Raw genomic sequence first — 107896 nt, forward strand, 5'->3', positions numbered from 1 at the left:
GGGCGCCCGGGTTTGGGGACGGGGGGGGGTGGGGTGAAGGCCCCGCGCAGCGGCCCGCACCCCACCCGCGGCCCCCACCCGCCCCCCGGCCCCCCCCGCACGTCACCACCAGCGCGGGACGACGTCTTCCCGGACCGCCGTCCCGTACCGGCCCCGGCCGGAGGCCCCCGCGGCGGTCTCCGGGCCGGGGCGCACCCGCGTCAGGGAAAGCACCCCGCGAGAAGGGACCGTCATGCTCGACCACCTCATCACCGGCGCCACCGTCGTGGACGGCACCGGCGCCCCCGCCTTCGTCGCCGACGTCGGGATCAGGGACGGGCGGATCGCCGTCGTCGCCGAGCCAGGGACCGTGCGGGAGGAGGCCCGGTCCACCGAGGACGCGACCGGGCTCGTCCTCACGCCCGGGTTCGTCGACCCGCACACCCACTACGACGCCCAGTTGTTCTGGGACCCGTACGCCACCCCCTCCATGAACCACGGCGTGACCACCGTCGCCGGCGGCAACTGCGGGTTCACGCTCGCCCCGCTGCACCCGGACCGTCCCGAGGACGCCGACTACACGCGCCGGATGATGTCGAAGGTCGAGGGCATGGCCCTCAAGGCCCTGGAGGAGGGCGTCGACTGGAGCTGGTCGTCGTTCGCCGAGTACCTCGACGCCCTGGAGGGGCGGATCGCCGTCAACGCCGGGTTCATGGTCGGCCACTGCGCCCTGCGGCGGTACGTCATGGGGGAGGCCGCCACGAGCGGCGAGGCGACCGACGAGCAGCTCGCGCGGATGGTCGCGCTGCTCAAGGAGGCGATGGAGGCCGGCGCCTGGGGCCTCTCCACCACCCAGTCCTCGACCCACTCCGACGGCGACGGCGTCCCCGTCGCCTCCCGCCACGCCGGCCCCGCCGAACTCGTCGCCCTCTCCCGGGCCGTCGGCGAGCACGAGGGCACCCAGATCGAGGCCATCCTCGCCGGCTGTCTCGACCAGTTCTCGGACGACGAGATCGAGCTGTTCGTCGAGATGACCGTCGCCGCCGGCCGCCCCCTCAACTGGAACGTCCTCACCGTCGACGCCGCCGTCCCCGAGCGCGTCCCCCGCCAGCTCACCGCATCCGAGCGCGCCCGGAAGGCCGGCGGCCGGATCGTCGCCCTCACGATGCCGATCCTGACGCCCATGAACATGTCCCTCGGGACCTTCTGCGCGCTCAACCTGATCCCCGGCTGGGGAGAGGTGCTCGGGCTCCCGGTCCCCGAGCGGATCGCGAAGCTCCGCGACCCCGGCGTCCGCGCCGAGATGCTCCGCCGCGCCGACTCCAAGGAGGCCGGCGTCTTCCGGCGCCTCGCGCACTTCGGGCGGTACGTCATCGGGGACACGTACAGCGAGGAGAACGAGGGGCTCACGGGGCGGGTCGTCGGCGACATCGCCGCCGAGCGCGGCCAGGACCCCTTCCAGACCCTCGTCGAGATCTGCGCCAACGACGGCCTCCGCACCGTCCTGTGGCCGATGCCCAGCGACAACGACCCCGCCTCGTGGGCCCTCCGCAAGGAGACCTGGGAGCACGAGGACGTCCTGCTCGGCGGCTCCGACGCGGGCGCGCACCTGGACCGGATGTGCGGGGCCCCGTACACGACCCGCTTCCTCGGCGACTGCCTGCGCGGCCGGAAGCTGGTGCCGGTCGAGCGCGCGGTGAAGATGCTGACCGACGACCCCGCCCGGCTCTTCGGGCTCCGTGAGCGCGGCCGGATCGAGGAGGGCTTCCACGCCGACCTCGTCCTCTTCGACCCCGAGCGGATCGAGGCGGGCCCGGCGACGCTCGTGCACGACCTGCCGGGCGACAGCCCGCGCCTCGACTCGCGCGCGATCGGGATCGTCTCGGTCCGGGTCAACGGGGTGGAGACGGTGAGGGACGACCAGGTGACCGGCGCGATACCCGGCAAGGTGCTGCGCTCGGGCCGCGACACGAGGACGGTGGCGACACGATGAGCGACGAGAGCGTCAGGACCGAGAAGCTGTTCATCGGCGGGCGGTGGGTCGAGCCCGACGGCGGGCACTACGAGGTGATCGACCCGGCGAGCGAGGAGCTCGTCGGGCTCGCGCCGGAGGCCTCCCGCGCCCAGGTGTACGAGGCGGCGGCCGCCGCCCGCGAGGCCTTCGCCACCTGGTCCCGTACCCGGCCGGAGGAGCGCGCCGCGATCCTCGACCGCGCCGCCGACCTCATGGCCCGCGACGCCGAGGAGAACGTCCGGCTCGCCCAGGCGGAGACGGGCGCCACCACGGGCATCGCCCGCGGCATGCAGGTCGCGATCGGCTCCTCCCGTTTCCGGCGGTACGCGCGCGGCGCGATGGAGCCGGTGGAGGAGGCCCTGCCCCCGCAGATCAACGAGGCCGGGCCCATGGGCAGGGCCGGGGTGATGGGCGCGGTGGCGGTACGGCGCCCGGTAGGCGTCGTCACCTGCATCACCTCGTACAACAACCCGTGGGCCAACCCGGCCGGCAAGATCGCCCCGGCGCTCGCGATGGGCAACACGGTCGTCGTGAAGCCCGCCCCGCAGGACCCGCTGTCCGTCTTCGCCATGACGAGGGCGCTGGAGGAGGCGGGTGTCCCGGCCGGGGTCGTCAACGTCGTCACCGGTTCCGCGCAGGCCGTGGGCGAGGCGGCCGTCGACTCCCCGGACGTCGACATGGTCTCCTTCACCGGTTCCACCGCCGTCGGCCAGGCGATCGGCGAGGTCTGCGGCCGTTCGCTCAAGCGGCAGCTGATGGAGCTGGGCGGGAAGGGCGCGGCGCTCGTCTTCGACGACGCCGACCTCGACTCGGCGACGATGGGGATCGGGACGACGTTCTCCTTCTACAGCGGCCAGATCTGTACGGCTCCGACGCGGGTCCTCGCCCAGCGCGGGATCTACGAGCAGCTGATCGAGAAGCTCACCGGCTACCTCGCGTTCATGAAGGTCGGCGACCCGGCCGAGCGGGGCACGGTGGTCGGCCCGGTGATCTCGGCGGCGCACCGCGACCGCGTGGAGGCGTACGTCGAGCTGGGGAGGAAGGAGGGGGCGCGGGTCGTCGCGGGCGGCGAGCGCCCCGACCTCGCGAAGGGGTTCTACGTGGCCCCGACGCTCCTCGCCGACTGCACCAACGAGATGCGGGTGGTGCGGGAGGAGATCTTCGGTCCCGTCGTGGTGGTCGTGCCCTTCGACGACGAGGAGGAGGGGATCGCGCTCGCCAACGACAGCGACTACGGCCTCATCGACTACGTGTGGTCGGGCGACGTGGCCCGCGCCTTCCGTGTCGCCGCCCGGCTGCGGGCGGGCGGGGTGGGCGTGAACACGATCGGACGGAACATGGAGGCGCCGTTCGGCGGGTTCAAGAAGAGCGGTGTCGGGCGGGACGTCGGCTCGTACGCGCTCCACGCGTACAGCGAGCTCCAGGCGGTCGTCTGGCCGGGGTGACGACCCTCCGGTGGCCGTCTCCTGAATCACACGGGAAATTTTCAAACCGGACATTTGGGGTGTTGCTGCGGTTCCCGCATATCGGACGCGGGCCGACCGACCTACCAGTTGGTCGGTCCCGCCCGGTCGTCGATCTTTCAATCATTGGCCATAGGGTCTTTGGACCCTTCCAATGCAAGGCGATGATCGATCATCTGAGCGGAGCGGGGTCCTCCGGATGTGGAAACCGCAGCATTTAACGTCCTGTTCATGACTCAGGTGGATGCCCGGCACCAGGCCGGAGACACGGTAAGGGGCGTCAGCGCCCCCGGCGCCGGCGCGGACGACGCGCACGGCGTGCGTACGAAGGGCCTCGGCGGGAACTCCGTCGGTCTCCTCGGCAGCGCCGTCATCGGTATCTCGACCGTCGCCCCGGTCTACTGCCTGACCTCCACGCTCGGCTCCACGGCCGGCGAGGTCGGCCTCCAGATGCCCGCCGTCTTCCTCGCGGGCTTCCTCCCGATGCTCCTCGTCGCCTTCGCGTACCGGGAGCTCAACAAGGTCATGCCCGACTGCGGCACCTCCTTCACGTGGACCGTGAAGGCCTTCGGCCCGAAGATCGGCTGGATGTGCGGCTGGGGTCTGGTGATCGCCACGATCATCGTGCTCTCCAACCTCGCCGGCGTCGCGACCTCGTACTTCTGGCTCCTCGCGGGCGAGATCACCGGCAGCGACTCCGTCGCCGCCCTGGACGACAACAAGGCCGTCCACATCATCACCTGCCTCACGCTCATCGCCGCCGCGACCGCGATCAGCTACCGCGGCATGACCGCGACCAAGAGCGTCCAGTACACCCTGGTCGGCCTCCAGCTCCTCGTCCTCGGCATCTTCGTGGCGATGGCCCTGTCGAAGGCCGGCGACTTCGAGACCTCCGTCTCCTTCTCCTGGTCCTGGATGAACCCCTTCGCGGTCCAGTCCTTCGCGGCCTTCACCGCCGGCCTCTCCCTCTCGATCTTCATGTACTGGGGCTGGGACACCTGCATGACCGCCAACGAGGAGACGGTCGGCAGCGCCAAGACGCCCGGCCGCGCCGCCCTCATCGCGATGGTCGTGCTCGTCGGCTCGTACCTCGCCACCGGCGTCGCCGCGCAGATGGTCGTCGGCTCGGGCGAGGAGGGCCTCGGCCTCGCGAACCCGGAGACCTCCGACAACGTCTTCGCCGCCCTCGCCGGCCCGGTCATGGGCCCCACGCTCGGCATCCTGCTCTTCGTCGCCGTCCTCGCCTCCGCCGCCGCGAGCCTCCAGACGACCTTCATCCCGGTCGCCCGCACGGTCCTCGCGATGTCCACCTACGAGGCGCTGCCGAAGTCCTTCACCAAGGTCCACCCGGTCTTCAAGACCCCCGGCAAGGCCACGGTCGTCGCGGGCGTCGCCACCGGCGTCTTCTACACGGTCATGACCCTGGTCAGCGAGAACGTCCTGGTCGACACGATCTACGCGCTCGGCCTGATGATCTGCTTCTACTACGCGATCACGGCCTTCGCCTGCGTCTGGTACTTCCGCGGCGAGCTCTTCCGCACCGGCCGCGACTTCGCCTACAAGGGCCTCATGCCCTTCCTCGGCGGCCTGATGCTGACCGGCGTCTTCGGCAAGACCCTCTACGACATGTGGGACCCGGCCTACGGCTCCGGCTCCTCCGTCTTCGGCGTCGGCTCGGTCTTCGTGATCGGCGTCGGCCTGCTGCTCCTGGGCTTCGTGATCATGCTGGTCATGCAGCGCAAGAGCCCGGCGTTCTTCCGCGGCGAGGTCCTCACGAAGGAGACCCCGTCCCTGGTGGTCGCCGACTGACGCCCGCGTGAGGCGTCCCTGAGTCGCGAGGGCGGCGGGCCCGTGGGGGGTCCCGTCGCCCTCGCTTTTCCGTCGTCCCGTCCGGAATCAGTGGTGGCCGGGGAGCAGCTTCTCGACGGCCGCGTTGGCGGGCGGGAGGTCGGGGGTGCCGGCGGGCTTGGCCTTGGGGGTCAGGACGCCGCTGAGCGGGACGACGGAGGGAAGGTTCATGCCGCCCGTGTCGGCGGCGGCGGTCCCGGCGGTGGCGCCGGCGGCGCCCGCGGCGGCGAAGACGGTCAGGGCGGCGGCGGTGAGGATCCTCTTCATGCCCGTCGTAACGCGGACCGCGCGGATCCGGTTACGAGCGGCGGTCCGGGGGGTCCCTAGGATGCGGGCATGATCACGTGGTCGATGCGCCCGGCACGGGCCGAGGACGTCGAGGACATCGCCGAGCTGCGCGCGGTGGTGATGAAGGACGACCTGGTCAGGCTGGGCGTCTACGACGAGCAGCAGGTCCGGCAGCGGATGCGGAACCGTTTCCGCCCCGCCCACATGCGGATCATCGAGGTCGAGGGCGACTTCGTGGGCTGCGTCGCCCTCATACCCAACGCCGACGTGCCGCTCGTCGGGCACGGCCACGAGGTCGGCGAGGGCGACGGCTACTGGCTGGAGAGCTTCTACCTGGCCCCCGGGACCCAGGGCCGCGGCCTCGGCACGGCGGTGCTCCGCACCCTCCTCGACCGGGCGGACGCGGACGGCGTCCCCGTCCGCCTCCAGTCCCTGCGGGGCAGTGCGGCGGTGCGCCTCTACGAGCGCGAGGGGTTCACGACGACATCGGTGACCGAGTACGACGTGTGGATGATCCGGCAGCCCCGGCCGCAGCCGCAGTCCCGGCCGCAGCCGCGGCCGTAGGCCCGGCGGTCGTGGCTCCGTTCCCCGCGTACCCCCGTATCGCGGGGAACGGACGCCCGCCTCAGACGAAGTAGAGGTCGTTCGGGTTGGCGTACTGCCAGCCCGTGCCGCAGTTCCTCGCCCCGGCCCAGCCCTTGCCCTGGCCCGTGTTGGGGTAGTACTGGAGCGCGTCGCCGTTCTTCTGGACGAGGTCGGCCTGGCCGTCACCGGTGATGTCCGCGAACCACACGTCGTTCGGGTCCACGTTCTCCCAGCCCGAACCGGTGTAGTGGTCGTACCCGCCCGGCCAGGGGAAGCCGCCGCCGGTGCCGTGGGTGTTGGGCGAGACGAAGAAGCTCGTGCCGGTGTGCTCGATCAGCTCGGCGTCCCCGTCCGCGTCGAGGTCGGCGAAGTGGATGCGGTTCGGGTCGTCGACGTTCAGGACACCGAGGGAGATCGCCGCGCCCCAGGAGTCGCCGCTCCCCCGGTTCGGGTAGTACTGCAGGTACGAGCCGACCTTCTGGATCAGGTCGGCCCTGTCGTCGCCGTTGATGTCCGCGAACCACACGTCGGCCGCGTTCACGCCGCTCCACCCCGACGTCCCGGTCGAGAAGGTGCCCACGTACGGCGTGCTGGTCCAGCCCGCCTCGGTGTTGTACCAGCCGCGGAAGCCGTCGCCGTACTTCTGGAGGCGGTCCTTGTAGCCGTCGCCGTCCATGTCGGCGAAGTAGACCCGGCGGCCGTCGACGCCGCCCCACCCCTGGCCGGCGTCGAAGGTCGTGCTCGCGCCCCAGGGCCAGCCCCAGGTGTGTCCGGCCGTGTTCCTGTAGGCGTAGAACCGGTCGCCGCCCTTGGCGACCATCTCGACCCGGCCGTCGCCGGTGAGGTCCGGACGGCCCGCGATGGCGGTGGCGCCCGCGACGGCCGCCCGGGCCGTCGTCGCGGTGCCGGAGACACCCAGCAGGGGTGCGGCCACGGCGACCGCGAGGATCAGGGCTCGTACGCGCTTGCCCGGTGCGTTCGTGGACGGTGCTCTCATGGGGTCCCCCCGGAGTTCTGCGTCGGAGGCGCTGACCGCGCCGGGAAGACCATCCGCCCGCGGGCGGATGGCGCGCCACGATTTCGTCACCGCTTAATCGGGACGGGACGGGGCGGGGCGCGGGCGCTACGCTGCCCGACGTGATCGAGATCCTGTTCGGACCGGACGACCTGACGCGGATCCGATTCGCCCGGTCCCCCCTGGAGGAACTGGTCCACAGCGTGCCCGTGCTCGCGGGCACGCGCCGCCTCCCGATGCACGGCCCCTGGCTCGCCATGGCCCGGCCCCGGACCACCGGCCTCGACCTCGGTGTCCTCCTCGCCCTCGCCCGGGGGCCGCGGATCGTCCCGGACTTCCTCGCGCCCTCGCCCGCGGCGATGACCGGCGACGTGGCCGACGAGCTCGACGACATCGCCGCCACGCCCGCCGACGTCGTCCGCGCCTCCCTGGAGGAGCTCCGGACCCCGCAGGGGCTGCCCGCCGAGCTCCGCCCCCTCCACGACGACCCCGGGCGGGAGCTGCCCCGGCTCGTGGACACCATGGCCGCGTACTGGCGAGCCGCCGTCGAACCGGTCTGGCCACGGCTGCGGGCCCTGTGCGACGCCGATGTGGCCCATCGGGCCCGGCAGCTGACGGTGGGCGGCCTCGACAAGGTCTTCGCGGACCTGCACCCCGAGGTCCGGTTCTCCGCGCCGAACCGACTGCTCGTGGACAAGCCGCACGACGCGGTGCGCACGCCGGCCGGCAAGGGGCTGCTGCTGGTGCCGTGCGTGTTCGCCTGGCCCCGGCTCCTGGTCCTGCACAACGAGCCCTACCAGCCCGCCCTGACGTACGCGCCGCGCGGCATCGGCCAGTTGTGGGCCGACCGGGACGACCTGGCGAGCCCGGCGGACGGAGCGCTCGTCCAGCCGCTCGGCGAGCTGATGGGGCGCAGCCGCGCGGCCCTGCTCGCGCAGCTCGACCTCCCGCTCACGACGACGCAGCTCGCTTCCTACCTCGGCGTCAGCGCCCCGGCCGTCAGCCAGCACCTCGCCGTGCTGCGACGCTGCCGCCTGGTCACCTCCGAGCGCGCCGGACGGTGGGTGCTCCACCAGCGCACCCCGCTCGCCGCCGAGCTCCTCGGGCAGCCCACGGTTCCGTGAGAAGGGCGAGGGCCAGGGCACAGGGCCCGCCGGACACTCCCTAGCCCTCCGCGATCAGGGCCGTCGCGACCGTGCGGAAGCCGAGGCGGCCGTACAGCCTCGCCACCGTCTCGTCCGTCGCCGTCAGGAACACCGTCTCCGTGCCGCGCGCGCGGGCGTCCGCCGCGAGGGCGGCCGTGACGGCGAGGCCCAGGCCGCGCCGCCGCGCCTCCGGGACCGTGCCGACGCCGACGACCTCCGTCACCGCGCCGACCGGCTGGTGCTGCCCGGCGGCCAGGGCCCGGCCCGTGGGGTCGTACGCCGCCGCGAGCCGGGTGAGACCGGCCGTCAGCCGCTCGGCGATCCGCTCGGTCGTGCCGGGCCCCGGGTCCGCGCCGAAGGCGGCGTACGGGGCGGCGACGGCGCTCTCCAGGGCCGGGTCGTCCGCCTCGACCATCCGTACGGCGAAGCCCCCGGGGGCCGGTACGGGCACGCCCTCGCCCTCCAGGACCATCAGCGGGTGCTCGTGGACGGTCAGTCCGGTCGCCTCCACCGCGGCCCGCAGCCCCGGCGTGGTCTCCGCGACCCACTCGAACGCCTCCGGCACCCCGAGCTCGCGCTGCCGGGCCCGTACGCGCTCCACGGCCTCGACCGGCACCTCGCCGGTGTGCCCGAGGGCGGGGCGGGCGTAGTACGGCCAGCCGTCGCCCGACTGGACGAAGAGGGTGAGGGGGCCGTGGGACTCGGCGCGGGCGGAGGAGCGGGGGACGGCGTCGTAGTACGCCTCGATACGGTTCAGCACGGGCACACGGTAGGTGGGCGGGCCCGGCGCCGCAGCCGGATACCGGGGTGGGTGACGTGCTCGCCGCACTCCCGTCGTACCTCTCGGAATTCCCGCCCCGACCCCCTACCGTGCCCCCATGCGGATCTCGACCACGATCTTCCTGACCGACGAGACCATCACCCCCGTGCGGCTCGCGCGCGAGCTCGAACAGCGCGGCTTCGCCGGGCTCTACCTCCCCGAGCACACCCACATCCCCGTCTCCGGCGCGACGCCCCACCCGGCGGGCGGCCCGACGCCCCGGGAGTACGGGCGGATGCTCGACCCGTACGTGGCCCTCGGCCAGGCCGCCGCCGTCACCGAGCGGCTCGGCATCGGCACCGGCGTCTCGCTGCCCGCCGAGCACGACCCGATCACCCTCGCCAAGCAGATCGCGACCCTCGACCACCTCTCCCGCGGCCGCTTCACCCTCGGCGTCGGCTACGGCTGGAACGTCGAGGAGGCCGCCGACCACGGCGTCGACTGGCCCACCCGGCGGGCCGTCACCCACGACCGCCTCGCCCTCATGCGGGCCCTGTGGGCGTCGGAGCCCACGGCGTACGACGGAGGCGCGCACGGCCGCTCCGTCAGCGCCTCGCACGCCTGGCCCAAGCCCTGGACCGGCGGCGCGCCCCGGATCCTCCTCGGCGGCGCGGCCGGGCCGAAGCTCTTCGCCCGCATCGCCGAGGGTGCCGACGGCTGGATGCCGATCGGCGGCCGGGGCCTGTCGGAGTCCCTCCCGGTGCTGCGGGAGGCCTGGGAGGCGGCCGGGCGCGATCCGAAGAGCCTCCAGGTCGTCCCGTACGCCGTCCTCCCGAACCCGGGAAAGCTCGCCCACTACGCGGAACTCGGCTGCGAGGAGGTCGTCCTCCAGCTGCCGCCGGGGGACGAACGGGAGGTCCTGGAGACCCTCGACGCGTTCGGCGCGTACCTGTGAGGGAACGACTTCGGCCGTCCCCCGGGGACCCCTCCGCACCCGGACCTACCCGCTCGTATCCTCGGTCCATGACGGATCACCAGGCAGAACGCCCCGCAGGCCCCTCCGCGGAACGTCCCACCGAGAACGCCATGCGCCGCGCCCTGAAGCGGGCGAGGGACGGCGTCGCGCTCGACGTGGGCGAGGCGGCCGTGCTGTTGCGGGCGCGCGGGGACGACCTGGCGGATCTCGTCGCGTCGGCGGGGCGGGTGCGGGACGCCGGCCTGGAGGCGGCCGGGCGGCCCGGCGTCATCACGTACTCGAAGAGCGTGTTCATACCGCTCACGCGGCTCTGCCGGGACAAGTGCCACTACTGCACCTTCGTGACCGTCCCCGGCAAGCTGCGCCGGGACGGGCACGGGATGTTCATGTCGCCCGACGAGGTGCTCGACATCGCCCGGAAGGGGGCCGCGCTCGGGTGCAAGGAGGCCCTCATCACCCTCGGCGACAAGCCCGAGGACCGGTGGCCCGAGGCCCGGGAGTGGCTCGACGCGCACGGGTACGACGACACCCTCGCGTACGTACGGGCCATGGCGATCCGCATCCTGGAGGAGACCGGCCTCCTGCCGCACCTCAACCCCGGCGTCCTGTCCTGGACCGACTTCCAGCGGCTCAAGCCCGTCGCGCCCTCCATGGGCATGATGCTGGAGACCACCGCCACCCGCCTCTGGTCCGAGCCCGGCGGCCCCCACCACGGCTCCCCGGACAAGGAACCGGCCGTCCGGCTCCGGGTCCTGGAGGACGCGGGCCGCTCCTCCGTGCCCTTCACCTCCGGGCTGCTGCTCGGCATCGGCGAGACCCTGGAGGAGCGGGCCGAGTCGCTGTTCGCGCTGCGGCGCGTGGCGCGCGCGTACCACTCGATCCAGGAACTGATCATCCAGAACTTCCGCGCCAAGCCGGACACGGCGATGCGCGGCATGCCCGACGCCGAGCTCGACGACCTCGTCGCGACCGTCGCCGTCGCCCGGCTCATCATGGGGCCCTCCGCCTGCCTCCAGGCCCCGCCGAACCTCGTCGACGCGGAGTACGAGCGGCTGATCGCCGCCGGCATCGACGACTGGGGCGGGGTCTCGCCGCTCACCATCGACCACGTCAACCCCGAGCGCCCCTGGCCGGCGATCGAGGAGCTGGCGGCGCGGTCCGCCGCCGCCGGGTTCGAGCTGCGCGAACGCCTCTGCGTCTACCCCGAGTTCGTCACCCGGGGCGAACCCTGGCTCGACCCCCGGCTCCTCCCGCACGTCCGCGCCCTCGCCGACCCGGAGACGGGCCTCGCCCGCCCCGACGCCGAGGTGAGGGGCCTGCCCTGGCAGGAGCCCGACGAGGCCTTCACCGCCGCCGGGCGGACGGACCTGCACGCGACCATCGACACCACCGGCCGGACGTCCGACCGCAGGGACGACTTCGACGAGGTGTACGGGGACTGGGAGTCGCTCCGGGAGGCCGCCGCACCCGGCATGGTGCCCGAGCGCATCGACACCGACGTCCGCGAGGCCCTCGCCGTCGCCGCCGACGACCCGACGCGGCTGACCGACGCCCAGGCGCTCGCCCTCCTGCACGCCGACGGTCCGGCCCTCGACGCCCTGACCCGTGTCGCCGACGACGTCCGCCGGGCGGCGGTCGGCGACGACGTGACGTACATCGTCACGCGGAACATCAACTTCACCAACGTCTGCTACACCGGCTGCCGTTTCTGCGCCTTCGCCCAGCGCCGCACCGACGCCGACGCCTACACCCTCTCCCTGGACCAGGTCGCCGACCGCGCCGCCCAGGCCTGGGACGTCGGCGCCGTCGAGGTCTGCATGCAGGGCGGCATCCACCCCGACCTGCCCGGCACCGCCTACTTCGACATCGCTCGGGCGGTGAAGGCCCGCGTCCCCGGCATGCACGTGCACGCCTTCTCCCCGATGGAGGTCGTCAACGGCGCCTCCCGCACCGGCCTGTCGATCCGGGAGTGGCTGACCGCCGCGAAGGAGGCCGGTCTCGACTCCATCCCGGGCACGGCCGCCGAGATCCTCGACGACGAGGTCCGCTGGGTCCTCACCAAGGGCAAGCTGCCCACCGCCACCTGGATCGAGGTCGTCACGACCGCCCACGAGCTGGGCATCCGCTCGTCCTCGACGATGATGTACGGGCACGTGGACCAGCCCCGGCACTGGCTCGGCCACTTCCGCACGCTCTCCCGCATCCAGCAGGAGACCGGTGGTTTCACGGAGTTCGTGACGCTCCCCTTCATCCACACCAACGCGCCGGTCTACCTCGCGGGCATCGCCCGCCCCGGCCCGTCGCTCCGCGACAACCGCGCCGTCATCGCCATGGCCCGGCTCCTCCTCCACCCCCACATCCCGAACATCCAGACCAGCTGGGTGAAGCTCGGAACGGAGGGCGCGGCGGAGATGCTGCGGTCCGGCGCCAACGACCTCGGCGGGACGCTGATGGAGGAGACCATCTCCCGCATGGCCGGGTCGAGTTACGGCTCGTACCGCTCCATCCGCGACCTGGAGGCGATCGCCGAGGCGGCGGGGCGGCCGGCGAAGCCGCGGACGACGCTGTACGGGGAGGTGCCGGAGGAGCGGCAGCGGGTGGCGCGCGCCTCCGACGGCCATCTGCCGGAGCTTCTCCCGGTACTCGGGGACTGAGTGCATGATGCGTCCATGACGCAGATGATCAAAGGTGGGAACCTGCCGCTGAGCGGCGAGCCGATGCGCGTGGCCGTGGTCCGCCGGTTCGGCGGACCGGGGGATCCGCAGGTCGACGCGGCGGCGCTGCTCGTCGCCGCCGACGGCACGGTCAGGAGCGGGGACGACCTGGTCTTCTACAACCAGCCGGAGCACGCGGGAAGCGGCGTCCGGCTGGCGGGCTCCGCCCACGGGGAGGGCGGGGTCCTCGCGGACTGGCTGGAGATCGACCCCGGCCGCGTGGAGCCGTCCGTGGAGCGGGTCGTGGTCGCGGCCTCGTGCGACGACGCCACGTTCGGGGAGGTCACCGACCTCTACCTGCGGGCGGTGAGCGCGACGACCGGCGAGCAGCTCGCGCTGTACGAGGTCGAGGACGCGACGACGGAGACCGCGATCCTGCTGGGGGAGTTCTACCGCCGGGGCGGGGGGTGGAAGTTCCGTGCGGTGGGGCAGGGGTACGACTCCGGACTGCCGGGACTGGCGAAGGACTTCGGGTTCTCGGTGCCGGGGGAGACGGATGCGGCCGACGAGGTTCCGGAGGTGACGGACTCGGCCGACGAGGTTCCGGAGACGGAGACGGAGACGGAGACGGGGACGGCGCCGGAGGCGGTGACGGAGGCGGAGGCGGTGACGGAGGCGGAGGTCGCTCCCCCTTCGGCGCCCGTGTCCGTACCGGCGCAGGCCCCCGCCTTCGCCTTCGCGCGGTGCAACGACCTTCCCGAGCAGATGGGTCCCGAGTTCACTCCCGTCGAGTTCTCGGGCCGGGGGAGGGAGGTCGTCGACACCGGCCTCGACCTCACCAAGGGCTTCGTGGTCGTCGACCTGGTGAAGGAGGGGGGCCGGTACGTCGAGGTCGTCACGCTGACGATCCGCGGGCGCCGATGGCGGGACGTTCTGACGAGCCGCCCCGCTCATACGCACGGGGTGGGCGTCTTCGCGCACGACGGCCAGGCACCGCCGCGCCTGCGGGTCGACACCGACGACCGGACCGCGTGGACGATCAGGCTCCGGCCGGTGTCGACCCTGCGTCCCTTCGAGGGGCCGGGGCCCGTGGAGGGGTACGGGCCGGACGTCCTGGCGTACACCGGTGACGAGACCGACGTCCGGTACCGGTTCGAGGGCGACGAGGACAAGGAGGGGTACTTCGGCGTGCAGATCCACCGGCGCGGCGGCCACTGGCAGCACCAGTTCAGCCGGCGGGACCGGGGGCGCGGCAGCGGGGACCTTCCCCGGGGCCCCCGGCTGCTCGTGGTCCAGGCCGACGGCGGCTGGTCCATGGAGCCCAGGCGGCCGGGTATCGCGGGCTTCTGGACCCGTCGCTAGCGGGCGTCAGCCGACGAGCAGGTCCCTCTCCAACTCCTTCAGCGCGTGGTTGTCGATGCCGAGGCCGTCGCGCAGGTACGCGCGGAAGGAGCCGTACTCCTCCTCGACCTCGTCGAAGCCCGCGTCGAGGTACGCGGTACGGGCGGTCGCGCCGCTCACCATGGAGCGGTTGCCCTCGACCATCATCGCCTCGGCCTCGGCGGGGCTCTTCGGCATCGTCGTGAAGGTGCCGGCGCCGGCGAGGACGTCGGCGACGACGTGCGCGGCACCGGCGGGCACCCGGTCGGGGGCCGAGGCGCTCTCGGACGCCGTCACGGGGTCCATGCCGCAGATGCTGGGAGCCGTGGTCGAACCTCGGGTGAACTGCGGTCAAAAGCGGCCTGAAGGGCGTCGGATCACATAACGTTCCGGGCCCCGAACGCCCCTACCCGGTCGATTACAGTGCGGCGGAGGGACCCGGGGGCCGGGGGATCCGGGAACCGGGTCCGGAGACCGGAGACCCGGAACCGAGGGAACCGCCAGCGAACCGCCGACCGGGGGAGGGCACGTCGTGGCGACGACAGCCGCAGCCGTGTGGGGCCGCGCAGAACAGCAGGACTTCCGCGCACGCGTACGGGGATGCCTCCTCGGCACGGCGGTCGGCGACGCACTCGGGACGGGCGACGAGGCCTTCGGCCGACGCGGCGCCGTCACCTCCGCCACGCAGATGAGCCTCTTCACCGTCGACGGCCTCATCCGCGCCCAGGTCCGCCGCGACACCGGCGCCTGGCACCCGCCCACCGACATCCACCGCGCCCACCTCCGCTGGGCCGCCACCCAGCGCGACTGGGGACCCGACGAGCGCCGCAAGGACAACGGCTGGCTCGCCCGCGAGGAGTGGCTGTACGCCCGCAGGAACCCGCCCCGCGCCTGCCTCACCGGCCTCGGCGACGAGCGCATCGGCACCCTCGCCGCCCCCAAGAACCCCGAGGCCGCCGACTCCGGCGCCCTCGCCCGCTCGGCGCCCTTCGGGCTCCTCGTCGGCTGGGAGCCGCAGCTCGTCTGCCAGCTCGCCGTGGAGTGCGCGGCGCAGACCCACGGCGCCCCCGCCGCGACCCTCGCCGCCGGCGCCCTCGCCGTCACCGTGCACGGTGTCGCGCGCGGCGGCTCCGTGGAGGCGGCGGTGGCCCGCGCCCTGGAGCTGCTCGCCGGGCGCCCCGGCCACGAGCCGGTCACCGAGGCGCTCACGGCGGCCGTCGGAGCCGTACGGGAAGGGGTGCCGGACGCCGGGCGCGTCACGGGCCTCGGGGCGGGGGAGGACCGCGCCGAGGCGCAGCTCGCGACGGCCGTCTACTGCGCGCTGGTCGCCGAGGACGTGCGGCACGGCCTGCGGCTCGCCACGGTCCACGACGGGCCCGCGTCGGTGACGGGCGCGGTCGCGGGCGCGCTGCTCGGCGCCCTGCACGGAGAGACGGCCCTCCCGCCGGCTTGGCTGGCCGAACTGGAGGGCCGGGCGACGGTCCTGGAGCTCGCGGACGACTTCTCGATGGAGATGACCCAGGGCGCGGCCCTGCACACGGCCACCGAGTCCTCACCGGGCTGGCTGTCCCGCTACCCGAGGGCTTGAGCGGCCACGGCCCGAACGCTCGGGCCCCGGTCGCCCGGGGGCCCGAGCCCCGCCGCCCCAGGGCGAGCCCCACTGGCCGGGGGCCTCTGGGCGGACCGGCTCCCGCGCGCGTCAGCGCATCAGTTCGCCCGCGTTGACCAGCAGCGACTGGCCCGTGATGGCCCGGGCCCGGTCGGAGGCGAGGAAGGCCGCCGCCTCCGCCACGTCCCCGTCCGTCGCGAGCTCCGGCAGTGCCATCCGGTCCGTGAGCCGGGCCAGGACCTCGGCCTCCGGCACGCCCTCGGTGTGCGCGGCGAACTGGACGAACGCCTGGACCGGCGGCCCCCACATCCACCCCGGGAGGACGGTGTTGACCCGGATCCGGTGCGGGCCGAGCTCGCGCGCGAGCGAGTACATGGCCGAGGTCAGCGCCCCCTTCGAGGCCGCGTACGCCGCCTGTCGCACCTCCGAGGGCGCGGCGACGGCCGACTGCGTGCCCACGATGACGACGGACCCGCCCCGCTCCTTGAGCGCCGGGAGGCAGGCGCGGGTCATCCGCAGGGTGCCGAGGAGGTTGACGTCGAGGACGCCCTGCCAGGCCGTGAAGTCGGCGTCCTCCAGGCCGCCGAAGTAGGAATCCCAGGCGGCGACGTGGACGACGGCGTCGATCCCGCCGAACCGCTCGACCGCGAGCGCGGCGAGCGCCTCGCACTGCCCCTCGTCCGTGATGTCCGTGGCCCGGTACGCGGTGTGCGTCCCGTCCGGGTCGATCTCGGCGGCCGACTTGACGAGGTTCGCCCCGGTCCGCGCGCCGAGCACCGCGTTGCCCCCGTCCCGTACGACCGTCTCCGCGATCCGGTGCCCGAGCCCGGCCCCGACCCCCGACACGACGACCGTCTTGCCCCGCAGCAGCATCCGGAACCTCCTCGACCCTGGTCCTGCATCTGGCGCATGCATCTGACGGTCCGTCAGAGTAGGTCCCTGTCCCCGACTTGGGAAGGGAAGAGGAGACACATGAGCGGTACGAGCGAGGGTCCGGAGGCCTACGCGCGGCTGGCGTCCACCGGGCCGTACGGCGTGCGCCCCGGTCACGCGCTGATCACCATGGTCGAGCCGCACCCGGGCCACGAGTACGCGTACAACCGCTGGTACGAGGACGACCACTACTACGCGGGCGCCATGGCCATGCCCTGGATGTACGCGGGACGGCGCTGGGTCGCCACCCGCGAGCTCCAGGAGCTGCGCCGCCCCGAGAAGTCCGCCGTCGCACAGCCGGTCACCGCCGGCTGCTACCTCTCCACGTACTGGATCACCGAGGGCCGCTACGACGAGCACATGAAGTGGACCGTCGGCATCAACAAGCGGCTCAACCTCGACGCCCGCGTCCACCAGGAGCGCACGCACGTCTTCACGGCCTTCCAGGACCACACGGCGACCGTCTACCGCGACGGGGCCGCCGGGCCGCGCGACTTCCACGCCCTCGACCACCCCTACGCCGGGCTGATCCTCCAGGTCGTCGACGCCGAGGGACCCGAGGCGCGCGACGCGCTGCTCGACCGGCTGCGCTCGCGCGAGCTGCCCGGACTGCTCGCCGGTTCACCGGCGGCGATGGTGACGGTCTTCCGGCCGACGCCGCTGCCGGGGGACCGCATGACGTACGTGAAACAGGTCGAGGGCGTCGACACCCGCCTGACGCTGCTCTGGTTCCTGGAGCGCGACCCCCGGGAGTGCTGGACGGAGCACTTCGCCGGCCTGGAGACCCTGGGGGCCGGGACCGGGGGCCGGGTGGAGCTGGTGGCGCCGTTCATCCCGACCGTGCCGGGCACGGACCGGTACGTCGACCAGCTGCGCTGACGGGACGCCGGGCGTACGTACGGAAAAGGCTGAGCCCTCTCGGCCAGGACGGCGATCCGGACGAGAGGGCTCTTCGGGTACTTCGGTGCTGCGGGTGCTGCGGGTGCTGCGGGTGCTGCGGGTGCTGCGGGTACTTCGGCACTGCGGGGGCGCGGGGCTCAGAGCGCCCCGTTGCTCACCTCGCCGACGAAGGCGTTCCAGGAGCCGGGTCCGAAAGACAGGGACGGGCCCTCGGGGGCCTTGGAGTCACGCACGGCGATGGCCGCCACGACCGGGGACTTCACCTCGACGCAGGCGCCGTTCCCGCCGGAGTAGGAAGACTTCGTCCACGTGTCCGTAACACCCTGAAAGATCGCCATGATGCTCAACTCCGGTTCTGACCAGTGAGTGTGTGTCGCGACGGCGTTTTCTCGCCGACGTGATCGACGCTACTCGCCGGTCCCCTCCGGCGGGACCGGCGTTCACACGACCGGGTGGCATATTCCAGCTGGGCTTCCGTGGGAGCGATCGCGGGGTGTACGGTGCCCGCCCCGCGACGGACGGTCAGCCCTTCGCGTACAGCTCCGCGCGCTCCGCGATCAGCTCGCGCGTCGCCTCCGGGCTCAGCGCCTGGGCCCTGAGGTGCTCGTACATGACGGAGTACTTGTGCACGTCCTGGGTCTTCTCCAGGTACAGGTCGCTCGTGACCCCCTCGATGTAGACCACGCTGGAGTCCGAGGTGTCGGGGAACTCCAGGATCGAGTACTGGCCACTGATCCCCGGGTGCGCGCCCATCTCGAAGGGGATCACCTGCACCGTGACGTGCGGCAGGTGCGACTGCTCCGTCAGGTACTCCAGCTGCTCGATCATCAACTGCCTGCTGCCGACGATCCGGTGCAGCGCGCCCTCGTCGATGACCGCCCACAGCCGCAGCGGCCGCTCGTCGTCCCGGATGCGCTCCTGGCGGCGGGTGCGCACCGTGACGCGCTTCTCGATGTCCGCCTGCGTCGTCTCCGGCATCGCGCCGGAGATCACGGCCTCCGCGTACGCCGGGGTCTGGAGCAGGCCGGGGATGATCTGCGACTCGTACATCCGCAGGCTCTCGGCCTCGGTCTCCAGGCCGATGTAGACGCTGTACGGGATGTCGCCGAAGGCGTGCCACCAGCCCTGCTGGCGCGAGTCCTTGGCCATCTGCATGAGCGAGTCGACCATGCGCTCGTCCTCGACCTCGTACACGCCACACAGGTCGCGGACGTCGCGCTGGCTGATGGACCGGCGGCCGTTCTCGAGGCGGCTGATCTTGGACTGGGAGACGAGGAGGCGCTCGGCGACCTGCTCGGCCGTCATGTTCTTCGCCTCCCGGAGCTTGCGCAGCTCCTGGCCCAATCGGCGTCGCCTGACGGTGGGGTTGACGTTGGACGCCACGGAAACTGCACCTCCGGCTGTGTGCCTGCGTAGCTGTGTGTATCTACTGCTTGGCAGACTGCCACCAAAGGCGAGGTGCGCGCTGGGAAACCGGAACAACGCACGTGTGCGGGACGGCCGTCACGGCCGCCCCGCACCGCCGTGCGGCTCCCGGGTGGGTCGGTACTGGTGGGCCCGGGGCGCGACGCCCTGGGCCCGTTGCCCGGCGGCTCAGTGAACCGCCGCGCGGGCCATGCTGCCGCGAGGCTGCGCCGGAACGCCCGCCGCGGTCGCGCGGCGCGGCTGTGCCGCCGCGCCGTTCTGGACGTCCATCACGGCGTGCGCCACGAGGCCGCCCATCGGGTCGTGCCGGATCAGGTCGCGCAGCCGGGACCGCGACGACCTGCCTTCGTTGCCGGGGTACAGGTGCTTGCCGAGACCGACCGCGTGGGCCAGTGCGGCGAGCGCCGCGGTCCGCGGGTCCGGCGGTACGCCGGTGCGGATCGCACTGTCCAGCCGGGCCCTGATCTCCCGGCTGATCGCCGTGTCCGTCGCCTGGTAGCGAGTCGTCGGCAACACCCCGCACATCTGGCCCTCCACGGCATGCACCATGCCGCATCGCTCCAGATGCGAGAGATACGTCTGACGGAGCCCCAGTCGGGGTCCGCCGATCCAGTGGACGGCCCGGACCGGGCTGCCGCGCCTGCGCAACAGCTCCAGTGCGGAGTCCAAGGTCGGATCTCCGGTCGGCCGTGGCATCACCACGGCGATACGATCCCCGTCTGGGGCTATCCGTCCTGCCAGAGCCAGTTCCACTAGCTGTGCTCCGGCCAGGCCGAGGTCGAGCGACTGCGGCTGCGCTGTGGTACCCGTGGTCGGGTCCAGAGCGAGCAGCAGAAGCTCCTCCGGAATAGTTCTGCGGCTCCTGCCCATCCATGCCTCCCCGCGTGGATGAGTGACAGGGTGACCCCTCTCACATTCATCTGTCGAGAGTGCCTGGGTGGTTCATCCGGGAACCAGTAGGTATGTCGTTCTCGTCTAGCACGGGAGCCAAGTGGTCCACACGGGACACTGGTAGACGGTTCGGACGTACGCATGACGCATGGAGGAGGCACGGTGGCGGGCGAGTCCCCCGACAGGGCGGAGCAGCAGGGGTCGTCGGACGAGACGACGGCCTCGGGCGGCGGTACGTCATCCTCGTCGGTTCAGGTGGATCAGCCGACGGCCGTGTTCAAGACCCTGGCGCCGCGCGCGTCGGACGACGCGCCGAAGCGGGAGTCCGAGGGCGGGAAGCCCGAGGGTGGGGACCCCGAGCCCGAGGGTGAGCGTCTGAAGGCCGCCGTGGCGGCCTGGGTCGCGTCGGCGGCGGACGAGGAGCCCGCGCCGGCCGACGGGGAGCCGGAGGAGGGCGAGGAGCCCGAGGAGGCCCCCGACGCCGACGAGGCCGCCGAGGACCCGGACGAGGAGTCCGCGCACGACGCGGAGGAGGCGGACCGCGAGGCCGAGGGCGACGCGGACGAGGAGCCGGTCGAGGACGCGGCCGGGACCGCCGTGGCCGCCGCGGACGCGACCGGGGAGAAGGCGTCCGCAGCCGAGTCCTGGTTCGCGGCGCGGAAGCCGTCCGCGGGTGCGGCCGAGTCGTCCGCTCCCGCCGCCGTTCCCGCCGCTGCCGCCGACGCCGAGGCGAAGTCCGAGCCCGAGCCCGAGTCCGCGCACCGGCCCGAGCCCGAGTCCGCGCCCCGGCCTGAGGCCGACTCCGCGTCCGACTCCGTCGTCGACGACACGCGGGACGACGAGCCCGTCGACCAGCCGACGGCCATGTTCAAGATCGTGCGTCCGCCGGCCGAGCCCGTCGTGGACCAGCCGACGACCGCCCTGAAGCTCCCGGCCGACCTGCGCGCACCGGAGTCCGACAGCGAGCGCACCAGCACCTTCGTGCCGCTCCGCCCGGACATCCCGGCGGAGCGGAAGGCCGAGCAGGCGGCTCAGGCGGCTCAGGCGGCTCAGGCGGGCCAGGGCCAGGCGGCCCAGGCGGCTCAGGCGGGCCAGGGCCAGGCGGCCCAGGCGGCTCAGGCGGGCCGCCCGCAGGCGTACCGGGCCCCGAAGAGCCCCGAGGCCCCGAAGACCGCCCGGGCCCCGCAGGGCCCCCCGGCGCCCGAGGCCCGCAAGGCGCCGGCCCCCGCCCCCGTACCCCCGGCGCAGCAGGCGGCCTCTTCGGCCTCCCCGGCCTCTCCCGCCGGCCCGGGCGTTCCCGGTTCCCCGGCCGAGGCCGAGCGGACCCGGCAGCAGCCGCTGCCGCCGCTCCCGCCCCTCGACCTCCTGGCGGAGCTCACGAACACCCCGCCGCCGAAGCCGAACGCGCTGCGGACGACGCTGCGCCGGATCCGGATCTGGACCCCGCTGCTCGTCCTGCTCCTGATCATCTTTGCGATCGTGCAGATGGTCAGGCCGCTGCCGGAGCCCGTCCTGAGCCTCACCGCGTCGCCGACCTACACCTTCGAGGGCGGCGAGCTCGCCATGCCGTGGCCCACCGAGGGCCAGGGCGCGGTCGAGGTCGAGGGCGTCGGTTCCATGGGCCTGTACGGCCCGCAGAAGCCGGCCCCGATCGCGAGCGTCACGAAGACGATGACGGCGTACGTGATCCTCCGCGACCACCCGATCAAGGGGAAGGAGCAGGGCCCCGAGATCACGATCGACAAGAAGGCCGCCGACCAGGCGAAGGCGACCCACGAGTCGACCGCGCAGGTCAAGGAGGGTCAGACCTACACGGAGAAGGAGCTCCTGGAGCTCCTGATGATCCCGTCGGCGAACAACGTGGCCCGGCTGCTCGCCCGCTGGGACGCCGGTTCCGAGGCCGCGTTCGTCGAGAAGATGAACGCCGCCGCGAAGGACCTGGGGATGACCCAGTCCACGTACACCGACCCGTCCGGTCTGCTCGACACCACCATGTCGACTCCGCAGGACCAGCTGAAGCTGGCGAAGGCGGTCATGCAGTACGACGTGTTCCGCGAGATCGTGAACATGCCGAACATGACGGTGGACGGCATCGAGGGCCGGATCGAGAACAACAACAACATCCTGCTCGAACCGGGTGTGAGCGGCATCAAGACCGGCTCCTCCACCCCCGCCGGCGGCAACCTGCTCTGGTCGGCGAACACGGTCGTCGACGGCCAGAACCGCCGCATCCTCGGCATCGTCATGGGGGCGAAGGACGCCAAGCTCCTCAACGACAAGCTCCAGCTGGCCATCGACAACAGCCTCAAGCTGATCCAGCAGGCCCAGAAGGACGTCACCTCGGCGGCCGTCGTGAAGAAGGACCAGGTCCTCGGGTACGTGGACGACGGCCTCGGCGGCCGGACGCCGGTCGTGGCGACGAAGGAGCTCAAGGCGATCGGCTGGCCCGGCCTCCAGGTGAAGCTGGACCTGACGGACGGCGGCAGGGCCGTCCCGCACACCGGCAAGGCGGGCGACGTCGTCGGCACGGTGTCGATCGGCGAGGGCGCGGGCAGGGTCAGCGCCCCGGTGGCCCTCCAGAAGGACCTGGTGGAGCCCGGATTCGACAAGAAGCTCACGCGCGTGGGCTGAGCGCGACCGCTTCGGCCGGGCGCCCGGGACCGACGTCCGGGGCGCCCGGCTGTTAGCGTTTCCGGGCAGTACGGGGAGTCCTGGGGGCGGGGAGCCCCGGCAGTACGGACGACACGACCGGAGCAGTACGGGAAAGGGCCACAGTGACCACCGCTGAGCCGAAGCGAGCGGATCGCACCGACGGCGAGGACCACCATCATGACGTCGACACCGCTCCCCGCCGCGTAGTGCTCCCGGCACAGCGCCAGGAGGCGGCGGCCCCCGCGAAGGCGCCCCTCACCCCGGCCCCGCGCCGCAAGCGCCGCTACACGGTCCTGGCGGCCACGGGCGTCGCCGCGGTCACCCACGTCCTGTGGTTCTTCTTCTTCGCGAACAGTGGCGGGGACCTGGCGGCGCAGGACGCGTGGGCGGAGTTCGTCGGACGGCACCCGGACTCGGCGTACAACCTCGCCTGGTACGGCGGGATGCACCCGGTCTCGTACAGCGTCGTCTCGCCCTACCTGATGTCGCTGCTCGGCGTCCGCTCCACGATGATGGTCGCGGGGACGCTGTCGGCGGCGCTGACCTCGCTGATCCTGGTGCGGGTGCCGGCGGTCCGCAACCCGATGGCCTGCTCGCTCGCGGCCGTCTTCGCCTTCCTCTGCAACGCGCTGTCCGGCCGGGTCACCTTCGGCCTCGGCATGATGTTCGCGCTGGGCGCGGTCGCCGCCGTCTTCTGCTGGCCGCACCGCTGGCGGCGCAAGCGCTGGGCGAAGGCGGTGGTCGCGGCCCCGCTGGCGGGCCTGGCGACGGCGTGCAGCCCGGTGGCGGGGCTCTTCCTGGGCATCATGGCGGGGGCGCTCTTCCTGAACAAGCGGCGCCCCGGCGCGTACGCCCTGGGCCTGGCGCCGGTAGCGGTGGTCGCCCTCTCCTCCTGGCTCTTCCCCTTCTCGGGCACCCAGCCGATGGCCTTCGCCTCGACGGCCCTCCCCCTCCTCTTCGGAATCCTGGTCTTCGTCCTCGTCCCGAAGGACTGGCGCACGGTCCGCACGGCGGCGGCCGTCTACACCTTCGGCACGCTCCTGACCTGGCTGATCGACTCGCAGATCGGCTCGAACATCTCGCGCCTGCCGATGCTCTTCGCGGGCGTCGTGCTGCTCGCGGCGCTCCCGTACACGGCCCCGCGCTCGCGCCGCTGGTACGCGCTGCTGCTGGCCTTCGCGGGCCTGAACTTCTGGATCGGCTTCAAGGGCGTCGACGACGTCATCCGCACGGCCCCGGACGCCTCCTGGGCGCGCGAGCTGGCGCCGCTGGTCAACCAGCTCCAGGTACGGGACGCGGGCAAGGCGCGGGTCGAGGTCGTGCCGGCCTCCAGCCACCGCGAGTCCTCCGCCCTCAGCCCGTACATCAACCTGGCGCGCGGCTGGAACCGCCAGGCGGACATGGAGCGGAACCCGCTCTTCTACGACGACACCCTCAACGCGGTGAACTACAACCAGTGGCTCCACCGCTGGGCCGTCCACTACGTGGTCCTGCCGACCGGCGCCCCCGACTCGGGCGCGGCCCGCGAGGCGGAGCTCGTCGAGGGCGGACTGCCGTACCTGAAGCAGGTCTGGTCGGACGAGAACTGGCGCCTGTACGAGGTCCAGGCCCCGACCCCCCTCGCGGACCCGCCCGCCGAGGTCCTCAGCGCGGAGGAGAACGAGGTCGTCATCCGCGTCGACCGCCCCGGCCGCGTCCAGATCCGCGTCCCGTACTCGCCCTGGCTGGCCCTGATGGACGAGAACGGCGGCAAGATCGAGGCCCCCCAGGAGACGGAGGCCTCGAAGCTGGCCCGCGAGAACTGGGAACCGGCCACGGACACGGACACCGAGCCCCCCAAGCTCTTCGCCAACGAGGAAGGCTGCCTCTTCAAGGCGGAAGCGGACACGGAAGGCGACGAGTGGACCGAACTCATCGCCCCGAAGGCAGGCGTCTACCGCCTGGCGGCCCCCTACAAACTCTCCCGCGGCACCCCGTGCCCGGACGAACTGCGCTGACACAGACACGAAAGGGCACCTACGGATCTCCGTAGGTGCCCTTCCTCCACGTGCCCCCGGCAGGATTCGAACCTGCGACACCCGCTTTAGGAGAGCGGGAGGGTAATCACTGGCGTGACCTGCGGATTCCCTACGTTGGGCGATGTCGGGAGGGACGCACCACAGCGAACCCCGATTCCCCGTGAGTCCCCGACCGTTCTGGCACGAGAGTGGCACGGCTGGGGCCTACCAACCCCCTCGATGCGAACTACGGGCACGAAGGTCGCTGACGCCTTGGGAGCTGGCCACGAAGGCTGCGGGGATGGCAGGGTGGCGTGCCGGTCGGCCTTCGCTGCTGTACGTTCCTGAGGTCTGCCACCGCGTGAAAGTAATGGCGATGCGCTCAGCCCGCCACTGCATGACCCGCCAGGTGCTCTGCCAGCACCCACGAGGGTGCGCCAGCGCAGATGTCGCCTACAAAGTTGAGAAGGCTAGTCATCCAGCCTCGAAAACGAGACTGCCGGTTAGCGACCATGGCCGTCACCTCTTCCTGCGTAGAAACAGACGTGTTGTCTGAGGTCGACCAGGGACGGTGACGTACAACGAACGCAAGCGTGCCAAGCAGCGCGGAACCCAGCAGTGCCGGGCTCAGCGCATCGCCAGTGCTAAGCATGCCACTGGACTGGCCGGAGGACACGCTCTTTAGCCACGGTGATAGCGGCACCGACGCGGAGCGACCACACCGGCCTCTGTCACATCGCGGCAGCAGCTGCTCCCCGCCCGCCCATTCCCGGTGGTGCGCTCGCCTCACGCTCCCGTCATCCGTGACGGCGGGGGTACGGCGCCTCGCTCAACTCAGTCCCGGTAGTCGGCCGGCCATGCCTAAGAGGCCACCCCTCCCTCGCCGCTGGCCGTCTTTTGGTCGCCCGTCTTGGCCGCAGTCGGCAGTGCTCGTGGCTACGCGTGCCATGTGACGGTTGCCGTGCTTGAAGGTCTGCTTTGGCTGCCCATCAACCCAAGCTGTCAGGCGTGCGGACGGCGCCCGGGCTGGAGCGGGGCGTCAGACAGGAGCGCAGGCCCGGGCGACGGGCCGCGCGCGCCGCGCCGTGCGCGGCGGGTGCCTTGATGAGGTAGAGAAACCTGTAACAGATCCCCGCTGGGCTACGCGGCCGGAGCGACAAAGCAGATGGCATCCATGAGTTGACCCTCGCCATACGGGTGGGCGGCTTCACCGATCTTGGTCCAGCCGAGCCGCTGGTACAGGCGGATTGCGGCGGCGTCCTTCGCCATCACGTCGAGCACCAGCCGGATACCTTGCTCCTGAGCCCAAGACGTTGCTGCCTGCATAAGTTGCGCGCCCAGGGCGTGCTGCCGGGCCTCCTGAAGGACGAAGAGCCGAGCCAACACCGCTACGTGCCGCTCGTCGTCCCCGCTCTGCTCAACCCACAGGGTCACCGCGTCCTCGCCTCTCGGGCGCATCACCGAGACGTGGCCGACGATCTTTCCGTCCAGGTCGCCCACCCAAGCGGCGCGCACATCCGCCGAGCGGATCCAGGCCTCTGGGTCAGTCACCCCTTCAACCGGATACCCGTCCGTTGCGTGCACGGCGACGAGCGCTGCGGCTGCGCCTTCCAGGTCGGCATCTTGGTACGGGCGAACAACTGCGTTTCCCACAGGGGCTCCTCGGCTATTCGACGGGCAGTTCGTACAGCAACCCGGTCTGGTCCCCTCGGTGCACGTACCGAGACACCTCGAACGGGACGCCTTCCTGGTCAAGGCTCGTGTGTAGAACCTCAAGAACCGGTACCCCCGGCAGGAGATCCAGCACAGCCGCTTCCTCGGGCGTCGGCATGCGCGTGCTGATCTCATCGCGTACACGGGTCATGACGTGGCCTAGCTCTTCGAGCCGCCCGTAGATTCCGTCCTTGCCCGTCTTTGGCTGCATGAGGAGCGTCCCCTCGGCCTCGTCCCAACGCAGGAACGTCGAGACGATCTGAACGGGCTCGGCGTCGGCGAAGTAGTGGTTCTCTCGGTGTACGACGCTCGCCTCCCCCGCCGGCACCCCGAGCCTGTCGGCGATGTCCCGGGGCGGGGTCTCGCGCTCGATGCTCACGACATCAATTCGGGGCACCTTCCCCTGCTTCTGAGCTTCCAGACGGAACGGGGTCAGGCCGGTCTCACGGTTCTTCCGCGAGTAGCGGTCACTGCCGAACCGGAAGAGCCGTTGGGGCTCTCGAACGAAGACACCGCTGCCGTGGCGCGCTGTCACGAGGCCTTGCTCCGCCAGGATCCGAATGGCCTCGCGAGCGGTGTTTCGTGCGGCCCCGTACTGCTCGGCCAGAGCCCGTTCGGATGGGAGCTTGTCCCCCGGCGAGAGTCGGCCAGCCTCGATCTCTGTGCGTAGTTCTTCCGCGATCCGCCTGCTCGCAGGCTGCTGCGGAGAGGTCCCGGGCGTTGTCATGCAGCCAGCATAGCAACTGGCTTAAGCCAGTGTCTTGACGCAGGATCAGGCGTCATGCTCAACTGGCTTAAGCCAGTAAGTGGCTCAAGCCAGTTGAATGCGCCGGGGCGGTGCCTACCGCCAAGCAACCACCACCCCGGCTCCCAACAAGGGAGCTTTCATCATGCCTGGTTCTGCTGTGCTCTACCGCCGGTCGGTGTCGGGTCGGGCCTGCCCGGCTTGCCTGGAGGGGCAGTGCTCCAATCCCGCTGAGTGCCTGTACTTCCTGACCTCGCGTCCGTGGGCCGACTGCTCCGCCTGTGAGGGGTCCGGCCGGTCGGACGAGGGCGCTGACCCGGCGATGGTCTTCTGCGAGTACTGCGGGGGTTCCGGCCTCAACGAGCACACCGTCCGTTCCGTCGCCCTGATCCAGGTCAGCGAGGGCGCCAAGCGGCGGCACGAGAGCCACGTCGCCCGCCTCACCGCCTGCGTGTCCCGGTCCACGGTTTCCGCGGTCGTGGCCGCGTGACGGTCTTCCCTGTTGCCCCGGAGGCCGTGGCCGGTGTCGCGGCCTCCCTGGGCACCGACCCCCTCGCCCTGGCCGACCTCCTGCGGGCCGTGAACGCCCCGGGCTTCGAGCGGTGGCAGGAGCAGGTTCGGCGGACGGGTGGCTGCTCGGACCCGATTCACCTGTCCGGCACGACCGTGACCCGCGACCGCCGCACCGGGGACGTCCTGTACTCGTACTCGACGGCCGATGAGCCGGGTGGCCGGTTACGGGTCGCGTGCGGCAACCGCCGGGCCTCCCGCTGCCCCTCCTGCGCCTGGACGTACGCCGGGGACACCTACCACCTGATCCGCGCCGGGATCACCGGCGACAGGGCCAAGAACATCCCCGCGACCGTCCGGAATCACCCCCGGGTCTTCGCCACCCTCACCGCCCCCTCCTTCGGCCCGGTCCACAACCGTCCCACCTCCGGCCAGTGCCGCTGCGGTACCGCCCATCCCGAGCACGCTCCCGCCCTCGGCACGGCCCTCGACCCGGCGCGGTACGACTACGCGGGCGCGGTGCTGTGGAACAACCACGCCGGGCACCTCTGGCAGCGCTTCACCATCTACCTCCGCCGCGAGATCGCCGCCCGGACCGGGCTCACGCAGACCGCTCTCAAGGAGGTCTGCCGGATCTCCTTCGGGAAGGTCGCCGAGTTCCAGAAACGCGGCGCCATCCACTTCCACGCCGTCATCCGCCTCGACGGCCCCGACGGACCCGACACCACCCCGCCCTCCTGGGCCTCGGTCGGCCTCCTCGACGACGCGATCCGCGCGGCTGCCGCCCGCGTCGCCGTCACGGTCCCCGCCGCCGGCGCCCACCCCGCCCGCACCCTGGCCTGGGGCACGCAGGTCGACGTCCAGCCGATCGGCGCCCTCGGCAAGGAAGAGCTCACCGAACAGGCCGTCGCCTCGTACGTGGCGAAGTACGCGACCAAGGCCGCCGAGACCACCGGCACGATCGACCGCCGCATCGGCGAGAAGGCGGAGCTGACCCGCCTCGACATCCCCGACCACACCCGGCGCCTGATCGAAGCCTGCTGGACCCTCGACCCCGTCTACCCCGACCGGATGCTCGCCCGCTGGTCCCACATGCTCGGCTTCCGCGGCCACTTCTCCACCAAATCCCGCGCCTACTCCACCACCCTCGGCGCACTCCGGCAGACCCGCGCCGACTACCGCGCGGCTCAAGAGCGACGTGAACGCGGCCTGCCGGACCCCGACAACGACGCGGAGGGTTCCACCCTCGTGATCGCCCACTGGACCTACGCCGGACACGGCCACACCCCGGGAGAGTCCTGGCTCGCCGCCAACATCGCCCGCGATATCAAGCACGTCCGCGAACTCAACCGCGAGATCCGTACCGAACTCGAAGCCACCGACATGGGGGAGTGGTGACCATGGACCGACTGCTGAGCGTTGACCAAGTAGCCGAGCTCCTCGGCACCACCGTGCGGTTCCCCCGGCGGCTCATCGAGGAGCGTCGGATCACCTTCGTGAAGGTCGGCCGCCACGTCCGCATCCCCGAGAGTGCCGTCACCGCCTTTATCGCCGCGAACACGGTTGAGCCGGTCACCTATGTCTTGAGGAGCGTGGCCTGATGGCGAACAGTAAGGGCAGGCGGAGTCGGTTCGGCAGTGTGCGACAACTCGCGTCCGGCCGCTGGCAGGCGCGCTACCGCGACCCGCTGTCGGGTGAGACCAGGCCGGCGCCGCACACCTTCGACACCAAGACTGACGCCCTCGTGTGGCTGACTACCATCGAGGCGGAGATCATCCGGGGTACCTATCAGGCTCCTGACGCGGGCATGGTCGCCTTCGGGGCGTACGCCGATGACTGGTTGAAGCACCGCAAGCTGGAGGACCGCACCCGGGAGCGGAGCGAGAGCGTGATTCGGGTGCACATCAAGCCGACCTTCGGCGGCGGAACGGTGGCTGCGATCACCACGCTCCGCGTCCGAGCCTGGCGGACCGCGCTGCTGGAAAGCGGCGTGGGTGAGCCGACCGTGGTCAAGGCGTACCAACTCCTCCGCGCGATCCTGAACACGGCCGTCGACGACGAGCTGATCCGCCGCAACCCGTGCCGGATCAAGGGCGCCGACCGCTACGACGTCCCGGAGCGGCCCATCCTCACCGTGGGCGAGGTGTACGCGGTGGCTGGTGCCATTCAGTCGCGCTACCGGGCGCTGGTTCTCCTTGCGGCCTTCACCACGCTCCGGTTCGGCGAGCTGGCGTCGTTGCGCCGCCGGGACCTCGACCTGACTCGTTGCGTGGTCATGGTCCGCCGGACCCAGGCCGAGCTGCAGAACGGCACGCTGGCCGACAAGGCTCCGAAGTCCGCTGCCGGTGTCCGGCCGGTCGCCTTCCCTGCCGAGCTCGTCCCCGAGCTGGTTCGCCACCTGGAGCACTTCGCCGGTACCGGGCAGGACGGGCATCTGTTCCAGGGGCCCCGTGGCGGTCTCCTGCGGCGGAGCAACTTCCGGGACGACTGGACCGCCGCCCGGGCCGCCGCCGGCGTCTCCGAGGACGTGCACTTCCACGATCTCCGCCACACCGGGAACACCCTCGCCTCCAGCGCCGGGGCCAGCACGCGCGAGCTCATGACGCGGATGGGTCACAGCACGACCCGGGCCGCGCTGATCTATCAGCACATGACGAGCGACCGTGATCAGCACATCGCGGGGAAGCTCGGCGAGATGATTCGGCAGGCCCGGAAGGGCAGCGATCCGGGGCCTTCTGGCACGTAGGTGGCACGGCCGTGATCATGCAGAAGGGCCAGCATCAGGGGAATGTACCCCTGAGCTGGCCCTCTGCGCTGTGCCCCCGGCAGGATTCGAACCTGCGACACCCGCTTTAGGAGAGCGGTGCTCTATCCCCTGAGCTACGAAGGCGCGCTGACAGCCTAGCGGATGGGGATCAGGGAGTTCGCGCCTGTTCTGCGCGAGGTGCGGGAGCGGGTCGGGTCCGGGGTGGGTTGACCCGTGGAAGCGTGGCGCATACCGTCGCCGTGCAACGTGGGTAAGCAAGCGCTTAGGAGGTCCCGGTGGAGCGTGCGGTGGAGCGGTTGACCGCCGACGGAGGGCCCTTCGCCGTCGCCGGCGGCGTGTACGTCTCCGGTCCCCAGACCCTACGGGAGTTCGTCGAGGTCGTGTGGGGGTACGGGGACCGGGTGTTCCTCGTCGCCGAGGACGCCACCTACACGTACCGGGAGTTCTTCGACGCGGCCTGCGGGCTCGCCCGGCAGCTTGTTCAGGAGTACGGGCTCCGGCCCGGTGACCGCGCCGTCGTCGCCATGCGGAACCTGCCCGAGTGGCACGTCGCCTTCTGGGCCGTCCAGCTCGCCGGCCTCGTCGCCGTGCCCCTCAACGCCTGGTGGACCGAGGACGAGTTCGCGTACGCCCTCGACGACTGCTCGCCCGCCGTGCTCCTCGTCGACGGGGAGCGGGTCGGGCGCGTGCGCGCGTGGGCCGTCGCCCACCGTGTGCCGGGGATCGTCTTCCAGGGGCACGAGGAGGAGAAGGAGGGGGAAGGGTTCCGGGCCTACGTTCCCGATCTCGACCCCTACCTCGGGCCTCCGCCGGTCGACGTCCTTCCCGACCACGACTCCACCATCATCTACACCTCCGGCACCACCGGCCGTCCCAAGGGTGCCGTCGCCACCCACCGGGCGCAGGTCGGGGCCGCCATGAACCCGGTGTACTTCGCCGCCTCCGCCGCCCTCGCCCGCGGTGACGTCCCCGGGACCGGGCCCACGCCCGTCTCCCTCACCACCTTTCCCTTCTTCCACGTCGCCGCCTTCACCTCCTTCTACGCCGTCATGGCCGCCGGCGGGACGCTCGTCATGATGCGGAAGTGGGACGCCGGGCGCGCCCTGGAGCTCATCCGGGAGCACTCCGTCACGCACTACGCGGGCGTCCCCACCACCGCCCTCCAGCTGCTCGCCGCCGCCCGGGAGAGCGGGGACGCCCTGGAGAGCCTCGTGCTGCTCTCCACCGGCGGTGCCGCCGCGCCTCCCGGCATCGTCGACGCCATCACCTCCGCCTACGGCGAGCGCGTCGAGCCCCGCAACGGCTACGGGCTCACCGAGACCTGCGGGGGCGTGCTGTCGAACGTCGGCGCCGAGTACCGCGCCCACCCGCGCAGCGCCGGGCGGCCCTCGCCCGTCACCGAGGTGCGCGTCGACCGGCCCGACGCGGACGGCGTGGGGGAGCTGTGGCTGCGCGGGCAGAGCCTGATCCGCGGGTACTGGGGGAACGAGGAGGCCACGCGTGCCGCCTTCTCCGACGACGGGTGGTTCCGGACCGGGGACCTCGCCCGCGTCGACGGGGAGGGGCGCGTCACCGTCGTCGACCGGCTCACCGACATGGTCGTCCGCGGCGGCGAGAACGTGTACTGCGTCGAGGTCGAGACCGCCCTGCACGAGCACCCGGACGTGCTCGACGCCGCCGTGCTCGGCGTTCCCCACCCGCTGCTCGGGGAGGAGGTCGTCGCCGTTGTGCGGGTCCGCGACCGGGCGGGCGCGGACGTCGAGGCGCTCCGCGCGCACGTCGGCGCGCGGCTCGCCGCCTTCAAGGTGCCGTCCCAGGTGGTCGTGCGGGAGGACGAGCTGCCCCGCAACGCGACCGGGAAGATCCTCAAGCGTGAGTTGCGGGCCGTCTTCGGCGGTACGTGACTCAGTTCCGCGTCACCCTGATCCGGTACGCCCCCGTCGGCTCCTCCGACAGGACGCTGATCCGGACGCCGTTCGCCCGGTCCGTGAACGTCTCGCCGGGGCGGTACGGCGCGTCCGACAGCTCCGCGTGGACGTTCGGCCGCCGGGTGCAGCCGCCGCTCGCGCGGTCGCTGTCCGAGACGGTCACCGGGCCGTGGCCGGTGTCGACGTCCGACTCGACCCGGTAGACGAGCACGCCCTGCTCGCAGACCGCCTCGTCGTTGCCCTCCTTGCTGCGCACCTCCACCGCGTACCCGGAGGTGCCCGACAGCGGGACGAAGGCGAGCTTGGGGCCGCCGGCGACGGCCAGGGGGGTGAGCGTGTAGTCGGTCGAGCCGGTCCGGGACGCGCAGCTGATCTGGTCGTTGTCGAGCCAGCCCAGCTTCCACTTGTGCCAGCCGAGCAGGTCGTTGTTGGCCCCCCAGTCCTCGGACATGATGTCCCAGTGCCCGACGGTGCCGCCGCCGTCCGCCGTGTAGAGGTCGGGCAGGCCGAAGACGTGGCCGTTCTCGTGGGGCAGGACCCGGTAGCCGGTCTCCGCGAAGCTGCCCGAGCCGTCGTCCTGGCGGCTGTAGACGAAGGACGTGTTCGCGAGCGGCACCCCGTCGGCGTAGGGGGCTTCGTCGTTCCCCGAGAAGGTCACCGACAGGACCGTGTCGAGGGCGGAGGGGCCCGCGTTCGGCGTCACGAGGACGTTCACGAGGTCGTACGCGCTGAAGTCCACCCGCGCGTCGGCCGCCTTCACGATGTCCTCGACGAAGGCGCGGTAGCCCGGCTCGTACGGTGAGCCGCGCTCGATCCCGTACGAGGAGAACGCCCGGGGCATCCGCAGCCAGTCCGTCACCGGGACCTCGGCCTGGTACTTCAGGCGTCCGTACGAGCTCGTGCGGAACCAGTCGGCGGTCTGCGGGAAGAACTCGCGGAAGCGGCTCGTCGCCGTGCCCTCCCCGGCGGCGTCCGGGAAGTCGACCATCAGGTTGAGGGCCCTGACGCGGCCCGTGGAGCGGACGTACCCGGGGGCCGTGGGCAGCCCCTCCGACATCTGCACGCCCATCGTGGTGGCGATCCGGCACGGCCCGAGCTGCGCGCCGCTCGGCGCCGCGGCCACGGGGCCGGCCGACGCGGGAACGGGGTCGGGCAGCGTCGTGCTCGCGGAGGCGAGCAGTGCGAGGGAGAAGGCCGCGGTCGTCGCCAGGGCGACGGGTCTGCGTATCCGTCGGCGGGGGTGCTGCATCCGGGCGCCTCTCCGGTGGGGGGCAGGGCGGGGCGGCAGGACCGGTACGAAGATCGGCGCCGTGCGATCAGCCTGGGGCGCGCGGGGCGGGCGCGCGCGTCGAGAGGGACCGATCGTGTGGACACGCCCGGATTCCGCGCGGCGTGTCGCGGCCATTCTGTGTGACCTACGTCACATGGCGAGGGGGAAATAAGTGGGGACGCCATCCCCGTTTGAACCTGTGTTCGCCGAAGTGGGGACTTCTTCCCCGGATGATTCGGATGGGTTCGACTCAGTGGAGGTAGTGGCGTGAGCACCAGCTCGGACACCGCGCCCGTCCGTCGCGTCCCCCGGCCGCGCGCCGACGCCCTGCGCAACCGCGAGCGGATCGTCTCCGCGGCCCGGGAGATGTTCGTCGAGTTCGGCCCCCAGGTGCCGTACGACGAGGTCGCGCGCCGCGCCGGCGTCGGGAACGCCACGCTCTACCGGAACTTCCCCGAGCGCGCCGACCTCGTCCGCGAGGTCGTCCTCTCCCTCATGGCCGGCGTCACCGAGCTCGCCGAGCGCGCCGCCGAGGAGGAGGCCGACACCTTCGCCGCCCTCCGCCGCTTCACCCACGCCGCCGCCGACGCCCGCATCGGCGCCCTGTGCCCGATGCTCGACGGCGCCTTCGACAAGGACCACCCGGACCTGGTCGCCGAGCGCGACCGCCTCGAAGAGGCCGTCCAGGGCCTCGTCGGGAGCGCGCAGGCGGCCGGGCGGCTCCGCGCCGACGTCGGCGTCGGCGACCTGATGATCGCCGTCTCCCAGCTGACCCGGCCGCTCCCGGGCACCGCCTGCCTCGACTTCGACCAGTTCGTCCACCGTCACCTCCAGCTGTTCCTCGACGGCCTGGAGGCGCCCGCCCGCTCCGTGCTGCCAGGGGCTCCCGCGACCCTGGAGGACCTGAGACGCGACGCGTCCTGCGAGCGGTGACGCCGCGCACCCAGCTTCGACACCCCCTTACTTACGTCCCTTTTTCGCCTGTACGCACCAAGAGGTGGCTACCCCCATGTCAAAAACTCCTGCCGTCCAGTCCGGAGCCGGAGCCGGCGCCGCGACCGAGCCCGACCCGGGCCGCTGGAAAGCCCTCGTCTTCATCGCGCTCGCCCAGCTGATGGTCGTCCTCGACGCGACGATCGTGAACATCGCCCTGCCCTCCGCCCAGCAGGACCTCGGCATCTCGGACGGCAACCGGCAGTGGGTCATCACCGCCTACGCCCTCGCCTTCGGCGGGCTCCTCCTCTTCGGCGGCCGCATCGCCGACCTGTGGGGCCGTAAGCGCACCTTCGTCGTCGGCCTCATCGGCTTCGCCGCCGCCTCCGCCCTCGGCGGTGCCGCCAACGGCGAGGCGATGATGCTCGGCGCCCGCGCGCTCCAGGGCGCCTTCGGCGCGCTGCTCGCGCCCGCCGCGCTCTCGCTGCTCGCTGTCACCTTCACCGACGCGAAGGAGCGCGCCAAGGCCTTCGGCATCTACGGCGCCATCGCCGGTGGTGGCGGTGCCGTCGGTCTGATCCTCGGCGGCTTCCTCACCGAGTACCTGAACTGGCGCTGGACCTTCTTCGTCAACATCCCGTTCGCGATCGTCGCCGCCATCGGCGCGTACCTCGTCATCCGCGAGCCCGCCGGCGGCCGCAACCGCTCCCCGCTCGACATCCCCGGCGTGATCCTGTCGACCACCGGTCTCGTCGCGCTCGTCTACGGCTTCACCCGCGCCGAGTCCGAGGGCTGGAGCGACGCCGGCACGATCGCCATGTTCGTCAGCTCCGCCGCCCTGCTCCTCGCGTTCGTGTTCGTCGAGGCCAAGGTCAAGCACCCGCTGCTGCCGCTGCGCGTGGTGACCGACCGCAACCGCGGCGGCGTCTACCTCTCGCTCGGCCTCGCCGTCATCGCGATGTTCGGCCTCTTCCTCTTCCTCACGTACTACCTGCAGGTCGTGAAGGGGTACTCGCCGGTCCAGACGGGCTTCGCGTTCATGCCCATGATCGTGGGCATGATCATCGGCTCGACCCAGATCGGTACGCGCCTGATGACCCGCGTCCCGCCGCGCCTGCTCATGGCGCCGGGCTTCCTCACCGCCGCCCTCGGCATGCTGCTCCTGACCCAGCTGGAGATCGGCAGCTCGTACGCCGGTCTGATCATGCCCGCGCAGCTGCTGCTCGGCCTCGGCATGGGTACGGCGTTCATGCCGGCGATGTCGCTCGCGACGCTCGGCGTGGACCCGCGCGACGCCGGTGTGGCCTCCGCGATGGTCAACACCTCGCAGCAGGTCGGCGGCGCCATCGGTACGGCCCTGCTGAACACGATCGCCGCCTCGGCGACGACCGCGTACCTCACCGACCACGCTGCCGGCGCGACCACCCCGGCCGCGCAGAAGCTGGTCCAGCTCCAGGGCATGGTCGAGGGCTACACGGCGGCCATCTGGTGGGCCGTCGGCATCCTGGCCCTCTCGGCGGCGATCGCCTTCGTCCTCATCACCACCGGGAAGCCGGGCGGCGGGGTCGTCGCCGGGTCCGGCGCGAAGGACGGCGACGAAGCGATGGTGCCGGTCATCGCGCACTGATCACCGCAGCGCAGGGCCTGCCCTGGTTCCGCGAGCGCCCGTACGGCGCTCAGCGGAGCCAGGGCAGGTCCGCGTCCGGGCCCGTCGGCTCCAGGCCCTCGGCCACCGTCCGCATGATCGCGCCGAGCTGGCCGACCTGTTCGGGTGAGAGGCGGTCGAAGAGGGCCTGGCGGACGGCGGAGACGTGGCCGGGGGCGGTGCGCCGCATGACCTCCACGCCCTCGTCCGTCAGCTGGGCGTACTGGCCGCGCCGGTCGGTCGGGCAGTCCTCGCGGCGGACCCAGCCGTTCTTCTCCAGGCGGGCGACGGCGTGGGAGAGCCGGGAGCGGGTGATCTTGGCGTGCTGCGCGAGCTCCGTCATGCGCAGGCGCAGGCCGGGGGCCTGGGAGAGCTGGACGAGCAGGCCGTAGTAGACGTGCGGCATCCCGGCGTCCCGCTGCAACTGGCGGTCGAGGTGGTCGTCGAGGAGCGTGGTGGCGTGCAGGTACGCGCGCCAGACGTGCTGTTCGTCGTCGCTGAGCCAGCGCGGCTCGGCCTGTCGTTCTCCCATGGTGTGCATCGTACGACCCATTCTTGAAAGTTGAACTACATGGCTCTAGGGTGGAGCTATTAGCTTGAAGTTTCAAGCGTTGAGCTGTCGCCGCGTGGCACGCGCCACCCGGGGACGAGACGCAGGAAGGCCGGTCGGACCATGGACGCCACGCTTGAGCGGATGCCCGCCCTCTACCTCTCGCACGGCGCCCCGCCGCTCGCCGACGACCCGGTCTGGCCCGGCCAGCTCGCCGCCTGGTCCGCGGAGCTGCCCCGCCCCCGGGCGATCCTGATGGTCTCCGCCCACTGGGAGGAGGCCCCGCTCGCCCTCGGCGCCACCGAGACCGTGCCGCTCGTCCACGACTTCTGGGGCTTCCCCGAGCACTACTACCGGGTCCGGTACGCGGCCCCCGGCGCCCCGCGGCTCGCCGAATCCGTGCGGAAGCTGCTGCGCGCGCCCGGCGTCCCCGTCCAGGACATCCCCGACCGGGGCCTCGACCACGGCGCCTACGTGCCGCTCGTCGAGATGTTCCCGGACGCCGACGTCCCCGTCCTCCAGATCTCCCTCCCCACCCTCGACCCGCGCCGCCTCATGGACATCGGCCGCAAGCTCGCGCCGCTGCGCGACGAGGGCGTGCTGATCGTCGGCAGCGGGTTCTTCACCCACAACCTGGCCGCGCTCCGGCACACCGGGCCCGGCGTCCCCGGCTGGTCGGCCGAGTTCGACGACTGGGGGCACCGCGCCCTGGAGGCCAAGGACGTGGACGCGCTCCTCGACTTCGAGCACAAGTCCCCGGCCGGCCGCCTCGCCCACCCGCGCACGGAACACTTCGCACCGCTCTTCGTCACCCTCGGCGCCGCGGACGCGGCCGGCGACCTCGACTCCGAGCGGTCGGTGATCGACGGCTTCTGGATGGGCCTCGCGAAGCGGTCCGTCCAGTTCGGCTGAGAGACAGGGGTACGCCGCCGCGCTAGAGCGCCGGTGGATTCAGCTCGATCGAGCGGACGGCGGCGGCCAGCGCGAGCGGGCCGCCGACGTCGAGGGCGGTGTCCGCGAACTTGATCGTGTGGTCGTCCCCGTGCGCCGCCGCCCGCGCGAAGACCTCCTCGGCGGTCGCGGACACGTCGCCGTGCGGGGCGGGGTCCCGCGGCGTGTAGGCGGCGGTCACCGCGGCCGACGCCGCCCAGGCCGCGCCCAGGCTCGGCACCCACAGCTCGCGGGGGAGCGCGGGCAGGGCGCGCAGGACGGCGTTCGGCGCCGTCGCCGCGTGCACGAGCATGATCGGCTCGCCGTGGCCGTGGGTCGCGTACCGGTGGGTCGCCGCCGCCACGAGCTCCGTGAGCATCGCCTTCGCCGCGTCCGGGCCGGGCGCCGCGCCCCACTCCGGGATCCCGGTCAGCTGCGCGAGCCGCGCCCGGATCCCGCCCGCCTGATCCGGAACAGGCGGTACGGCTCCGAGGGCCGCCGCCGCGCTCGGCGCCGCCGGCAGCGGCGCGAGCGGGGGCAGCGGCTGGTGGCGGGCCGCCCAGTAGCCGAGGGCGTGCGCCAGCTCGGCGCGCCGGGGCGCCGTCTCCTCGGTCGTCAGCAGGGTCCGTACGGCGTGGCCGGTGCGGATCACCGGATGCGTGGCGCCGCCCGCGATGCCTGGCAGCAGCCGGGGCCACCAGGTGGCGAGGACCTCCCGCCAGGGGTGCTCGTCGAGAGCGCGGGCGAAGAAGCGGGTCCAGTCGGTGATCCGGACCGGGTCGCCGAGCGCCTCGCGCCAGGTCGCGGCGGTGACCGGGGTGTGCGGGGCGGGGGCGTCCTCCAGCTTCGGCGCGTAGGCGTCGAGCCAGCGGTGGACGGCCGGGGCCTGGCCGTGGCGGACGAGGGCCTCGACGGCCATCGGCGCGTGGTTGGTGAGCCAGCCGTGGCGCTCGGGGCCGGTGGCGTGGAGGCGTTCGAGGGCTTCGTCGAGGGTGCCGGAGGCGTCACTGGGCATACGGGCACCGTAGGCAGGGGGACCGGCGGGCGGTAACGGGCCCGGGACCTAGTCCCCGGGTCCGAGAACCTCGGCCGGCCGGGCAACCAGAGCGGCTGGAGTGACGTCTGAGGAGGTGGCGGCGCGTGTGATCGCGGTCTCACCGACAGGGTGGTCGGAGACCCCGCGGGCGGCGCTTCCCGACCCGCCGTTCCCGGTCTGACCTGCGTCTCCGCGGGTTCCGGAGGCACGGCTCCGGGGGCGATGGGCGCGCAGGATACTGCATGATCGCGAAAATCCTGCGTCTCCTGGGAATTCTGTCCCGATTCCGGTCGTTGTTTCCGTCGGATGCAGGGCACCCGGAAGGGTGTCGCGACCTACTCAGCAAGGGAGCACGCATGGCAACCCGTGCCGTCGCCCGTCGTCAGACCTCCGCCACGAGCGGGGCGAGCCGGGCAAGCAGCGTTCGCGCCGTGGGCGGGGACATCGCCGACCGCGACCTGGTCGGCATGTACCTCGACGAGATCGCGCGCACACCCCTGCTCGACGCCGCCAAGGAGGTCGAGCTCTCCCAGACGATCGAGGCGGGCGTCTACGCCCAGCAGATCCTCGACGGCGCTGTGACATCAGCCGCTGCCGGGGCGGGGGAGACCGAGGCGGGCGGAGCGACCCGCGAGGAGCTGGAGGCGCTGGCCGCCGAGGGCGAGCGGGCGAAGGACCTCTTCATCAAGTCCAACCTGCGGCTCGTCGTCGCCGTCGCCCGACGCTACCCGCGCAGCGGACTGCCGCTGCTCGACCTGATCCAGGAGGGGAACGCGGGCCTGGTCCGCGCGGTCGAGAAGTTCGACTACGCGAAGGGCTTCAAGTTCTCCACGTACGCGACCTGGTGGATCCGCCAGGCCATCACCCGGTCGATCGCCGACCAGTCCCGGACGATCCGGCTCCCCGTCCACCTCGTGGAGGAGCTGGGCCGCATCCGGCGCGTGCAGCGCGAGTTCAACCGGGAGAACGGCCGGGAGCCGGAGCCCGCCGAGGTCGCGGCCGAGCTGGGCTCGACGCCCGAGCGCGTCACCGACGTCCTCGACTGGGCGCGCGACCCGGTCTCGCTCAACATGTCGGTGGACGACGAGGGCGAGACCCAGTTCGGCGACCTCCTGGAGGACACCTCGGCGATCTCGCCCGAGCAGTCCGTCCTCACGCTGCTGCGCAGCGAGGAGCTCGACGACCTCATCGCCAAGCTCGACCACCGGACCGCCTCCATCATCCGGATGCGGTACGGCATCGAGGACGGCCGCGAGCGGACCCTGACCGAGGTCGGCAAGGAGCACGGACTGACCCGCGAGCGGATCCGGCAGATCGAGAAGCACGCGCTGCTCGAACTGAAGAAGATGGCCCGCGACACGGGCTTCGACGCGGTGGCGTAGGACCTGTCCGGCGGATCAGGGTCGGACAGGCCCTGAGCCTCCCGCGCAGGATCCCGGAAGGGCCCGGCCGGCGGCCGGGCCCACGGGCTCATCCGGCCGTGTCCGGCAGCGCCCTCGCCAGTCGCCCCGACAGCTTTCGCACGTACGCCACCAGGGGCTCGGGGCCGTGGACCGTGAAGTCGACGTCCATCAGGGTCAGGCGGAGGGCCAGCCACTCCACGGAGTCCGTGACGCGCGCCCGCAGCAGGCAGCGGTCCGGGTCCGCCGGGTCCGCCGCCGGCACGAGATGGGCCGGAAGCCGACCCGCGACGGCCTCCGCCGGTGCGGCGAACTCCACGTCGAGGTCGAACTCGCTCTGCGTCCGCGCCATCCGCTGCGCCATGAACGTGGCCGCGTCCCCCGCGGGCAGCTCACGGGGCGTGAAGCGCGCCCCCGTGGCCAGCGGGTCGGTCACCCGGTCGACCCGGAAGGTCCGCCAGTCCTCGCGCCCGAGGTCGTACGCGACGAGGTACCAGCGGTGCCCCGTCGACACCAGCCGGTACGGCTCCACCAGTCGCTTCGTCTCGGTCCCGTCGCCCGCCCGGTAGCCGAAGCGCAGCTTCTCCCGGGCGGTCACCGCCCCCGCGAGGGCCGTCAGGGTCGCGGGCGTGACCGTGGCGCCGTCGCCCCTGGTCAGCGGGATCGTCGCGTTCTGCAGGATGGAGACCCGGTGCCGCAGCCGCGCCGGGAGGACCTGTTCCAGCTTGGCCAGGGCCCGTACGGAGGCCTCCTCGACGCCCTCGATGGCGTGGCCCGCCCCGGCGCGCAGGCCGACCGCGATGGCGACGGCCTCCTCGTCGTCGAGGAGCAGCGGGGGCATCGCCGTGCCGGCGACGAGCCGGTAGCCGCCGACGGCGCCGAGCGTCGCCTCGACCGGATAGCCGAGGTCGCGGAGCCGGTCGATGTCCCGGCGGATGGTGCGCGGGGAGACCGCGAGCCGTTCGGCGAGCTCGCTTCCGGGCCACTCGCGCGGGGTCTGGAGGAGCGAGAGCAGATTCAGGAGTCGTGCCGGGGTGTCCGTCATGTTTTCCAGGATGCGGCCCATCTAGGACATCAGCTGACCTAGATGACTTTTATCTTCTTCGTATGAGTGCACACGAAGCCGTCACGGACGCGGCCCCCGCCGAAGCGGCCCCCAAGGAGACCTCCGCCGACAAGCGGCGGTGGATCGCCCTCGCGATCGTCATGACCGCCGCCTTCATGGATCTGGTCGACGCCACGATCGTCAACATCGCGATCCCCAGCATCGAGCGCGATCTCCACGCCTCCTTCGGCGCCATCCAGTGGATCACCGCCGGATACGCGCTCGCGTTCGCGGCCGGTCTCATCACCGGCGGACGGCTCGGCGACATCTACGGCCGCAAGCGGCTCTTCCTCCTCGGCACCGCCGGCTTCACGCTCGCCTCGGCGCTCTGCGGCTTCGCCGCCAACTCCGAGATGCTGGTCGCCTCCCGCCTGCTCCAGGGCGCGGCGGCGGCGATGATGGTGCCGCAGGTCCTCTCGATCATCCACGTCACCTTCCCCGCGCACGAGCGCGGCAAGGTGTTCGGCATGTTCGGCGCGATCATCGGCCTCGGCGCGGTCTCGGGACCGCTGCTCGGCGCGCTCCTCACGGAGTGGAACATCGCGGGCCTCGAGTGGCGCCCGATCTTCCTGATCAACCTGCCGGTCGGCATCGCGGGCCTCGTCCTGGGCCGGAAGTTCATCACCGAGTCGAAGGCGCCGAAGGCGCTCCGCCTCGACATCGTCGGCATGCTGCTCGTGACGGCGGCGCTGCTCATGCTGATCTACCCGCTGACGCGCGGCCGTGAGCTCGACTGGCCGCTCTGGGGCCACCTGATGATGGCCGGCAGCCTCGTCGTCTTCGCCGCGCTCGTCGCCTACGAGAAGTACAAGACGAGGAAGGACGGCTCGCCGCTCGTCGAGCTGTCGCTGTTCAAGGTGAAGAGCTTCGCGGCCGGCATCGCTGTGCAGCTGACCTTCGGCATCGTGCTCGGCATCTTCTTCCTGGTCTGGACGCTCTACATGCAGATCGGGCTCGGCTGGAGCGCGCTGCGGGCGGGCCTCACCGGCGTCCCCTTCTCCATCGCGGTCTCCACGGCCGCCGGTCTCTCCGTGCAGAAGCTGGTCCCGCGCTTCGGCCGCAAGGTCCTCCAGGCGGGCGCGCTCACGATGATCGCGGGCATCCTGCTCTACTTCTTCGTGGCCGGGCGGTACGGGAACGGCATCGAGTCCTGGCAGATGATCCTGCCGCTGGTGGTCATGGGCCTCGGCATGGGCCTCATCGTCGCCCCGCTGACGGACGCGGTGCTCTCCGAGGTCCCGCGCGAGCACGCCGGTTCGGCCTCGGGCCTCATCAACACGACGGGCCAGATGGGCAACGCGATCGGCCTCGGCCTCGTCTCGGTCGTCTTCTTCGGCGTCATCGACGACCGGCACCTGGAGCGGGCGCAGTCCCCGTCGGCGGTCGGCGAGGCGTTCACCGACGCCTTCCAGAACTCGCTCGGCTGGGCGGCGGTCGTACTCGCCGGCATCTTCCTGGTGATGTTCGCGCTCCCCTCGAAGCCGAAGCAGCACCTGGAGGGCGGCGAGGGCGACGAGGGCGCCCCCGGGTCCGGTTCCGGGTCCGTGTCCGAGGCGGGGTCCGGGTCCGGGTCCGCCGGTAAGGAACCGGTGCTGACGCACTGATCCCGGCGGCGGGGTCGGAAGCGGAGAGAGGGGCGGTGCGCCCGCGGTGCGCACCGCCCCTCCGGCGAGTTCCGGCCCCCGGCCCGGACCAGGGCCCTCGCCTGAGGGACCGGATCCGGGCCGGGGGCCGGGAAGAGGGAGCGCGGGCCAGGGGGTGTCTCAGAGGACCCGGGAGCGGGACTCCATCGCCCTGCGGGCCGTCTCCTCGTCCTCGTACACCTCGCACATGTGGCGGCCGTCCGGGGTCGCCGTGTGCTCGACCTCCCAGAGGCTGACCTCGCTGCCGTCGAGCAGCAGGAACTGGTGCTCGTAGAGGGTGAAGCCGGCGTCCCGGCCGCCCTCGACCGCGCAGGCGCGCCCGAAGGACTGGGTGATGTGGTGCGCGAAGGCGAGCCGGAGGCGCCGGGCGGTCTCCTCGCCCGGCCGGTCCGCGTTCTCCGCGCGGCGCAGGACGCGGCGGGCGTGGTCGGCCGAGTTGTCCGGCACGTACATCCGCGGCTGGGCCGGTATGGGGCGGGCGAGGAGGGTGCTCAGGAGGGCGATGTCGTCCTCGTCGTCCTCGTCGAGCGGGCGGCCGTCGGCGCGCTCGACCGTCCAGCCCGTCATCGGCCCGACGGGCAGCCGGGAGGCCGCGAGCCTGGCCTCCGACTCCTCCCGGTACAGCTCGTGCTGGTCGGTGCCGTCCCGCCCGGCGTTGTGCGTGAGCTCCCAGAGGCTGACCGCGCTGCCGTCGGCGAGCAGGTACGTGTGCCGGTGGGTGCTGCGCCGGAGGGAGGCGCTGTGGTGGGAGGAGTGCAGGGCGGTGGAGTGTGCGAGCGCCGTCCCGAGGCGCTCGACGAGGGAGTCGGGCAGGTCGAAGGAGTTGAGCGCCCTGCCGAGGAGCTGTTCGAGGTGTGCCTCGGTCGTCTCGCTCGTCTCGCTCGTCTCGGGCGCCTCTGTCATCTCTGTCGTCTCGGTCGGAACGTGAGATTCCCGCGGATCATTCAAGAGGGTCTCCAGGCCAGGCCGTCGCCGCTTGTCACTTGGTGCTTGCACAACGTAGTGCCTGGGTCTGACATCGCGTCCGGCGTTCCGGAAAACGAGGACTCCGGGCGGGAGGTTCCCGTCGCACCAAAGCTGACTTGGGTTCAACTTCCCTTCCGTTACCGGGAGTACGACTCCGCTTCCGGCCCGTAGAGCTCGCGGTACGAGGGGAAGTCGCCGCCCGGACCGCGCTGCCCGCCCGGCGCCGCGAGCAGCGCCCTGACGATCGCGCGGGTCACCAGGTCGGCCCCGGCCGCCAGGATCTCGTTCAGCGCGAGCGGCCCCGGCCCCTCCGGGAGGTCGCGGCGGCCGGTGGAGACCGCGAAGACCGTGTCGCCGTCGTTCATGAGGTGCACCGGCCGCACGGCGCGCGCGATGCCGTCGTGCGCCGTCCCCGCGACCTTCCGCGCCTGCGCACGCGTCAGCACCGCGTCCGTCGCGACGACGGCGAGCGTCGTGTTCAGCGGGGGACGGGTGCTCGCCGTCCGGGCCTCCGCGAGGCGCCGTACCGCCGCCGCGTGCACGGCCTCCGCCGGGGCGCGGGGCACGCCGCCCTCGAAGAGGCTGCCGTACGGGACGCCGGTCGCCGGGTCGACCGCCGCACCGGCCGCGTTCAGGACCACGAGCGCGCCGACCGTGATCCCCGACTCCAGGACGGCGCTCGCCGTGCCCACCCCGCCCCGCAGCCCGCCGGCCACGGTCCCGGTGCCCGCGCCGACCGCGCCCGTCGCCACGCGCGCGTGGTCCCCGCTCGCGTACGCCGCCTCCACGGCCGCCCGGCCCGTCGCGGCGTCCGGCCGGGCGGCGAAGTCGCCGCCCCGCCCCAGGTCGAAGACGCACGCGGCGGGCACGACGGGCACCACGTGGGACGGTTCCGGACCCACCCGGACGCCCCGCCGCCGCTCTTCCAGCCAGCCCATGACACCGGCGGCGGAGTCGAGCCCGTACGCGCTGCCGCCGGTGAGGACGACGGCGTCGATCCGCTGGACCACGTTCCGGGGGTCGAGCGCGTCCGTCTCCCGCGTCCCCGGCCCGCCGCCCCGCACGTCCACGGCGGCGACCATCCCGCCCTCGGGCGCGAGCACGACGGTGGTCCCCGTCAGCGCCCCGACCTGCTCCACGCGCGCGTGCCCCACGCGTATCCCGGCGACGTCGGTGATCCCGTCGCGCCCACCCGCCTCGCTCACCCGTTCGGCCTGCGTCATGCCCCCTGCCTACCACGGCACGGCAGGCCCCGCCCGTGCCCGCCCCGCCCGTGCTCCCCCGTGCCCGTGCCCCCCCCCGTGCCCGTGCCCCCCGTGCCCGTGCCCGTACCCGTGCCCGCCCCACCCGCGCCCGAGTGCCAGGCGCCCGCCTCACCCCCGCCCGAGTGCCCGGCGCCCGCGTCGCCCGTGCCCGCCCCCGCGTCACCCCTTCCCCAGCAGCGCGCCCACCTCCGCGGCGACCCTCACGCCGTCCACGGGCCAGGTGGTGTCGACGACCACCGCCGGCCCGCCGACCCCCAACGGCCCGGGCCGCGCCGCCCACCCGGCGACCCGCTCCCGCAGCGCCTCGGGCGTCAGCTCCCGGTCGAGGTGCCCGGGATGCCGCTGACGGGACCGGAACCGCTCGGCCACGAGCGCGACGTCACACGCGCAGTGCACCTCGACGAGCCGCCCGCCGAGCGCGCGGAGCCGCGCGGGCGAGCTGTCCCGGTGCCACCAGTTGACGAGTACCGCCCGCCCCGCGTCGGCGGCCGTCGCGTACAGCACGTCGTCGGCGGCCCGGCTCAGCCGCCGCCGCCACTGCTGGTCGCCGACGCCGAGGGAGTCGTACAGGGCCTCCAGGACGACGTCCTTGTCGATCAGCGCGAGCCCGAGCTCCGCCGCGAGCCCCCGCGCCAGGGTCGTCTTCCCGCTGGCGGGCAGCCCGGACACCACCACGAACGCGTTCCCGCCCCGCTCCGTCACGCGAGCGCCTCGTCCGTGTCCCGGCCGCCCGTCCTGGCCGTCAGGGTCACGCCGGTCGCGACCGCCGCCGCGGCCACGAGTCCGGCGGCGAGGACCGCCCAGCGGCCCGCGAAGGTGCACAGGAGGATCGCGAGGGAGGCTCCGGGGAGGACGAGCTGCTGGGCGATGCCGACCTTGAAGTAGCGGGCGTGGAGCAGCCAGACGGAGAGCAGGAAGACGGCCGACGGGATGGTCACCGCGGCGGAGGCGGCGAGCCGCGAGATGTGGGCCTCGCCCACCGCCTGCTCGACGGCGATCTCCAGGCCCGCGCCGACGGCGGCGGCCGAGGTGAAGATGACGTAGTGGCCGTAGCCCCAGAGGAAGCCCTGGCGGCTCGACGTCAGCCGGTCGTGGGCCGGCACCACGAAGTAGATCCACCAGGCGGCGAAGACGATCAGGAGGCCGCCGGCGGCGATCGGCAGGAGCTCGTCGAGCGCGTCGTGCTCGACGATGCCGGACTTCACGGCGACGGTCGCGGCGGCGACGGTCTCGCCCAGCACGATGATCGTGAACAGGCCGTACCGCTCGGCGATGTGGTGCGGGTGCCAGGTGCTGGGCGCGTCCTTCTCCGCGTACACCGGCACGGCCATCTCGGCCAACGCCAGCACCAGGAAGACCCAGCCGCGGGCCGCCTCCGGGACGAGGAGCAGCGCCGCCCAGCCGATCTGCACGGCGACGACCCCGCCCGCGTACCGCCGGCACATCCTCCGCTCGGCCGGGTCGGTGGCGTGGCGGGAGGCGCGCAGCCACTGGAAGGCGAGCGCGAGCCGCATGACGACGTAGCCGATGTAGACGACGAGGAAGTCGTGCTCCTCGAAGGCCCGCGAGACGCCGGCGGCGAGGATGAGGACGCCCGCGATCTGGACGAGGGTGACGACCCGGTAGAGCACGTCGTCGTTGTCGTACGCGGAGGCGAACCACGTGAAGTTCATCCACGCCCACCAGATGGCGAAGAAGACCATCCAGTAGTTGATGACCCCCTCGCCCGTGTGGCCCTCCGCGACCGCGTGGACGAGCTCGGCGCCGACCTGGGCGACGGCGACGACGAAGCAGAGGTCGAAGAAGAGCTCCAGGGAGGTCGCGGTCCGGTGGGCCTCGTCCCGGGAGCGTGCGGTGAGGGGGAGGAACGGTGGCGTCGTTCGGGTCGTCATCGCCCCAGGAGAGCAGAGGGACGGGATGTTTTGGCGTAGGCGAACGCACGGACATGTGCGTGTACGCGCACAGCGGCCGCTCCCGGCGTCCTCGCGCCGTCCCCGGCGGCCCGCCCGGCTCCCGGCGTCCTCGCGCCGTCCCCGGCGGCCCGCCCGGCCCCCGGCCGCCCCCTACGCCGCCGCCCGCGCCCAGACCACCGGCGCCGCGGCCGCCCGCGCGTACCGCCCCGCCACCAGACCCGCCGTCCTCTGGTGGTCCGCGAGCGGCTCCCCGACCGCCCACACGTCAGGGACCTCGGCGAGCGCGCGCGTGAAGCGGCCCGGGGCCAGGAGGTGGGTGGCGACGGCGACGCGGCGGAAGCCGCAGGCGTGGAGCCGGGCGACCGCCTCGGCCGGGGCCGGCTCGCTCGCCGAGCAGTACGCGGCGGTCACCGGGACCGGAAGGAGCGTGCCGAGCTGCCGGACCGCCGTCAGGGTGCCCTCGTTGCCGCCGGGCCGCGAGGAGCCCGCGCCCGCGACGACGACCGCGTCGGCCGGGCCGCCCGCCGCCCGTTCGGCGGCCCGCAGCCGGTCGTACAGCGCGAGGGCCACCCCGTGCTCGCCGCTGAGCCCGCGCGTGACCGCGCAGTCGAAGTGGCGGGCGACGGACGGGATGTCGACCGTGCGGTGGTAGCCGTCGCCGAGCAGCAGCGGCACGACGACCGCGCCGGGCCGGTCCGCGAGGACGTACGGGAGGGAGGGCGTCTGGTGGTCGAGGTGGCCGACGGCGACCGGCGCGCCGGTCAGCCCCCGCACCGCGTCCGCGAGCCGTTCGACGGTCGCGCCCGCCTCGGGGACGGCGCTGCCGTGCACGGCGAGAACCAGGTCCCGCATCCTCGGGTCACCTCCAGACCGGACGGCGGGCCATCCGGCGGCGGTGTCGTACGCCGCCGGTGGCCTCGCTCCCTCCACGCTAGGCCCCGCCGCGGCCCGCGCGGCGCCGCCGTTGGACCCCGGGGACAGGGCCACAAGTCCCCGTTTCTCGGGCCCTTCACGCGCCGACACGCCGTGGCGGCCCCCCTACGGTCGAAGAGGAACGCCCAGCCCCCTCGCGACCCCCACGGAGACCGCCATGGCCGCCGCCCAGCGGACACAGTCCCTCGTCCTGATCGGCCACGGCATGGTCGGCCACCGGCTCCTGGAGGCCCTGGCCGAGCGCGGCGCGCTCGCGGACCCGGCCGTCCCCGACGGCCCCGGCTGGCAGGTCACCGTCCTCGCGGAGGAGGACGTCCCCGCGTACGACAGGGTCCACCTCTCCTCCGTCTTCAGCGGCACGGAGCCCAACCAACTGGGTCTCTCCACGCCCGAGTTCCTCGCCGGGCACGGCATCGACCTGCGGCTCGGCGACCCCGCCGAGCACATCGACACGACGGCCAGGACGGTCACGACGACCTCCGGCGCGGTCGTCGCCTACGACGCCCTCGTCCTCGCCACCGGCTCGTACCCCTTCGTGCCGCCGATCCCCGGCGCCGACGCGACCGGCTGCTTCACGTACCGCACGCTGTACGACGTCGACGCGCTCACCTCGTACGCCGAGGGTGCCCGCACCGGCGTCGTCATCGGCGGCGGACTCCTCGGTCTGGAGGCCGCGGGCGCGCTCCGTACCCTCGGACTCGCCACGCACGTCGTCGAGTTCGCGCCCCGGCTGATGCCGCTCCAGGTCGACGACGGCGGCGCGGCCGCGCTGCGCTCCACCATCGAGTCGATGGGCGTCGCCGTGCACACCGGCGTCGGCGCCGCCGAGGTCGAGACGGACGCCGACGGCAGGGCGACCCGGCTCAAGCTGTCGAGCGGCGAGCGGCTCCCCGCCGACGTCGTCGTCTTCTCCGCCGGGGTGCGCCCCCGGGACCGCCTCGCCCGCGAGGCGGGGCTCGCGGTCGGCGACCGCGGGGGAGTGGCGGTCGACGAGCGCTGCCGGACGACCGACCCGTACGTGTACGCGATCGGCGAGTGCGCGCAGACGGCCGACGGCCGGGTGTACGGGCTCGTCGCCCCCGGCTACCAGATGGCGGAGGCCGTCGCCGACCAGCTCGCGGGCGACGGGACGACCGTCTTCACCGGCGCCGACACCTCGACCAAGCTGAAGCTGATGGGCGCGGACGTGGCCTCCTTCGGCGACCCGTTCGCCGACGGCCGCGACGGCGGGCCTCGCGCCACCCAGATCGTCTTCTCGGACGGCCGCGAGGGCGTCTACAAGAAGCTGCTGCTCGGCCCCGACGGCCAGCTCCTCGGCGGCATCCTGGTCGGCGACGCGGAGGCGTACGGCTCCCTCAAGCCGCACGCGGGCACGGGCGCCAGGCTGCCCGCCCCGCCCGAGGCATTCCTGCTCCCGGCCGGCGGCGGCGCGGAGCCGCCCGGCGCGGACGCGCTCCCCGACGACGCCGTCGTCTGCTCCTGCCACAACGTGACCAAGGGCGCGGTGACGGCGGCGATCGCCGAGCACGGCCTGACCGACGTCGGCGGCGTCAAGCGGTGCACCAAGGCGGGCACGGGCTGCGGCGGCTGCGTGAACACCCTCCAGGCGGTCCTGGACGCGGCCGGCGTGGAGAAGGCGCGCGGCCTGTGCGAGCACTTCCCCGAGCTGTCCCGCCCCGAGATCTACGAGCTGATCCGCACCGAGCACATCCGCTCGTACACCGAACTCCTGGAGCGGTACGGCTCCGACAGCGCCCGCGCGGCGGCGGCCGGCGGCGTCTCCGGCTGCACGGTCTGCAAGCCGGTCGTCGCCAACGTCCTCGGCACGCTCGCGCCCGAGCTCGGCCTGACGCACGTCCTGGAGGGCGAGCAGGCCTCGCTCCAGGACTCCAACGACCTCTTCCTCGCCAACCTCCAGAAGGACGGCACGTACTCGGTCGTCCCGCGCGTCCCCGGCGGCGAGACCACGCCCGAGCAGCTCATCGCCATCGGCGAGGTGGCCCGCGACCACGGCCTCTACAGCAAGGTCACCGGCGCCCAGCGGATCGGCCTCTTCGGCGCTCGCAAGGAGGACCTGCCGGTCATCTGGCGGCGCCTGATCGACGCCGGCTTCGAGTCCGGGCAGGCGTACGGGAAGTCGCTGCGGGCGGTCAAGTCGTGCGTCGGCTCCCGCTTCTGCCGCTTCGGGCAGGGCGACTCGGTGCAGCTCGCGATCGACCTGGAGCTCCGCTACCGGGGCCTGCGCACCCCGCACAAGTTCAAGGGCGGCGTCTCCGGCTGCCTGCGCGAGTGCGCGGAGGCCCGCGGCAAGGACATCGGCGTCATCGCGACCGCCGGCGGCTGGAACCTGTACGTCTGCGGCAACGGCGGCACCACCCCGCGCCACGCCGAACTCCTCGCCTCCGACCTGTCGGCCGGTGAACTCTTCGCCCTCGTCGACCGGTTCCTCATGTACTACATCCGGACGGGGGAGCGCCTTGAGCGCACCTCGGCGTGGGTGGAGCGGATGGAGGGCGGGCTCGACCACCTGAAGGAGGTCCTGGTCGAGGACTCCCTCGGGATCTGCGCCGAGCTGGAGGCGCAGATGGAGCGGCACGTGGCCGCGTACCGCGACGAGTGGCAGGCCGTCCTCGACGACCCGGAGGCGCTGGCCCGCTTCGCACCGCACGTGGACGGGGTGGAGTTCCTGGAGCCGGGCCGCGGCCGGGCCGCCGTCCTCGCGGACGGGACCGAGGCGGCGCTGTTCCGGGACGGGGACGGGGCGGTGTACGCGGTGGGGAACCGGGACCCGTTCTCGGGCGCGGACGTGATCGCGAACGGGATCATGGGCAGCCGGGACGGGGTGCCGGTGGTGGCCTCGCCGATGCACAAGCAGGAGTTCGACCTGCGGACCGGGGCGTGCCTGGACGACCCGGAGGTGTCGCTCCCGGTGCTGCCGGTGCCTCCGGCCCGTCCGTGAGGGGACTCTCGGCCCGGCATCGCGGCGACCATCGGCACTCACGCACCCCTCATGCCGCGGCGCAGCCTGGAAGAGCAGGAAAAAGTCTGCGAATCAGTCTGCGAACAGCCCGCGAAAAGGCAGGGAAGCGCCATGAGTTCCGTAGTCCAGACCCAGGACGGCAGAAGGACGGGCGGCACCGCCCCGTCGTACGACACGGAGCAGTACCGCCCCGGCCGGCCCATCACCGACTGGGAGCCGGAGAACGAGCTCTTCTGGAAGTCGATCGGCAAGAAGGTCGCCACCCGCAACCTGTGGATCGCGGTCCCCGCCCTGCTCGTGGCGTTCGTCGTCTGGCAGGTGTGGTCGGTCACCGCGACCAACCTGAAGGACGTCGGCTTCGGCTTCTCCACCTCGCAGCTGTTCTGGCTGACCGCCATCCCCGGCCTGACCGGCGGCACGGCCCGGATCTTCTACACCTTCCTCGGCCCGATGGTCGGCCAGCGCCGCTTCACCGCGCTGTCGACGGTCGTCCTGATCGTGCCGCTGATCTGGCTCGGCATCGCGATCCAGGACCCGACCACCCCGTACGGCGTGATGGTCGCCATCGCGGCCCTCTGCGGCATCGGCGGCGCGAACTTCGCCTCCTCCCTCGCCAACATCGGCTTCTTCTTCCCCAAGGCGAAGAAGGGCAGCGCGACCGGCATCAACGGCGGTCTCGGCAACCTCGGCGTCTCGGTCGTCCAGCTGCTGACCCCGATCGTCATCACCTGGTCGACCATCGCGATCGGCTCGGCCCAGCACAAGGCCGACGGCACCCCGGTCTACCTGCAGAACGCCGCCTTCATCTGGGTCCCGGTCCTGCTCGTCCTCGCGGCCGTCGCCTGGTTCGGCCAGAACGACCTGAAGGTCGCCTCGACCCCGTTCAGCCAGCAGAAGGTCATCTTCAAGCGCAAGCACAACTGGCTGATGACCTGGCTGTACGTCGGCACCTTCGGCTCCTTCATCGGCTTCGCCGCCGCGCTGCCGATGCTCATCAAGACCACGTTCCCGGACTACTCCGTCGCCACCTACGCCTGGATGGGCCCGGCCGTCGGCGCCCTCGCCCGCTGGGGCGGCGGCTGGATCGCGGACAAGTGGGGCGGCGCCCGGGTCACGATCCTGTCCTTCGTGGGCATGGCCGTCTCCATCATCGGCGTGATCAACTTCCTGCCCTCGGGCGGTGACGGCGGCTCGTTCTACGGCTTCTTCTTCTGCTTCCTCGCCGCGTTCTTCTTCTCCGGCATCGGCAACGGCTCGACCTTCCGGCAGATCCCGGTCATCTTCCGCGGGACCCACCTCAAGGGCCTGGAGGAAGGCACCCCGGAGTACGCCAAGGCGCTGAAGCAGGCGGAAATGGAGTCCGGTGCCGTCACCGGCTTCACCTCGGCCATCGCGGCCTACGGCTTCTTCTTCATCCCGGCCCTCTTCGGCTCGGTGGCCGTGACCAGCGCGATGTGGGGATTCGTCGCCTTCTACGTCAGCTGCATGGTCGTGACCTGGTGGTTCTACGCCCGCAAGAGCGCCGAGGCGCCCAGCTGATCCCCAGCTGACCCCCGTACCACCACGCTCCCGGAAGGCCCCGCCGCGGCGGGGCCTTCCGGCGTTCCCGTAAAGGGACCAAAGGCCGTCGACCGGTGACCAATGCCGCCGCAAATGATCGATCAAAGGGAGTGAAATGGAGACAAGCAACGACGCGACCGAATGATTCGAAGAAGGCGGTGCGGGACGTGACTGCTACCCCGGCTGAGGCCACCGTGAACGAGCGGGCCTGGAAGAACTTCAAGGGCGGCCTGTGGCGCGACGCCATCGACGTCCGCGACTTCATCCAGCAGAACTACACCCCGTACGAGGGCGACGACACGTTCCTCGCCGGTCCCACCGAGCGGACCACCGCCGTGTGGAAGGCCATCACGGACAAGTTCCCCGAGGAGCGCGCGAAGGGCGTCCACGACGTCTCGTACGACGTCCCCTCGACGATCACCGCCCACGCCCCCGGCTACATCGACCGCGACAAGGACCTGATCGTCGGCCTCCAGACGGACGCCCCGCTGAAGCGCGCGATCATGCCGTACGGCGGCTGGCGCATGGTCGCCGGCGCCCTGGAGACGTACGGCTACCCGGTCTCCGAGGACCTGGAGAAGGTCTTCACCGAGTACCGCAAGACCCACAACGCCGGTGTCTTCGACGCGTACACCCCCGAGATCCGCGCCGCCCGCAAGGCCGGCATCGTCACCGGTCTCCCGGACGCCTACGGCCGCGGTCGCATCATCGGCGACTACCGCCGCGTCGCCCTCTACGGCGTCGACCGCCTCATCGAGGTGAAGAAGGAGGAGAAGGAGGAGCTCAACTCCCTCCCCGCCGGCAACCGCTCCCTCGAGGAGACGATCCGGCTGCGCGAGGAGCTCTCGGAGCAGATCCGCGCGCTCGGCGAGCTCAAGACGATGGCGAAGTCCTACGGCCACGACGTCTCCGGCCCGGCCACCACCGGCCGCGAGGCCATCCAGTGGCTGTACTTCGCCTACCTGGCGGCCGTGAAGGAGCAGAACGGCGCCGCGATGTCCCTCGGCCGGACGTCCACCTTCGTCGACGTCTACCTCCAGCGCGACATCGAGGCCGGTCTCCTCACCGAGGAGCAGGCCCAGGAGCTCGTCGACGACTTCATCATCAAGCTCCGCATCGTCCGCTTCCTGCGCACCCCCGAGTACGACGAGCTGTTCTCCGGCGACCCGACCTGGGTCACCGAGTCCATCGCCGGCATGGGCGAGGACGGCCGTCCGCTGGTCACCAAGACCTCCTTCCGCTACCTCCAGACCCTCTACAACCTCGGCCCGGCCCCCGAGCCGAACATGACGGTCTTCTGGTCGCCCCGGCTTCCCCAGGGCTTCAAGGAGTTCTGCGCGAAGGTCTCCATCGACACCTCCTCCGTGCAGTACGAGTCGGACGAGCTGATGCGCCCGCGCTTCGGCGACGACACCGCCATCGCCTGCTGCGTCTCCGCGATGCCGGTCGGCAAGCAGATGCAGTTCTTCGGCGCCCGCGTGAACCTCGCCAAGACCCTCCTGTACGCGATCAACGGCGGCCGCGACGAGAAGTCCGGCGCCCAGGTCGGCCCGTCCACCGGCGCCCTGACCGCCGAGGTCCTCGACTACGACGAGGTCATGGCGAAGTTCGACGAGCAGATGGAGTGGCTCGCGAACGTCTACGTCCACGCGCTGAACGTCATCCACTACATGCACGACCGGTACGCCTACGAGCGCATCGAGATGGCGCTCCACGACCGCGACGTGCGCCGCACCATGGCCTGCGGCATCGCCGGCCTCTCGGTCGCCGCCGACTCCCTCGCCGCCATCAAGTACGCCAAGGTCAGCCCCGTCCGCGACGAGACCGGCCTCGCGACCGACTACGTCATCGACGGCGAGTACCCCGCGTACGGCAACAACGACGAGCGCGTCGACGAGATCGCCGTCTGGCTGGTCGAGGAGTTCATGCGGAAGGTCCGCAAGCACCCCACGTACCGGAACGCCGAGCACACCCAGTCCGTCCTGACGATCACCTCGAACGTCGTCTACGGCAAGAAGACCGGCAACACCCCCGACGGCCGCCGCGCCGGCGAGCCCTTCTCCCCGGGCGCCAACCCGATGAACGGCCGCGACAGCCACGGCTACGTCGCCTCGGCGATGTCGGTCGCCAAGCTCCCGTACGAGGACGCGGAGGACGGCATCTCGCTGACCAACACCGTCACCCCCGACGGCCTGGGCCGCACCCCCGAGGAGCGGATCAAGAACCTCGCGGGCGTCCTCGACGGCTACATGGCCAGCGACGGCTTCCACATGAACGTCAACGTCCTCAACCGCGACGTGCTGATGGACGCCATGGAGCACCCGGAGAACTACCCGCAGCTGACCATCCGGGTCTCCGGATACGCGGTGAACTTCGTCCGGCTGACGCGCGAGCAGCAGCTCGACGTCCTGAACCGCACCTTCCACGGCTCGCTCTGAGCCCCTGACCCGCGCGACCCCGGGGCCCTGCCTCTTCACCCTCACCGGGCCCCGGGGCCGCGCGACCCCCTCGCCCCCTCTCCCTTCCCCCACACTCCTTGCCGGGAGGCCCGCCATGACGACACTCCTCGGACCCGACATCCCGGTCCGGCCCGCCACCCCGGCCGCCGCGGCGACCCAGCGCCCCTCCGAGGGCTCGGTCCACTCCTGGGACCTGTCGACCGGCGTCGACGGCCCCGGCACCCGCTTCGTCACCTTCCTCTCCGGCTGCCCGCTGACCTGCCTGTACTGCCACAACCCCGACACGATGAAGATGCGGAACGGCAAGCGCACCTCCGCCGACGACGTCGTCGCCGAGGCCCGCAAGTACGTCCGGTTCATCTCCGCCTCGGGCGGCGGCGCCACCGTCTCCGGCGGCGAACCCCTCCTCCAGCCGGTCTTCACCGGCGAACTGCTGCACCGCATGAAGCACGAGCTCGGCCTGCACACGGCCCTCGACACCTCGGGCTTCCTCGGCGCCCGCGCCACCGACGCCCTCCTGCGCGACACCGACCTGGTCCTCCTCGACATCAAGTCCTGGGACCCGGAGACGTACAAGAAGGTGACCGGCCGGCCGCTCCAGCCCACCCTGGACTTCGCCCGGCGCCTCGCCGACCTCGGCCAGGAGGTCCACGTCCGCTTCGTGCTCGTCCCGGGCCTCACCGACGACCCCGCCAACGTCGAGGGCGTCGCCGCCTTCGCCGCGGGCCTCGGCAACGTCTCCCGCGTCGACATCCTCCCGTTCCACAAGCTCGGCGAGGCGAAGTGGCAGGCCCTCGGCAAGCCGTTCACGCTGCACGACACCCCCTCCCCGACGCACGAGCAGGTCGCCGAGGCCCGTGAGCTCTTCCGCTCACACGGCCTGAACGCCGTGTGAGCGACGCGCTCACCCCAACGGCCCGCAAATCGGGACGAAGAGGGGTGTACCGCCTTACCGTGGCCGCGTGACCGAGCCACCGAAGACAGCCGAGCCGAGCCCCACCCCGGGAGACGCGGCACCAGCAGAACCCCCCGGCCGCGCGCCGCAGAGCCCCGCAGCCGTGCGCCGCCGTGCCACGCTCGTCGGCACCCTGGTCTCCGTCCTCCTGATCCTCGCGATCGTCTTCGGCAGCCGCCTGCTCCGCGACTTCGACTCGGCCCTCCTCCCGTACGCCGTGGCCACCGTCTTCCTCGCCTTCGGCGTCGCCTACCGCTACACCGTGTGGATCTCCGCCCCCGGCGCCCGGCGCCTCTTCAAGCAGGGCTGGCGCTCCTTCTTCTCCGCCGCGAACTTCCGCAAGGCCCCCACCGCCCTGCCGAAGATGATCGCCACCTACCTCGGCTTCCAGAAGTTCCTCGGCGCCCGCTCCCACGCCCGCTGGGCCGCCCACCAGCTCGTCTTCTGGGGCTGCCTGCTCGCCGCCGCGATCACCTTCCCCCTCACGTGGGGCTGGTTCACCTTCACCTCGTCCACCGGCTCGGGCCCCGGCTACGAGATGCGGATCTGGGGCTTCAAGGTCCTCGGCTTCGACTCGCTCAGCGTCTTCGGCTGGATCATGTTCCACGGCCTGGACATCGCCGCCGTCCTCGTCATCGCCGGCGCCTGCTACTTCCTGTGGCGCCGCATGAAGGACCGCGGTGCCATCACCGGCCAGCGCTTCGCCTACGACCTGATGCCGCTGATCTGCCTGATCGTCATCTCGGTCACGGGTCTCCTGCTGACCTTCTCGTCGATCTTCCTGCACGGCGGCGGATACGAGTTCCTCGCCGTCCTGCACATGGTCTCCGTGGTCTTCACCCTCATCTACATCCCCTTCGGGAAGTTCTTCCACATCGTCCAGCGGCCCGCCGCCGTCGGCATGCAGCTCTTCAAGTACACCTCCCGCCGCAAGGGCGAGGGCAAGGGCGAGGACGTCCTCGCCTGCCGCCGCTGCCACGAGCCCATCGACACCCCCGCCTACGTCGAGAACCTCCAGGGCACCATGCGCGACCTCGACCTCGGCTTCGACGAGTGGGCCGAGTACTGCCCCCGCTGCAAGCGCGTCCTGCGCGGAAACGCCTACCTCGACCACGTGAAGAAGGGCTTCAAGTGACCGCGACCGACCCCGCGACCACCCCCGGCCGGCCGGTGCCGCTCGACCCCTCCCTCGCCCCGCCCGGCACCCGCCAGTTCCGCGACGCCGGCGGCATCCCCGCCGACCGCTGGCACGCCGACCAGAACGGCGAGACCCTCGTCCCCACCCACTGCTGCTTCTGCGGCGTCCAGTGCGGCATGTACCTCCGCGTCGACCGCGGCGGCAAGGTCTTCGGCGTCGAGCCCCGCAACCACGACATCAACCGCATGCGGCTCTGCCCCAAGGGCATCAACGCCTACCAGCAGGTCAACCACCCCGACCGGCTCACCGCCCCCCTCGTGCGGCGGAATCGCGACGAGGAGTTCCGCGAGGCCAGCTGGGAAGAGGCCCTCGACTTCACCGTCGCCGAGATCCGCCGCATCCAGGCCGAGCACGGCAACGACGCCTTCGGCCTCCTCGGCGGCGCCAGCCTCTTCTCCGAGAAGACCTACCTCGTCGGCAAGTTCGCCCGCATCGCGCTCAAGTCGAAGCACGTCGACTACAACGGCCGCCTCTGCATGGTCTCCGCCGCCGGCGCCAACAAGCTCGCCTTCGGCATCGACCGCGCCGGGAACCCCTTCTCCGACATCCTCCTCACCGACTGCCTGCTCATCGCCGGCTCCAACGTCGGCGAGTGCTTCCCCGTCATGACCCAGTACCTGTGGGGAGCCCGCGACCGGGGCGCCACCCTCGTCGTCGTCGACCCCCGCGAGACCGCCATCGCGCGCACCGCGGACATCCACGTCGCCCTCAAGCCCGGCACCGACTCCGCCTTCTTCAACGCGGTCCTCCACGTCGTCGTCGCCGAGGGCCTCACCGACGAGGCCTACCTCGCCGCGCACACCACCGGCTGGGACGAGGTCAAGAAGACCGTCGCCGACTACCCGCCGTCCCGCTCCGCCGCCATCTGCGGCGTCCCCGAGGAGCAGATCGTCCAGGTCGCCCGCACCTTCGCGGGCGCGGGCAAGGCCATGGCCTGGCACGCCCGCGGCGTCGAGCACCACTCCCAGGGCGTCGAGAACTGCCTCACGATCATCAACCTCTGCGTGGCCACCGGGAACATCGGCAAGCCCGGCGCCGGATACGGCACCATCACCGGCCAGGGCAACGGTCAGGGCGGCCGTGAACACGGCCAGAAGTCCGACCTCCTCCCCGGCGGCCGCTCCATCACCAACCCGGAGCACCGCCGCCAGATCTGCGAGATCTGGGGCATCGACGAGTCCGAACTGCCCCTCGCCGGCACCTCCATGATGGAGATGGTCTGGCAGATGCAACGCCAGGAGATCCGCGGCCTCATCGGCATCTGCAACAACCCCTTCGTCTCCCTCCCGAACTACGCCACCGTCAAGGACGGCTACGACACCCTCGAATTCCACGCCCAGTTCGACTTCTTCCTCTCCGAGACCGCCGCCAACGCGCACGTCGTCTTCCCCGTCACCGTCTGGGCCGAGGACGAGGGCGTCATGGCCAACGCCGAGGCCCGGGTCGTCAAGCACAACAAGGCCCAGGAACCCCCGGCCGGCGTCCGCACCGACACCTGGGTGATGTGCGAACTCGCCAAGCGGCTCGGCGCCGGCGACAAGTTCGACTTCCCGGACTCCCGCGCCGTCTTCGAGGAACTCCGCGTCGCCTCCGCCGGCACGGTCAACGACTACTACGGCATCACCTACGAGCGCCTGGAGGAGACCGGCGGCATCGCGTGGCCCTGCCCCTCCACCGAGCACCCCGGCACCCCCCGCCTCTTCGAGGACGGCAGGACCTACCACCCCGACGGCAAGATCCACATGCAGGTCGTCGAATGGCACCCGCCGATGGACCCGTACAGCGAGGAGTACCCCCTCTCGCTCACCACCGGACGCACCGTCGCCCACTTCCTCTCCGGCAACCAGACCCGCCGCCTGGGCGCCCTCGTCGAACAGACCCCCCGCCCCTGGGTCGAGGTCCACCCCTGCCACGGCTTCCGCAACGGCGACCCCGTCCGGGTCGTCACCCGCCGCGGCAGCGAGGTCTTCCCCGCCCTCGTCACCGAGGCCATCCGCCCCGACACCGTCTTCGTCCCGTACCACTGGCCCGTCCCCACCGCGGCCAACGCCCTCACCATCGACGCCCTCGACCCCCGCTCCAAGATCCCGGAGTACAAGGTCTGCGCCGCCCGCATCGAGGCCGCCGAACGCGTCGACGAGGTCCCCGCCCCGCCCACCGCCCCCGGACAGCACGCCTACCCGGAGACCCAGGTCTCCCGACTCGACCCGCTGCCCCCGACCTCCCCCCAGGGCCGCGGCACCGCGGAGAGGAGCTGACCCGCACATGATGGGCCGCACGATCTTCATCGACCCGGGCCGCTGCATCGGCTGCCAGGCCTGCGTCTCCGCCTGCCGCGAATGCGACTCCCACCGCGGCAAGTCGATGATCCACCTCGACTACCCCGACGAGGGCCACTCCGTCGCCTCCCTCCCCACCGTCTGCATGCACTGCGAGGACCCCGTCGCCCCCTGCGCCGAGGTCTGCCCCGCCGACGCGATCCTCGTGACCGCCGACGGCGTCGTGCAGCAGGCCGACACCACCCGCTGCATCGGCTGCGCCAACTGCGTCAACGCCTGCCCCTTCGGCGTCCCCAAGATCGACCTCCAGGCGAAGCTCCAGATGAAGTGCAACCTCTGCTACGACCGCACCGCCTACGGACTCGCCCCCATGTGCGCCACGGTCTGCCCCACCGGCGCCCTCTTCTACGGAACGCTCGAAGAGCTCCAGGCCGAGCGCCCCGGCGTCCAGGTGGCCGACTCCTTCACCTTCGGCTCGACCACGGTCACCACCGGCGTGGCCATGGTCGTCCCCGCCGACAAGGTCCAGTGGCCGGTCCCCGGCGGCCTCCCCGTCGTCGAGATCAATGGAAGGGATGTCCGTTGAGCGTCACCGATCCCCAGCCGCCGGCACCGGACCCCGGCACCGACGCGGCACAGTCGGCACTCCGGGACCGGATCTCCGCCGACTCCCTCACCAGCCGCCGCGACTACCTGCGGATCGTCGCCACCGTCTCCGGCGGCCTCGCCGTCGGCGGCGTCGCCGTCGCCTCCGGCATCCTCCACCGCCACGGCGACAGCGACGGCACACCCGAACCGAAGAGGATCGCCGACGCGATCGAACCCGGCCAGTCCCTCGCGTTCCGCTATCCGGGTGACGAGGACCGCGCCATCGCCGTCCGCATGGAGGACGGCACCCTCGCCGGCTACTCCGCCGTCTGCACCCACCTCGCCTGCGCCGTCCTCTGGCGCAAGGAGCGGGGCAGCGAGGGCGAGCTGTACTGCCCCTGCCACGAGGGGATCTTCGACGCCCGTACGGGAGAGGTCACCGCCGGCCCGCCGCCGCGGGGACTCCCGAAGGTGCTGCTCGTGGAGGAGACCGACGGCAGTGTCTGGGCCGTCGGCACCGCCCGCTCGGGCGAGAGCGCCCGCGAGGGCCTGTGCCGCCAGCTCGGTGGAACCCGCCCCGAGCTCGCCGAACGCCTCGGCTGCCCCGGCGCCTCCGCCAAGGCCGAGGCCGAGAGGAGCCGGCGCACATGACCGACAGCCCCTTCCCCCGGGATCCGGAGGCCCCCCGGCCCCAGGAACCCGCCACGGCCCCCGCCGCTGCCCCCGCGCCCGCCCCGCCGTCGGGGCCCCCGGCCTACACCCCCGGCAGCGCCCAGGCCCGCCTGAACCGGCCGGTCCACGAGCGCTACCCGCAGATCAGGCCCACCAGTGGCTACGGAGACCCCCGCGTCCGGCACACCGGCCCCGGGCCCGGAGCGGGTACGGAGCAGGAGCCCGAGCGCTCCTCGAAGCTGTCCGCGCGTCTCGCGCTGGCGCTCACGGTCGTCATCGGCCAGCTCTGGGGGCTGACGATCGTGGTGGACGAGTGGATGTCGGGCGACACCGGCACCGCCTGGTGGGGGGCGGGCTTCCTCGTCCTGTCGTTCCTGGTCGTCCTGGGGCTCTGGGCCCTCGACCCGAAGGACCGCTGAGCGGGCCCCGAGGGGAAAAGCACCGGGTGAGGGGCGGGGGAGCGGGCGTACCCTGAGAGGTATGAGCACCGCCCCCGCCCACGGCCCGCGAGACGCGAAGCGACCCGGCTCCCGTTCCACCCCTGAGAACACGCCGAAGCCGGTCCTCGCCTTCGACGATCCGCTGGACCAGCAGTCCGTGGACGACACGGACCGTGGATGGGGCGAGCGGCCTCCCGGTGGCGACAGCGCCGCCGACCTCGCGCGCTTCCTCGACGAGAAGCCGCCGCACCACCTCTGATCCCGGCCCGCGCCGGTCAGGAGGTGGGGTGCGCCTCCGGGCCCTTGCCCGTCCCCGGCCCGGTCCCCGTGCCCGTGCCCGTGCTCGCCGTCGAGCCGGAACCGCCGCGCTGCGCCACCAGGTGGTCGCGGATCTCCTTGAGCACCTCCAGCTCGCTGATCTCCATGGTCTCCGCGACGCCCTCCTTCGCCTTGTCGTGCGCGGCACGCTTGGCGAGGACCTTGGCCATCGGCAGGACCATCAGGAAGTAGACGACGGCGGCCGTGATGAGGAAGCTCAGGATCGAGCTGAGGACCAGACCCCACTGGAGCTGGATGCCCTGCATCTCGCCGTTGACCACCACGCAGGTGCCCTTGACGCAGGACGCGTAGCCCTCGAGGTCCTTCGTCCCGAAGGCGCCGACGATCGGGTTGATGATCCCCTTGACCACCGAGTTCACGATGTTGGTGAACGCGGCACCGATGACGACCGCCACCGCGAGGTCGATCACGTTTCCGCGCATCAGGAAGGCCTTGAAGCCCTCCAGCACGCTTTCCTTCTTCTCGGCCACCAAGGTGCCTTTCGTTCTCGTCCGTTGCGCTGTGTGCGGAGCCATTACGCCGTGAAGGGCGTGAAGGCGTCCAATCCGTACACACGGGACGGTGACTTGACAGTGAGTCAGTGCGAATCACCACACCGTCACCGCCAGTCGGGACGTGACACCGGCACCTGCCAGGGCTGCCGCGGCCGACCGTGGCACGGACAGGACGACGAGCGCCCCTCCATCCGAACGAGTCTCACCCGGGCGGGGAACTTCGGCCACTCGAACGCCTGTAGCGACCACGCGCGCCTCACCCGCCGCGCCCGTCGGGGAGTTGGGCGCGGCGATCACGTCGACCCGGTCCCCGGCGCGCAGGAACCGTACGGTCTCGGCGTCCGCGATCCGCACGGGCGCGGTCACGAGCCGCACCGCGGCGGACGGCGGCGAGGCCCGGGGGACCGCGGCCGCCCGGGGCGGCGGCGCGGCCCCCGACCTCGCACTCCCCGTGACGAGGGCCAGCACGGCGCTCGTCATTGCCAGGAGCAGCACGAGCGCGGGCCGCCCCCGCCGCAGGGCCCGCAGCGGGGACCGCCGGGTGCCCACACCCCGTACCGGCTCGAACGCCGGCACCAACGTCGTCGTCATCGCGACACCACCGATCCAGAAGGAGAGCGAAGGAGGAGGAAGGAGATCCGGGAAGATCTCCGCCCTCACTCTCCCGGCTCGGCCGCGTCCCCGCTCCGGCCTGTGGACCACCCACCGTCTGTGGATAACCCGCTCACCCCCACGGGTGGCACGAACGCCAAGACACCGAGGGCCCCGTCGCTGGTGCGACGGGGCCCTCGGTGAAGGAACAGGCAGATCAGGCGGCCGAGGTCGAGCTTCCGGAGCTCGACGACGAAGCGGTGGACGTCGAGGACGACGAGGCCGGCTTCGCGTCCGACGACGTCGAGGACGACGTGGACGAAGACGACGAGGTCGAGGACTTCGACGAAGAGGCCGGCGAGCTGCTGGACGACGAGCCGCGGCTGTCGTTCCGGTAGAACCCGGAGCCCTTGAAGACGATGCCGACGGCCGAGAACACCTTCTTCAGGCGGCCCTTGCAGCTGGGGCACTCGGTCAGCGCGTCATCGGTGAACTTCTGCACCGCCTCGAGGCCTTCGCCGCACTCGGTGCACTGGTACTGGTAGGTCGGCACTGTGACTTCCTCCTGGCACTCACACTCATCGAGTGCTAACGACGTTCCATCTTGACGTATTCCTCGGAATCAGTCCACCGTCACCGGCACGCGGTGACCGACACCACGTGCCGCGACCCGGCCGGCCTCGCGCGGCTTGAGCCGCGACCGCAGGGCGACGAGGGTGGCGAGGGCGAGGACGGTGCCCGCCATCGGCACGAGGAATCCGGCGCCGGACCCCTGGGAGTCCGCGAGCCGGCCCGCGACGGTGACGCCCGCGGCCTGGCCGAGCGCGACCGCGCCGGTGAGCCAGGTGAAGGCCTCGGTCCGGGCGGACGCCGGGACCAGGGTCTCCACGATCGTGTAGCCGGTGATCAGGGCCGGGGCGATGCACAGGCCCACGACGAGGCCCAGCGCGCCGAGCAGCACCACGGAGTGCGTGGTCCACAGCAGGGACGCGGCGATCGTGAGGCCGGTGTAGCCGAGGATCATGCGGCGGCGGGGGCCGATCTTCCAGGCGACGGCGCCGACCGCGATGCCCGCGAGCATGTTGCCGGCGGCGAAGATGCCGTACAGCAGGCCGTTGGCGCCGGGGTTGCCGATCTCCGCGGAGAACGCGGTCAGGGAGACCTGCATGCCGCCGAACACGGAGCCGATGCCGAGGAAGGCGACGATCAGGACGCGGACGCCGGGGACGGAGAGCGCCGAGCGGTGGGGCTCGCCGCCGCCGGCCGCGGTGATGCCGTACGCGGGCTGGGTGGCGCGCTGCGCGGCGAAGAACAGGCCGCCGACGAGGGTGAGGACGGCCTCGGCGATCAGGCCCGCGGCCGGGTGGATGCCGGTGCACAGGGCGGTCGCGAGGACGGGGCCGACGACGAAGGTGAACTCGTCCGTGACGGACTCGAAGGCCGCGGCCGTCGGCATCAGCGGGGTGCCGTCGAGCTTCGCCGCCCAGCGGGCCCTGACCATCGGCCCCACCTGCGGCACGGAGGCGCCGGTGGGGACCGCGGCCAGGAACAGCGCCCACATCGGGGCGTCGCCGAGCGCGAGGGCCACGAGCAGGGCGACCGACGCGGTGTGGACGAGGACGCCCGGCACGAGGACGGCGCGCTGGCCGAAGCGGTCGGCGAGCTTGCCGGTCTGCGGCGCGAACAGCGCCATCGAGACGCCGGTGACGGCGGCGACGGCGCCGGCGCTGCCGAAGGAGCCGGTGGTGCTCTGGACGAGCAGGACGATGCCGATGGTCAGCATCGCGAAGGGCTGGCGGGCGGCGAAGCCCGGGATCAGGAAGGAGAGCGCACCGGGAGTACGCAGGAGCTGCCCGTATCCGGGGCGCTTGCCCGTGGTGTTGACCGTGGACGCCACGGTCCTGGCCTTTCTGCCGCCTGGTAGCGCGCCCCTGCACGGTGGTGCGGGTGTCGCCGAGAGCTGTCCTCATGCGCGTTACTGCGGTAGATACCGGGCCGGCCCCACTGCGGAGGGGCGCCTCGGCCGCCATACGGTCGCGCCAGCTCTGCGTCAGGCAGAGTTGGTTCGATCAGGTGTTCCTTCATGGTACAGGGAAGACCTGCCTTCTGGCTGGGAAACGCTCCCGGACCCGAAATAATGCCTGCGATTAGCGGCTCCCCGTCCGATGACGCGCACCGAATCGCAGCTGCGTCCCGCTCGGCTCCGAGGCCGCCGTCGCCCCGCCCGTCCCGAGCCAGCCGGCGAGCTTGCCGCCCTGCCCGACCGCCCGGAGGCGACGCTCCGTGGCGTCCCGCACCGGATCGGTGGCCACGACGAGGAGCTCGTCGCCCTGCCGCAGCACGGTCGCGGGACCCGGGACGAAGCTCTTCTCGTCCCGTACGACGAGGGTGACCGCCGCTCCGGCCGGGAGCCGCAGCTCCGCGACCTCGACGCCGTGCATCCGGGACTGCTCGGGGATGGCGACGGAGAGCAGGTGGCCGCGCAGCCGCTCCAGCGGCGCGGATTCCACGCCGAGGTCGGCGGCGGCCGAGGAGTCGCCGAGCTTCAGCGCCTTCGCGAGCCAGGGCAGGGTCGGGCCCTGGACCAGGGTGTAGACCACGACGAGGACGAAGACGATGTTGAAGATCCGCTCGCTGCCCTCGATCTGCGCCACCATCGGGATGGTGGCGAGGATGATGGGCACGGCTCCGCGCAGGCCGGCCCAGGACATGAGGGCCTGCTCCTGCCAGGGGATCTTGAAGGGCAGCAGGCTGACCATGACCTCCATGGGCCGCGCGACCATCGTCAGGACGAGGCCGATGACGACGGCGGGCCAGAAGTCGTGGCCCAGCTCGTGCGGGGTGACCAGCAGGCCGAGCAGGACGAACATGCCGATCTGGGCGATCCAGCCGAGTCCCTCGGCGAAGCCGCGGTTGGCCGGGGCGTGCGGCAGCTTGGCGTTGCCGAGGACCATCGCGGCCAGGTAGACGGCGAGGAAGCCGGAGCCGTGGGCCAGGGCGCCCGCCGCGTAGGCGACGACGGCGATGGCCATGACGGCGATCGGGTAGAGGCCGGATGCCGGCAGGGCGACGTGGCGGAGCCCGTACGCGCCGAGGAAGCCGACGGTGAGGCCGACGGCGACGCCGATCGCGAGCTCCAGGGCGATCGTCCCGACGAGGACGTACCAGGCGTCGACCGGTCCGGCCGTGGAGAAGGCCACGACGAGGATGACGACGGGGGCGTCGTTGAAGCCGGACTCGGCCTCCAGGACACCGGTGACCCGGGAGGGCAGCGGCACCTTGCGCAGGACGGAGAAGACGGCGGCGGCGTCCGTGGAGGAGACGACGGCGCCGATGATCAGCGCCTGCTGCCACTCCAGGCCGACGAGGTAGTGGGCGGCGGTGGCGGTGATGCCGACGCTGACGGCGACGCCGACCGTGGAGAGGACGACGGCGGCCGGGAGGGCCGGCTTGATCTCCTTCCACTTCGTGCCGAGGCCGCCCTCGGCGAGGATCACGACGAGGGCCGCGTAGCCGATGACCTGGGTGAGCTCGGCGTTGTCGAATTCGACGTTGCCGATGCCGTCCTGCCCTATCGCGATGCCGATGCCGAGGTAGAGCAGCAGGCTGGGGAGCCCGCTGCGTGACGAGATCCGCACCGCCGCGACCGCGATGAGCAGCACGAGCGAGCAGATGAGCAGGAGTTCGTTGAGCTGGTGGACAGTCAGTGGCCGATCCTTCCCTCGCACGCGGCTGGATCGTTTTTCCAGCAGCACCCGGCGGCAGACACTTCGTTACCTTACCTAATCTTTAACGCTTTCTTGACGCTCTCTTTGCCTCCGGGCTGCCCTTCCCCGCTCACCAGTGCGGTTCTCTACAGCTCGCTTCCCTGACACCGCGTCCGGGCCGTCCGGACGCTGCGCCTAAGGTTGCTCCCGTACTCCAGGACCACCCTGCCCCTCGAAGGACAGCGATGCCCTCCAACACGACCGCGCCCCCCGGCAAGAAGACCGCCAAGAAGAAAGGGCGGCGCGCCCGCCTGATCCTCGTCGTCCTGGTCCTCGCCCTGGTCGCGGGCATCGGCTTCGGCGGGTACTGGGGTGTCAGCACCGTCCGGGCCTCGTTCCCGCAGACCACCGGCGAGATCCGGCTCGACAGCCTCTCCGCCGACGTCGAGGTCAAGCGCGACGCCAACGGCGTCCCGCAGATCTACGCGGACAACGAGACCGACCTCTTCCGCGCGCAGGGCTACGTCCAGGCGCAGGACCGCTTCTACGAGATGGACGTCCGGCGCCACGTGACCGCCGGGCGCCTCTCCGAGATGTTCGGCGAGAGCCAGGTCGACACCGACGCCTTCCTCCGCACGCTCGGCTGGCGCCGGGTCGCGCAGCAGGAGTACGACAAGGTCCTCGCCCCGGAGACGAAGAAGTACCTCCAGGCGTACGCGGAAGGCGTCAACGCCTACCTGAAGGACCGCGCGCCCGAGGACATCTCCGTCGAGTACGCGGCCCTCGCGCTCACCAACGACTACACGATCGAGCCGTGGACCCCGGTCGACTCGGTGGCCTGGCTCAAGGCGATGGCCTGGGACCTGCGCGGCAACATGCAGGACGAGATCGACCGCTCGCTGATGACGAGCCGGCTGAGCGCCAGCCAGATCAAGCAGCTCTACCCCGAGTACCCGTACGCGCTCCACCAGCCGATCCTCGACGGGGGCGCCGTCGACGAGTCGACCGGGCAGTTCGACCCGGCGGCCAAGCCCGGCGAGGCCGACGGCGCGACCACCGGCGACACCCCGGGCACCGGCCCGGGCAACTCCGCCGACGGCGTGTCCGCCCAGCTCGGCGCGCTCTCCTCGATGTCCGAGGTCCTGGACTCCATCCCGGCCCTCCTCGGCCCCAACGGCAACGGCATCGGCTCGAACTCCTGGGTCGTCGCCGGGAAGTACACGACCTCCGGCAAGCCGCTCCTCGCCAACGACCCGCACCTCGCGCCCCAGCTGCCGTCCCTCTGGTACCAGATGGGCCTGCACTGCCGCTCGGTCTCGGCCACCTGCCGCTACGACGTCGCCGGCTATACCTTCTCCGGCATGCCCGGCGTGATCATCGGCCACAACGACAAGATCGCCTGGGGCCTCACCAACCTCGGCGCCGACGTCACCGACCTCTACCTGGAGAAGATCGGCCCCGACGGCTACCTCGTCGACGGCAAGGTCAAGCCCTTCACGGTCCGCGAGGAGACCATCAAGGTCGCCGGCGGCGCGAGCCGGACGATCACGGTCCGCTCGACCGAGCACGGCCCGCTCGTCTCCGACCGCAACACGGAGCTGGAGAAGGTCGGCCAGAAGGCCCCCGTCGGCAACGCCGCCCCCGACCGCGGCACCGGCTACGGCGTCGCCCTCCAGTGGACCGCCCTCCAGCCGGGCAAGTCGATGGACGCGATCTTCGCCCTCGACCGCGCCAAGGACTTCCCCACCTTCCGGGTCGCCGCGAAGGACTTCGAGGTCCCCTCCCAGAACCTGATCTACGCCGACACCGAGGGCAACATCGGCTACCAGTCCCCGGGCAGGATCCCGCAGCGGACCAAGGGCGACGGCACCCTCCCGGCGCCGGGCTGGGACTCCTCGTACCGGTGGAAGGGGTACATCCCCTTCGCGCAGCTGCCGTACGAGTACAACCCCGACCGCGGCTACATCGTCACCGCCAACCAGGCCGTCCTCGACCAGCGCACCTACCCCGACCTGCTCACCAAGGACTGGGGCTACGGCTCGCGCAGCCAGCGGATCAACGACCTCATCGAGTCGAAGACCAAGGACGGCGGCAAGATCTCGCCGGACGACATGCGGACCATGCAGACGGACAACCGCAGCGAGATCGCGACCATGCTCAACCCGCTGCTCCTGAAGGTCGACATCTCCGACCCGGCCGTCCGCGAGGCGCAGAAGCTCCTCGAGGGCTGGGACTACACGCAGGAGCCCGACTCGGCCGCCGCCGCGTACTTCAACGCGGTCTGGCGCAACGTCCTCAAGCTCGCCTTCGGCAACAAGCTGCCCAAGGAGCTGCGCGCCGAGGGCGACTGCATCGCCGTCCGCCCGGCGGAGACGACCGGCCCGGTCGACGAGCAGAACAAGCTCGTCCGCGAGTGCGGCGAGCGCGACGCCGACTCGGCGCAGCCGGACGGCGGCGACCGCTGGTACGAGGTGGTCCGCCCGCTCCTCAAGCAGGAGAAGAGCGAGTGGTGGGTCACCCCGGGCAACCGGATCGACCAGCCCACCGAGACCCGTGACCAGCTCCTCGCCCGGGCCATGAAGGACGCCCGCTGGGAGCTGACCGCGAAGCTCGGCAAGGACGTCTCGACCTGGAGCTGGGGCCGCCTGCACCAGCTGACGCTGAAGAACCAGACGCTCGGCACGGCCGGCCCCGGCCTCGTCCAGCAGCTCCTCAACCGCGGCCCGTGGAACCTGGGCGGCGGCGAGGCGGCGGTCGACGCCACCGGCTGGAACGCGGCCGGCGGCTACGACGTCATCTGGGTCCCGTCGATGCGGATGGTCGTCAACGTCGGCGACTGGGACAAGTCCCGGTGGGTCAACCTGACCGGCGCCTCGGGCCACGCCTTCCACGCGCACTACACCGACCAGACGGACACGTGGGCGAAGGGCGAGCTGTACGACTGGGCCTACGGCAAGGCGGCGGTCGACGCGTCGACGAAGGACACGCTCACGCTCAAGCCCTGATCCCCGATGCCGTGATCAGGGCCGGAAGCGGGTGACCCCCTCCGGGGTCACCACCGCGTGGACGGGGTGGTCGTGCGGTTCCTCCGGGACCCGCGGGACCACCTCGTCCGCGTAGAGGAGGACGACGAGGGCCGGATCCACGCCCGCGCGTGCGAGGCGGGCGAGGACCCGGTCGTACGAGCCGCCGCCCCGGCCGAGCCGCATGCCGCGCGCGTCCACGGCGAGCCCGGGGAGCAGGACGGCGTCGGCGGTGCAGACCGCCTCGGGTCCGAGCCGGGTCCCGACCGGTTCGAGCAGGCCCCGGCCGGCCTTCGCGAGCCGCTCGGGTCCCTCGTACGCGGCCCAGTCCAGGTCGTTGTCGGGCAGCAGCACCGGGAGCAGGACCCGCACCCCGCGCGCGTGGAGCGCGTCGAGCAGGGCGCGCGTTCCCGGTTCGCGGCCGACCGACACATAGGCGGCGACGGTGGACGCCTCCGCGAGTTCGGCGAGTTCCACTCCCCGGTGGGCGAGGGACGCGGCCGTCAGCGTGAGGAATTCGGCGCCGAGGGCGGACCTGGCTTCCAGAAGCCGACGACGCATCAGGGCCTTTTCGGACATTTCCTGAGAGGCGTTCTCGGGTGTTGTGGGTGTCATGTCGGGCTCATGCCTTTTCGTGAAAGTAGCGTAACTGTCTTTATCGGGAGGAAGTTGATGGAAGTCACATCTTCCTCTCATTCCCAACCGTTAAAGTGCACCGTATGAATCACTCGCTCCCCAGGCTCGGCCGGATCAGCAAGGCTGTCATCCCCGCCGCGGGCCTCGGCACCCGCTTCCTTCCGGCGACGAAGGCGACGCCGAAGGAAATGCTGCCCGTCGTCGACAAGCCGGCCATCCAGTACGTCGTCGAGGAGGCCGTCGCGGCCGGCCTCTCCGACGTCCTGATGGTCACCGGCCGGAACAAGCGTCCCCTGGAGGACCATTTCGACCGGAACCACGAGCTCGAGGAAGCGCTGATCCGCAAGGGTGACGAGGAGCGTCTCTCGAAGGTCCAGGAGCCGAGCGACCTGGCCACCATGCACTACGTGCGCCAGGGCGCCCCGCGCGGCCTCGGCCACGCCGTCCTGTGCGCCGCCCCGCACGTCGGCGACCAGCCCTTCGCCGTCCTCCTCGGCGACGACCTGATCGACCCGCGCGACCCGCTGCTCGCGCGCATGGTGGAGGTCCAGGAGCGCGAGGGCGGCAGCGTGATCGCCCTCATGGAGGTCGAGCCCTCGCAGATCCACCTGTACGGCTGCGCGGCCGTCGAGACGACCGGCGACGCGGACGTCGTGCGCGTGACGGACCTCGTCGAGAAGCCGGAGCCGTCCGAGGCGCCGAGCAACTACGCGATCATCGGCCGCTACGTCCTCGACCCGGCCGTCTTCGACGTCCTCCGCGAGACCGAGCCGGGCCGCGGTGGCGAGATCCAGCTGACCGACGCCCTGCAGACGCTGGCGGCCGACGAGAAGATCGGCGGACCCGTCCACGGCGTCGTCTTCAAGGGCCGTCGCTATGACACCGGCGACCGCGGGGACTACCTGCGTGCCATTGTCAGACTCGCGTGCGAACGTGAGGATCTGGGACCGGACTTCCGGGACTGGCTCCGGAGGTACGTCAACGAGGAGATGTAGGACCTTGAGCAGCAGCACGGCACCGTCCGACGACCACGGGCACGACTCCACCGCCGACCCCTGCGCGGGCCCGGCCCACGGCCTGTGGTCGGTGGACGAGCACCTCGCCGACATCCTCGCGACCGTCGGCCCGCTCGAACCCATCGAGCTCCAGCTCCTCGACGCGCAGGGCTGCGTCCTCGTCGAGGACGTGACGGTGCCGGTCGCGCTGCCGCCCTTCGACAACAGCTCCATGGACGGGTACGCGGTCCGGGTCGCCGATGTCACCGGCGCCACCGAGGAGTTCCCGGCCGTCCTCACCGTCATCGGCGACGTCGCCGCCGGTGACGGCTCGCTGCCGACGGTCGGCCCCGGCCAGGCCGCCCGCATCATGACCGGCGCCCCGCTGCCGCCCGGCGCCGAGGCCGTCGTCCCGGTCGAGTGGACCGACGGCGGTACGGGCGGGGGCGCGGCCACCGGCATGCGCGCCGCGTCCGCGGCGCCCGAGGGCGCGGGCGGCGAGGTCCGCGTCCACCGCTCCGCCGAGGCCGGCGCCCATGTCCGTACGGCGGGCAGCGACGTGCGGGCGGGGGAGCCGGCCCTCGCGGCCGGCACGGTCCTCGGGCCGCCGCAGATCGGCCTGCTCGCGGCGATCGGCCGCGGCACCGTGCGGGTGCGTCCGCGCCCCCGGGTGGTCGTCCTCTCCACCGGCAGCGAGCTGGTCCAGCCCGGCGAGCCGCTCGGCGAGGGCCAGATCCACGACTCCAACAGCTTCGCGCTGGCCGCCGCCGCGCGGGACGCGGGCGCCCTCGCCTACCGGGTGGGCGCCGTCACCGACGACGCCGAGGAGCTGCGGGCCACGATCGAGGACCAGCTCATCCGGGCGGACCTCATCGTGACGACGGGCGGGGTGAGCGTCGGGGCGTACGACGTGGTGAAGGAGGCGCTGACCTCCGAGGGCCAGGTCGACTTCCGCAAGCTGGCGATGCAGCCGGGCAAGCCGCAGGGCTTCGGGGCGATCGGCGAGGAGCAGATCCCGCTGCTCGCGCTGCCGGGCAACCCGGTCTCCTCGTACGTCTCCTTCGAGCTGTTCGTCCGCCCCGCGATCAGAGCCCTCGCGGGCCTGGAGGACCTGCACCGCCCCCGCGTCCGCGCGGTCCTCACGTCCGGGAAGGCGCTCTCCTCGCCCGCCGGCCGACGCCAGTTCCTGCGGGGCACGTACGACCCCGGGGCGGGCACCGTCACCCCTGTGGGCGGTGAGGGTTCGCACCTGATCGCGGCCCTGGCGCACGCGGACTGCCTGCTCGTGGTCCCGGAGGAGACGACGAGCGTCGAACCGGGCACCGAGCTCGAAGTGGTCCTCCTCGGCTGAGGGGGCGAGGGTGGGGGTACGGTGTCGTCCCGCAGGGCCTGCCCGACCGTTCCCGTCGGGTCCGGCCCGCCCGGCACGCACGCTCGCCGCACGTCCGCGACGTCCCCGTAGCTCCGCTACGCACACGCCCCGGCCGCACGCCGAGCGCACGCACCGAACGACCCGGCCTGTCCGACGCCCATGGTCGGGCAGGCCCTACCAGCGACCGGGAGTGTCACGGCGATGAGCACGCAGCAAGGTCTCACCCACATCGACGAGGCGGGGGCGGCCCGCATGGTCGACGTCTCCGCCAAGGACGTCACGGCCCGCACCGCGCGGGCCAGCGGGCGGGTCCTCGTCTCGCCGCGCGTGATCGAGCTGCTGCGCGGTGAGGGCGTCCCGAAGGGCGACGCGCTCGCGACGGCCCGGATCGCCGGGATCATGGGCGCGAAGAAGACGCCCGACCTCATCCCGCTCTGCCACCCGCTGGCCGTCTCGGGCGTGACGCTCGACCTCGCGGTCACGGACGAGGCCGTCGAGATCCTCGCGACCGTGAGGACGACGGACCGCACGGGCGTCGAGATGGAGGCCCTGACCGCGGTCTCTGTGGCGGCCCTGACCGTCGTCGACATGGTGAAGGCGGTCGACAAGGGCGCGGTCATCTCCGACGTACGGGTGGAGGAGAAGACGGGCGGGAAGTCGGGTCACTGGACGCGGGGCGAGGCGTGACGGGCCTCCGGGGCGGCTACCGCGCGCTCGTCGTCACCGCCTCCAACCGCGCCTCCGCCGGCGTGTACGAGGACAAGGGCGGCCCGCTGATCGCCGAGGGCCTCGCCGCGATGGGCTTCGCCGTGGACGGCCCCCAGGTCGTCCCGGACGGGGCCCCCGTCGAGGCAGCCCTGCGCGCCGGCGTCGCCGCCGGGTACGACGTGATCGTGACCACCGGCGGCACGGGCATCTCGCCCACGGACGAGACCCCCGAGGCCACCCGCAGGGTCCTCGACCGCGAGATCCCGGGCATCCCGGAGGCCATCCGCGCGTTCGGCCGGGAGAAGGTGCCCACGGCGGCGCTCTCGCGCGGCCTGGCGGGCGTCGCGGGCGGGACGCTGATCGTGAACCTGCCGGGCTCCCCGGGCGGCGTACGGGACGGTCTGGCCGTCCTGGAACCCCTCCTCCGTCACGCCGTCGACCAGATCCGCGGCGGCGACCACCCGAGATCGTCGTGATCCCGTCCTGGCCGGTGGTCCTCGTCGACGGGGACGTCGTGCTGCGCCCCATAAAGATGGGCGACCACCGGGCCTGGCGCGAGGTGAACCGGCGCAACCGCGAGTGGCTCCGCCCCTGGGAGGCGACGGTGCCGCCGCCGGCGCCGGGCGGGCCGGTCGCGCAGCGGCCGACGTACCGTCAGATGGTGCGCCACCTGCGGGCGGAGGCGAAGGCCGGGCGGATGCTGCCGTTCGTCATCGAGTACCAGGGGCGGCTGGTCGGGCAGTTGACGGTGGCCGGGATCACCTGGGGCTCGATGTGCTCCGGTCACGTGGGCTACTGGGTGGACAGCGAGGTGGCCGGTCGCGGGGTGATGCCGACGGCGGTCGCGCTCGCCACGGACCACTGCTTCCGGGTGGTCGGGCTGCACCGGATGGAGGTCTGCATCCGCCCCGAGAACGGGCCTTCGCGCCGGGTCGTCGAGAAACTCGGTTTCCGCGAGGAGGGGTTGCGGCCGCGTTACCTCCACATCGACGGCGCCTGGCGGGATCATCTGGTGTTCGCGCTGACGGCGGAAGAGGTGCCGGAAGGCTTGTTGCGGAGATGGCGCCTCTCGCAAAGAATGAAATAAGTGTTCGAATTTAATCGCCAATTGGCCGCGAACGATCTGAACAATCACAAAAAAGTTCAGTGATATCAGCCAGATCGTGCGACACACCGGGCCAATTGGCCGATGGCCCCCCGCGAACCCCTCTACCGTGTGAGGCGTGAGCAGCAGCGGCCTCATCTACGCAGTCATCGTCGGGGCCTGGGCCGCCTACTTGGTGCCGATGTGGCTCCGCAGGCAGGACGAGCTGAACGAAGCCCGTCCGACGGAACGCTTCAGCACCGCCATCCGGCTGCTGTCCGGACGGGCGGGAATGGAGCGCCGGTACGCCAAGGAGCTCAAAGAGCGGGACCGTACGGCGGAGGAACCGACGCCCGACGGGGAGCCGGACGAGGCGACCGAGCGACTCAGCTCGGTCGACGTCCGGGGCTTTTCCGCGCCCGCGGCCAGAACCGAGGCGCGCCTGGAACTCCCGGAACCGGCCCAGGAAGCCGCGCCGGCGCCCGCGCCGGCCCCTTCCCCGGCCCCCTCTCCAGGCCCCTCGGCGGCCCCCTCCGCGGGCTCCGACCCCGCCCGCCCCGCCGCCCCCGGCGCGGCGGCCGAACGCGCCCGCAGGGGCAAGGTCCTGGCCCGCCGCCGGCGCACCACCATGCTGCTCTTCGCCGCCTTCAGCGTCGGCGCGGCGGTCGCGGCCGTCGGCGGCGTCCACCTCCTGTGGGCGCCCGCCGTCCCCGCGGTGCTCCTGAGCGCGTACATCGTGCACCTGCGGATCCAGGAACGCCGGCGCTTCGTGTACGTCATGGACCGGCGCCGCGCGGAGGCGGCGGCGGCCCGGCTGCGCGAGTCGCGACGCCCGGCCCCGACGCCCGAGCCCGCCGTCGACCCGTCCCCGTCCCCGCAGGAGGCGGACCGCCGGGCCCTGGTCGAGCAGACGGACCACGCGGAGTGGGTCGACCAGCAGCGCGAGCGCGGCCCGGCCCGCGGCGACAGCTGGGAACCGGTCCCGGTCCCGCTCCCCACGTACGTGACGGCCCCCGTGGCCCCGCGCGCGCCCGGCGGCGTCGACATCACGGACCCGGAGACCTGGAGCGCGGCCCGCTCCTCCACGGCCGCCGACCCGACCCCGCCCCCGGCCCCCGCCCCGCGCCGCCGCCCGGCCACCCCGCCGCGCCGCGGCCGCGACCACGGCCGCACCCCGCTCTTCGACCAGTACGCCGACGACGACCGCCCCCGCGCGGCCAACGAATGACCCCGCCCGGGGGGCCCGCGACGACCCCCCGACTGACCTGCGGCGGAACCGATTTTTGTTCTTCCCGATCCAGGTGCTAATGTTTCACACGTCGCAAGGGCCTGTGGCGCAGTCTGGTAGCGCACCTCGTTCGCATCGAGGGGGTCTGGGGTTCAAATCCCCACAGGTCCACAGACACCGGGAATCCCGTCCGATCGCAAGATCGGGCGGGATTCTCGTCGTTCGGGGGGTGTGGCACGGCGAAGGCCCCCGCCGTCCGGAGTGTGTGTCCGGGCGGCGGGGGCCTTCGGTGTGTCAGGAGGTGTACGGGACGGAGACCGAGATCGTGCCGGTGGGGGCCGACTCGGTGCCGTCGGCGGAGACGGCGGTCACGACGTAGTAGTAGGTCGCCGGCGCGAGGCCGGGGTCCGCGTACGACGGGTCCGTGACGCCCGTGGCGACGAGGTTCGCCGGGGCGAAGGGGCGGCCGTCGCGGGAGCGGTACACGTTGTACGAGACGGTGTTGCCCCCGTCGCACGTGCCCGTCTCCCAGGCGAGCCGGACGTTGCCCTCGTAGAAGTCGCTCCCGGTGAGGCGGGGCGTGGCCGGGGCGGTCGTGGTCGGGCAGGGCACGGTGACCTCGGCCGTCGGCGAGGCGTCCGACCGCGGGCCGTCCACGGGGATGGCGCGGACCACGTAGCGCCAGGTCCTGCCGGGGGTCGCGGTCTCGTCGGTGAAGGTCGTCCCGGTGAGGAGGGCGGAGACGGCGTAGGCCTGCTCCATGTCCGTGCCGGTCGTGCGGTAGACGTAGTAGCCCCTGATGCCGGCCGTCGTGCTCGCGGTCCACTCCAGTGCGACCTTGCCGGTCTCGGTGAGCGCGGCGGTCAGCGCGGCGGGCGCGGCCGGGGGCTGGTAGACGGGCAGGCGCTTGCCGTAGACGGTGTTGTAGCCGGGCTCGGGCAGGCGGGAGGTGTTGCCGACCTCGTCGACGGCGAGGACGGTGTAGCCGTACGACACGCCCTCCTGGCCGCTGGTGTCCACGTACGAGCCGCTCCCGGCGCCCCAGACGTTGGCGAGCTGCTCCCAGCCGTCGAACGTCTGCTTGCGCATGACGACGTAGTGGTTCGTGTCGTCGCCGGTGTTGGGCGTCCAGGTGAGGTGCACGCCGTCCGTGCTGCTCCACGCGCTCAGGCCGTACGGCGCGGGGGGCGGGGTGGTGTCGCGGATGCGGGTGGCCGAGACCGTCGCCGACGGGTACGACTCCGTGCCGAGGGGGGTGACGGTGCGGACGTGGTAGTAGCGCAGCTCGCCGGGGACCGCCGAGGCGTCCCTGTACAGGGCGTTGGGCGCCGGGGTCTCGGTCAGCCGGGTCCACGGGCCGGAGGCCGAGGAGGCGGCGTACACGTGGAACCGGTGGGTCGCGTCGGTGTTGTACGTCCAGCCGACGGTGTTGCCTTCGAGCGAGCCGCCGGCGGAGACGCCGGTCGGCGCCAGGGGCCTGGTCTCGGGCACCACGAGCTGGACCGCCGCGGAGTACGCGGAGGTGTTGCCCGCCGCGTCACGGGCGCGCACGCGGTAGTGGTAGGTCGTGGCCGGGGCGACGCTCGGGTCCGTCATCTCCAGGCCGGCCACGATCGGGCCGACGGTGGCGTACGGGCCCGAGGGCGTCAGGGCGCGCTGGACCTCGTAGGCGCTCGCTCCGCTCGCCGCGGACCAGGAGAGCCGGGCGCCGGCACCGTACGGGTCCAGGAGGGCCTTGAACCCGGTGGGGACACCGGGGGCCGTCTTGTCGGCGCTGGTGACGCCCGCGACGGCGGACAGGGGCGAGGCGTTGCCGGAGCGGTCGTCCGCGCGGAGGACGTACTCGTACCGGGCGCCGGTGGCCGGGGGCGCGTCGGTGTACGTGGTGCCGGTGAGGGTGGTGGCGTTGAGCCGGACCCAGGTGCCCGTGGCGCCAGTGCGGCGCCAGATGCGGTAACCGGCCAGGTCCATCTCGGCGTTGCGCGCCCAGGTCACCGTGGTCTTCAGGGTGGACGCCGAGTAGACGGCCTTGACGCCGGTGGGGGCCAGGGGCGCGACCCGGTCGTACGTGGTGCCGATGACCGGCGTGTACGCGAAGGAGACGTTCGCGGTGCCGGTCCAGGCGACGAAGTCCACGCGCAGGGTGTGGGTGCCCTTCGGGACGGTCAGGCGGACCGTCTTCTTCTGCGTCGTGGAGACGTCGCGCCAGATGTCGATCTTGCGGACGCCGTCGAGGTAGACGCGCGCGCCGTCCTGGACGGCCACGGTGAGGTCGAAGGGGCCGCCGGAGCCGAAGTTGCGGGTGGTGCTCCAGCGGGCGCCGAACTTGTCCTTCGGCAGGGTGACGCCGGCGGGGTCGCCGAGACCGTAGTTCTCGGCGATGGCGGTGTCGCAGACTTCGAGCTTCGGCGTGCCGGTGAGCGTGGTGTTGGCGTAGTACTGGGCCTTCCAGACGCCGGCGGCACAGGTCGTGGCGGCCTGTGCGGTGGCGGGGAAGGCGAGCCCGGTGAGGGCGGTGGCCAGGGAGAGCATGGCGGCACCGGCGGTGCGGCGGCGTGCCATGCCGAGGGATATGCGCATCTGCTGGCGGTCACACTTTCGAGAGAGGGACAGATGTATGGCGCGTAGTTCGTCATGATCGTGTCATTCGAGAGTTCGTTCGGAAAAGGGGAATAGGAGGGAATTGACCCTTCCGTTTTCCTTCGCGCTTACGGGACTTCGGGATTCCGGGTCTCGGATGACGTGCCGTCACCCGGGGGGGCGCACCCCGGGTGCCGTGGCGGCGGACCGCTCCTGGTGTGCGGCCTGCGGGTGATCGTGCTCGACGGACCCTCGCCGGGGTCGCGCTGGGCGCCCTGGGGTTCGGGCTCGTCGTCTTCGCCCTCGTCGAGGGGCGGGGCTACGGGTGGTGGACGCCGCTCCGGGGCACCGCCCTGCCGGTCTCGCCGATCCCCGCGCTGCTCGTGCTCGGGCTCGTGCTGCTCGGCGCGTACTGGTGGCGCGAGACCCGGCGGGCCCGGGCCGGGGCGCCCGCCCTGCTCGGCGTGTCGCCGCTCGGGGCCCGGGGGTTCCGGTGGGGGAACGCCGCCGCCCTCGTCGTCGCCCTCGGCGAGTTCGGGCCGCTGTTCGTCCTGCGCCTGTACCTCGTGAACGTGCTCGGCCTGAGCACCCTGGGGGCCGGTGTCGTGCCGGCCCTGACGGCCGTCGGGGCCTTCCTCGCCGGCGGGCTCACCGAGGGGCTCGCGCGGAGCCTGGCGCCCGCCCGGATCCCGGTGACCGTCCCGGTGCGGGCGCGCGGGCCCGAGGAGGAAGCGGTCTCCTAGGGCCTGTCCGGCAACGGGTGTCGAATCGGGCCCTGGACCAGCGGCTTCGCGAAGCAGCGGCTGCTCTCGTAGTGGCGGTAGTGGCCGAACTTCTCCCGGCACGGCTCGTAGCCGCTCGACGCGTACAGCGCGATCGCCTCCGGCTGGGCCGTGCCCGTCTCCAGGACCATCCGGGTCCGGCCCGCCGCCCGCGCGTCCTCCTCCAGGGCCGCCAGGACCCGGCGGGCCAGGCCCAGGCCCCGCGCCTCCGGGGCCACGTACATGCGCTTCAGTTCCGCGTCCCCGTCCGCGTACCCGTACTCGTTCTCGTCCTGCGTCCGCCAGCCGCCGCTGGCTACCGGGCGGCCCTCGGCGTCGTACACGAGGAGGTAGAGGCCGTGCGGCGGGACGAACATCTTCGGGTCCAGCGGGGTCGCGTCGCCGTCGCTGTCGTAGCGGACCATGTACTCCCGCTGGACGGCCTGCTCCAGGGCGACGGCGTCCGGGTGGTCATAGGGCGTGGGGCGGATGTGCATGCGGCGAATCGTACGTGTATGCGACATCGACGGGCGCGGGTGTCGGTATTCTCCCGGGATGCTCACCGTGACAAGCGTGAATGTGAATGGCCTCCGCGCCGCCGCCAAGAAGGGCTTCGTCGAGTGGCTGGCGGGGACCTCCGCCGACGCCGTCTGCCTCCAGGAGGTGCGCGCCGAGGAGGCGCAGCTGCCGGAGGAGGTGCGGGCGCCCGAGGGGTGGTTCACCGCCCACGCGCCCGCCGCCGCCAAGGGCCGCGCCGGCGTCTCCCTCTACACGCGCCGCGAGCCCGACGCCGTGCGCGTCGGCTTCGGGTCGAGCGAGTTCGACGGCAGCGGCCGGTACGTCGAGGCCGACCTGCCCGGCGTCGTCGTCGCCAGCCTCTACCTGCCCTCCGGCGAGGTCGACACCGAGCGCCAGGACGAGAAGTACCGCTTCATGGGCGAGTTCCTGCCGTACCTGAAGGAGCTCAGGGTCCGCGCCGCCGCCGAGGGCCGCGAGGTCGTCGTCTGCGGCGACTGGAACATCGCCCACCGCGAGGCCGACCTCAAGAACTGGAAGGCGAACCGGAAGAACGCCGGCTTCCTCCCCGAGGAGCGGGAGTGGCTCGGCCGCGTCTTCGAGGACGCCGACGGCGGGTACGTCGACGTCGTCCGCGCCCTCCACCCCGACGTCGAGGGCCCCTACTCGTGGTGGTCCTACCGCGGCCGCGCCTTCGACAACGACAGCGGCTGGCGCATCGACTACCAGGTCGCCACCCCCGGACTCGCCGCCAGGGCCGTCAAGGCCTTCGTCGAGCGCGCCGCCACCCACGACGAGCGGTGGAGCGACCACGCGCCCGTCACGGCGGTCTACGACATCTGAGAACCGGGGTTCAGGCGTCGGTCGAGGGCGAGGGAGAGTTCGGCCTCGACCACGCTCTTCGCCAGGGGGCGGAGGGGGGCCGGGTCGCGGTTCGGGGCGTGGGTGGCCAGGAGGGTGGCGAAGATGTCCGCCAGGGCCTCGGCGTGGACGCGGACGTCGGCGCCGGCCTTCAGGACGGCGGCCAGGGGGACGCCCTCGCGGACGAGCGCGGCGGAGACGTCGAGCAGGCGGCGGCTGGTGTGGATGATCTCCTCGCCGTCGGTGGCGAGGTAGCCGAGGTCGAGCGCGGCGGCGAGGTTCTCGGGGGTGACCTCGCCGGCGAAGTGGTCGGCGAGTTCCTCGGGGGTGAGGCGGACGGGCTCCTCCTCGGTGGGGGAGCCGAGGGCGAGGACCTCGCGGACGTTGCGGCCGCTCTCGAAGGCGGTGGTGAGGTCGGCGATGCCGTTGAGGGTGTGGCCGCGCTCCAGGAGGGCGGCGATCGTGCGGAGCCGGGCGAGGTGGTTCTCGTCGTACCAGGCGATGCGGCCCTCGCGGCGGGGCGGCGGGATCAGGCCGCGCTCGCGGTAGAAGCGCAGGGTGCGGACGGTGATGCCCGCGGCGGTGGCCAGTTCCTCCATGCGGTACTCGCGTACGCCCGTGCCCGCGCCCTGTGCGGTCGCGGCGCCTTCCGTGCCGACCCCGCGTGCGTCCCCGTCGGTTCCCGATCCTTCTGCCACGCCCGCCAGCCTATGTCGTACCGTCGGTAACTTTCCCTCGCCCGACCCCTACCGCTCGGTATGCCGCTGCTCTACAGTCCCGACTGTGCCAGTGATTGCTGGCGGAATCTTGCGGGCGCGCGGGAGGCGGCATGGCGAAGCACGAGCACGTACGGGTGGCGGTGATCGGATCGGGATTCGGCGGCCTCGGCGCCGCCGTCCGGCTCCGGCGCGAGGGGATCACCGACTTCGTCGTCCTGGAACGGGCCGACTCCGTGGGCGGCACATGGCGCGACAACAGCTACCCCGGCTGCGCCTGCGACGTCCCGTCCCACCTCTACTCGTTCTCCTTCGCGCCCAACCCCGACTGGCCCCGGACCTTCTCCGGCCAGCGGCACATCCGCGCGTACCTGGAGCACGTCACCGACACCTTCGGGATCCGCCCGCACCTCCGCCTCGGCCACGAGGTGCTGCGGATGGAGTGGGACGCGGAGCAGCTGCGCTGGGAGATCGAGACGAGCCGGGGCTCGTTCAGCGCCGAGGTCGTCGTCTCCGCGACCGGGCCGCTCTCCGACCCGAAGATCCCCGACGTCCCGGGGCTCGCCGACTTCCCCGGCAAGGTCTTCCACTCCGCCCGCTGGGACCACGACTACGCCCTCGCCGGCAAGCGCGTCGCCGTCGTCGGCACCGGCGCCTCGGCCATCCAGATCGTCCCCGCCATCCAGCCGGAGGTCGGGAAGCTCACGCTCTTCCAGCGCACGCCCCCGTGGGTCATGCGCCGCATGGACCGCGAGATCAGCGGCGCGGAGCGCTGGCTGCACCGCGCCGTGCCCGCGACCGGCACCCTGCGCCGGGGCCTCCTCTGGGGCATCCGGGAGCTCCAGGTCAGCGCCTTCACCAAGCGGCCGAACGAGCTCGGGCTCGTCGAGCGGCTCGCCAGGGCCAACATGGCGAAGGCGATCAAGGACCCCGTCCTGCGGGCCAAGCTGACGCCCTCGTACCGCATCGGCTGCAAGCGGATCCTGCTCTCCAGCACCTACTACCCGGCGCTCGCGCAGCCCAACGTCGACGTCGTCGCCTCCGGGCTCCGCGAGGTGCGCGGCTCGACCCTCGTCGCCGCCGACGGCACCGAGACCGAGGTCGACGCGATCGTCTTCGGCACCGGCTTCCACGTCACCGACATGCCGATCGCCGAGCGGGTCGTCGGCGCCGACGGACGGACGCTCGCCGAGGCGTGGAAGGGCGGCATGGAGGCGCTGCGCGGCGCCACCGCCGCCGGGTTCCCCAACTTCATGACGGTCATCGGCCCCAACACCGGCCTCGGGAACTCCTCGATGATCCTGATGATCGAGTCCCAGCTGAACTACATGGCCGACTACCTCCGCCAGCTCACCCTCCTCGGCGGCCGCACCGCGCTCGCCGTCCGGCCCTCCGCCGTCGGCGCCTGGAACCGCAAGGTGCAGGCCCGCATGGAGCGGACCGTGTGGAAGGCCGGCGGCTGCGACAGCTGGTACCTCGACGCCAACGGCCGCAACACCACCCTCTGGCCGGGGACGACCGGCGAGTTCCGGCGCGAGACCCGGCAGGTCGACCTCACGGAGTACGAGGTCATCCGCGCGGCCCGGACCGTCCCGGCGCCGGCCGCCGGCACCCGCACCCCCTCCCGGAAGAAGGAGGCCGCCAAGTGACCGCCGTGCCGGGCTCCCGCGAGCTCACCGCCGTCTCCGCCGACGGCGCCCGGATCCACGTCGAGGTGCACGGCCCCGACGCCGCGCCCGCCGTCGTCCTCGCCCACGGCTGGACCTGCTCCATCGGCTTCTGGGCCGAGCAGATCCGGGCGCTCGCCGTCGACCACCGGGTCATCGCCTACGACCAGCGCGGCCACGGCCGTTCCCCGGTCCCCGGGCCCGGGGGCTACTCGACGACCGCCCTCGCCGACGACCTGGAGGCCGTGCTCGCGGCCACCCTCGGCCCCGGGGAGCGGGCCGTCCTCGCCGGGCACTCCATGGGCGGCATGACGATCATGGCCGCCGCCGGCCGCCCCGGGTTCCGGCAGCACGCCGCCGCCGTCCTGCTCTGCTCCACCGGCTTCGCGCGGCTCACCGAGGAGGCCACCGTCGTCCCGCTGCGGCCCGGCGGCCCGCGGACCCGCCTCACCAGGGCCGTACTCGGCTCGAAGGCGCCGCTCGGGCCCGTCACGGCCGTCTCGAAGCGGATCCTGAAGTACGCGACGATGGGACCGGCCTCGGCACCCGAGCGGGTCGACGCCTGCGCCCGCATCGTCCACGCCTGCCCGCGCCCCTCGCGGTACGGCTGGTCGCAGGTCCTCGCCGGGCTCGACCTCGAAGCGGGCGTGCGGGAGCTGCGGGTGCCCGCCGCCGTCCTCGTCGGCACCGCCGACCGGCTCACCCCGGCCGCCCACTCCCGTGCCATGGCGGACGCGCTGCCGCACTGCGCGGGGCTCGTCGAGCTGCCGGGCATGGGCCACATGACACCGGTGGAGGCCCCCGAGGCCGTCACCGCGCAGATCCGCGAACTGACCCTCACGTACCTGGGCGTGAAGGAGACCGTGTCGACGAACGAGGAGGCGGACGCATGAGCAGGGTGAGTCTGGAAGGTCAGGTCGCGGTCGTCACCGGCGGCGCGCGCGGGGTCGGCGAGCTCCTCGCCCGCAAACTCTCCGCGCGCGGCGCGAAGATCGCGCTCGTCGGCCTGGAGCCGGAGCAGCTCAAGGAGGTCGCCGGGCGGCTGCACACCGACGCCCACTGGTGGCACGCCGACGTCACCGACCACACGGCCATGGCGGCGGTCGCCGCCGAGGTCAAGGAGCGGTTCGGGAAGGTCGACATCGTCGTCGCCAACGCCGGTGTCGCGGCGGGCGGACCGTTCGCCGACTCCGACCCGGACGCCTGGCGGCGGGTGATCGAGGTCAACCTCGTGGGCGGCGCGGTGACCGGCCGGGCGTTCCTGCCGGTCCTCACGGAGTCCCGGGGGTACTTCCTCCAGATCGCCTCCCTCGCCGCCCTCACCCCGGCGCCGATGATGACGGCGTACTGCGCCTCCAAGGCCGGCGTCGAGGCCTTCGCGCACAGCCTGCGCGCCGAGGTCGCCCACAAGGGCGTGAAGGTCGGCGTCGGCTACCTGTCCTGGACCGACACGGACATGGTCAGGGGCGCCGACCAGGACGACGTCATGCGCGAGCTGCGCTCCCGGCTGCCGTGGCCGGCGAACCGCACGTACCCGCTCGGCCCGGCCGTCGACCGGATCGTCGAGGGCGTCGAGCGGCGCTCCGCCCACGTGTACGCACAGTGGTGGCTGCGCGGGATGCAGTCGGTACGGGGCTACCTGCCGTCCATGATCGCCACGGTCGGGCAGCGGGAGATGCGGCGCTTCGAGCCGCGCCTCGGCACGGTGTCCAAGGGGCTCGTGGGCGCGGGCGGGGCGGCCGACGAGGACGCCAGGAGTCACCGGGCGTAACCGGTCGACATGCGTCGGCTGATCGCGCGTGCCACGCTGGTGGGGCCCAAGGGGCGTCGGCCCCCTCCCCCTCGCACCCCTTCTAGGAGTGAACCTTCATGGGCATGCAAGACCAGTTCAGGGACAAGGCGAAGAGGCTCGCGGACAAGGCCAAGCAGGCCAAGGACGAGGCCTCCGAGCGCGCCTCGAAGGGCCGTGACCGCTCCGACGAGGAGACGCGGCGGGCCCAGCAGGAAGCGCAGGACAAGGTGGACCGGGACTACGAGATCTAGGTCGGCGGAGCTGCTGAGCTCTGGCTCTGTGCTTCAGGACGCACCCGGGACACCGGGTGCGTCCTCGTGCGTTCCCGGGCCCGGGGCCCCCGGGGTTCCCTGGTCCTGCCGGGACGGGCGGGGCGGTCGGGGGCTGCGGGGCGCGACCGAGAAGGTGCGGTCCAGCAGAATGCTTTCCGCACGTTCCTGGAGCTTGCGGGCCAGCGGCTGGAGCTCGGACGAGCGGGCGGTCGGAAGCGAGATCGCGAGCGCGGCGGCCGAGGAGCCGACCGTGATCGGGACGGCCGCGCAGACCGTGCCGAGCTGGTACTCCTCGTACTCCAGGTGCGCGCCCCCGCGCGGCCGCGAGCCGATCCGGCGCTCGACGGCGGTCCGCCCCGCGATGGTGTGGCGGGTCAGCGGCACGGCCGGGTGCCGGCTCAGATGGTCGGCGCGCTCCGCGTCGGAGAGCTGGGCGAGGACCGCCTGCCCCGCCGCGTGCGCGTGGCCGGTGAGCCGGAAGTCGGCCCATTCCGAGACCGGCGGGCAGTCGGGGTTCCGGGAGACCGCCGTGACAGCGATGTCTCCCTCGCGATAGTTGACGAAGTACACGGCGGCGTCGAGTTCCAGACTCAGGTGGTCCGCCCACTCCTGGGTCGGCAGGATCTCCGGCGCGGTGGCCGGCGGAACCGCGAGGCCGTCCGGGTCGGCGAGCGTGTATCCGTGGCGCTCCTTGCGCACCAGGCCCTCGTGGCAGAGCGTGCGCAGCAGGTGGTAGGCGGTGGGGAGCGGCAGGTCCGCGTCCCGGGCGAGCTGCTTCGCGCTCGCGGTGCCGCCTCGGTGGTGCAGGGCCCGCAGCAGGTGGATGGCACGTTGGACGGACTGGATGAGCGTTTGGCCGGTCGGCGGACGTTCGTCGGGCATGCGGTGTTCCTGTTCTGGATCGTGGGGCGGCACGCTCCCTGTCCCGTCCTCGCGACCCGTTGCGTTCCCCGATCCGGCACGGCGGTTTTTCGCCGCCACCGGCCCGGAACCGAAGGATATTCGTGCGCGCGTTCCAGAGCTAAGGCTTAGCTTGCCCTCATGCCTGAACAAGAGCCCGGACTTCAGCGACTTCGTGACGATCACGCCCCGGCACTGCTGGTTTTCGAGCGGGAGAACCGGGCGTATTTCGCCGGTTCCGTACCCGATCGCGGCGATGCGTACTTCGAGGAGTTCGAGGACCGGCACCGGTCGCTGATCGAGGCCCAGGAGGCCGGGGAGATCCACTTCCACGTGCTCGTCGCCGAGGGCGGCGAGATCGTCGGGCGGGTCAACCTCGTCGACGTGGACACCGCCGCGGGCACCGCGGAGCTCGGGTACCGGCTCGCGGAGAAGGCGACCGGCCGGGGCCTCGCGACCCGGGGCGTACGCGAGGTGTGCCGGCTGGCCGTCGAGGAGTACGGGCTCAGCCGGCTGACCGCCGTGGTGGCGGCGGGCAACCCGTCGTCGAGCGCGGTGCTCGCCCGGGCCGGGTTCGGCGCGGTGGGCGGCGTGACCCTGGAGGACGGCGAGCCGGGCACCGCGTACGAACGGGAGCTGAGCCCGTCCTGACGGACCCCTCCGCGCCGCTCCTACTCCTCGCTTCGCGGCGGCAGTTTCGGGCGGGAGCGGTCCGGGACCGACTCGTAGCCGGGAGGGCTCGCCGCCGGGGTCTCGGCGAGGAGCGACAGGGCGACGTTGACCGCGTCGTCGAGCTGCGCGTGGCGGCCCTCCGCCCAGTCGAGGGGCGTGCGGAGCACCGCGACGTCCGGTTCGACGCCGTGGTTCTCCAGCGACCAGCCGTACTCGGGGAACCAGGCCGCGTTCATCGGCACCGTGATCTGCGTGCCGTCGCCGAGCCGGTGGCGGCCCGTCATGCCGACGACGCCGCCCCACGTCCGCTGGCCGACGACCGGCCCGAGGCCGAGCAGCTTGAACGCGGCGGTGATCATGTCGCCGTCCGAGGAGGTCGCCTCGTCGGCGAGCGCGACGACGGGCCCGCGCGGGGCGTTGGAGGCGTACGAGACCGGCTGGGCGTCCCGGGTGAGGTCCCAGCCGAGGATCCTGCGGGTCAGTTTCTCTATGACCAGCTCGCTGATGTTGCCGCCCGCGTTGCCCCGGACGTCGACGATGAGCGCGGGCCGGGAGACCTCCATGCGCAGGTCGCGGTTGAACTGCGCCCAGCCGGAGCCGCCCATGTCGGGGATGTGGAGGTAGCCGCAGCGCCCGCCGCTGAGCTCGCGGACGACGGCCCGGCGCTTGGCCACCCAGTCCTGGTAGCGCAGCGGCCGTTCGTCGACGAGCGGGACGACGGCGACGCGACGGGAGCGGCCCTCGCCCTCGGCGGGGGTGAAGGTGAGCTCGACGGTGGTGCCGCCGGTGCCGGAGAAGAGCGGGTACGGGCCCGCGACCGGGTCGACGGGCCGCCCGTCGACGTGGGTGAGGACGGCGCCCTCGCGGATGCCCGTACCGGCGAGGGGGGAGCGGGCCTTGGAGTCGGAGGACTCGCCGGGCAGGATCCGCTTCACCGTCCAGCCGGCCTCGCGGGGCACGAGGTTGGCGCCGAGGAGGCCCATGGCCCGCTGGTAGTGCGGCGGGCCCTCGTTGCGGCGGGCGGGGGTGACGTACGCGTGCGAGGTGCCGAGCTCGCCCATGACCTCGCGCAGCAGGTCGGCGAACTCGTCGGGGGAGGCGACCCGCTCGACGAGCGGCCGGTACTGGTCGAGGACGGCCGACCAGTCGACGCCGCCCATCCCCGGCTCCCAGAAGTACGCGCGGACGATCCGCCCGGCCTCGTCGAACGCGCCCCGCCACTCGGCGCCGGGGTCGACCTCGTGGAGGATGCGCCGCAGGTCGAGGTAGACGGTCGAGTCGCCGTCGCCGGACTCGGTGGCGGGCACGGCCCGCAGCTCGCCCTCGTCGGCGACGACGAGCCGGGTGCCGTCGCCGCTGACCGCGAACCAGTCGAGGTCCTTGGCGAGTTCGGTCTTGCGGGCCTTGGTGATGGTGAAGTGTTCGAGCGTGGGGCGGCCCGAGGTGTCGGCCGGGTTGGCGAAGGTCTCGCCGAGCGCGCCCGAGATGGGCCAGCGCAGCCAGACGAGCCCGCCGCCGCTGACGGGGGCGAGCGCCGAGTACTTGGAGGCGGCGACCGGGATCGGCGTGACCCGGTCGGGGAGCCCCTCGATCTCGACGGTGACCGTGCCGTCGCCGCTGTCCGTGTCGTCGTCGGCCGGGTCGAGGCCGCCGGCCGCCGGGCGCCCGTCGGGGAGCAGCGCGAAGGGGGACGGCGTGGCCGAGGAGAGCGGGACGAGGTAGGGGCGGCAGCCGAGCGGGAAGGAGAGGTCGCCGGTGTGGACGTCGTAGACCGGGTCGAAGCCGCGCCAGGAGAGGAAGGCGAGGTAGCGGCCGTCGCGGGTGAAGACGGGGTTCTCGTCCTCGAAGCGGCCGTTGGTGACGTCGACGACCGCCCGGGCGCCGGGGCCGGAGATGCGGGCCATCTTGATGGAGCGCAGGGAGCGGCCGATGCCGGGGTGGGACCAGGTGAGCCAGGCGCCGTCGGGGGAGAAGGCGAGGTCGCGGACGGGGCCGTTGACGGACCTGATCAGCTCGGTGACCTCGCCGTTGGAGTCCTCCGTCGCGTCGAGGAGGAGGAGCCGGCCGTCGTGCGAGGCGATGGCGAGGCGTTCGCCGTCGGGGTCGGCGATGAGCTCCTCGACCCGGCCGAGGCCGCCGGAGGCGAGCCTGCGGGGCGGGCGGTCGCCGCTGGCGCGCGGGAGGTAGGCGACCTCGACGGCGTCCTCGCCGTCGGCGTCGGTGACGTACGCGACCTGGCCGCCGCTGCCGAGCATCTCCGGGAGCCGTACGCGGATGCCGGGGGTGTCGACGATCGTGCGGGCCGGGCCGTCGCGGTGCGTGAGCCAGTACAGGCTGCCGCGTACGGAGACGGCGCTGGCCCGGCCGGTCTCGTCGACGGAGACGGCGTCGATGTGGTGGGCGGCGGGCACCTGGTACGGACGGCGGCCGACGCGCTGCCCGCCGAGCCGGACGTCGAGCTTCCGGGGGCGGGAGTCGGCGGTGAGCGCGTCGACGATCCACAGCGAGCCCGCGCACTGGTAGACGACCCGGCGGCCGTCGGTGGAGGCGTGCCGGGCGTAGAACTCGTCGTGGTCGGTGTGGCGGCGCAGGTCGGTGCCGTCGGGCAGGCAGGAGTAGAGGTTGCCGACGCCCTCGTGGTCGGAGAGGAAGGCGATCCGGCCGTCGACGGCCATCGCGCAGTCGAGGTGGCCGTCGAGGTCGGGGAGCAGCCGTTCGCCGTGGAGCCAGAGGCGGCCGGTGGCGCCGCCCCGGTACCGCTTCCAGGCGGCGGGCTCGTGGGGCGGCTTTCCGGTGAGGAGGAGGGTCCTGCGGTCCTCGGTGACGGTGAGGTCGGAGACCGGGCCCCAGGGCAGCCGGCCGCCGGGGGAGCCGTCGGTCGGCACGGAGTAGGCCCAGGAGAAGTACGAGAACGGCTGACCGTGCGAGGAGACGGCGAGGATGTCGGAGCGCCCGCCCCGGTCGGGGTCCGGGGGCGTCCAGCCGCAGACGCGGGTGTCGGTCGAGCCCCAGTAGGTCAGGCGGCGGGCGGTGCCGCCCTCGACGGGGACGAGGTGGATCTCCGGGTCGAGGCTCCGCCAGTTCGTGTAGGCGATGTGGCGGCCGTCCGGCGAGAAGCGTGGGTGTCCGACCCGGGTCCGGTCGACGGTGAGCCGCCAGGCCCGGCCCGGCCGGTGGCCCTCGGGGACGAGGGGCGCGATCCAGAGATCGTCCTCGGCCGCGAAGCACAGCAGGTCGTCGTGGAGGTGCGGGAACCGGAGGTACGCGGCGTCGTCGCCGTTCGCCGTGTCGTCGCTCGCCTTGTCACTGCTCGCCTTGTCACTCACCTTCACATGCTTTCCGCGGGGAGGGGGTGCGGCAACTCGTACGTACCTTCGGGTATGTGGCGCGGGACACGTACGAAACGGTTTCGTTTCGCTCAGGGCGGGGAGTATCTTCGTACCGGAAGAGCTGTACGAAACCGTTTCGTTCGCACTTTCCCGTCGTACAGGAGGACCGGACATGGCACGCAGCAGACTCACTCCCGAGCGGGAGTCCGAGCTGTACGCCGCCGTGCTCGACCTCCTCCGCGAGGTCGGCTACGACGCCCTCACCATGGACGCCGTCGCCGCCCGCACCCACTCCAGCAAGGCCACCCTCTACCGCCAGTGGGGGAGCAAGCCCGAGCTGGTCGCCCGGGCGATGCGGCACAACAAGCCGGTCGACATCACCGAGATCGACACCGGCACCCTGCGCGGCGACATCGAGCAGATGCTCGACCACGCCGACGACTGCCAGCTGGACAAGGACGCCGCACTCATGCGCGGCCTCGCCCACGCCGTCCACACCAACCCCGAACTGCACCGGGCCCTGCGCGAGCTGCTCATCGAACCCGAGATGAACGGCCTCGACGAGGTGCTCCAGCGAGCGGTCCGCAGGGGCGAGATCGACGCCGCCAACCCGGCGCTGAAGCTCGTCCCGCACATGCTGATCGGTGCGTTCATCGCCCGGCCCCTGATCGAGGACCAGCCGGTCGACCGCGCCTTCCTCAGCGCGTACTTCGACGCCGTCGTGCTCCCCTCACTCGGCGTCTGATCCACCAGCTCCTTCCTTCTCCACCCGAATTCTCCTGACTGCGCACCGCTCACGCCGTCGGGCCGGCTCCCCATGTCCTGTCCCGCCCCACCTTGGGAGTACGCCCCCGTGGCAACGTTCCTCTACAAGCTCGGCCGTGCCGCCTTCCGGCGCCGACGGCTCGTCGCCCTCCTCTGGGTGGCCCTCCTGGCCGTGGCCGGGATCGGCGCCGCCACCGCGCCCGTCGCGACCTCCAGCTCCTTCTCCATCCCCGGCACCGAGGCCCAGCGCGCCTTCGACCTGCTCGAGGAGCGCTTCCCGGGCGCCGGTGCCGACGGGGCCTCCGCCCGCGTCGTCTTCAAGGCGCCGGAGGGCCAGAAGGTGACCGACGCGGCCCACAAGGCCGTCGTCGAGGACACCGTCGCCGCGCTGAAGGCCGGCTCGGACCAGATCGTCTCGGTCGCCGACCCGTACACCGCGCACGCCGTCTCCCAGGACGGCTCCACCGCCTACGTCTCCGTCGCGTACAAGGTCAACGCCATGGAGCTGACCGACGAGACGCGCGACGCGCTCAAGCAGGCGGGCGAGAGCGCCCAGGGCAAGGGCCTGACCGTCGAGCTCGGCGGTGACGCCCTCCAGTCCATGCCGGAGACCGGCGCCGGCGAGATCGTCGGCGTGGTCATCGCGGGCATCGTCCTCGTCATCACCTTCGGCTCGCTCGTCGCCGCCGGACTCCCGCTGCTCACCGCCGTCATCGGCGTCGGCATCGGCGTCTCCTCGATCACCGCGCTCGCGAACGCCCTCGACCTCGGCAACACGACCTCGACCCTCGCGATGATGATCGGCCTCGCCGTCGGCATCGACTACGCGCTCTTCATCGTCTCCCGCTACCGCGCGGAGCTCGCCGACGGACGCGAGAAGGAGGAGGCCGCGGGCCGCGCGGTCGGCACGGCCGGCTCCGCCGTCGTCTTCGCCGGTCTCACCGTCGTCATCGCCCTGGTCGGCCTCGCCGTCGTCAACATCCCGATGCTGACGAAGATGGGCTTCGCCGCCGCCGCGACCGTCGTCATCGCCGTCCTCATCGCGCTCACCCTCATCCCGGCGCTGCTCGGCTTCGCCGGCGACAAGGTCGTCGGCCGCAAGCGCCGCAAGGCCCTGGCCGAGGGCAAGGGCCTGGCCGAGGAGGGTGACGGCAAGCCCAACGGCGGCACCCGCTGGGCCCGCTTCGTCATCCGCCGCCCCGTGATGGTGCTGCTCGCCGGCGTCCTCGGCCTCGGCGCGATCGCCGTCCCCGCCGCCTCCCTGGAGATGGGCCTCCCCGACGACGGGGCCAAGCCGGTCTCCACCACCGAGCGCCGCGCCTACGACACGCTGTCCGACGGCTTCGGCCCCGGTTTCAACGGCCCGCTGCTCGTCGTCGTCGACGGCGACAAGGCCGCCGCCGACCGGACGGTCTCCGCCATCAAGGAGCTGAAGGGCTGGGCGGCGGTCACCCCGCCGACCCTGAACAAGGCCGGCGACGCGGCGATGATCACCGTCGTCCCGAAGGACCGGCCGTCCTCCGCCGAGACCGAGACGCTCGTCCACGACATCCGCGAGGCCACCGGCGACGACGTCCTCGTCTCCGGCGCGACCGCGATGAACGTCGACTTCTCGCAGAAGATGAACGACGCCCTGGTGCCGTACCTGGCCCTCGTCGTCGGCCTCGCCTTCATCCTCCTGACCCTGGTCTTCCGCTCGGTCCTCGTCCCCCTGAAGGCGGCCCTCGGCTTCCTGCTCTCGGTGGTCGCGGCCCTCGGCGCGGTCGTCGCGGTCTTCCAGTGGGGCTGGCTCGGCGGCCTGTTCGGCGTCGAGCAGACCGGCCCGGTCATGTCGATGATGCCGATCTTCATGGTGGGTGTGGTCTTCGGCCTCGCGATGGACTACGAGGTCTTCCTCGTGACCCGGATGCGCGAGGCGTACGTCCACGGGCAGCGGCCCGGCGAGGCGATCGTGACCGGCTTCCGGCACAGCGCCCGGGTGGTCGTCGCGGCGGCCGTCATCATGATCGCGGTCTTCTCCGGCTTCATCGGCATGGACGACCAGATGATCAAGATGATCGGCTTCGGCCTCGCGGTCGCGGTCCTCTTCGACGCCTTCGTGGTCCGCATGGCGATCGTCCCGGCCGTCCTGGCGCTCCTCGGCCACAAGGCCTGGTGGCTGCCGAAGTGGCTGGACCGGGTGCTGCCGAACGTCGACGTGGAGGGCGAGGGCCTCGCCGCCGCCACGGACGGCGACTCCAGCGGCAAGCCCGACCTCGTCAAGGTCTGAGCGGTCTGAGCTCCGCTCGTCCGTACGCCGTCATCGCCTCGTCACCGAAGCGTTGGCGGCGTACGTGTGCCGGAGGAAGCGCGACAGGGCCGTCGTGTCGAACTGGACGACCGTCACCACCCCGTCCTCCCGGTGCAGCTCGACGACCGTCTGCACGCGCCCGCACGGCCAGACGCCGATGTCGCCGCGCCGGGTCGGGGTCTTCAGACCGGTCTCCAGGAGGGCGCGGGGGAAGGACCACTCGACGCCGCCGGGGAAGCCGAGGCGGACGGTCGCGGGGGTGAAGCCGGGGTCGTAGCGGAGCGCGACGGGGACGGGCCGGGAGAGCGGGGCGTCGCTGATGATCCGTCCCTTGGCGTGGTCGTCCACTGCGGTGGCCATGGAGATTCCTCCCGACTCGTCCGGGTATAAGTCAATGTTTCACTTCTTCCCCCTCCTCGCGCGGCCAAGCCGGTCCCCGGTGTGATCTGCCTCGCGTCCAAGGTCGGATCCGCCGTACGCCCCGTCCTGTCTTCCGTGCGCTCTTGCAAGTCGTTCGCAGGAAGCCGCATCATTCGGGACGTGCATGTACCTGACGGATTCATCAACGCCCCCGTGTCGGCCGCCGCCGGCGTCGTCGCCGCCGGCGCTGTCGCCCTGAGCCTGCGCGGAGCCCGCCGCGAACTCGACGAGAAGACGGCGCCCCTCGCCGGCCTCGTCGCGGCCTTCGTCTTCGCCGTGCAGATGCTGAACTTCCCGGTCGCCGCCGGGACCAGCGGGCACCTGCTCGGCGGGGCGCTCGCCGCGATCCTCGTCGGGCCGTGGACCGGCATCCTGTGCATCGCCGTCGTCCTGCTCATGCAGGGCATCCTCTTCGCCGACGGCGGCCTCACCGCCCTCGGCGTGAACATCACCGTCATGGGCGTCGTCACCGTCGTCGTCGCGTACGCGCTCTTCCGCGGCCTCGTCCTCGTGCTGCCCCGCACCCGCCGCTCGGTGACCGTCGCCTCCTTCGTCGCCGCGCTCGCCTCCGTACCGGCCGCGGCCGCCGCCTTCACCCTCGTCTACGCGGTCGGCGGCACCACCGACGTCCCGATCGGCAAGGTCCTCACCGCCATGCTGGGCGTCCACGCCCTCATCGGCGTCGGCGAGGCCGTCATCACCATGCTGACCGTCGGCGCGGTCGTCGCCGTCCGCCCCGACCTCGTGTACGGCGCCCGCGGCCTCACCACCCCGCTCAAGCTCCGGGTCGGCGGCGAGCTCGTCGACGCGGCCCCCGCGGCCCCCGCACCCGCCTCCACCCCCGCCGCCTCCCCGAGGAAGCTGTGGACCGGCGGTGTCGTCACCGCCCTCGTCCTCGCCGGGTTCGTCTCCTTCTACGCCTCCGCCAGCCCCGACGGCCTGGAGAAGGTCGCCGCCGACCAGGGCATCGACGCCAAGGTCGAGGAGCACGCGGCGGCCGGTTCGCCGCTCGCCGACTACGGCGTGAAGGACGTCGACGACGCCCGCCTCTCCGGCGGCCTCGCCGGCGCCATCGGCGTCGGTGTCACCCTCGCGGTCGGCACGGGCGCCTTCTGGGTCGTCCGCGGCCGTCGCCGCCAGGACGCGCAGGCCGAGGCCCCCGTACCGGCGGACGTACCGGCGGAGGTCGCCTGACATGGGCGCCGGGCACGCCCACAAGCTCTACCGGCACGCGCACTCCCCGGTGCACGCGCTCCCCCCGCACACCAAGATCGCGGCCGTCCTCGGCTTCGTGGTGGTCGTCGTCTCGACGCCCCGCGAGGCCGTCTGGGCGTTCGGCCTCTACGCCCTCCTGCTCGGCGCGGCGGCGGCGACGGCGCGGATCCCCGCGGGCTTCCTCCTCAAGCGCCTGCTCATCGAGATCCCGTTCGTGGCCTTCGCGCTCCTCATGCCCTTCGTCGTCCCCGGCGAGCAGACGACCTTCCTCGGCGTCTCCCTCTCCGTCCCCGGCCTCTGGGGCGCCTGGAACGTCCTCGCCAAGGGCACCCTCGGCGTCGCCGCCTCCGTCCTCCTCGCCTCGACGACCGAGCTCCGCGCCCTGGTCCTCGGCCTCCAGCGGCTCAAGCTCCCGCCGCTCCTCGTGCAGATCGCCTCGTTCATGATCCGGTACGGCGACGTCATCACCGACGAGATGCGCCGCATGTCCGTCGCCCGCCGCTCGCGCGGCTTCGAGGCCAGGGGAGTACGCCACTGGGGCGTCCTCGCCAAGTCCGCCGGGGCGCTCTTCATCCGCTCGTACGAGCGGGGCGAACGCGTCCACCTCGCCATGGTCAGCCGCGGCTACACGGGCACCATGCCGGTCATCGACGAGGTGACGGCGACCCGGGCCGAGTGGACGTACGCCGCGGCGCTCCCGCTGACCGCCCTCCTGATCTGCCTCACCGGATGGACGACGACATGACCACAGCACCACCACCGTCCTTGCGCGTCGAAGGCCTCGCGTACGCCTACCCCGACGGCCACCAGGCCCTCTTCGGCGTCGACCTGACGGTCGGGCGCGGCGAGCGGGTCGCGCTCCTCGGCCCCAACGGCGCGGGCAAGACGACCCTCGTCCTCCACCTCAACGGCATCCTCACCGGCGGCGCGGGCTCGGTGACCGTCGCCGGACTGCCCGTCGGCAAGAAGCACCTCGCCGAGATCCGGCGCAAGGTCGGCATCGTCTTCCAGGACCCCGACGACCAGCTGTTCATGCCGACCGTCCGCGAGGACGTGGCCTTCGGCCCGGCGGCGGCCGGCGTCCGGGGCGCGGAGCTCGAAGCGGTCGTCCGGAAGGCCCTCGACCGGGTCGGGATGGCCGGGTTCGCGGACCGGCCGCCGCACCACCTCTCCTTCGGGCAGCGCCGCCGGGTCGCCGTCGCGACCGTCCTCGCGATGGAGCCCGAGATCCTCGTCCTCGACGAGCCCTCCTCCAACCTGGACCCGGCCTCGCGCCGCGAGCTCGCCGACATCCTCCGCTCCCTCGACGTCACCGTCCTGATGGTCACGCACGACCTCCCGTACGCCCTGGAGCTCTGCCCGCGCTCGGTCGTCCTCAGCGAGGGCGTCATCGCCGCCGACGGCCCGACCGGCGGCATCCTCGCCGACGAGGAGCTGATGGCCCGGCACCGCCTGGAGCTCCCGTTCGGCTTCGTCCCGAGTTCGGTGGCCTGACCAACGGCCTGAGAGCATGGGGGTCGGCAGCACGAGCGGAGATGAGGGGTAGTACGGGTGAACGTCGACGTCCACGGCACGGTGGCACCGGGCTGGGAGCCGGTCAGGGACGCGTTCCTGCGCAACTTCGAGCACCGTGACGAGCGGGGGGCGGCCGTCGCCGTCCACCACGAGGGCGTCGAGGTCGTCGACCTGTGGGCGGGCACGCGGGACGTCGACGGCGCCGACAGCTCCGGCGTCTCCGGCGTCTCCGGCGTCTCCGGCGTCTCCGGCGGTGACGCCCCCTGGACCGAGGGCACCGCCCAGGTCGTCCGCTCCGCGACGAAGGGCGTCGCCGCCGCCGTACCCCTCCTGCTCCACCAGCGCGGCCTCCTCGACCTGGACGCCCCCGTGGCCACGTACTGGCCCGAGTTCGGGGCGGAGGGCAAGGACCGGGTGACCGTACGGCAGACCCTCGCGCACCAGGCGGGCGTACCCGTCCTGGACCGGCCGCTCACCCTCGCCGAGGCGACCGACCTCGACACGGCGACGCGCGCCATCGCCGCGCAGGCCCCGGTCTGGGAGCCGGGCACCGCCCACGGCTACCACGCCCACACCTTCAGCTGGCTGCTCTCCGGCCTGGTCCACCGGGTCACCGGCCGCACCATAGGCCGCTGGGTCGCCGAGGAGATCAGCGGCCCGCTCGGCCTCGACCTGTGGATCGGCCTGCCCGAAGCGGAAGTCCACCGGGTGGGCCGGCTCGGACCCGTCGAGGAGGCCGAGCCGCCCGGCGGCGGGGCGCTCAGGCTCCGCCCGAAGCGCTCGGTGTCGGAGGCGTACCGGGACCCGGAGTCCCTGACCCGCCGCGCCTTCGGCGTCATCGAGCCGAAGCCCGACGAGAACGACCCGGCGTACCGGGCGGCCGAGCTCCCCGGCTCGGCGGGCGTGGCGACGGCCCGCGCGCTGTCCCGCTTCTACGCGGCGACGCTGGGCCCCGTCGACGGCGCCGGCGGTTCCGGTGGGGACCGCCTCTTCGCCCCGGCGACGCTGACCCTGGCCCGTACGGAGGAGTCGGCGGGCCCGGACAAGGTCCTCCTCGTCGGCACCCGCTTCGGCCTCGGCCACATGCTGCACGGCCCGGCGTCCCCGCTCCTCGGCCCGACGTCCTTCGGCCACCCCGGCCGGGGCGGCTCGCTGGGCTTCGCTGACGCGGAGTCGGGGATCGCGTTCGGCTACGTCACGAACGCCATGCGGAAGACGGTGACGGCCGACCCGAGGGCGCAGGAACTGATCAGGGCCGTGAAGAAGTCCCTGACGTCCGTCATGCCGTAGCGGGCGCGAACGCCAGCACCACGCCGAGGCCCACCAGCACACTCCCGATGACCTTGTTGAGCACGGCCTGCCGCCGCAACAGCCGTGCGCGCAGGGCCTGCTGGGAGAAGAGCACGGCGGCGATCCCGAACCACACGAGGTGGGCGACGGACATGAACACCCCGTAGCCCACCTGCTGGACGAGGGGCGTGTCGGCGCTGACGACCTGGCTGTAGGTACTCACGACGAAGAGCATGGTCTTCGGGTTGAGCGCGTTGGTGAGGAAGCCGACGCGCAGGGCGCCGAGGGACGTCATGCGGGGCCCCTCGCCCTTCTCCAGGTCCACGGAGGTCGCGCGGGCGACGAAGGTCTTGTACCCCACGTACACGAGATAGGCGGCGCCGACCAGCTTCATCACGGTGAACAGCACCGGCGTGCGCGAGACGAGCAGACCGACCCCCAGCATCGTGTACGCGACGTGCACGAGCACGCCCAACGCGATCCCGACGGCGGCGAGGACGCCCGCGGCCCGCCCGTACAGGTAGCTGTTCCGGACGGTCATGGCGAAGTCGGCACCGGGACTGATGACGGCCAGGACGGTGATGACGGCGACGGCGATCAGTTGGCCCATGAACGAAACGCTAGTCGATCAACAGCTTTCGGCGGGAGGAGAGATGACAATCTCCCCATGGAACTCATGGCAGGCACACGGCGGTTCGAGGGGTACGGGGTCCTGGTCACGGGCGCGGCCCGCGGCATCGGCGCGGCGACGGCGCGACGCCTCGCGGCGGAGGGCGCGCGGGTCCTGGTGACGGACGTCGACGAGGACGCGGCCCGGGAGACGGCCTCGGAGATCCCCGGGGCGGAGGCGCTGCGCTGCGACGTCGCCGACCCGGCCTCGGTCGAGGCGGCCGTCGCGTACGCCGTGAAGGCCTTCGGCGGCCTCGACGTCCTGGTGAACAACGCCTTCGCGCCCGTCGTCCCCGACCACGAGCTCTTCGAGGACGACCCCGACGACAGCTGGACGGGCCAGCTCGACGTGACCCTGATGGGCGCGGTCCGCTGCTCCCGCGCGGCGCTGCCGCACCTGGCGGCGGCCGGGGGACGCGGGGCGATCGTCTCCATCGGCTCGGTCAACGCCGAGGCGGACTTCGGCAACCACGCCTACAGCGCGGCGAAGGCGGGCCTCGCCTCCTTCACCCGCACCTTGGCGGGCGACGCGGCCCCGCGGGGCGTCCGCGTCAACCAGATCAACCCGGGGACGGTCGCGACGCGCGGCTGGGCGGGCAGGGAGGCGGACCTCGCGGCCCTCGGCTCGCGCGCCTACCCCCTGGGCCGCGTCGGCACCCCCGAGGACATCGCCGCCGCCGTCGCCTTCCTCGCCTCCCGGGACGCGGCCTGGATCACGGGCACGGTCCTCCGTGTCGACGGTGGACTGCTGGCGGTGAACCGGCACTTCGGGGAGATCATGAACGACTGAACCGGCGGCTCCGGCGCGGCCGTGGCATCGTGGACGGCATGACGCTGATCATCCGCCCGGCATCGGAGTTCGAGGACGTCAAGCTCCTCGTCGGCCCCAAGTCCCCCAACGCGACGGTCTGCTGGTGTCTCAGCCACCGCGTCCCGTCCAAGATCGACAGGGAACTCCGCGGCCCGGCCCGCGGCGAGTTCGTCCGCGAGCTGTGCGCGGAGAAGGTCGCGCCGGGCGTGATCGCCTACGACGGCGACGAGCCCGTCGGCTGGGCGGCGGTTGCACCGCGCTCCTCGACCTCCTACGCCCGCAGCCGCACGATCCCGCACGTCGACGACCTCCCGGTCTGGTCCCTCTGGTGCATCCGCACCCGCCCCGGCCACCGCAAACTGGGCGCCTCGCACGCCCTGATCACCGGTGCCGTCGAGTTCGCCCGCTCCCACGGCGCCCCGGCGATCGAGGCGTACCCCGTGGACAACGGCGACGCCAGGGTCGAGACGACGATGGCATACGTCGGCATGCGCAAGAACTTCGAACGCGCCGGCTTCACGTACGCGTCCCCCACCACTTCGGTCCTGGCGGGCCACCCGCGCGTCGTGATGCGCCTCGACCTGCGCTGACCGGACTGACCCGACTGACCCGACTGACCCGACAGGGCGTGTCTGCGACCGCCCCTCGCCGGGAATGCTGGTGTGGGCGGAGCCTGTCGTGAAGGGGGAGTCTCATGCGCAGCAAGGGAATTGAGGGAACAGGGAGAGTCGCCGTGGCCCGGCCTCACCACCGTCTCGGTCGTCGCCCCAAGCTCTGGGCGTTACGGGCCGACCGCTCCGGCAGCGGTCTCGTCACCGAGGCGGAGTGCACCACCTGCCTCGACGCCTCCGGCGCCGCGGACGACGCCAGGGGCCCCGCCACCTGGTGTCTGTCCCATGCCCAGGAGACCGGGCACACCGGTTTCCGTCGCGTCCGCACCGACTTCTTCCGTGCTTCCTGCGACGGAATGAGTACGGGCGCGGGTGCGGCCGCCGCCGTCAACGGTCGGTGACGCGGGCCGGTTCACCCCGCCCGCAGCATCAGTCCGATGCCCACCACCATCAGCCCCGCCGCCGCGATCCGCGGGCCGCCGAAGCGCTCCTTGAAGAAGACCGCGCCGATCGCCGCGCCCACGATGACCGAGGACTCGCGGAGGGCGGAGATCGGGGCCAGGGGGGCCTTCGTCTGGGCCCAGAGGACGAGGGCGTAGGCCGCGACCGAGAGAAGCGCGCCGAGGAGGCCCCGGGCCGCGTACGGGCGGAGGGCGGGGAGCAGGGCCGAGCGGCGGGTCCAGAGGGCGTACGCGGGGACCGCGAGGCCCTGGACGATCATCAGCCAGGCGATGTAGCCGAGGGGGGAGCCCGCGGCGCGGACGCCGACGCCGTCGACGACCGTGAAGACGGCGATCGCCAGGCCCGTCGCACCCGCCGCGAGCAGCGCGGGCCACTGGGGGCGGGTGTCCGCGCCCCTGATGCCCCACAGGGCGAGGCCCGTCAGGCCCGCGCAGGCGACGGCGACGCCCAGCAGCTGCCAGCCGCCCGGCAGCTCGTGGAGGAAGACCGCCGCCAGGCCGGTCACGACCAGCGGGGCCGTACCGCGTGCGATCGGGTACATCTGTCCGAAGTCGCCGAGCGTGAACGACCGCATCAGCAGGGCGAAGTAGCCGACGTGGACGGCGGCGGAGGCGAGGAGGTAGGGCCAGGCCGCCGGCGCGGGGAAGGGGACGAACGCCGCCGCCACCGCACCCGTCAGCATCCCTCCGCCGGATATCAGGGTGAAGGAGAGGAGCTGGTCCTTGATGCCGTGGGCTATCGCGTTCCAGCTCGCGTGCGTCACCGCCGCCACCAGGACGGCCAGGGTGACCAGTGGCGTCACGCCGTGGGTTCCCTCACGTCGGCGAGGGTCGCGCCCGCGTGGGTGACCAGGTCCTTCGGGGGCAGCGCGAAGACCGTGTGCGGCGTGCCGGCCGCCGCCCACACCAGCGCGTGGTCGAGGATGCCGCGGTCCGCCAGGACCCGCGTCCGCGTCCGGTGGCCGAAGGGCGGCACGCCTCCGATCGCGTACCCCGTCGTCTCCCTGACGACCTTCGCGTCGGCCCGCGTCACCTTCTCCGCGCCGAGTTCCTCCCGTACCCGCTCCACGTCCACCCGCGAGGCGCCGTCCATCAGGACGAGCACCGGGACCCCGTCGGCCGCGAAGATCAGCGACTTCACGATCTCCGACACCTCGCAGCCGATCGCCTCGGCGGCCTGCTGGGCGGTCCGCGTCTCGTCGGGGAAGCGGCGGATCTCGACGTCCAGGCCCAACTCGGCGAGGGCGGCGGCGAACTGGGGGTGCGCGTGCTCTGCGGTGGTCATGGCCCGCACGCTAGCGGTCGGTGTACGGGCCATGCGACCGGGTTCCGGGATGTGGTTCAGCCGGCCTTCAGGACCCGGGCCACGACCGGGCCCGCCGCGTCACCGCCGTGGCCGCCGCTCTGCACGACCGCCGCCGCCGCGAGGTCGCCGGAGTAGCCGGTGAACCAGCTGTTCGACGTCCCCTGGCCGTCGACCTCCGCCGAGCCGGTCTTCGCGCCCTTGGGGCCGGGGACGCCGGCCATCGCCTTCGTCGCGGTGCCGTCGCCAGCCGTCGCCGTCTCCCGCATCATCTGCTTCAGGGCCGACGCGACTCCGGAGGACAGCCGGTCGGCGGTCGCGAACTCGCGGTCGTCGAGGTCCTTCGCCACCAGGTACGGCTGGAGGAACCCGCCGTTCTTCACGGTCGCGGAGAGCGACGCGACGTTCAGGGCGCTCATCTGGATCTGGCCCTGGCCGATGTACGAGGCGGGGGTGTTGCTCCCGGCCGACTCGGGGACGCTGCCGTCGAAGGCGGGCACGCCGACCGCCCAGGTCTGACCGATGCCGAAGGAGTCGCGGGCGGTGGTGCCGAGGGCGGTGTCCGCGACGTTCTTGTCGGCCAGCTCGGGGAGCACCTTCCTGATGAAGGCGGTGTTGCAGGACTGGCGGAACGCCTTGGCGAGCGTGGCGTTCGCGATGCTGAACTTCTCCAGGTTCTGGAAGGTCTGACCCCGAGCCAGGACGGTGGACGGGCATTCGACCGGGCTGTTCGGCCCCGCCACCACCCCGTTCTGCATCAGCATCGCCGCCGTGACGATCTTCATCGTCGAGCCGGGCGCCTGCTGTCCCAGGAAGGCCGTGTTGTACTCCGTGGCCGGGTTGTTGGCCACGGCCCGTATCGCCCCCGTCGACGGCTCTATCGCCGTCACCGACGCCTTCTCGAAGTTCCCGACCGCCGCCTCCGCCGCCGCCTGCACCTCCGCGTCGAGCGTCGTCCTCAGCGTGCCCGGCCTGCCCTTCGTCAGGACGAGGAGGGGGGCGTCGGCAGCCGCTCCCAGCCGGGCACCCGTACCCGACTCGATCCAGGTCTCGACGCCGCTCTCGCCGCCCGCCTTCGCCCCGTACCGCTTGCGCAGCTCCGCGAGGACCGGGGCGAGCGAGGGGTACTTCTCCGCCGTCAGCTCGACGCCGTTGCGGTCGACGGCCTTCACGGACGCGGTCTTCGCGACGCCCGTGCGGATCGTCGCGTCGGCCGTCCGCAGCTTCGGGTGGAGGACGGACGGGACCCACTTCACCAGCGGCCGGCCGGTCGTCTCGCCCCGGACGACGGAGAGCTGGGACCGGTACGTCCAGGGCTTCGACACGCCCCGGTAGGTGACGGTCGCCTTCACCGTGAACGGCACCGTCGGCCCGATCGGCGTCTCGGGCGTGATCGTCGCGGCCGAGACGCTCGCGGTCTCCTTGTACGCCGCCACGGCCGACGTCGCCGTGACCGGGTCGTTCGTCAGCTGACCCGCCCGCTCCGCCTCCCCCGCGGACCAGGCCGCCAGGAAGTCCCTGGCGGTCGCCGTCACCTCGTCGGACGTGACGGGCCCGCTCCGTCTCGGGGCGCCCATGGACGACACGTCGTCGCCGCCCATGATCCCGTTCCAGAGGTTGAATCCCCCGTAGCCGACTCCACTCGCCACGACGAGGAACACTCCTCCGACGATGGCGGTCTTCGCTCCACTGCGCATGACTGTGCGCCCCCTCCCCGAACGGCCGTCCAGTCAAGCAGCGTCACTTGTGTGTGTCGAGCAACTTCCGGAAAGTACGTCAGGCGTGAGGTCAGGGAGTGAGGAAGAGGCCCGTCACGGCGAGGGTGAGCATCGCGGCACCCGCGACGATCGCCCACCCGGTGTGGCGGACGGACCTCTCGTGGTCCTCGCGCAGCTCACGCACCGCGGCCAACGTGCCCAGCTCGGCGTCCTTCGACAGGTGGGGGGTCCGCACCAGCGGGTACGAGTCGCCGACGACGTACAGGGGGTTGGGTGCGGCGTACGCGGTGTGGAGGGCCGTCGAGCCGTCCGCGTTCGGGTACTCGTACACGAGGCACAGGGTCGTCGTGCGGGCCTGCCCGCCCATCGAGATCAGGACCGCGTCGACCTCGACGCCGGTCTCCTCCAGCTTCCTGGTCGCACGGGCCTGTTTCCTGACGCCGAAGTACATCGGCGGACCGAAAGCGACCGGGCAGGCGCCCACGAAGGCGCAGACGACGAGCAGCAGGATGACCATGTCCACGGCGGGAACCGTACGTGGTCGGGCTACTCACGAAAACCCCCGCCCCCTTACGATCGCGCGCATGTCGATCACCCCGTCCACCCCGTCCACCCCGTCCATCCCGTCCATACCCGTCCTCATCGGCGACCACGGCGTCGAACTCCGCGTCGACGTCGGCGGGCTGCTCCTGAGCGGCCCCCGCGAGGAGGTCCGCATCCCGCTCGGCGCCGTCGCGCGCGTGGCCGTCGCGGGGGACGGGCGGTCGGTGACCGTGGAACTGACGGCGCCCGCCGGGGCGGAGCCGGCCGTGTACCGGATCGAGGGCGTGAGCCGGGCCTCGGCGACCCTCTTCGAGGGGGCGGTGAACGGGGCGCTCCCGGAACGTCCGGCGGGCGAGGACCCGGTGGACGGCTCGACGCTCGTCACGATCACGCCCAAGGCCGATGAGGGCGCGGGCCGGGAGACGCGCACGGCGGTCCCCGAGGAGGAGGCGGAGCCGAGGCCGCCGGCCGACCGCGCTCCCCTGTGGGGGGCTGCCGCACTGGGCCTCGGGGTCGTCGCCCTCAGCGCGGGCGTGGTGGCCGCCGGGGAGCACGTGAGCCGCGCCATCGTGGTGTTCCTGCTCGGCGGCCTGACCCTGTTGCCCGCCGCCCTGACGATCTACGGCGCGACGGGGCTGTGGGACGCCTGGTACCTGCCGCGCCACGGCGTCACGGTGGCGACGTTTCCCACCCTCTTCCGCGGCAGGGTCACCTACGGCTACGTCTCCTCCGACGGCAAGGTCCGCGGTGCCTCCGGGCCCGACGACGTCGTCTACCACCCCAAGTACCCCGCACACTGCATGCGGCGCAAGGGGGTGGGCGAGACGGTCCGCTGGTCGTTGGCCATGGTGACCGTCGGCGCGATCCTCACGGCCCTCCTCGCCTGGGCGACCCTCGGACTCGCCTTCCCGTAGGAGGTGTCCGAGGCCCGCTCCTCAGGCCGTCAGATCCAGGTGTCCAGCCACATCCTGTTGCGCCACTGGTCTATCGGGATGGGAGTTCCCGTGTAGATGGGCCAGAAGTAGATGAAGCCTCGCGCATCAAGGCCCGTACGGCCCTGACCAGCGGCGGAGCTGTTAGCAGGGACCGCGCGGCGGATGCTGGGCCGCCTGTGGGCCGTGATCATGGTTATGGCCCTCCCGTAGTCATCAGGTGGGTCCGTCAACGCTGCCGCGCGGGCTCGTGGACGAAGCTACACTCAGCGCCATGCAGCAGGGTGGGGTTACAGAGCGGTTCTCTGCCAGTTCGGCCGCGGTCATAACTGGCGTAGTAGCCGACACGGCGGCTGTTGTCGCGCTACTGGCATCGGATACTTTTCGGCGCTGGTGCAGGGACTACTGGATTATTTCGGCGGCTCTTAGTGTCGCCTTGATCTATGTAGTGATCGCCCTCGTAGAAGCGAACTCTCGGAAGGCGGGCGAGTTGAGCTCACTTAAGGAGAGGCTGAGGGAGCCGAGTGCCCATGATCGGACTCTCTTCTCTGTGGTTACGACATCGCTTCACCCTAATAGTGTGACCGTGGAGTGGCTCAAGCACGGTTTCATCTGTACGAGCTTCGAAGACTCCCTAATAGAACCACTTGACGCTTTTGAGAGAAGCGTTCTTCGAGATCCGCGTGGGTTCGACAACGAGGAAATCGAGGCGGCTTATCGCGATCTCTTGGCCAGGGTAACGCGGTTCACTCGTTCTGTCGGCGATCACATGTGGACCGATCATCCCCACAATCCGAATAGGCTGGCCATTCCTCGGGAGTGGCAGCGGTCGGACCCTGGCCGGTATCAGGGGGCAGTGGACGAGCTGAATACGCGGTCGCGCGAATTGGTTGATTCCTATGATGCTTTCCTGCTCGTGGCGCAGCGAAATCGCGTGACTGAGGTGGGCGTAATTCATGTGAATTATGTGGTTTAGTTCTGGCGGTCGCCAAAGATTTCTTCGAGTGCTTTGCGGGTGCGGCCCTCGCTGCTCGGCATGAGGTGGGTGTACGTCCGGAGCGTGAACCCGGGGTCGGCGTGCCCGAGGTACTGGCTCAGGGCTCGGATGTTCTCCCCGGCGTCCAGGAGCACGGACGCGTAGAAGTGCCTCAGTGCGTGCATGCCGTGCTCGGGGGCGGACGCGTACCGCTCGCCTTCCTCCGGCTCCGGGATGATGCCCGCCGCCGCGAGAGCGGGCTTCCACATGAAGTCGTTGAAGTAGCTCACGCGGACGTGACTGCTCCCCGAGCCGGTGAAGATGAGCGACCGGGTCACGGTCGGCCCGTCTGGGGTACGCCACGGGAGCGTGATGGCGACGGGCGGGTGCTTCTCGGAGTGGGCCCTGATGGAGGCTCCCACGGACGGGGGCAAGGGCACGTCGCGGACCTTGCCACCCTTCGGAGGGGCGAAGACGTACTTGCCCCGGATTCGCTTGAGCTGGTGGTTCACGGAGAGCCATCCGCCCTCGTGGTCCATCTCGTCCAGGGAGAGCCCGAACACCTCGCCCTGGCGCAGCCCGCATCCGCCGGCCACGTCCACCGACGCGCGCAGGAACTCTGGCAGAGCCGCCTGGACGGCGAACACCTGCTCCACGGTCCAGGGGGCGATCCGTGCGGGGTTTCCCTTCGGGACCTGGATCGACCGCGCCTTGCAGGGGTTCTTGGAGATGAGGCCGTCGTCCAGGGCCGCGCTGAACGCGGCCGAGACGGTGCCGAAGATGATCCGGCGGTGGGAGGCGGCGGGCACGTTGCCCTCCAGCTCACCGAGCCACGTCCGGATGTGCCCCGGCTGGAACGACACGAGCGGCCTGGTCCCGATGTACGGATACGCGTGCAGCCGAAGCCGACGTTCCGCCGCTTCCCGACTGTTCACCTCGGTCGTGTGTGTCGCCACCCACTTCTCCGCGAACTGCCGGAAGGTGATCCGGGCGGCGCGGGGGTCGGTGTACTGACCCCGGGCCATGTCGGCGGCCGTCTCGTTCAGCCACTGCTCGGCGAGGCGCTTCTTGCGGTCCGGGAACGACTTCGACTTCTCGGTGCCGTCGGGGCCGATGTAGCGGGCGCGGTAGCGGAGGCCGGTGCCGTAGCGGTCGGTCTTGATGCGGCGCTCGTTGCCGTCGTCGTCGGTCTCGGTCTTGTACCAGCGGTCCTGGACGTGGCCAGCCATGTGGGCTGTTTCCTCTCGGTGGTGGTGTGCCTGCCCTCAGGGAGGGAGGCATGGGGGTTCCGTGGAAGTGGCTGTGGAGGGGGTTCGGGGAGGTCGGGGAGGGTGCCTCCCTGCCTCCCTGGCGAAGGGTTTGAGCAGGTCACCGGCAGGGAGGCGGGTCAGGGAGGCGGTCAGGGAGTTCTCCCTGCCTCCCTGGCTGGATAGGCTGCGCGCGGTTGTCGTCGTCTAGCGGCCGAGGACTCCGTACGCCGGTTCGCCCGGCTGCGGAACCCCGGGTTCGAATCCCGGGCGACAGCCGCGAGAACGGCCCCGGGCGGACGACCGTGACGGGCAGAGTCACACCCCCGTCACGGGCAGAGTCACGGCCGTGACGGGGGTCTGTGACGGCCGTGACGCCTCCCCTCTACCTGCCTTACCTCGCAGGTCAGTGGCCTTTACCGTCCCCTCTACCGGGGTAAAGGGCTCCCTCTACCCGAGTGGTGTCGGCAGGGGGTGTGACGGTGGGGTGTGACGGGGGTGTGACGCCGTGACGGGTAGCGGGAGGGGGCTCTACCTCCCGGTCGGCCGGCGGGGTCAGGCGGCGGTGTCGGTGGCTTCCTGGTGCTGGACCCAGGTGCGGACGGCGGCGGGGTCGTAGCGGACGTGGCGGCCGACGCGGAAGCCGGGCGGGCCGGTGCGCTGCTTGCGCCAGTGGTAGACGGTCTCGATGGGGACGGAGAACATCGCGGCGATGTCCTCGGGGGTGAGGTAGCGGTCCGGGAGTCCGGCGCGGAGGGTCTCGATGGGCTTGCTGGCCATGGGGTGGGGTGACTCCTCGTGTCCGTCGCGGGGCGGGGTGGGAGTGGTGCCGGTGGCCGTCCTAGAGATTTGGTGTATTTCAGCGTCCGCAGCGCCCCAGCGTCCGCATGTCTTCGTTCGTGCAGGTCAGGGCTGGTGAGGGGTGCGGACGCTGGTGTGGACGCTGCGGACGCTGGACGGCTGTAGCGTCCGCAGCTCCGACCGTGTCCGGGCCGCTGGTGTGCTGCCCGGTCCGGCGATGTCAGTCCAGGTCAGAGACCCTGTAGCCCTGTCCGATCGGGGGCACGTCGGGCCAGAGCGGACCGGTCGGGGGCGCGGACGCTGCGGACGCCGTCTCCTGGGGGAGGTCGGTCCGCGTGAGCACGAGGAGCCTGCTGCGGTGCCGGTCCTGGCTACGTTGCGTGTCGTCCACGGTGATCCCGATCGACCGCAGGAGCGGCGCGAGGCGCTTGACCTTCCCGCTCGCGCGGGTGGCGTCCTTGGGCCAGGACGGAGGCCGGATGCCGCCCGGAGGCTGGACGTGCTCCAGGAGCATCGCGGCCGTGCCTGTCCAGGTCCCGCACTGCTCGACCAGGACCGCGAGGGCGGAGCCGAACGGGTCGTCCTCCAACGCGTCTCCGGCGACGCTCGCGGACGCGGCCAGGTAGTCGTCCAGAGTCGTCCACTCCATGACCTGGTCGACGGCCGCGAGGATCCGGGCGAAGTCGGCCATGCGGGGCATGGAGGCCAGCTTCACGTCCGGCAGAACGGCGAGGACGGTGGCGAGGAGGTCGAAGAGCGAGCCGAGGACAGCCGGCCGGATCGTCTCGAACGCCGTCGCCAACTCCTCCTCCGTGCGCCGCTGCTCCGGCTCGATCAGTTGGAGTTCGAGCATCAGCAGCCGCTCGGCCAGGTCCCCCGCGAGGGCCCCGGCGTCGATCGTCGTCATCGCCAGCACCCGGCGGAAGGAGAGGACCACAACGTCGTCGTCGGTGTAGAGGGCGCGGTCCACGATCCCGTCGCCGGTCACGGCCTTGCACAGGGTGTCGGAGAGCCACTGCGGCAGCGTGGAGATGTTGTCCAGGCACAGCGCCCAGGAGTTGAACGCCTGCGTGGCCCACGCCTTGTGGTCCCGGGGCTGGGAGCGCTTCGCGGCCGGGGAGGGGTCGACCAGGTTGACCATCATCTGCGCGGCGGCCGACTTCCCCGTGCCCTGCTCGCCCTTGAACGT

At 72.2% G+C, this 107896-nt stretch carries 96 protein-coding genes, 2 tRNA genes and 1 pseudogene; 58 read left to right on the top strand and 41 right to left on the bottom strand.

What is annotated here, in order from left to right:
* Nucleotides 1-102: 102 nt before the first annotated feature.
* Nucleotides 103-234, bottom strand: coding sequence for a hypothetical protein (locus AB0G79_RS25490; protein ID WP_360810232.1), 132 nt, complete (start codon nucleotides 232-234; stop codon nucleotides 103-105).
* Here AB0G79_RS25490 and AB0G79_RS25495 point away from each other — a divergent pair.
* From AB0G79_RS25495 to AB0G79_RS25505, 3 genes are all read left to right on the top strand, one after another.
* Nucleotides 233-1972 carry a D-aminoacylase gene (locus AB0G79_RS25495; protein ID WP_360810234.1) on the top strand — a complete coding sequence of 580 codons (1740 nt, stop codon included), beginning with the start codon at nucleotides 233-235 and terminating at the stop codon, nucleotides 1970-1972. The genes AB0G79_RS25490 and AB0G79_RS25495 overlap by 2 nt on opposite strands.
* Complete coding sequence (locus AB0G79_RS25500; RefSeq protein WP_360810236.1) at nucleotides 1969-3438, top strand: aldehyde dehydrogenase family protein; 1470 nt, start codon at nucleotides 1969-1971, stop codon at nucleotides 3436-3438. The genes AB0G79_RS25495 and AB0G79_RS25500 overlap by 4 nt, the downstream gene beginning before the upstream one ends.
* A gap of 249 nt (nucleotides 3439-3687) precedes the next feature.
* Nucleotides 3688-5265 (top strand): APC family permease, encoded by a 1578-nt coding sequence (locus tag AB0G79_RS25505; protein WP_360810238.1) that lies wholly within the window; start codon nucleotides 3688-3690, stop codon nucleotides 5263-5265.
* Nucleotides 5266-5352: 87 nt separating this feature from the next.
* Here the strand turns inward: AB0G79_RS25505 and AB0G79_RS25510 are convergent, their stop codons facing one another.
* Nucleotides 5353-5571 (bottom strand): hypothetical protein, encoded by a 219-nt coding sequence (locus AB0G79_RS25510; RefSeq protein WP_360810240.1) that lies wholly within the window; start codon nucleotides 5569-5571, stop codon nucleotides 5353-5355.
* Between the two features lie 69 nt (nucleotides 5572-5640).
* Between AB0G79_RS25510 and AB0G79_RS25515 the strand changes: the two genes are divergently transcribed.
* Nucleotides 5641-6156: a GNAT family N-acetyltransferase gene (locus tag AB0G79_RS25515; RefSeq protein ID WP_360810242.1), complete on the top strand. Its 516-nt coding sequence runs from the start codon at nucleotides 5641-5643 to the stop codon at nucleotides 6154-6156.
* 61 nt (nucleotides 6157-6217) lie between these two features.
* On the opposite strand, the gene AB0G79_RS25520 is transcribed toward AB0G79_RS25515, so the two are convergent.
* Nucleotides 6218-7174, bottom strand: coding sequence for a VCBS repeat-containing protein (locus AB0G79_RS25520; protein ID WP_360810244.1), 957 nt, complete (start codon nucleotides 7172-7174; stop codon nucleotides 6218-6220).
* A gap of 140 nt (nucleotides 7175-7314) precedes the next feature.
* Between AB0G79_RS25520 and AB0G79_RS25525 the strand changes: the two genes are divergently transcribed.
* Nucleotides 7315-8316 carry a DUF5937 family protein gene (locus tag AB0G79_RS25525; RefSeq protein WP_360810246.1) on the top strand — a complete coding sequence of 334 codons (1002 nt, stop codon included), beginning with the start codon at nucleotides 7315-7317 and terminating at the stop codon, nucleotides 8314-8316.
* A 40-nt stretch (nucleotides 8317-8356) separates the two neighbouring features.
* On the opposite strand, the gene AB0G79_RS25530 is transcribed toward AB0G79_RS25525, so the two are convergent.
* Nucleotides 8357-9097 carry a GNAT family N-acetyltransferase gene (locus tag AB0G79_RS25530; protein WP_360810248.1) on the bottom strand — a complete coding sequence of 247 codons (741 nt, stop codon included), beginning with the start codon at nucleotides 9095-9097 and terminating at the stop codon, nucleotides 8357-8359.
* Between the two features lie 118 nt (nucleotides 9098-9215).
* Here AB0G79_RS25530 and AB0G79_RS25535 point away from each other — a divergent pair, with 118 nt between their 5' ends.
* The 3 genes from AB0G79_RS25535 (at nucleotide 9216) to AB0G79_RS25545 (ending at nucleotide 14089) form a co-directional block, all read left to right on the top strand.
* A complete protein-coding gene (locus tag AB0G79_RS25535; protein WP_360810250.1) occupies nucleotides 9216-10052 on the top strand; it encodes a TIGR03619 family F420-dependent LLM class oxidoreductase in 837 nt (278 codons plus the stop codon).
* Between the two features lie 68 nt (nucleotides 10053-10120).
* Nucleotides 10121-12727, top strand: a complete 2607-nt coding sequence (locus AB0G79_RS25540; protein ID WP_360810252.1) for a bifunctional FO biosynthesis protein CofGH — start codon at nucleotides 10121-10123, stop codon at nucleotides 12725-12727.
* Nucleotides 12728-12742: 15 nt separating this feature from the next.
* Nucleotides 12743-14089, top strand: a complete 1347-nt coding sequence (locus AB0G79_RS25545) for a TerD family protein (RefSeq protein ID WP_360810255.1) — start codon at nucleotides 12743-12745, stop codon at nucleotides 14087-14089.
* 6 nt (nucleotides 14090-14095) lie between these two features.
* Here the strand turns inward: AB0G79_RS25545 and AB0G79_RS25550 are convergent, their stop codons facing one another.
* Nucleotides 14096-14413, bottom strand: a complete 318-nt coding sequence (locus AB0G79_RS25550) for a tyrosine-protein phosphatase (RefSeq protein WP_360810257.1) — start codon at nucleotides 14411-14413, stop codon at nucleotides 14096-14098.
* Between the two features lie 226 nt (nucleotides 14414-14639).
* Between AB0G79_RS25550 and AB0G79_RS25555 the strand changes: the two genes are divergently transcribed.
* Nucleotides 14640-15695, top strand: a complete 1056-nt coding sequence (locus AB0G79_RS25555) for an ADP-ribosylglycohydrolase family protein (RefSeq protein WP_360810259.1) — start codon at nucleotides 14640-14642, stop codon at nucleotides 15693-15695.
* 111 nt (nucleotides 15696-15806) lie between these two features.
* Here AB0G79_RS25555 and AB0G79_RS25560 read toward each other — a convergent pair whose 3' ends face one another.
* On the bottom strand, nucleotides 15807-16589 hold the full coding sequence (locus tag AB0G79_RS25560) for an SDR family oxidoreductase (RefSeq protein ID WP_360810261.1): 783 nt from the start codon (nucleotides 16587-16589) through the stop codon (nucleotides 15807-15809).
* A 99-nt stretch (nucleotides 16590-16688) separates the two neighbouring features.
* Between AB0G79_RS25560 and AB0G79_RS25565 the strand changes: the two genes are divergently transcribed.
* Complete coding sequence (locus AB0G79_RS25565; RefSeq protein WP_360810263.1) at nucleotides 16689-17528, top strand: hypothetical protein; 840 nt, start codon at nucleotides 16689-16691, stop codon at nucleotides 17526-17528.
* Nucleotides 17529-17686: 158 nt separating this feature from the next.
* Here the strand turns inward: AB0G79_RS25565 and AB0G79_RS25570 are convergent, their stop codons facing one another.
* The 3 genes from AB0G79_RS25570 to AB0G79_RS25580 all read right to left on the bottom strand — a co-directional run bounded on the left by AB0G79_RS25570 (nucleotide 17687) and on the right by AB0G79_RS25580 (nucleotide 19844).
* Nucleotides 17687-17887 (bottom strand): DUF397 domain-containing protein, encoded by a 201-nt coding sequence (locus tag AB0G79_RS25570; RefSeq protein ID WP_360810264.1) that lies wholly within the window; start codon nucleotides 17885-17887, stop codon nucleotides 17687-17689.
* A 184-nt stretch (nucleotides 17888-18071) separates the two neighbouring features.
* A complete protein-coding gene (locus tag AB0G79_RS25575) occupies nucleotides 18072-18932 on the bottom strand; it encodes a helix-turn-helix transcriptional regulator (RefSeq protein WP_360810266.1) in 861 nt (286 codons plus the stop codon).
* A gap of 210 nt (nucleotides 18933-19142) precedes the next feature.
* A complete protein-coding gene (locus AB0G79_RS25580) occupies nucleotides 19143-19844 on the bottom strand; it encodes a GPP34 family phosphoprotein (RefSeq protein WP_360810268.1) in 702 nt (233 codons plus the stop codon).
* A gap of 162 nt (nucleotides 19845-20006) precedes the next feature.
* Between AB0G79_RS25580 and AB0G79_RS25585 the strand changes: the two genes are divergently transcribed.
* Together AB0G79_RS25585 and AB0G79_RS25590 are read left to right on the top strand one after the other, a co-directional pair.
* Nucleotides 20007-22496, top strand: coding sequence for a serine hydrolase (locus AB0G79_RS25585; protein WP_360810270.1), 2490 nt, complete (start codon nucleotides 20007-20009; stop codon nucleotides 22494-22496).
* A 143-nt stretch (nucleotides 22497-22639) separates the two neighbouring features.
* On the top strand, nucleotides 22640-24514 hold the full coding sequence (locus tag AB0G79_RS25590; RefSeq protein WP_360810272.1) for an MFS transporter: 1875 nt from the start codon (nucleotides 22640-22642) through the stop codon (nucleotides 24512-24514).
* 1140 nt (nucleotides 24515-25654) lie between these two features.
* Here AB0G79_RS25590 and AB0G79_RS25595 read toward each other — a convergent pair.
* Both AB0G79_RS25595 and AB0G79_RS25600 read right to left on the bottom strand, forming a co-directional pair.
* The gene (locus tag AB0G79_RS25595) at nucleotides 25655-26167 is read right to left on the bottom strand and encodes a GNAT family N-acetyltransferase (protein ID WP_360810274.1); all 513 of its coding nucleotides are present in this window, start codon (nucleotides 26165-26167) and stop codon (nucleotides 25655-25657) included.
* Nucleotides 26168-26180: 13 nt separating this feature from the next.
* Nucleotides 26181-26954: a GntR family transcriptional regulator gene (locus AB0G79_RS25600; protein WP_360810276.1), complete on the bottom strand. Its 774-nt coding sequence runs from the start codon at nucleotides 26952-26954 to the stop codon at nucleotides 26181-26183.
* A gap of 163 nt (nucleotides 26955-27117) precedes the next feature.
* Between AB0G79_RS25600 and AB0G79_RS25605 the strand changes: the two genes are divergently transcribed.
* From AB0G79_RS25605 to AB0G79_RS25620, 4 genes are read left to right on the top strand one after another with little or no spacing between them, the layout of a single operon-like run.
* Nucleotides 27118-27462 carry a hypothetical protein gene (locus tag AB0G79_RS25605; RefSeq protein ID WP_360810278.1) on the top strand — a complete coding sequence of 115 codons (345 nt, stop codon included), beginning with the start codon at nucleotides 27118-27120 and terminating at the stop codon, nucleotides 27460-27462.
* The gene (gene repSA, locus AB0G79_RS25610) at nucleotides 27459-28880 is read left to right on the top strand and encodes a replication initiator protein RepSA (RefSeq protein ID WP_360810280.1); all 1422 of its coding nucleotides are present in this window, start codon (nucleotides 27459-27461) and stop codon (nucleotides 28878-28880) included. The genes AB0G79_RS25605 and repSA overlap by 4 nt, the downstream gene beginning before the upstream one ends.
* A 2-nt stretch (nucleotides 28881-28882) precedes the next feature.
* Nucleotides 28883-29083, top strand: a complete 201-nt coding sequence (locus AB0G79_RS25615; protein ID WP_360810282.1) for a helix-turn-helix domain-containing protein — start codon at nucleotides 28883-28885, stop codon at nucleotides 29081-29083.
* Nucleotides 29083-30228 carry a tyrosine-type recombinase/integrase gene (locus AB0G79_RS25620; protein WP_360810284.1) on the top strand — a complete coding sequence of 382 codons (1146 nt, stop codon included), beginning with the start codon at nucleotides 29083-29085 and terminating at the stop codon, nucleotides 30226-30228. The genes AB0G79_RS25615 and AB0G79_RS25620 overlap by 1 nt, the downstream gene beginning before the upstream one ends.
* Before the next feature lie 71 nt (nucleotides 30229-30299).
* Here AB0G79_RS25620 and AB0G79_RS25625 read toward each other — a convergent pair.
* Nucleotides 30300-30372, bottom strand: a tRNA-Arg gene (locus AB0G79_RS25625).
* A gap of 152 nt (nucleotides 30373-30524) precedes the next feature.
* Here AB0G79_RS25625 and AB0G79_RS25630 point away from each other — a divergent pair.
* On the top strand, nucleotides 30525-32153 hold the full coding sequence (locus AB0G79_RS25630) for a class I adenylate-forming enzyme family protein (RefSeq protein WP_360810286.1): 1629 nt from the start codon (nucleotides 30525-30527) through the stop codon (nucleotides 32151-32153).
* 1 nt (nucleotide 32154) lies between these two features.
* Here AB0G79_RS25630 and AB0G79_RS25635 read toward each other — a convergent pair whose 3' ends face one another.
* Nucleotides 32155-33426, bottom strand: coding sequence for a M6 family metalloprotease domain-containing protein (locus AB0G79_RS25635; protein WP_360810288.1), 1272 nt, complete (start codon nucleotides 33424-33426; stop codon nucleotides 32155-32157).
* A 288-nt stretch (nucleotides 33427-33714) separates the two neighbouring features.
* On the opposite strand from AB0G79_RS25635, the gene AB0G79_RS25640 reads away from it, so the two are divergent.
* The gene (locus tag AB0G79_RS25640) at nucleotides 33715-34380 is read left to right on the top strand and encodes a helix-turn-helix domain-containing protein (protein WP_360810290.1); all 666 of its coding nucleotides are present in this window, start codon (nucleotides 33715-33717) and stop codon (nucleotides 34378-34380) included.
* A gap of 76 nt (nucleotides 34381-34456) precedes the next feature.
* Entirely contained in the window at nucleotides 34457-36007 is a 1551-nt protein-coding gene (locus AB0G79_RS25645; protein WP_360810292.1) for an MFS transporter, read from the top strand.
* 49 nt (nucleotides 36008-36056) lie between these two features.
* Here the strand turns inward: AB0G79_RS25645 and AB0G79_RS25650 are convergent, their stop codons facing one another.
* Nucleotides 36057-36566, bottom strand: a complete 510-nt coding sequence (locus AB0G79_RS25650) for a MarR family transcriptional regulator (protein ID WP_360810294.1) — start codon at nucleotides 36564-36566, stop codon at nucleotides 36057-36059.
* Nucleotides 36567-36698: 132 nt separating this feature from the next.
* Here AB0G79_RS25650 and AB0G79_RS25655 point away from each other — a divergent pair, with 132 nt between their 5' ends.
* On the top strand, nucleotides 36699-37487 hold the full coding sequence (locus AB0G79_RS25655) for a class III extradiol ring-cleavage dioxygenase (RefSeq protein WP_360810297.1): 789 nt from the start codon (nucleotides 36699-36701) through the stop codon (nucleotides 37485-37487).
* A 22-nt stretch (nucleotides 37488-37509) separates the two neighbouring features.
* Here AB0G79_RS25655 and AB0G79_RS25660 read toward each other — a convergent pair whose 3' ends face one another.
* Entirely contained in the window at nucleotides 37510-38520 is a 1011-nt protein-coding gene (locus tag AB0G79_RS25660; RefSeq protein ID WP_360810299.1) for a questin oxidase family protein, read from the bottom strand.
* 377 nt (nucleotides 38521-38897) lie between these two features.
* Here AB0G79_RS25660 and AB0G79_RS25665 point away from each other — a divergent pair, with 377 nt between their 5' ends.
* Entirely contained in the window at nucleotides 38898-39923 is a 1026-nt protein-coding gene (locus AB0G79_RS25665) for a sigma-70 family RNA polymerase sigma factor (protein ID WP_360810301.1), read from the top strand.
* A gap of 88 nt (nucleotides 39924-40011) precedes the next feature.
* Here AB0G79_RS25665 and AB0G79_RS25670 read toward each other — a convergent pair whose 3' ends face one another.
* Nucleotides 40012-40986 carry a YafY family protein gene (locus AB0G79_RS25670; RefSeq protein WP_360810303.1) on the bottom strand — a complete coding sequence of 325 codons (975 nt, stop codon included), beginning with the start codon at nucleotides 40984-40986 and terminating at the stop codon, nucleotides 40012-40014.
* A gap of 62 nt (nucleotides 40987-41048) precedes the next feature.
* Here AB0G79_RS25670 and AB0G79_RS25675 point away from each other — a divergent pair, with 62 nt between their 5' ends.
* Nucleotides 41049-42650 carry an MFS transporter gene (locus AB0G79_RS25675; RefSeq protein WP_360810305.1) on the top strand — a complete coding sequence of 534 codons (1602 nt, stop codon included), beginning with the start codon at nucleotides 41049-41051 and terminating at the stop codon, nucleotides 42648-42650.
* 159 nt (nucleotides 42651-42809) lie between these two features.
* Here the strand turns inward: AB0G79_RS25675 and AB0G79_RS25680 are convergent, their stop codons facing one another.
* The 5 genes from AB0G79_RS25680 to AB0G79_RS25700 form a co-directional block, all read right to left on the bottom strand.
* Nucleotides 42810-43592, bottom strand: coding sequence for a DUF6227 family protein (locus tag AB0G79_RS25680; RefSeq protein WP_360810307.1), 783 nt, complete (start codon nucleotides 43590-43592; stop codon nucleotides 42810-42812).
* A 200-nt stretch (nucleotides 43593-43792) separates the two neighbouring features.
* Nucleotides 43793-44878, bottom strand: coding sequence for a P1 family peptidase (locus AB0G79_RS25685; RefSeq protein ID WP_360810309.1), 1086 nt, complete (start codon nucleotides 44876-44878; stop codon nucleotides 43793-43795).
* A 201-nt stretch (nucleotides 44879-45079) separates the two neighbouring features.
* A complete protein-coding gene (locus tag AB0G79_RS25690) occupies nucleotides 45080-45622 on the bottom strand; it encodes an AAA family ATPase (protein WP_360810311.1) in 543 nt (180 codons plus the stop codon).
* Nucleotides 45619-46812 (bottom strand): low temperature requirement protein A, encoded by a 1194-nt coding sequence (locus tag AB0G79_RS25695; protein ID WP_360810313.1) that lies wholly within the window; start codon nucleotides 46810-46812, stop codon nucleotides 45619-45621. Before AB0G79_RS25695 ends, AB0G79_RS25690 begins: the two co-directional genes overlap by 4 nt.
* 171 nt (nucleotides 46813-46983) lie before the next feature.
* The gene (locus tag AB0G79_RS25700; RefSeq protein WP_360810315.1) at nucleotides 46984-47685 is read right to left on the bottom strand and encodes a CbiX/SirB N-terminal domain-containing protein; all 702 of its coding nucleotides are present in this window, start codon (nucleotides 47683-47685) and stop codon (nucleotides 46984-46986) included.
* Between the two features lie 238 nt (nucleotides 47686-47923).
* Between AB0G79_RS25700 and nirB the strand changes: the two genes are divergently transcribed.
* The 10 genes from nirB (at nucleotide 47924) to AB0G79_RS25750 (ending at nucleotide 61156) form a co-directional block, all read left to right on the top strand.
* Nucleotides 47924-50725, top strand: a complete 2802-nt coding sequence (gene nirB, locus AB0G79_RS25705) for a nitrite reductase large subunit NirB (RefSeq protein ID WP_360810317.1) — start codon at nucleotides 47924-47926, stop codon at nucleotides 50723-50725.
* Nucleotides 50726-50857: 132 nt separating this feature from the next.
* Complete coding sequence (locus AB0G79_RS25710; RefSeq protein ID WP_360810319.1) at nucleotides 50858-52285, top strand: MFS transporter; 1428 nt, start codon at nucleotides 50858-50860, stop codon at nucleotides 52283-52285.
* Between the two features lie 179 nt (nucleotides 52286-52464).
* Nucleotides 52465-54744: a formate C-acetyltransferase gene (gene pflB, locus AB0G79_RS25715; protein ID WP_360810321.1), complete on the top strand. Its 2280-nt coding sequence runs from the start codon at nucleotides 52465-52467 to the stop codon at nucleotides 54742-54744.
* A 115-nt stretch (nucleotides 54745-54859) separates the two neighbouring features.
* The gene (pflA, locus tag AB0G79_RS25720) at nucleotides 54860-55660 is read left to right on the top strand and encodes a pyruvate formate-lyase-activating protein (protein ID WP_360810323.1); all 801 of its coding nucleotides are present in this window, start codon (nucleotides 54860-54862) and stop codon (nucleotides 55658-55660) included.
* A 67-nt stretch (nucleotides 55661-55727) separates the two neighbouring features.
* Nucleotides 55728-56855 carry an MFS transporter gene (locus tag AB0G79_RS25725; protein ID WP_360810325.1) on the top strand — a complete coding sequence of 376 codons (1128 nt, stop codon included), beginning with the start codon at nucleotides 55728-55730 and terminating at the stop codon, nucleotides 56853-56855.
* Entirely contained in the window at nucleotides 56852-59176 is a 2325-nt protein-coding gene (locus AB0G79_RS25730; protein WP_360810327.1) for a molybdopterin oxidoreductase family protein, read from the top strand. The genes AB0G79_RS25725 and AB0G79_RS25730 overlap by 4 nt, the downstream gene beginning before the upstream one ends.
* A 7-nt stretch (nucleotides 59177-59183) precedes the next feature.
* Nucleotides 59184-59783: a 4Fe-4S dicluster domain-containing protein gene (locus AB0G79_RS25735; protein ID WP_125751250.1), complete on the top strand. Its 600-nt coding sequence runs from the start codon at nucleotides 59184-59186 to the stop codon at nucleotides 59781-59783.
* On the top strand, nucleotides 59780-60436 hold the full coding sequence (locus AB0G79_RS25740; protein WP_360810330.1) for a Rieske (2Fe-2S) protein: 657 nt from the start codon (nucleotides 59780-59782) through the stop codon (nucleotides 60434-60436). Before AB0G79_RS25735 ends, AB0G79_RS25740 begins: the two co-directional genes overlap by 4 nt.
* The gene (locus tag AB0G79_RS25745) at nucleotides 60433-60876 is read left to right on the top strand and encodes a hypothetical protein (RefSeq protein ID WP_360810332.1); all 444 of its coding nucleotides are present in this window, start codon (nucleotides 60433-60435) and stop codon (nucleotides 60874-60876) included. Before AB0G79_RS25740 ends, AB0G79_RS25745 begins: the two co-directional genes overlap by 4 nt.
* A 61-nt stretch (nucleotides 60877-60937) precedes the next feature.
* The gene (locus tag AB0G79_RS25750) at nucleotides 60938-61156 is read left to right on the top strand and encodes a hypothetical protein (RefSeq protein WP_360810334.1); all 219 of its coding nucleotides are present in this window, start codon (nucleotides 60938-60940) and stop codon (nucleotides 61154-61156) included.
* A gap of 16 nt (nucleotides 61157-61172) precedes the next feature.
* Here AB0G79_RS25750 and mscL read toward each other — a convergent pair whose 3' ends face one another.
* The 5 genes from mscL to AB0G79_RS25775 form a co-directional block, all read right to left on the bottom strand.
* The gene (gene mscL, locus AB0G79_RS25755; protein ID WP_360810336.1) at nucleotides 61173-61706 is read right to left on the bottom strand and encodes a large conductance mechanosensitive channel protein MscL; all 534 of its coding nucleotides are present in this window, start codon (nucleotides 61704-61706) and stop codon (nucleotides 61173-61175) included.
* Nucleotides 61707-61823: 117 nt separating this feature from the next.
* Complete coding sequence (locus AB0G79_RS25760) at nucleotides 61824-62321, bottom strand: hypothetical protein (RefSeq protein WP_360810338.1); 498 nt, start codon at nucleotides 62319-62321, stop codon at nucleotides 61824-61826.
* A gap of 217 nt (nucleotides 62322-62538) precedes the next feature.
* Nucleotides 62539-62874 carry an FmdB family zinc ribbon protein gene (locus AB0G79_RS25765; protein WP_360810340.1) on the bottom strand — a complete coding sequence of 112 codons (336 nt, stop codon included), beginning with the start codon at nucleotides 62872-62874 and terminating at the stop codon, nucleotides 62539-62541.
* Between the two features lie 69 nt (nucleotides 62875-62943).
* The gene (locus AB0G79_RS25770; protein WP_360810342.1) at nucleotides 62944-64218 is read right to left on the bottom strand and encodes an MFS transporter; all 1275 of its coding nucleotides are present in this window, start codon (nucleotides 64216-64218) and stop codon (nucleotides 62944-62946) included.
* A gap of 250 nt (nucleotides 64219-64468) precedes the next feature.
* On the bottom strand, nucleotides 64469-66028 hold the full coding sequence (locus tag AB0G79_RS25775) for a potassium/proton antiporter (RefSeq protein WP_360810418.1): 1560 nt from the start codon (nucleotides 66026-66028) through the stop codon (nucleotides 64469-64471).
* A gap of 245 nt (nucleotides 66029-66273) precedes the next feature.
* On the opposite strand from AB0G79_RS25775, the gene AB0G79_RS25780 reads away from it, so the two are divergent.
* Nucleotides 66274-69033: a penicillin acylase family protein gene (locus AB0G79_RS25780; RefSeq protein WP_360810344.1), complete on the top strand. Its 2760-nt coding sequence runs from the start codon at nucleotides 66274-66276 to the stop codon at nucleotides 69031-69033.
* Between the two features lie 15 nt (nucleotides 69034-69048).
* Here the strand turns inward: AB0G79_RS25780 and AB0G79_RS25785 are convergent, their stop codons facing one another.
* On the bottom strand, nucleotides 69049-69630 hold the full coding sequence (locus tag AB0G79_RS25785; protein WP_360810346.1) for a 5-formyltetrahydrofolate cyclo-ligase: 582 nt from the start codon (nucleotides 69628-69630) through the stop codon (nucleotides 69049-69051).
* A 140-nt stretch (nucleotides 69631-69770) separates the two neighbouring features.
* On the opposite strand from AB0G79_RS25785, the gene galU reads away from it, so the two are divergent.
* From galU to AB0G79_RS25820, 7 genes are all read left to right on the top strand, one after another.
* Nucleotides 69771-70682 (top strand): UTP--glucose-1-phosphate uridylyltransferase GalU, encoded by a 912-nt coding sequence (galU, locus tag AB0G79_RS25790; protein ID WP_360810348.1) that lies wholly within the window; start codon nucleotides 69771-69773, stop codon nucleotides 70680-70682.
* 4 nt (nucleotides 70683-70686) lie between these two features.
* The gene (gene glp, locus AB0G79_RS25795) at nucleotides 70687-72033 is read left to right on the top strand and encodes a gephyrin-like molybdotransferase Glp (RefSeq protein WP_360810350.1); all 1347 of its coding nucleotides are present in this window, start codon (nucleotides 70687-70689) and stop codon (nucleotides 72031-72033) included.
* 222 nt (nucleotides 72034-72255) lie between these two features.
* Entirely contained in the window at nucleotides 72256-72741 is a 486-nt protein-coding gene (moaC, locus tag AB0G79_RS25800; RefSeq protein WP_360810352.1) for a cyclic pyranopterin monophosphate synthase MoaC, read from the top strand.
* Nucleotides 72738-73238 (top strand): MogA/MoaB family molybdenum cofactor biosynthesis protein, encoded by a 501-nt coding sequence (locus AB0G79_RS25805; protein WP_360810354.1) that lies wholly within the window; start codon nucleotides 72738-72740, stop codon nucleotides 73236-73238. The genes moaC and AB0G79_RS25805 overlap by 4 nt, the downstream gene beginning before the upstream one ends.
* Nucleotides 73235-73849 carry a GNAT family protein gene (locus AB0G79_RS25810; RefSeq protein WP_360810356.1) on the top strand — a complete coding sequence of 205 codons (615 nt, stop codon included), beginning with the start codon at nucleotides 73235-73237 and terminating at the stop codon, nucleotides 73847-73849. Before AB0G79_RS25805 ends, AB0G79_RS25810 begins: the two co-directional genes overlap by 4 nt.
* A 136-nt stretch (nucleotides 73850-73985) precedes the next feature.
* On the top strand, nucleotides 73986-75074 hold the full coding sequence (gene glpR / locus AB0G79_RS25815) for a gephyrin-like molybdotransferase receptor GlpR (RefSeq protein WP_360810358.1): 1089 nt from the start codon (nucleotides 73986-73988) through the stop codon (nucleotides 75072-75074).
* Between the two features lie 97 nt (nucleotides 75075-75171).
* Nucleotides 75172-75245, top strand: a tRNA-Ala gene (locus AB0G79_RS25820).
* Between the two features lie 123 nt (nucleotides 75246-75368).
* On the opposite strand, the gene AB0G79_RS25825 is transcribed toward AB0G79_RS25820, so the two are convergent.
* Nucleotides 75369-77654, bottom strand: coding sequence for a PA14 domain-containing protein (locus AB0G79_RS25825; RefSeq protein WP_360810360.1), 2286 nt, complete (start codon nucleotides 77652-77654; stop codon nucleotides 75369-75371).
* 218 nt (nucleotides 77655-77872) lie between these two features.
* On the opposite strand from AB0G79_RS25825, the gene AB0G79_RS25830 reads away from it, so the two are divergent.
* Entirely contained in the window at nucleotides 77873-78397 is a 525-nt protein-coding gene (locus AB0G79_RS25830; RefSeq protein WP_360810362.1) for a hypothetical protein, read from the top strand.
* Here AB0G79_RS25830 and AB0G79_RS25835 read toward each other — a convergent pair.
* Nucleotides 78394-78912 carry a GNAT family N-acetyltransferase gene (locus AB0G79_RS25835; RefSeq protein ID WP_360810364.1) on the bottom strand — a complete coding sequence of 173 codons (519 nt, stop codon included), beginning with the start codon at nucleotides 78910-78912 and terminating at the stop codon, nucleotides 78394-78396. The two genes, AB0G79_RS25830 and AB0G79_RS25835, sit on opposite strands and share 4 nt — an antisense overlap.
* Before the next feature lie 58 nt (nucleotides 78913-78970).
* Between AB0G79_RS25835 and AB0G79_RS25840 the strand changes: the two genes are divergently transcribed.
* Complete coding sequence (locus AB0G79_RS25840) at nucleotides 78971-79774, top strand: exodeoxyribonuclease III (RefSeq protein ID WP_360810366.1); 804 nt, start codon at nucleotides 78971-78973, stop codon at nucleotides 79772-79774.
* Here the strand turns inward: AB0G79_RS25840 and AB0G79_RS25845 are convergent.
* Nucleotides 79762-80391 carry a MerR family transcriptional regulator gene (locus tag AB0G79_RS25845; protein WP_360810420.1) on the bottom strand — a complete coding sequence of 210 codons (630 nt, stop codon included), beginning with the start codon at nucleotides 80389-80391 and terminating at the stop codon, nucleotides 79762-79764. The genes AB0G79_RS25840 and AB0G79_RS25845 overlap by 13 nt on opposite strands.
* Nucleotides 80392-80621: 230 nt before the next feature.
* On the opposite strand from AB0G79_RS25845, the gene AB0G79_RS25850 reads away from it, so the two are divergent.
* The 4 genes from AB0G79_RS25850 to AB0G79_RS25865 all read left to right on the top strand — a co-directional run bounded on the left by AB0G79_RS25850 (nucleotide 80622) and on the right by AB0G79_RS25865 (nucleotide 84218).
* A complete protein-coding gene (locus AB0G79_RS25850) occupies nucleotides 80622-82157 on the top strand; it encodes an NAD(P)/FAD-dependent oxidoreductase (RefSeq protein WP_360810368.1) in 1536 nt (511 codons plus the stop codon).
* Entirely contained in the window at nucleotides 82154-83068 is a 915-nt protein-coding gene (locus AB0G79_RS25855; protein ID WP_360810370.1) for an alpha/beta hydrolase, read from the top strand. The genes AB0G79_RS25850 and AB0G79_RS25855 overlap by 4 nt, the downstream gene beginning before the upstream one ends.
* Entirely contained in the window at nucleotides 83065-83946 is an 882-nt protein-coding gene (locus AB0G79_RS25860) for an SDR family oxidoreductase (protein WP_360810372.1), read from the top strand. The genes AB0G79_RS25855 and AB0G79_RS25860 overlap by 4 nt, the downstream gene beginning before the upstream one ends.
* A gap of 98 nt (nucleotides 83947-84044) precedes the next feature.
* On the top strand, nucleotides 84045-84218 hold the full coding sequence (locus AB0G79_RS25865) for a hypothetical protein (RefSeq protein WP_360810374.1): 174 nt from the start codon (nucleotides 84045-84047) through the stop codon (nucleotides 84216-84218).
* 33 nt (nucleotides 84219-84251) lie between these two features.
* Here AB0G79_RS25865 and AB0G79_RS25870 read toward each other — a convergent pair whose 3' ends face one another.
* On the bottom strand, nucleotides 84252-85121 hold the full coding sequence (locus AB0G79_RS25870; RefSeq protein ID WP_360810376.1) for an IclR family transcriptional regulator C-terminal domain-containing protein: 870 nt from the start codon (nucleotides 85119-85121) through the stop codon (nucleotides 84252-84254).
* A 159-nt stretch (nucleotides 85122-85280) separates the two neighbouring features.
* On the opposite strand from AB0G79_RS25870, the gene AB0G79_RS25875 reads away from it, so the two are divergent.
* On the top strand, nucleotides 85281-85790 hold the full coding sequence (locus AB0G79_RS25875) for a GNAT family N-acetyltransferase (protein ID WP_360810378.1): 510 nt from the start codon (nucleotides 85281-85283) through the stop codon (nucleotides 85788-85790).
* A 20-nt stretch (nucleotides 85791-85810) separates the two neighbouring features.
* Here the strand turns inward: AB0G79_RS25875 and AB0G79_RS25880 are convergent, their stop codons facing one another.
* Nucleotides 85811-89314, bottom strand: coding sequence for a S41 family peptidase (locus tag AB0G79_RS25880; protein ID WP_360810380.1), 3504 nt, complete (start codon nucleotides 89312-89314; stop codon nucleotides 85811-85813).
* On the opposite strand from AB0G79_RS25880, the gene AB0G79_RS25885 reads away from it, so the two are divergent.
* Both AB0G79_RS25885 and AB0G79_RS25890 read left to right on the top strand, forming a co-directional pair.
* Nucleotides 89313-89885 carry a TetR/AcrR family transcriptional regulator gene (locus tag AB0G79_RS25885; protein WP_360810382.1) on the top strand — a complete coding sequence of 191 codons (573 nt, stop codon included), beginning with the start codon at nucleotides 89313-89315 and terminating at the stop codon, nucleotides 89883-89885. The genes AB0G79_RS25880 and AB0G79_RS25885 overlap by 2 nt on opposite strands.
* A gap of 108 nt (nucleotides 89886-89993) precedes the next feature.
* On the top strand, nucleotides 89994-92174 hold the full coding sequence (locus tag AB0G79_RS25890) for an MMPL family transporter (RefSeq protein ID WP_360810384.1): 2181 nt from the start codon (nucleotides 89994-89996) through the stop codon (nucleotides 92172-92174).
* Between the two features lie 30 nt (nucleotides 92175-92204).
* Here the strand turns inward: AB0G79_RS25890 and AB0G79_RS25895 are convergent, their stop codons facing one another.
* A complete protein-coding gene (locus AB0G79_RS25895; protein ID WP_360810386.1) occupies nucleotides 92205-92555 on the bottom strand; it encodes an SsgA family sporulation/cell division regulator in 351 nt (116 codons plus the stop codon).
* Between the two features lie 180 nt (nucleotides 92556-92735).
* On the opposite strand from AB0G79_RS25895, the gene AB0G79_RS25900 reads away from it, so the two are divergent.
* Genes AB0G79_RS25900 through AB0G79_RS25915 form a run of 4 tightly spaced genes read left to right on the top strand, consistent with a single transcriptional unit; the run spans nucleotide 92736 to nucleotide 96635 of the window.
* On the top strand, nucleotides 92736-93809 hold the full coding sequence (locus AB0G79_RS25900) for an energy-coupling factor ABC transporter permease (RefSeq protein ID WP_360810388.1): 1074 nt from the start codon (nucleotides 92736-92738) through the stop codon (nucleotides 93807-93809).
* 1 nt (nucleotide 93810) lies between these two features.
* A complete protein-coding gene (gene cbiQ / locus AB0G79_RS25905; RefSeq protein WP_360810390.1) occupies nucleotides 93811-94575 on the top strand; it encodes a cobalt ECF transporter T component CbiQ in 765 nt (254 codons plus the stop codon).
* Entirely contained in the window at nucleotides 94560-95324 is a 765-nt protein-coding gene (locus AB0G79_RS25910) for an ABC transporter ATP-binding protein (RefSeq protein ID WP_360810392.1), read from the top strand. Before cbiQ ends, AB0G79_RS25910 begins: the two co-directional genes overlap by 16 nt.
* 57 nt (nucleotides 95325-95381) lie before the next feature.
* Nucleotides 95382-96635, top strand: coding sequence for a serine hydrolase domain-containing protein (locus tag AB0G79_RS25915; protein WP_360810394.1), 1254 nt, complete (start codon nucleotides 95382-95384; stop codon nucleotides 96633-96635).
* Here the strand turns inward: AB0G79_RS25915 and AB0G79_RS25920 are convergent.
* Entirely contained in the window at nucleotides 96625-97245 is a 621-nt protein-coding gene (locus AB0G79_RS25920; protein WP_360810396.1) for a LysE family transporter, read from the bottom strand. The genes AB0G79_RS25915 and AB0G79_RS25920 overlap by 11 nt on opposite strands.
* A gap of 66 nt (nucleotides 97246-97311) precedes the next feature.
* Between AB0G79_RS25920 and AB0G79_RS25925 the strand changes: the two genes are divergently transcribed.
* The 3 genes from AB0G79_RS25925 (at nucleotide 97312) to AB0G79_RS25935 (ending at nucleotide 99127) form a co-directional block, all read left to right on the top strand.
* The gene (locus AB0G79_RS25925) at nucleotides 97312-98094 is read left to right on the top strand and encodes an SDR family NAD(P)-dependent oxidoreductase (RefSeq protein ID WP_360810422.1); all 783 of its coding nucleotides are present in this window, start codon (nucleotides 97312-97314) and stop codon (nucleotides 98092-98094) included.
* A 38-nt stretch (nucleotides 98095-98132) separates the two neighbouring features.
* Nucleotides 98133-98705: a GNAT family N-acetyltransferase gene (locus AB0G79_RS25930; protein ID WP_360810398.1), complete on the top strand. Its 573-nt coding sequence runs from the start codon at nucleotides 98133-98135 to the stop codon at nucleotides 98703-98705.
* Nucleotides 98706-98848: 143 nt separating this feature from the next.
* Nucleotides 98849-99127, top strand: coding sequence for a hypothetical protein (locus AB0G79_RS25935; RefSeq protein WP_360810400.1), 279 nt, complete (start codon nucleotides 98849-98851; stop codon nucleotides 99125-99127).
* Between the two features lie 11 nt (nucleotides 99128-99138).
* Here the strand turns inward: AB0G79_RS25935 and AB0G79_RS25940 are convergent, their stop codons facing one another.
* The 4 genes from AB0G79_RS25940 to AB0G79_RS25955 form a co-directional block, all read right to left on the bottom strand.
* On the bottom strand, nucleotides 99139-99990 hold the full coding sequence (locus tag AB0G79_RS25940; protein WP_360810402.1) for a DMT family transporter: 852 nt from the start codon (nucleotides 99988-99990) through the stop codon (nucleotides 99139-99141).
* A complete protein-coding gene (locus tag AB0G79_RS25945; RefSeq protein ID WP_360810404.1) occupies nucleotides 99987-100472 on the bottom strand; it encodes a YbaK/EbsC family protein in 486 nt (161 codons plus the stop codon). Before AB0G79_RS25945 ends, AB0G79_RS25940 begins: the two co-directional genes overlap by 4 nt.
* A 56-nt stretch (nucleotides 100473-100528) precedes the next feature.
* A complete protein-coding gene (locus AB0G79_RS25950; RefSeq protein WP_360810406.1) occupies nucleotides 100529-102187 on the bottom strand; it encodes a penicillin-binding transpeptidase domain-containing protein in 1659 nt (552 codons plus the stop codon).
* A gap of 91 nt (nucleotides 102188-102278) precedes the next feature.
* On the bottom strand, nucleotides 102279-102731 hold the full coding sequence (locus AB0G79_RS25955; protein ID WP_360810408.1) for a hypothetical protein: 453 nt from the start codon (nucleotides 102729-102731) through the stop codon (nucleotides 102279-102281).
* A gap of 61 nt (nucleotides 102732-102792) precedes the next feature.
* Here AB0G79_RS25955 and AB0G79_RS25960 point away from each other — a divergent pair, with 61 nt between their 5' ends.
* Both AB0G79_RS25960 and AB0G79_RS25965 read left to right on the top strand, forming a co-directional pair.
* Nucleotides 102793-103665: a hypothetical protein gene (locus AB0G79_RS25960; RefSeq protein ID WP_360810410.1), complete on the top strand. Its 873-nt coding sequence runs from the start codon at nucleotides 102793-102795 to the stop codon at nucleotides 103663-103665.
* Nucleotides 103666-103957: 292 nt separating this feature from the next.
* Complete coding sequence (locus AB0G79_RS25965) at nucleotides 103958-104659, top strand: hypothetical protein (RefSeq protein ID WP_360810412.1); 702 nt, start codon at nucleotides 103958-103960, stop codon at nucleotides 104657-104659.
* Here the strand turns inward: AB0G79_RS25965 and AB0G79_RS25970 are convergent.
* The 3 genes and pseudogenes from AB0G79_RS25970 to AB0G79_RS25980 all read right to left on the bottom strand — a co-directional run.
* Nucleotides 104656-105888 carry a site-specific integrase gene (locus AB0G79_RS25970; protein ID WP_360810414.1) on the bottom strand — a complete coding sequence of 411 codons (1233 nt, stop codon included), beginning with the start codon at nucleotides 105886-105888 and terminating at the stop codon, nucleotides 104656-104658. The two genes, AB0G79_RS25965 and AB0G79_RS25970, sit on opposite strands and share 4 nt — an antisense overlap.
* Before the next feature lie 573 nt (nucleotides 105889-106461).
* On the bottom strand, nucleotides 106462-106686 hold the full coding sequence (locus AB0G79_RS25975; RefSeq protein WP_360810416.1) for a helix-turn-helix domain-containing protein: 225 nt from the start codon (nucleotides 106684-106686) through the stop codon (nucleotides 106462-106464).
* A gap of 241 nt (nucleotides 106687-106927) precedes the next feature.
* Nucleotides 106928-107896 (bottom strand): annotated as a pseudogene (locus tag AB0G79_RS25980) (ATP-binding protein); the annotation flags it as partial.

Source organism: Streptomyces sp. NPDC020807 (assembly GCF_040641575.1).
GTDB lineage: Bacteria > Actinomycetota > Actinomycetes > Streptomycetales > Streptomycetaceae > Streptomyces.

Bases quoted from the DNA above. Each gene is read 5' to 3' on its own strand.
- AB0G79_RS25580 (WP_360810268.1), bottom strand. From the start codon at position 19,844: ATGGGCAGGAGCCGCAGAACTATTCCGGAGGAGCTTCTGCTGCTCGCT.
- cbiQ (WP_360810390.1), top strand. From the start codon at position 93,811: ATGGGCGCCGGGCACGCCCACAAGCTCTACCGGCACGCGCACTCCCCG.
- AB0G79_RS25930 (WP_360810398.1), top strand. From the start codon at position 98,133: ATGACGCTGATCATCCGCCCGGCATCGGAGTTCGAGGACGTCAAGCTC.
- pflA (WP_360810323.1), top strand. From the start codon at position 54,860: ATGACGACACTCCTCGGACCCGACATCCCGGTCCGGCCCGCCACCCCG.
- AB0G79_RS25545 (WP_360810255.1), top strand. From the start codon at position 12,743: ATGACGCAGATGATCAAAGGTGGGAACCTGCCGCTGAGCGGCGAGCCG.
- AB0G79_RS25780 (WP_360810344.1), top strand. From the start codon at position 66,274: ATGCCCTCCAACACGACCGCGCCCCCCGGCAAGAAGACCGCCAAGAAG.
- AB0G79_RS25760 (WP_360810338.1), bottom strand. From the start codon at position 62,321: ATGACGACGACGTTGGTGCCGGCGTTCGAGCCGGTACGGGGTGTGGGC.
- AB0G79_RS25870 (WP_360810376.1), bottom strand. From the start codon at position 85,121: ATGCCCGACGAACGTCCGCCGACCGGCCAAACGCTCATCCAGTCCGTC.
- AB0G79_RS25670 (WP_360810303.1), bottom strand. From the start codon at position 40,986: ATGACGGACACCCCGGCACGACTCCTGAATCTGCTCTCGCTCCTCCAG.
- AB0G79_RS25840 (WP_360810366.1), top strand. From the start codon at position 78,971: ATGCTCACCGTGACAAGCGTGAATGTGAATGGCCTCCGCGCCGCCGCC.
- AB0G79_RS25560 (WP_360810261.1), bottom strand. From the start codon at position 16,589: ATGCTGCTGCGGGGCAAGACGGTCGTCGTGTCGGGGGTCGGGGCCGGG.
- AB0G79_RS25700 (WP_360810315.1), bottom strand. From the start codon at position 47,685: ATGCGGGACCTGGTTCTCGCCGTGCACGGCAGCGCCGTCCCCGAGGCG.
- AB0G79_RS25680 (WP_360810307.1), bottom strand. From the start codon at position 43,592: ATGACAGAGGCGCCCGAGACGAGCGAGACGAGCGAGACGACCGAGGCA.
- AB0G79_RS25505 (WP_360810238.1), top strand. From the start codon at position 3,688: ATGACTCAGGTGGATGCCCGGCACCAGGCCGGAGACACGGTAAGGGGC.
- AB0G79_RS25490 (WP_360810232.1), bottom strand. From the start codon at position 234: ATGACGGTCCCTTCTCGCGGGGTGCTTTCCCTGACGCGGGTGCGCCCC.
- AB0G79_RS25500 (WP_360810236.1), top strand. From the start codon at position 1,969: ATGAGCGACGAGAGCGTCAGGACCGAGAAGCTGTTCATCGGCGGGCGG.
- AB0G79_RS25835 (WP_360810364.1), bottom strand. From the start codon at position 78,912: ATGCACATCCGCCCCACGCCCTATGACCACCCGGACGCCGTCGCCCTG.
- AB0G79_RS25965 (WP_360810412.1), top strand. From the start codon at position 103,958: ATGCAGCAGGGTGGGGTTACAGAGCGGTTCTCTGCCAGTTCGGCCGCG.
- AB0G79_RS25665 (WP_360810301.1), top strand. From the start codon at position 38,898: ATGGCAACCCGTGCCGTCGCCCGTCGTCAGACCTCCGCCACGAGCGGG.
- AB0G79_RS25850 (WP_360810368.1), top strand. From the start codon at position 80,622: ATGGCGAAGCACGAGCACGTACGGGTGGCGGTGATCGGATCGGGATTC.
- AB0G79_RS25735 (WP_125751250.1), top strand. From the start codon at position 59,184: ATGATGGGCCGCACGATCTTCATCGACCCGGGCCGCTGCATCGGCTGC.
- AB0G79_RS25650 (WP_360810294.1), bottom strand. From the start codon at position 36,566: ATGCACACCATGGGAGAACGACAGGCCGAGCCGCGCTGGCTCAGCGAC.
- AB0G79_RS25535 (WP_360810250.1), top strand. From the start codon at position 9,216: ATGCGGATCTCGACCACGATCTTCCTGACCGACGAGACCATCACCCCC.
- AB0G79_RS25885 (WP_360810382.1), top strand. From the start codon at position 89,313: ATGGCACGCAGCAGACTCACTCCCGAGCGGGAGTCCGAGCTGTACGCC.
- AB0G79_RS25845 (WP_360810420.1), bottom strand. From the start codon at position 80,391: ATGGAGGAACTGGCCACCGCCGCGGGCATCACCGTCCGCACCCTGCGC.
- AB0G79_RS25880 (WP_360810380.1), bottom strand. From the start codon at position 89,314: ATGTCCGGTCCTCCTGTACGACGGGAAAGTGCGAACGAAACGGTTTCG.
- AB0G79_RS25550 (WP_360810257.1), bottom strand. From the start codon at position 14,413: ATGGACCCCGTGACGGCGTCCGAGAGCGCCTCGGCCCCCGACCGGGTG.
- AB0G79_RS25660 (WP_360810299.1), bottom strand. From the start codon at position 38,520: ATGCCCAGTGACGCCTCCGGCACCCTCGACGAAGCCCTCGAACGCCTC.
- AB0G79_RS25910 (WP_360810392.1), top strand. From the start codon at position 94,560: ATGGACGACGACATGACCACAGCACCACCACCGTCCTTGCGCGTCGAA.
- AB0G79_RS25540 (WP_360810252.1), top strand. From the start codon at position 10,121: ATGACGGATCACCAGGCAGAACGCCCCGCAGGCCCCTCCGCGGAACGT.
- AB0G79_RS25920 (WP_360810396.1), bottom strand. From the start codon at position 97,245: ATGGGCCAACTGATCGCCGTCGCCGTCATCACCGTCCTGGCCGTCATC.
- AB0G79_RS25585 (WP_360810270.1), top strand. From the start codon at position 20,007: ATGACGCATGGAGGAGGCACGGTGGCGGGCGAGTCCCCCGACAGGGCG.
- AB0G79_RS25970 (WP_360810414.1), bottom strand. From the start codon at position 105,888: ATGGCTGGCCACGTCCAGGACCGCTGGTACAAGACCGAGACCGACGAC.
- AB0G79_RS25615 (WP_360810282.1), top strand. From the start codon at position 28,883: ATGGACCGACTGCTGAGCGTTGACCAAGTAGCCGAGCTCCTCGGCACC.
- AB0G79_RS25645 (WP_360810292.1), top strand. From the start codon at position 34,457: ATGTCAAAAACTCCTGCCGTCCAGTCCGGAGCCGGAGCCGGCGCCGCG.
- moaC (WP_360810352.1), top strand. From the start codon at position 72,256: ATGAGCACGCAGCAAGGTCTCACCCACATCGACGAGGCGGGGGCGGCC.
- AB0G79_RS25860 (WP_360810372.1), top strand. From the start codon at position 83,065: ATGAGCAGGGTGAGTCTGGAAGGTCAGGTCGCGGTCGTCACCGGCGGC.
- AB0G79_RS25825 (WP_360810360.1), bottom strand. From the start codon at position 77,654: ATGCGCATATCCCTCGGCATGGCACGCCGCCGCACCGCCGGTGCCGCC.
- nirB (WP_360810317.1), top strand. From the start codon at position 47,924: ATGGCCGCCGCCCAGCGGACACAGTCCCTCGTCCTGATCGGCCACGGC.
- AB0G79_RS25600 (WP_360810276.1), bottom strand. From the start codon at position 26,954: ATGACAACGCCCGGGACCTCTCCGCAGCAGCCTGCGAGCAGGCGGATC.
- galU (WP_360810348.1), top strand. From the start codon at position 69,771: ATGAATCACTCGCTCCCCAGGCTCGGCCGGATCAGCAAGGCTGTCATC.
- AB0G79_RS25565 (WP_360810263.1), top strand. From the start codon at position 16,689: ATGAGCGGTACGAGCGAGGGTCCGGAGGCCTACGCGCGGCTGGCGTCC.
- AB0G79_RS25710 (WP_360810319.1), top strand. From the start codon at position 50,858: ATGAGTTCCGTAGTCCAGACCCAGGACGGCAGAAGGACGGGCGGCACC.
- AB0G79_RS25895 (WP_360810386.1), bottom strand. From the start codon at position 92,555: ATGGCCACCGCAGTGGACGACCACGCCAAGGGACGGATCATCAGCGAC.
- AB0G79_RS25975 (WP_360810416.1), bottom strand. From the start codon at position 106,686: ATGGCCAGCAAGCCCATCGAGACCCTCCGCGCCGGACTCCCGGACCGC.
- AB0G79_RS25750 (WP_360810334.1), top strand. From the start codon at position 60,938: ATGAGCACCGCCCCCGCCCACGGCCCGCGAGACGCGAAGCGACCCGGC.
- AB0G79_RS25515 (WP_360810242.1), top strand. From the start codon at position 5,641: ATGATCACGTGGTCGATGCGCCCGGCACGGGCCGAGGACGTCGAGGAC.
- AB0G79_RS25510 (WP_360810240.1), bottom strand. From the start codon at position 5,571: ATGAAGAGGATCCTCACCGCCGCCGCCCTGACCGTCTTCGCCGCCGCG.
- AB0G79_RS25635 (WP_360810288.1), bottom strand. From the start codon at position 33,426: ATGCAGCACCCCCGCCGACGGATACGCAGACCCGTCGCCCTGGCGACG.
- AB0G79_RS25875 (WP_360810378.1), top strand. From the start codon at position 85,281: ATGCCTGAACAAGAGCCCGGACTTCAGCGACTTCGTGACGATCACGCC.
- AB0G79_RS25520 (WP_360810244.1), bottom strand. From the start codon at position 7,174: ATGAGAGCACCGTCCACGAACGCACCGGGCAAGCGCGTACGAGCCCTG.
- AB0G79_RS25785 (WP_360810346.1), bottom strand. From the start codon at position 69,630: ATGTCCGAAAAGGCCCTGATGCGTCGTCGGCTTCTGGAAGCCAGGTCC.
- AB0G79_RS25960 (WP_360810410.1), top strand. From the start codon at position 102,793: ATGTCGATCACCCCGTCCACCCCGTCCACCCCGTCCATCCCGTCCATA.
- AB0G79_RS25620 (WP_360810284.1), top strand. From the start codon at position 29,083: ATGGCGAACAGTAAGGGCAGGCGGAGTCGGTTCGGCAGTGTGCGACAA.
- AB0G79_RS25945 (WP_360810404.1), bottom strand. From the start codon at position 100,472: ATGACCACCGCAGAGCACGCGCACCCCCAGTTCGCCGCCGCCCTCGCC.
- AB0G79_RS25950 (WP_360810406.1), bottom strand. From the start codon at position 102,187: ATGCGCAGTGGAGCGAAGACCGCCATCGTCGGAGGAGTGTTCCTCGTC.
- AB0G79_RS25745 (WP_360810332.1), top strand. From the start codon at position 60,433: ATGACCGACAGCCCCTTCCCCCGGGATCCGGAGGCCCCCCGGCCCCAG.
- AB0G79_RS25685 (WP_360810309.1), bottom strand. From the start codon at position 44,878: ATGACGCAGGCCGAACGGGTGAGCGAGGCGGGTGGGCGCGACGGGATC.
- AB0G79_RS25925 (WP_360810422.1), top strand. From the start codon at position 97,312: ATGGCAGGCACACGGCGGTTCGAGGGGTACGGGGTCCTGGTCACGGGC.
- AB0G79_RS25695 (WP_360810313.1), bottom strand. From the start codon at position 46,812: ATGACGACCCGAACGACGCCACCGTTCCTCCCCCTCACCGCACGCTCC.
- AB0G79_RS25570 (WP_360810264.1), bottom strand. From the start codon at position 17,887: ATGGCGATCTTTCAGGGTGTTACGGACACGTGGACGAAGTCTTCCTAC.
- AB0G79_RS25605 (WP_360810278.1), top strand. From the start codon at position 27,118: ATGCCTGGTTCTGCTGTGCTCTACCGCCGGTCGGTGTCGGGTCGGGCC.
- AB0G79_RS25675 (WP_360810305.1), top strand. From the start codon at position 41,049: ATGAGTGCACACGAAGCCGTCACGGACGCGGCCCCCGCCGAAGCGGCC.
- AB0G79_RS25495 (WP_360810234.1), top strand. From the start codon at position 233: ATGCTCGACCACCTCATCACCGGCGCCACCGTCGTGGACGGCACCGGC.
- AB0G79_RS25655 (WP_360810297.1), top strand. From the start codon at position 36,699: ATGGACGCCACGCTTGAGCGGATGCCCGCCCTCTACCTCTCGCACGGC.
- AB0G79_RS25865 (WP_360810374.1), top strand. From the start codon at position 84,045: ATGGGCATGCAAGACCAGTTCAGGGACAAGGCGAAGAGGCTCGCGGAC.